Below are 115,343 nucleotides of genomic sequence, written 5' to 3'. Positions count from 1 at the left end.
GAGTGAGGTGTGCGAACGTGATTGCCTGCCCGACCAGCCATTCGGCCAGGCGATGCGGCGCGATCGCCTCGGCATCAGGAATGAACAGCGTGGCGCCAAGGCACAACGGCGTGAATATCTCGCGTTGCAGCGGATCGTGACCGAGGCCGGACAGCATGCTGAAACGGTCGAACGGCGACAGGCGCAACCATTCGGGCACCCAGTCCAGGTAACCGGCCAGCCCGATGTGCGTGCCCGCGACCGCCTTGGGCACGCCCGTGGTACCTGACGTGAAGGTCACGCAGGCCAGTTGCCGCGGCTCCGCCTCGGCCATCGGCGCCACCTCCGCGAGGTCGTAATCCCTCGGCGCAAGCGGAGACACGAAGGACGTCGCCGCCATGCCGTCGAGCCTTGCGACGAGCCCCGGTGGGAACCGCCCGGGTTCCCCGGCGAAAAGGATGCGGCCGGGCCGGACGATGTCCACGAGCTGCACGACCCGCTCGACCGGATACTCCGCATTTAGCAACGAGAATGCCGCCCCCGTCTGGAGCACCGCCATGACCGCGACCACCAGCGCCGCCTGGCGGCTGGCGACGATCGCTACAACGTCGCCGGGCATGGTTCCGGAAGCCCGCAGGCCCGCCGCGAGCCGGCTGGATGCGACCAGCAGCGCGCCGTAGCTCCACGATTGGCCGCTTTCCACGATAGCCGGCGCATCCGGCTGCGCCAGCGCACGATCCCGGAACAGCGCATGCACAGGTCCTGGCCAGAACCGGCGCGGCTCGAACGGCGCGTCGTCGCCTGCGCGCAGGGAATACGTGCCGCAGGCCATCGACGGGTCGTCGGCGATCTGTTCGAGAAGCAGAACGTATTGGCGCAACAGGTTGGCCAGGGCGGCCGATGCGAAGACGGCATCCTTGCCGTGACAGGTCAGGGTCACGTCGGTGCCGTCGTCTTCGACGTAGAGCGTGAGGTCGAACTTCGCCTCGATCTCGGCCGCCTCGACGCGTTCGGCGGCCAGGTAGCGCGGCCGTGCCGGAGGCTGCACGCTCTGCATGTTGAAGAACGCCTGGAGCGCCGGCACGCCGTCGGTGCCGCGCAACTGGGGCGCCTGTTCGAGGATCTTCTCGAACGGATAATCCTGGTGCGAGAGCACCTGGGTAACGTTACGCACCTGATCGGCGAGGTAGTCGCCGAACCGGTCTTCCGGCCGCCAGCGCGTGCGCACCGGAAGATTGTTGAGGAAGTTGCCGATCACGCCCTGGGCCGAGCGACCATGGCGGCCACTGACGGGTACGCCGATCACCAGGTCGTCTTGGCCGGCCAGACGCCCCAGCAACAGCGCGAATGCGGCGTAGAGCACGCCGAAGAGCGTCCCATCGTGTTTGCGCGCCACGCGATCGAGCCGCGCACGGACGTCTGGCGACAGGCCAGCGACGTGACGGGCAGCCTGCTCCGGGTCGGTCGGCCAGTCGTGCTGACGCGGCATCGCCAGGTGTTGCGGACAGCCGTCGAGGTAGTCTCGCCAGAAAACTCCTTCTGTCACGGCGGCGTCGGACGCGAGCCAGCGCTCCTGTCCGGCGACAAAGTCGAGGTAGCTATGGCCGACCGGATCGAGGGCGGGTTCGACACCGTTCGCGAGGGCCTCGGCGACTAGCAGAAATTCCTCCAGGAAGATGGCGAACGACCCACCGTCGAACACAAGATGATGGAAGTTCAGGTGCAGACGATGGTCATCGGCGGCCAGGCGAAGCAGCATGGCCGACATCAGCGGTGCCTTGTGCAGCTCGAAGCGCCGTGTCGCGTGGCCCACCGAGAGGATGTTCAGGCTTGCTTCGCGCTGCGCCGCGTCGAACGTCGAGAGGTCCCTGTACTCGAGCGAGACTGGCGCCGCTGGCTCGATCACCTGCACGGGCACGTCGTCGTCCAGCTCGAAGCGCGTGCGCAGCATCTCGTGCCTGGCGACGAGCCGGTCGAGCGCGCGCTCGACGGTCTGCCGATCGACCGGCCCCCGCAGCGCTAACACAAACGGAATGTTGTGCTCGCTGCCGGGACGCAGCTGCTCCATGTACCATACGCGGAACTGGCTGAGCGACAACCTCGACCGGCCCTGTCGCTGGAGTGCCCCCTCCGGCGCGATCTCCCCCGCAGATCGCACCACGGCGGCGAGGCGGCGAATCGTGGGATGCCGGAAAACATCGGCAACCGCTACATCGACGCCAAGACGTTCACGGATGGCGTGCACCATCCGCATGAGCAGAAGCGAGTTGCCACCCGCCGCGAAGAAATGCAGGTCGACATCCACCGATGCCTGTTGGAACAGGCGGGCCCAGATGTCGTGAAGCGCCGACTCAACATCGTCGGGCACTTGCGCCGGCGCGATCCGGTGCGACGGGAGCACGTCGTCGGCAAGGGGCGCGGGTGTCCGGGGCGCGTGAGGGCACATGCCGTCACCGGTCCCGGGAAGCCGCCACACCTCGCTACGCGGTTCGGCCACGACCTGACGCAGGAGCGCCTCGAAGTTTCGTGCCAGCCGCTCGATGGTGGAGGCATCGAAGAGATTCTTGCGATAGACCCAGTCCAGCAGCAGCCCGTCGTTGGTCTCCGTCACCTCGAGGGTCAGCTCGACGAGCGCGAGTTCCGGACGCACCGTACGAGCCGTCGCCTCCAGCCCGGTCAGCCGAAGCGGCGTACGTCCCGTATCCTGCAGCGAGATCATCACCTGGAACAGCGGCGCGTGCCCCAGCGAACGCGACGGCTGCAACCGTTCCACGAGGTAATTGAACGGCACGTGCTGATGTGCGTGGCCGTCGAGCACGAGCTGGCGGCTCTGCTGGAGCACGTCGTTGAACGAAGCGGTGGGCCCGACACGGCTGCGCAGGATCAGCGTGTTGGTGAACAGGCCGATCATGGCGGCGAGTTCGGGATGCTCGCGATTGGCCACGGGCGTGCCGACGACGATGTCCTCCTCGCCGCTGGCGCGCGCCATCAGCAGCGCAAACACGGCGTGCAGGCCCATGAACGGTGTCGCTCGTGCAGCTCGGGACAGGTCGGCAAGCGTCTTCGCGGTCGAACCGTCCAGATGCGTGCGAAGCACGTCGGCAGCCATTTCTTCCCGTTCCGCACGGGGCCTGTCCAGGGGCAGCGAATGGGTGGCGGGCACGCCCGCGAGCTGGGCCAGCCAGTAAGCAGATTCGGCTTCGAGAGTGTCGTCCCGGAGCCATTTGCGCTGCCAGGCGGAGTAATCCGCGTAGCGGAACTGCAATGTGGGCAGCGTCGGAGACGCGCCACGCAGCCCGGCATCGTAGAACGCGCCGAGCTCGTCGACGAGCACGTCGATCGACCAGCCGTCGGTGGCGACGTGATGCATCGTCATGAGCAACTCATGACGTCCCGGCTCCAGCCGGACGAGCACGGCGCGCAGCATGGCATCGCGATCGAGCGCGAACGGCGCGAGCGCATCCCGCCTGACTTCGGCCGTCAACGCGCCTTCCCGCTCCGCTGCCGCAAGATGGCTCAGATCGACCTCGAGGAAAGACAGCGCGAGATCGTCGCGCACGCGCTGCACGGGTACCTCGTCGCGGAAGGCGATGACGGTGCGAAGACTCTCGTGGCGACGCAGGATGGCTTCGAGCGAAGCCCGCAACACCGGCACGTCGAGTTCGCCCTCCAGTAGGAACCGGACCTGTACGTGGTACTGCGCACTGCCTCCTCCGAGCTGGTCTACCAGCCACAGACCCTGCTGCACGAACGACAGAGGCACGGCCTCGCCTGGTACCGTGGACGACAGCGGCGGCAGCCGGGACGAGGCGTCCCGCGCGACGGACCGCGCGAAATCGTCGAGCGTGGCCGACTCAAAGAGGCTGCCCAGGGACGCGTCGATGCCATGGTCGAGGCGAAGGCGCGACTGCACGCGCATGGCGAGGATCGAATTGCCGCCCAGGTCAAAGAAGTTCGCGCGCATACCGACTGGCGACGACAGCCCCAGTACGTCCTGCCAGACGCGTGCGAGGCGCTCGTGGAGCGGGCTGACGGGCGCCTCGTACGCCGGGCCCGTCGCCCGGAGTGGCGAAGGCAACGCCGCGCGATCGATCTTGCCGTTGGGCGTCTGCGGCATCGCATCGAGAACGACGAAAACCGCAGGAATCATGTAGTCAGGTAGGTGTTCCGCCAGAGATCTCGCGCATTCGGCGGGCAACCCCTGCATGGTTCGCCTCGACGACGTGGGGACCACGTAGGCCACCAGTTGCTTCTCGCCGCGCTCGTCCTCGTACACCGTGACGACGGCTTCGTCGAGCCAATGCATGTCCACAAGGCGCGCCTGGATCTCGCCCAGCTCTATGCGCAAGCCGCGCAGCTTCACCTGGAAGTCGACGCGACCGAGGTATTCGAGCTGGCCCTCGGCGGACCAGCGCGCGAGATCGCCGGTCTTGTACAACCGCATGCCGGCCGCCGGATGAAACGGATCGGGGACGAAGCGTTCCGCGGTCAGCGACGGTCGTCGCCAGTAACCGCGCGCAACGCCTGCGCCGCCGACGTACACCTCGCCCAGGACGCCGATGGGCACCGGTTGCATGTGGCGATCGAGCACGTAAGCCTGGCCGTTCGCGATCGGAGCGCCGATCGAAGGTGGACCGGGCCGGTCGCGTTCGATCTTCGCGTAAGTGGAATAGGTAGTATCTTCCGACGGCCCGTAGAGGTTGTAGACGGCTTCGGCCGACGTGCACCGATAGATGTCGCGAACAAGCGCTTCGGCCAGTGGTTCGCCGGCGAGGTTGACGATACGCACCGACGACGGCACGGCGTCTTCGTCGACCAGCGCCTTGATGGCCGAAGGAACGGTGTTGATCAGCCTGAGTGCCGGCGCGCGCGCGATGCCCTCGAAATCGAGCGGGCTGTCGACCAGCACGATGCGTCCACCGCTGGCCAGCGGAACGAACAGTTCGAAGATGGACAGGTCGAAGCAGATCGAGGTGGCCGCCAGCACGCCGTCCAATGCGTCGGCATCGTATACCTCACGTGCCCAGGCGATGAAGGCGACGGCCTGTCGGTGCTCGATGCAGACACCCTTAGGACGGCCAGTCGAGCCGGATGTATAGATGATATAGGCGAGTGCGGCCGGCGCCGCGGCACGCTCGGGCGGCGGCTCGTCCGCCGGGCTGGCGGCAATACGCGCCTGCCACGAGGCATCGTCGAGCAACAGGCGATTCGCCGTGGCGCTCAGCCTGTTCACCGTACCCGATTGCGCCACCACCCATGCCGCGCCGCTGTCGGACACCATGAAATCCAGGCGATCGGAAGGATAATTCGGGTCGAGCGGCACGTAGGCCGCGCCAGCCTTGAGTACGGCCTTCAGCGCGACCACCATCGACGGCGAGCGCTCGAGGCACACCGCCACGACGCTATCGTCGCCCACGCCCTGCGCGCGGAGCACGTGCGCGAGCTGGTTGGCGCGGCGGTCCAGTTCCGCGAATGTCCATCGCTCGTCGCGCCAGCAAAGCGCTATTGCATCGGGCGTGCGCGCGGCCTGCGCGGCGCATAGCGCGTGCATCGTGCTTCGCGGCCATGGAAGCGAGGTCGCGTTCCAGGCATTCAACACCATGCGTCGCTCGTCGGCGTCCATCACCATAAGACGCCAGACGTCGGTGTCCGCGTCCGTCGCGACCGCATCCAGCAAAACGCCGAAGCGGCGCACCATGCGTTCGACCGACGCCCCATCAACGGCATCCTCGGCATGCACCCAGACCAGTTCGACGCCGTGTGGTACAGGCGACACGAAAAGCGCGAGGTCGCTTACGTAGTCGCCCGAAGAGGCATCGCCGCCCCACTCGCGAACCACAACGTCGACATGGAACGAGGCCTGCCGCATGCAGTCAAGCTGGGCCGCGCTCTGGGCTAGGATGAACGGAAAAGAACGTCCCGGCGGTGCATCGATCGACGAAAGACGCAGTCCGCTTTTTTCCGCCGCCGAGGTGGCGATGCGCACCTGCGTTTCGCCGCTGCAGCGCATGAGAAGCAATGCGAAAATCGCATGCAGGCCTGCGACAACGCCGGCCTGGACTGCTTCGTAGCGCAAGGCGAGGCGATCTATACGGTCAATGGAAATGACGTGTGTCAACCGGGAATACCGTGGAGCCCCCTTCGCCAGCCGGGGTCCGTCCACGGGGAAATTCTGGAGCAGCGGCAGCTGCCCCGACGTCTCGGTGTCCACGGATATTCGCCCCGACCGATGGAATTGACGATGCCGACTATCGATGGACCAAAGCACCGCTGTCAACACGGCATGGAGCGCGCCCGAAAGACATCGCGAGCACCGTGGTCACGGCGCGTCGTGTACCGATACGCGACGCCACAGCTGCTTTCCATTCCATAGGAAAGCAGAATCGTTCGAAGACCCGCCGGGTACGAACTGCACGAACAGGAATTGGGCGTCCCCTCCCGCCTCGGAGAGAAACAGGCCCTGCTCCGCCGGCCGCAGCCGCCGCGGAGGAAACACGTTGGCATCCCCCGCTAACGTCGGCCTCAGGCACAGTGCCCCCTGTTCGTCGAGGATTACCTCGACCTCGCCCTGCGCCTGGACGTAGCGACCCACATGCCGGACCATCGAGGCCGCATCGACATCCGTAGCCTTCATCAGGCGCGGCGGGCGCATCGCGTAGAACTCCGGCAGGATCTCCCCGAAAACCGCCGATGCGGCGACGGGGGCGCCGTTCGCGTCGTCTGTGGCGACGAGCACGGCCGCGTTCATTCCAGGATGGATCCGCAATACCGCCGAACTCGTGGTGAGATTGGCGTTGTGGCCCATCCATCCGTCGCCATAGCATTTCCAGCCACGGCTCACTGCACGCTCGGACGGGTGCCAGCCGGGCAGTCCGATCGGCGACGATGGCGCCTCGCGATGCCGGCGGATCGCTTCCTGAGCGAACGCCAGCCAGCGCTCCATGCCAAGGGCCAATTGCCCGCCCGTCGCGGGACAGATCGCCTGCCGCTCCGCCGGCGAGGATTCCCCGGCAAAGCCTCGCTCCGCGAGCATCGTCCCGTAGGCAACGCCGCGCACTCGTTCGAGCACCGCCGCGGCAAGCCAAGCGCCGACGTGACCATAACTGTATATCCGACCCGAGGCGTGCAACGGCCGGGAGGACACGCTCTCGCACAATGCAATCACATCGATGCAGCCTGCATCGTCCAGCGGGACACCGGTCAACCGTGACACGTCGAGGCCGTGCGTATGGTCGAGCAGCTGGCCCACCGTGATACCGGACAGCCGCTCCGCCGATCGCTCGCCAAGACCTGCGAAGACGTGCGGGAGCGTATCGGTCCAGGCGATGCGACCGGCGGCCACCGCCTCTTCCACGAGCATCCCGGTCAACATCTTTGCCAGACAACCCGCGACGACCTCGCCGGGCTCGTCCCCGATGACGACCTGCTCATCGTCGATCCATGCGGCCATCCTCACCCGAGCGAGACCCTTGCGTTTCGTCACCGCATCCAGGCGCGCGCGGAGCGTGTCCCGGTCCCGCAACAAGGTAGCGACACGGGCCAGCCTACCATCGTCGGTCGTAGCTGCATCAACCGTCATCATTCGTCCTAGAGGAAATCGAGCGCGAAAGGCGGAGCGTCATCGAACCGGTGCGCAAGGGCGGCCGGACTGCGCACGCTGAACGTGACACTGTCGGGGGCTTTGGTGAATCCGCATCGCTCCATCACCGCGGGCGCCGCCGCCGGTTGCTCGACCATCGACACCGTGGAGCATCCCTGGCGCGCCAGGAACGCGCACATCGCGTTCAGCGCTTCGACCTGCGCCGCCTCGCCGCCGTCGAACGGCAGGAAGAACTGGATGCGGCCGATCGTGCCAACGGCGAGATCGTCCATCGCCAGGGCAAAGATGGAGAAACCCACCGCGCACCGGGCGCCGTCGCCCGTCTCCACCCACATCGTTCCCGAACGGGTGAACTCGCTGTTGAAATAGATGTGGCGGAAGTGCCGTGACGGCGCGAAGGTGAGCCGCCCGGTCGCAGCCATCGACGAGGAAAGCGTCGCAAGATCGATGGGCATGTCGGCGCATTCCAGAACGTGCTCGCCGTCGACGAAGCAAAGCCGTTGCATGACGACCGGCGCGTGCGCGATGACCGAGCCACCGACAAGGCGGCTCCAGATGGCACCGCAGTGATGGGCGACGATCCTGCCGCGATCCTCAGCGTCGTCGCGAAACACGACGTCGCCGCGCGTCCCGGAGAGGCCCGCGTGGGATGCACCAATCGACACGTACCCGCATTCGCGGACGCGATCGTGAAGGGCCAGCCAGAGCCGCAGCGACACGCCCGTGCGGCGATAAGCCGGGTCCACTGCCCAACCGGTCGAATAGACCGAGGGAAACGACTCGCCGCGAATGTAGAGATCGCGCACCAGGGCGAACATGCAACCGACGATGCGTCCCTCGCCGTTGCGCGCCAGCACTGCGAACCAGTCCTTGCCGCTCAGCAGCCACGCATAGAATGAGGCGTCGTAAACGACGCGCAACCGTCCCTTGTAATTGTGCCGCCAGGCCAGGTCACTGAAACGCACCAGATCATCGATGTCGACATCGCCGATGGCGGACGTCACGACGATATCCAGCGGCGTTCGTGGATCGATCCTCATGCGTCGATACCCCCCCCTCGACCGTTACACGGCTCACCTGAATGTGGCTTTGCCGCAGGCTGTGGCTGATGCTAGCATCAGTGGAGGCGGCGCGGGGAGGCACTCCCTCGCCAGGCGCATCGAGGCAACCGGGGGAATACGTAGCCTATGGAACCGACGCCCACCGTCAAGGAGCTGGTGCTCGACGCGTTGCATGGCGCTTATGCCGACGCCCACGGTCCGATCGATATGGAAACGCTGCTCGATGGCATCGAGTTCGACTCGCTCGGTCTCACCGCCGTCGTCTCGCGCGCGGAAGCCGAACATGGCGTGGAGTTCCTCTCATCGCAGATCCTCGACATGTACCAGGCGATGCGCGTGGCCGATCTCGTCGAGACCATCGAAAAAGCGATCACCGCATGCCGCGAGGCATCGCGCAGGTGACATTCATCGGGATATGCGGGTGACAGGGTGCGCCGGTTGAATCAGCTTCGCCGGCCTCGTGCGCGTGACGCGCAACTCGCGGATGATAGCGGCATCCAAAGCACCACCGCGCCCTCCTTCCGCATCTCAGCCAAAAATTGAAGAAAAATGTAGCGGCGTAGCCACCGTGGCGGTTGCTAGAAGTTCGAGCTGACCCCCAAAGCTTTGCTTCACACTGGCGGATTAAGTCAAAGGAATTTTTCAGGCCTGAGGTTCGCTGCCCCCCCCCCCGATAAACAACCCTAATCGATAGTTCCATCCCCCAGCTGCCCTCCTCAGCCATGCCCGTTGTCAAACAGAAACTGAGATTTTATCTGCCACCAAATTTCCGGAAATCGCCAGGTAAAGCTGCCGACTCGTGGTCTCCTTGACTGCAGCATGGCATCATCGCGTCCGGGAGAACACCTGACGGGGAACTACATGGAAGTTGATACTGCGCCTGGCGCGGCGGGTTTTTGGCGGCGGTCTGCTGCGTTCTTGGTCGATTGCCTCGTGCTTGGCATGGCCGGCGCGTTGGCTGGCTGGGCGTTGCTGGATGTGTTCGTGCGGATGGGCGGTTATGGGCGTTTGTTCGGATTCTTCGTTGCACTGACTTATTTTGGTGTCATGAACAGCGTGCTTTGCAAGGGGCAGACCCTGGGCAAGCGCCTGCTGGGCGTGCGCGTTGCTGGCAAGGACGATGCCCTGCTGGCACTTCCGCAATCGCTGCTGCGTTACTCGGTATTGGGTGTCCCGTTCTTCCTTAACGGTGCACAGTTCGATCGCGATGTGTTGCTCTCGCCGCTGCAGTATGTGTTGACGCTACTGATCTTTGGCGGGACGCTCTCGATCCTTTATCTGTATCTGTTCAATCGCCGCGGCCGCCGGTCGTTGCACGACCTTGTGGTGGGAAGTTCGGTTGTCACCGCGCAGACACCGCTCGCCGCCGTCAGGCCGATGCCGGTGTGGCGTGTGCACCTGGTGGTGGTCGCTGTGTTGATGATCGCAGCCGCAGCAGTCCCGGCGTTTACCGGGCAACTTGCGCAGAGTGACTACTTCAAGGACTTGCTGGCGGCCCATGAAGCCGTCAGTGCCGAGCCGGGCGTGCAATCCGCGCGCGTCGTGCACAACACGGTGTTTGGCACGCCGAATGTCGAATCTGTGGTTGCGCAGGTCAACCTGTCCGAACGGCGCATCGACGACAAAGCGTTGGCGGAGCACCTTGCCAGGGTCGTCCTCGCCAACGACAAGAAGGCAGCCGCCATGTCGGCCATCCACGTCACCCTGGTCTATGGCTACGACCTGGGCATCGCATCGTCCTGGCGCTCGATGGGGTATCAGTTCGCGCCGAAAGCGTTGGCGGCGGCCGGTGAAAGCGATGCCGCAGCGAGAAGCAGAAAGTAGTGCCTTCTGCCCTGCCGAAGGCAACCCCTGCAATCCGGCGCGAGAGGGGTATCGAGCAGCTTCGAGCGGCCGCGCGCCGCCTGTGGTAGCCCAGCATGCAGGCTACGCGTCGCCGTGAACGTAGGCGCCCCACTCCGCTGAAACGAGCTGGTTTCCCGGGCAACGTGGCTGCAGTATTCCTACAGCCGATTACACATGCGCCCACTTACCGGCACCTGGTAACGCGCGCAGAGAAAGGACGCGGCAGCTTATGTAGCTCACCGCATCTCGGAACGACGCCTGCCTCAACCCGCGATGGTAAAGACCGATCCCGAATCCACCCGGATCCCGGCGCCGTTGATGAAGCTGGCGCGCTCGGAGCACAGGAAGGCAACCGCCGAGGCCACTTCTTCCGGGCGGCCACGTCGCTTGAGCACCATGCCGGGACGCTCTTCGTCCAGGAACGATTCAATCGCCTGCTCGAACGTGGTTCCGTTTTCGCTGGCGCGCTTTTGCATCATCTTGTCGGTCATCGGGGTTGCGATGAAGGCGGGCGACACCGTATTGACCAGCACGTTGTCCGGTCCGTAGGCCTTGGACAGGCCCTTGGCCAGGCTCAGGATTCCTGCCTTCGATGCGCAGTAGGCCAGCTCGTCCACGTAAGGCTGCACGGCATCTTCCGAGGCGAACAGCACGATCCGTCCCCATTGATTGCGGCGCATCGCGTGGATGGCCTGGCGGCACATGCGCACTGCGCCCATCAGGTTGATGTCCAGCGTTTCGAGCCAGCCGGCATCACTGACCTCGAGGAAATCGCCGGTTGCGCCGGTGACGCCTGCTGCGTTGATGTAGATGTCGGGGTCGCCCAGTTGTTCACGCACCTGCGTCCAGATGGCGGCGACGTCCTGCTCGCGGGTGACGTCGCCCTCGATGGCGATGATCTGCCCCAGGCCCGACAACTCGGCCACTGCCTGGTCGAGCGTGCCGTCCGGAAGATCGGTGATCGCCACGCGCACGCCGGCTTCGAGCAGCTGCCGCGCAGTCTCCTTGCCCATTCCCGAGTCGCCGCCACTGATGAGGGCGATCCGATTGTTGATTCCGAGATCCATGCTGAACTCCTGGTGGTAGAGAGAGGTGGTGGTATGCACGCAACTAGCGGGCGAGAAAACGCTCCGCCGTGCGCAGGCCAAGTGCCATCTGTGTCAGCGCGGGATTGGCTGCCAGCGCACTTGGGAAAATCGAGTTGTCGCAGATGTAGAGGTTGGCGATATCGAATGCGCGGCCATCCGGGTCCACCACGGCCTGCTCTGGATCGGTGCCCATCCGGCAGGTGCCCAGCGTATGCGCGGAGCGGGCGGCGGCGAAAATGCGTTGAGCGCCCGCCGCCTCCCAGATTGCGTGCAGCGATGCGCGTGCGTGGGCATCGATCGCGCGTTCATTGGGTCCGTAGCTGAAGTCGATACGCGCCTTGCGCTGGCCGAAGGCATCGCACTCGTCGGACAGGCTTAGCCGGTTGGCATCTTGCGGCAGGCATTCGCCATTGATGCCGATGCCGGCCAGGCGGTTGTAGCGCGCCATGGTCGAGACGAGCTCCCTCCCCCACAGGCCTGCGCCACGTGCCAGGGTGTTGGCCAGGGTGATCGGCTGCACGCCCAGGCTCTGCACCAGATAGCCGCCGATGAAATCGGCATTGGTCGGGCGCAGCATGTCCTCGGTGATCAGCGACGAGGGGTAGCCGCGGTTCATGCGCATGTCCGCATCGAACTCCCCCCACACCTGGGTGGCCACATGCGCCATGAAATTGCGCCCGACCTGACCGCTGGAGTTGGCCAGCCCCAGGTTGAGCAGCAAGCGCGGTGTTTCCACGCCGCCTGCGCACAGGAACAGGCTTGTGCAACGCTGGCGCAGTTCGCGTCCGTCCTGCTGGTAGACCACCGCGCTGACCATGCCACGCGCATCGCGCTCGATATCGATGACCCGGCAGCCGGGTCGCAACTGGGCACCGTGCGCGCGCGCCAGCGGTAGCCAGGTGGTATCGACGCTCACCTTGGCGCCATTGCTGCAACCTTGATGACAGGCGCCGCAGTTGTTGCAGGCCGCGCGCATGCCGTAGTGCGGCTGCGCATGCGCTCTGGTCACCAACGCGGCAGGGGCATCGGTGGCGGTGATGCCGAGCGTGCGGCAACCGCGCTCCATCGCGTTGGCCGACGCATTGCGCTGCGGCGGCGCATAGGCGTAGTTGCGCTCGGGGTCCCACGGATAGTGCGCCGGCCCGGAGACGCCGATGAACTCCTCAACGCGTCGGATATAGGACAGCAGCTCTTCATGCGCGATCGGCCAGTCCATGCTGCGCTGCCCGGTGTGCGTCGACAGGCTCAGATCGCGCTTGTCCGGACGCGGGCAGAAGGCGCCCCAGTGCAGGGTCGAACCACCCAGGCCAGAACCGGAATTGTTGGCGCCGAATGCGGTGGGCGTCTGCCCGCCGCTCAGGCGCTCCTCCATCCAGTAGATGCCGGTGGTCAGCTCATCGGGCAGATGGGAGGCAGGGCTGAAGGCCGCACCCGCCTCCAGCACCACCACCGACAGACCTGCCTGTGCAAGCCGTGCGGCCAGCGGGCCGCCGCCTGCTCCGCTGCCTACCACCACCACATCGACCGCAGCGTCGTGGATGCCCCGGCTCATCGCAGGCCTTCGGCGGGAAGCTGCCAGGCTTCCTGCCGGTCGGCTGCAGTGTGCTGATAGCCCAGGCTGTCGATACCGACACTGCCAACCGCAAAGCCGTCGTATCCCAATGCGGCCATCGTGGCGGGAAGGCTGACCCAGGTCCGCACGGCTTCGGCGCGCACATCCTCGAACCAGTGCGCCAGCTGCGCTGCATCCAGCCCATGTGCCGAGGAATCGCCAGCCGTCGCGCGCGACACCTCGCGCAGCCAATGGTCCTGGGTTTCCGCAGGCAGGCCAGCGAAGCCGTTGCTCAGCGCGTCGAGCGTGTCGAGCCCCAGCGGCATCGCCAGCCGATCGGGTGGCAACGCGGCATGGCGCCAACCATCTCCTGCGCCTTCGGCAAGCTGGACGTCGATCCGCCGTGCAATCGCGCGCGCATCGCTTTCCCCATCCAATACGCGCGCAACGACTGCGCCGAGTATCTCCAGTTGATGCTGGCTCAGCACGCCTTGCGCATCTGCGGGTGGGCCAGCGTGCCGGCTGAGCAGCAGCTTGCGCATGCGCGGGGCAACCCGGTCTGCATTGAGCAGCCTGACGAAGTCATCGGGCAGGCACGTGTCCATGCTGCGCTCCACATGCGCTGCAATCAGCTGCGCCAGGTGTTGCGGTTGTTCGTAGGGGATCAGGTGCGCGGCATCGGCCACGACGGCGAGCCGCGCAGCGTGATAATGCGGCGCGTTCAACGTGCTTTGCGCGGCTTCGCCGAGGTCGCCATCCTCACTGCCGGCGAGGATCAAGGCGGGCACCTGCATGCAGCCGGCCTGGGCGCTGCAGTCCTCACGACTGGCGTGTGAGAGCCAGGCGATCCACGCTTTTGCACTGGTTCGCAGCACATCGTTTACAGCCGCGTCCCTCACAGGTGCAGGCAACCTCCCCGCACAGTTGTCGTCGATGAACTGCTCGGCCTCTTGCCGGGTGGGATGGCCTTTTTCGAACCAAGCCAGCATGGTCTGTCGGCGTGACTCCTCCATCGGCTCCGGCGCTGGCGGTGACGCCGCGACCAGGATCACGCCGGCCAGGCCGGCAAGCCCGGCCACGCCCTCGCGTGCCTGCGCCGCTGCCAGGGTGGCGATCTTTCCGCCCATGCTGTGTCCGACCGCAAACCAGCAGGTCGGTTGCCGCCGGATTACCTCTTCGACAAACCAGGTAACCAGTGCGGCGGTGTCGACATGCTGCAGCGGCGGCGCGTCTCCAAAGCCGGGAATATCGAGCGCCACACAGTCGAAACGCGCCTCCAGTCGCTGGATCACGCCAGACCACTCGTTGCTGCTGGACCCAAGCGCGTGCAGGAAGAACAGCGTCGGCTTCGCCATGTAACACCTCTCTCCATCAGGCGCGCATGATGACCGGCGCTTTGTCCATGCCTCGTGCAGATGAGTCCGACATCGTGTGATGACGTGAGGCTCGGCGCTTTTCCGGGAACACCACCCATCGCATCCCGATCGGCATGCCTGCAAGGCGGCAGATCAGCGTCACACATGCGGCCTTGTCGCACGCCCTATCTGTCAGCGTGCCGTTGCAACTGCATCGGGTTCAGCGGATAAGCGTGTGCACCTGCATCGCTCGCCCGGTGTCTTTCAAAGGAACAAGACGCCTCACACCAGGTCGCGATAATCCTGCAGGATCACCATCACCAACTGGCTGCGCGAGCGCACGTCGAGCTTGTTGAACAGCTGCTGGAAGGTGGCCTTGATCGCGCTTTCCGAACTGCCGAGCTGGCGTGCGATCAACTTGTTGGACTGCCCGCGCAGCAGGCCACGCAGCACTTCGCGCTCACGGTCGGTAAAGCTGGGCCGGCTTTCCTGGGTGCCCTGAGCGACCAGCGATTGCAGATAACGCTGGTCGATCAGCACCCGGCCCATCGCCACCGCATGGATGCTGTCGATCAGTTCATCAGTGGAAACATCCTTGCGGCAGATACCGGACACGCCGAGCCGGATCAAGGCCAGTGCGTCGCGCTCGGGCAGGCCGGCGGTGACGACCAGCGTGGCCGGACGGCGCGCCTGCTCGGCCTGGCGCCGCATGTAATCCAGCGCGTTGTACTCGCCCATGTCGTAGTCGAGGATGACCACGTCCGGCGTCAGCGAGGCGATCTGTACGATGGCCTGCGCCAATGCGCCGGACTGCCCGACCACCTCGAAGCGGGCGTCGGCACCGAGTAGGCGCAGCAGGCCCTCGCGGAACAGCGTGTGGTCGTCCAGCAGGTAGAGGCGCACCGGTGCGCGCCGCGACTCATCCATCCAGCGCCTCCGCATACGGTGCGTGCGCCAGCGGCAGATGCAGCTCGAAACAGGCGCCTTCGCCGCCAGGCGCGTAACGCAGCAGACCGCCCTGGTTGGCCATCAGCGCACGCGAGATGTACAGCCCCAGCCCGGAACCGTCGCTGTCGCTGCGGAACGGCTGGAACAGGCGGCCCGGCTCGGCGATGCCGGGCCCGGTGTCGCGCACGCTCAGCACCGCGCGCTCCTGCTCCAGGCGCGCACTGACGATCAACTGGCGGCGTTGCGGCGGCAGCGCCTGCACCGCGCGCAGCGAATTGCGCGCCAGATTGAGCAGCACCTGCAGCAATGCATGGCGGTCGCCGTGCACCGAGGGGAAGTCGGCCGCGATCTGGATCACCAGTTGGCCCTCGACGTCCTCCCAGTCCGAACGGATGATCACATCCAGCTCGCTACACAGCGTCTGCAGCCGCGTTTCATGCGCGTCGTCGGGCAGCTGCCGACGCAGGTTGAAGGACGCCAGCTCCATCAATGCCGCCACCAGGCTACGCAACGCGGCCAGGTCCGGATCAGCGCCAATCGCAGGATGCCGCGCCAGGTTGGAGGTGACCACACCCGCCGCCGAACACAGGTTGCGGATCTCGTGCGACACCGCGCCGGCCAGCAAGCGATTGTTCTTCAGCACATCGTCGAAGTGCGCCGATTCGCGCGCGCGCACTTCCTCGCTGGTGTCGACCAGGATCGCGGCCAGGTGACGCTCGGCGCTGTCTTCGTAGACCGAGAACCAGGTGGTGGCCGGGAAGCGGGTACCGTCGCTGCGGCAACCCCAGGTGCTGGCGGAGGTGCGCATGCCATCCAGGTTGGCGCTCATGCTCAGCGCGTCGTCCAGCAGCGGCAGGAACTCGCGCACCGCGCGGCCTTCCAGCCCGCCCTCCTCGGCCATGTCCAGGATCTCGTGCGCGGCTCGGTTGGCCGCCACGATGCGGCCGTCGCCGGCCACGGTCAGCAATGCCGCCGGGCTGCTCTCGGCAAGCAGCCGCAATTGCCGCTCCAGCCGCCGGCGCAGCCGCTGTTCGGCGCGCAGCTGCACGTAATGGGCCAGGATCACCCGGCGGGTGCGGCTGATTTCAGCCACGAGCAGCCCGCAGCCGGCATAGGCAACCGTCGCCATGAAAAAGCGCAGTGCCTGTTCGACCGGGGTTTCGTCGGTGACGAACAGGCCGCGCAGCACCGCACAGGCAATCGCCGCGATGACGATGTCGCGCCGCGATAGCACCGTGGCCGCCAGCACCACCGGCAGGATGTACAGCAGCCCCAGCGATACGCCCAGGTGCGAGTACCACTCCGCCCACACCAGCGAGGCCAGCATCGCCAGCGACGCCCATAGCGTCGGGCCGCGATTGAGCTTGACCACCTGTCCGCGCCACTTGAATGGCAGTCTCAGTCTGTCCATTGCCTACCCATGCCCCTGCGCTGCAATGCCGCTCCTCTGTTGCGATGGTTGATGCCACAGCATCGTGGCCAGGGCTGCGGATTTCACCCTATCGAAAGATAGGCCGGCCGCATCGTTCGGACGGTGCGCGCACTGTCCAACGCTGGCGCAAGGATGGCAGACACGACCGTGGAGGCTGGGTGTAATGCATCCACCCCACGTCGATGTTGCCTCTCCCATGATCACCCGCGATACGTTTCCGTTGCGACGCATCTGGCCCAAGACCTACAAGCGCCTGCTGGTGTTGCTGGCGTTCGACTGCGCCGTGGCCGTGCTCTACACCTTCTTCGGCTGGCAGTGGCTGTCGATCGAAGCCTTGCCGCTGGCCCAGCTCGGCTCGGCGCTCACCATCTTCCTGGCGTTCCGCGCCAATGCGGCCTATGGCCGCTGGTGGGAAGCGCGCCAACTCTGGGGCGCGCTGGTGAACACCTCGCGCGCCATCGCACGCCAGGCCCTGACCGCGCTGGATGTGGACCCGGCCGACCCGCGCCAGGCCGCACTGCGCGACGATATCGTGGTGCACCAGGTCGCCTTCGTGCACGCCTTGCGCTGTCACCTGCGCCGGCAGAACCCGTTTCCCGAGTTGGCCGGGCTGCTTGGTCAGGCACGCGCCGACGACCTGCGCGGCTACGCCAACATCCCCAACGCGCTGACCCTGCGGCTGGGCCAGCAACTGCAGCAAGCGCGCGACTGGGGCATGCTCGACAGCCTGCGCTGGTCGTCGCTGGACGCCAACCTCACCACGCTGGCCAATATCCAGGGCGCCTGCGAGCGCATCAAGAACACCCCGCTGCCGCGGCAGTTCTCCTCGCTGCCGCGCACCCTGGTGAACATGTATTGCTGGCTGGTGCCGCTGGGCCTGATCGCCGGCATGGGCCTGGCCATGCCGATCGCCTCGGTGCTGATCAGCTTCACCCTGATCGCCATCGACAGCGCCAGCAGCGCCATCGAAGACCCGTTCGAGAACACCGTGCACGACACCCCGATGACCGCACTGTCGCGCGGCATCGAACTCACCCTGCGCGAAATGCTGGGTCAGCGCGTACCGCTGCGCGAAGTGCGCGCCATCGACGGTTTCATCTACTGACCACGGAGCCAGCCATGCAGACCACCCCCACCCACCTGATCTTTGCCACCAATTTTTCCGAGACCTGCCATGCCGCCATCCCGACCGTGGCGCAACTGGTGGACCGCCTGCGCGCACGCCTGACCATCCTGCACGTGCACGCCAAGGGCAAGCGTGCGCAGGCCCAGCAGTCGCTGGACGCGTTCTTTGCCGAGGCTTCAAACTACCCGGGCTGCGAGCGCGCACTTGCCGGCGGCCCGGCCGCCGCCGGCATCGTCTCATTCTGCCGCAGCCGCGACGACGCGCTGCTGATCATGCCGCCGTCCGAGCGCACCGGCCTGCCGCGCCCGCTGCATGTGTCGCTGCGCGCGCGGGTGCTGCAACGCGTGGCCACGCCCATGCTCACCCTGCCCTATGCCGATGCGATCCCGCGCGATGGCGCGGTCGGCGGTCACGTGGCCTGCTGGGTCACCGGCCGCGAAACCAGCCTGGAATCGCTGCGCGATGCCGCCGCCCTGGCGCGTCGCCGCGGCGCCGACCTGCATCTGCTGCACGTCGTGCCGGAAGTCAGCGAAGGCCTGCTGGTGGACAGCCTGTTCAACGACAAGCCGCTGAGCGAAGACGCGGCTGCCAGCTGGCTCGGCGACCTGGTCCAGCAGCTGCCCGACGAGGACCTGCGCGTGCGCATCCACGTGGCCGTCGGCAATCCGCGGCGCGAGATCGCCGGACTGCTCAAACGCGCCTGCGCCGATGTGCTGGTGGTCGAACACGACGCCGTCGTCCGCCGTGGCGTCTGGCGTTCCTCGCTGCAGTCGGCACTGGCAAAGACGCCGTGCGTGCTGATCTGCCTGCCGCCGCCCCATCTGCGCCGCCCGATCCTGGGCGCTGGCGGCGACCACGCCGACGCCGCGCCCGGCCGCAGCCTGGCCAGGCGGCTCTTGCGCGTGTGAGGGACCGGGTGCTCGGCGCGCGGCTGGCTGGGCATCTGCAGTGGTCAGCTGTGCAAGGGAGGGCTTGCCTCATTGCGGCATGCATCCCTGAGCGCAAGGCGGTTCTACCGACGTCATGACGAGGCCGCGCGTCCCCGAACGAGCATATTCAAGCACGCGCAAGCGGGCCTGCCATCAGCGTGTGGACCGGTTGATCGATCCAGCGCTTTCACAGCGTTGTCTGCATCTCGGTGGTGGATCTTTCCAGGCGATAACGCGTCCACGCTGGCCGGCGCGCAGGCTGGCTCGCACAAGCCGGAGGCAGCGCCCTACCCCTTCAGCACAAGCGACGCGTCCGGATACCTCTCGCACATGAAGTCCACGAAGGCACGCACCTTCGGGGCAGCCAGGCGCCTGGACGTGTGCAACACCCACAGCGCCGGCTTCGCGCCAGCGATGGTGCCCCACTGCACCAGTTCGCCACGCGCGAGCTGGTTCCAGGCGATCGACTGCGGAATCAGCGCGATGCCACCGCCTGCCATCGCCGCGTCGCGGACCATCAGGAACGAGGAAAACCGCAGTCGTGGAATGGGTTCCAGGACCAGACGCCCGTCATCGAGCGTCCATGTGGTCGGCTGGAAGCTCGACATCACCACAGCGGGCATGGATGTGACCGCGCCGCCGGTCGGCATGGCGATGCCGGGGGCGGCAACGACCACCAGCCGATCCCTGGCGAAGCAGCGCCCGACCAGGCTGCTGTCCGGGCTGGGGTTGATGCGGATGGCCACATCGAACTGCTCTTCCACCAGATCGACCGTGCGGTCCTCGGCCACCACCTCCAGCGTGATTTCCGGATAGGCGGCGCAGAACTCTGCGCCGATGCGCCCCATCGCCAGTTGCGAGAACAGCACCGGCGATGCCACCCGCAAGCGTCCGCGCGGGCTCGAGAGCCCCTCGCGTGCGGCTGCCATGGCCTCGGCCACCTCGCTCAACGGCACCTCGGTGCGCTCCATCAGCAGCTGCCCGGCATCGGTGAGCCTGAGGCCACGTGCGCTGCGCTCGACCAGTCGCACTCCCAACTGCTCCTCCAGCTCGGCGATGCGACGCGACAGGGTCGCCTTGGATCTACCGCTGGCACGGCTCGCCTTTCCCAGGCCCTGGTTCGCCGCGACCAGCGCGAAATCGATCAATGCATTGAGATCCATGGTGTTCCACATTTGAAACCCGGCGTCTACATTTTTGCGTCTTCGTATTGTGGATGCAACGGCCTATCGTCTCGTCACCGCAACGCCATGCGCAGCGGACATGTCGCACTGACGCCTCTTCCATCCATAGCAGGAGATTCACATGAGCATTCTCGTTACCGGTGCCACCGGCACCATCGGTTCTCTGATCACCCAGGGCCTGGCCGACGCAGGCGCCAAGGTCAAGGCACTGGTTCGGCAACCCGGCAAGCGCACTTTCCCGGCCGGTGTCACCGAAGTGGTCGCAGACCTCACCGACGTCGCGTCGATGCGCGGCGCGTTGTCGTCGGTGCGCACATTGTTCCTGTTGAATGCGGTCACTCCCGACGAAGTGACGCAGGCGCTGATCGCTTTGAATCTTGCCAAGGAAGCAGGGATCGAGCGCATCGTGTACCTGTCGGTGATCCATGCCGACAGGTTCACCAACGTGCCGCACTTCACCGGCAAGCACACGGTCGAGCGCATGATCGAAAGCCTCGATATTGCTGCCACGATTCTGCGCCCGGCGTATTTCATGCAGAACGAGGCGATGATCCAGCAGACGATTCAACAGTACGCCGTCTACCCGATGCCGATCGGCTCGGCAGGTGTGGCCATGATCGATGCGCGCGACATTGCCGACATCGCGGTTGCCGAGTTGCTGCGCCGCGACCGCGCACCCGCCGCACTTGAGCGTGTCACGCTCGAACTGGTCGGCCCGCATGCAGTGACGGGCCCCTCCGCCGCGAAGGTCTGGAGTGCGGCGCTTGGGCGCGAGATCGCCTATGCGGGCGATGACGTGGCTGCCTTCGAAGCGCAGATGGCCGCCTACGGCCCCTCCTGGCTGGCCTATGACATGCGCCTGATGATGGCCGGCATCCAGACCCACGGCATGCGGGCGGCCGACGGCACGGTGGAAAAACTGCAGGCCATGCTGGGGCGTCCACTGCGCACCTATGCAGACTTCGTGCGCGAGGCGACAGCCCGGGCCTGAGCGCAGGTGGTACGGCAGGCGTGGCGGTCACGGGGCAGGATGTCATGCCGCTGCATGGCATCTGCGCGTCTGAGGCAGACTATGCAGATGGACACGATTCGGCCGTATCAACCTCGGGACTTCGACGCCTGCATGGCGCTCTTCGATGCGAATGTGCTGGTGTTCTTCAGCGCCGGTGAACGTGCCGACTTCGCCAGCTTCCTGAGCCATCACGCCGCGGCGTGGCACTACCAGCTACTGGAGCGCGGCAACGCTGTCGCTGGCGCCGCCGGCTACGCGATCGGCGCCGATGGCACCACGGCGAGCTTGTGCTGGGGCATGGTCCACCCGCGTCTGCACCGTTGCGGCGTGGGGACGCAGTTGCTCCTGGCCCGGCTTGAAGCATTGCGCCAGATGCCGGATGTCCGGCGTGTCCTGTTGGATACCAGTCAACATACCCGGCTGTTCTACGCCCGCTTCGGCTTTGTGGTGCAGCAAGTGACGGTGGATGGCTATGCGCCCGGACTGGAGCGCTGGGATATGGCGCTCGATCTGTCGTGCTGCGTGCCACGTGCAGGTAGCGTTGGAGCCGTGCAGTAGCGATGTTGTTCACGGCATATGGATGCCCGGCGGTCGTGCAGGCAAGCAGCCTCGCCGTACCACCGCTATTTCGGGCTGGTCACCAAGTACCCGCGACCGAACACGACTCTCTGAGCACTTCTTACTGCTGAAGCAACACGCTTATCGCGCTGCGTCCTTGTTCACCTGGGCACGCGCGAGCACGCTGGCCGATACCAGCAGATCCGGCAGTTCCTGGCGGAAGGCCTCGGCTTGCCCGGCCTGCAAGATCCCGTGAAAGCTTGCGTTGTCGAATACCGGCCTGCCCTGCATGAAGAAGCCATCGCGGCCTTGCACGACGAAATGGAAACACGCCTGCCAGCGCGGATCCGGGCTGGCCGACAACTGCACTACCACCTCGCTGCCGGCAGATGCGGTGCTTGCCGGGGTGACCGTGATCGTTCGCGCGGTGATCTGACTGCTGTTCATGCCGACCATGATCACGCTTGGGACGTGGTGGCGGAGTGAGCCGGTGATGGCACCACATGACATCCGGAGCGGAAGCGCCGACTGACCAACGTATCGAGATACCGGCCAGTGCGCATGCCTGACACCAGCGACGATGGTGCCAACCGTTGCAACCGCACTGGTACCTTTCTTCCGACGTGCCGGCAACGTTGCCGACGTCCTTGCAAGTTCGCCTTTGCCGACACTGCGTGCAGACACAAGATGCCGGCCAGGCGACGCAGCGGCAGATCGATGCGCATCGCGCCAGCAACGCTTGCGCTGGACGCTGCATCGCGCGCCGCCGACGACGGAATGATCAGATGGGTCATTCATGCAGCGGCTGCCTGTCAATCGGCACAGACCAGACATCAAGAGCAGCGCGGATGCGAGCAACGTCTTCAGTATCGTGCTGACGTCGTCGCGCTGCCAGTCGGTTTTTTCCTGACCGGCGTGAATAAAAACGCACCCTAAATACGAGCCGGGATGATTGGTTCAAGTTTCCGATTTTTGCGTCGTTATCACGTTGCCGAGGCATTCACGCGAACATCACGCGACCTGCCGCCGGTGCCACCCACTGGACATCAGGACGACCCGCATGACCGCCTATTTGCAACGCTATAACGTCGGGCGCCGTCTCGGCGTCGCCTTCGGCATCCTGATTCTGTTGTCGAGCCTGCTGGTGGCAACCGGCCTGGTCACCATGGCCAAAGCACGACAGCAATTCGATTTCATCGTGCTTGACCGCATGGCCAAGATCCAGATCGGCAACGGCATGCTGGATGCCAACTCATCGATCCTGATCGCGCTGGGCACCTATGCCATGGCCACCAGCGACGAACTCAACAACGAAGCGCTGGCCACCATCAAGGCGCAGCGCCAGCGCTACAACGACCTGCGGGCCAAGCTCGATACGCTGCCCAGCTCCGAGGAAGGTCGCAAGATTCGCGCCGAGATGGACGCGCGACGCGCCATCTCGGGCAAGATCAACGACCAGGTCATGGCGCTTGCCGCTCAAAACGACAACGCGCCTGCGCAAGCCTTGCTCAGCGAAAAGGCGCGCCCGGCGACGATGGCGTGGCAGGACAAGATCCGCGAACTGGTGACCCGTCAGGAAGGCCAGAGCCAGCAAGCCTATGCCGATGCGGTGGCGTCGATGAATCGCGGCAAGCTGCTGATCATCTTCGGTGGCATTGCCGTGGTGGTGATCAGCAGCCTGCTCGCCTGGCTCATCACCCGCAGCCTGACCCAGCCGCTTGCACGCGCCACCAACGCCGCAGAGGCGATTGCCAACGGCCAGCTGGACAACGACGTGGAAAGCGACGCCAAGGATGAAACCGGCCGCCTGTTGCGTGCCATGCGTGGCATGCAGAAGCAGTTGCAATCCTTGCTCGACGCGCAGAGCGACATGGCCAGGCGCCACGATGATGGCCAGACCAGTTTCCGCATCGATGCTGCGGCGTTTCCTGGCGACTACGGCCGCATGGCCAAGGACACCAATACGCTGGTGGCGTCGCATCTGGCGGTGCAGACCAACCTGGCACGCATCATGGGGCGCTACGCCATCGGCGACCTCAGCGAGAGCATGGACCGCCTGCCCGGCGAGAAGGCGGTGCTGACGCAGACCATGGACGAGGTAAAGGCCAATCTGTCTGCGATGAACCGCGAGATCAAGCAGCTGGCGCAATCCGCAGCCAACGGCGACTTCAGCGCACGCGGCGATGCCGAGCGTTTCCAGTACGACTTCCATGTGATGGTCGATAGCCTCAACCAGTTGATGGCCACTGCCGACGGCAACCTGCAATCGCTGTCGTCGCTGCTGCAGTCCATCGCCGCAGGCGACCTCACCGCGCGGATGACCGGCGACTTCAAGGGCGTGTTCGCGCAGATGCGTGATGATGCCAACGCCACTGCCGCGCAGTTGGCCGAGATTGTCGGCCGTATCCAGCACTCGGCCGTGTCGATCAATTCTGCCGCCAGCGAAATCGCTGCCGGCAATCAGGACCTGTCGCAGCGTACCGAACAGCAGGCCGCCAACCTGGAAGAAACCGCCGCGTCGATGGAAGAGCTGACCTCCACCGTGCGCCAGAATGCCGAACACGCCCGTCAGGCCAATCAACTGGCAATCGGTGCGGCAGGCGTGGCATCGCAGGGCGGCGAGATCGTGAGCAAGGTGGTGGGCACCATGGCCGGTATCGAGGCCTCGTCCAAGAAGATTGCCGACATCATCTCCGTCATCGACGGGATCTCGTTCCAGACCAACATCCTGGCCTTGAATGCGGCGGTGGAAGCGGCACGTGCCGGCGAACAGGGCCGCGGCTTTGCGGTGGTGGCATCGGAAGTCCGCACGCTGGCCCAGCGCTCCACCGCTGCGGCGAAGGAGATCAAGAGCCTGATCGACGATTCGGTCGAGCGGGTCGCCGAAGGCTCGACCTTGGTGCATACCGCAGGCGCCACGATGGCCGAGATCGTAGCCAGCGTGCAGCGCGTGACCGACATCATGGGCGAGATTTCCGCGGCGTCGCAGGAACAGTCGGCCGGTATCGAGCAGGTCAATACCACCGTGACGCAGATGGACGAAACCACGCAGCAGAACGCCGCACTGGTGGAAGAAGCCACCGCCGCCGCACGCTCGATGGAAGAGCAGGCCGTGCAGCTGACGCAGGCGGTATCGGTGTTCAAGATCAGCGAGGGCAGCACGCGCACCACGCGGCCGGCACCGCCGGTTGCGGCCAAGCTCAGCGAGATTGCCGGCCGGCACGCCGCCGTCAAAAGCTTGCCACGCCAGGCACCTGCAGCGAAACGCGCAGTGGCTGCAGGCACCTCGCACGATGCAAGCGACTGGCAGGAGTTCTGATCTGCGGCATCGCAAACGGCCCGGCTCGTCCGGGCCGTTTGCGTTTGAGCGTTGAGCGCATCTGCAACCGACCCATGCGCCAAAGCGCTCCATTACCGCAAGTGCGAGCACGTGCACGAGGCCTTAATCCGCCCGGCCTATGCTGCGCCGGGCTGGACCGCACGCGGCGCTCTGTTGCGCTGAATATCGATCGCCGTTGTCGTCCATGCCCCCGGAAGATCATAGACATCGCAAAGGAGACTGTATGAAGAAGCTGCACACGCTTATGGCTGTCGGTTGCCTGCTGGGTCTGAGTTCGCCTGCATTTGCCGAGATCGCCAATCTGACCAATAGCGCCGATGGCGCCAATCGCGACGCGGGTATCGCGGCGGTAAAGCAGAAATTGCAGGACGCCTGCAAGTCGCGCAACGGTACCGTGGATCTGGATTCGTTCGAGGTGGTGTTCGAGAGGACCAGCAAGAACCCGGACGTCCCAAAGCCCTATTATGTGGACGCGAAAATCAAATGCGATCTGCCCTAAGCGCGGCCAACAAGACGCGCCTGGCAGTGCCGAAGCGTATCCATCGCGCATCGCGCACATAGATCACCACAAGGCCCCGCAGACGCGGGGCTTTGTTTTTGCTGCGGCCGGCCCTGCGCGTCGGGCGGCGCTTGAAGAGCGTCGATCCCTTCCTGTTAGTGAAAAACCGCATTGCTGCGCGCTACGCGTTGATCGTCGCTCGCCTGCGCAGCTTGGCAGACAGGCGGGCTCGCATCAGCTGCAATACCTGCTGCATTGGCGATGCGGCGGTGAACAGGGTGCATGATCGTACGCCGCTTCTGCCAACGCGCCTTGGCTGCTGCAGACGCCCCGCCCGCTACCCCAGCTGTGCCCGCGCCGCATCCAGGGTGGTCATGATCTGGATCACTTCATCCAGCGGATGGAGTGGAGATTCCTTGCGCCCTTCCCCGATGTAACGCGCCGCGGCCGTCGCTTGCCACGACAGGCCCGCGTAGCCACTGATTCCGGTCGGATCCGTCCAAGCTGCCGGCATGCTGGCGTGGTCGTTGCCGACCAGGCTCAGCGCGGTCGGGTTGTGGAACTCGCCGGCAAGGTCGATGCGGCCCTGGCTGCCGGTGACATAGGCGGTGGAACTGCTGCGGGCCACGATGGAACTGATCAGTGTGGATTGCGCGGTGCCGCCATGCGACAGCACCATTGTCGAGAAGGCATCCACGCCGGTGTCGGTCAGCGCGCCGGTGGTCGTGATCGCGGTCGGTGCGCCCAGGATCATCGAAGAGAACTGCACCGCATACACGCCCAGGTCCAGCAGCGCGCCGCCGCCGAGCGCAGGATTGCGCTGGCGGTGTGTCGCATCGTCAGGGCCGCGTTGGCTCAGATCGGCGAACACATGGCGAAGCTCGCCCAACGCGCCATCGGCCAGCAGTTTCCGCAGCACCGAGGTATGCGGCAGGTAGCGGCTCCACATGGCTTCCATCAGGAACAGACCGCGCTGCCGCGCCTCCTGCACCAGCACGCGCGCATCGTCGGCGCAGGTAGTCATGGGCTTTTCGATCAACACATGCTTGCCCGCGCGCAGCGCCAGCAAGCCCTGCTGCAGATGTTCGCTGTGCGGTGTGGCGATATAGACGATGTCGACATCGCGGTCCTCGACCAGCGCCTCGTAGCTGTCATAGGCGCGCTGCATCGCCCAGGTGCTCGCAAAGGCCTCGGCACGCGCACGCGTGCGCGAGGCCACTGCAAATGGACGTTGCCCGGTATGGCGGCGCAGCGCGCTCACGAACGCCGAGGCGATCGCTCCAGGCCCCAGCACTCCCCACCGCAACGCGGGCTCGCCGCGCTGCGGCAGGAACAGCTCGGGCTCGGGAAACACTGTGGGCGTCATGCGCTTGGCCTCCTGGATAGCATGTGCGCGCATCCTAGCAAAGCGGAAGCAGCGTTCCCGGTGTGCCGGCCTGCGCAGCGCCATCGTGCGGCGGGAGAAACCGATCACGGCAGGCGCAACGTGCGGCGCCCTCTGTCGCCTGGCCGAAGACATGCCTGCAGTCCGCGTGCAGACGTTCCGGCGCATCGGCATGGCTGCAGAAGGCAATGCGGCCGTCGGGCCGCACCAGGATCAACGCACCGGCATGCACCGTCCAATCGGCGGTGGGCGCAGCGCCATCCAGATCCGAGAGTACGCTCGCGTCGTCGGGCTGCGGCAGGGCCGCGGTTGCCTTCTGAATATCGATTTGCGCAGCAAGTTGCAGTGGTTTCCTTGCGCTTCTGTTCGCTTCTCACGTCGAGAACCGTTGTCACGCGTCACACCCCTTGCACCTTGCGCTGCTTAGCGTGGCCCGATGAGCGCACGTATTTCATCGCACACCCTTGCCTTTGCATCGCACACGGACTCAGCCCGCACCGACGGACTCAAGCAGTCGATTGCGGACAAGTGGCTACACATACATCCGACGCTGCCACTTCCCGGGCGTGGTCGCACCCTGGGGCGCTGGCAGACGCTTGCCGATATCGCGGCAGACGACCTGTGCGCGGCCAAGTTCCTGGAAGCGCATTACGACGCGCAAGCCATCTGTGCCGATCTGGGGGTGGACCTCATCACGCCGACCCAGCGTTGGGCGGTGTGGGCGGCCGAGCCGCCCGGCTCGGATATGCGTTTTTCCGGACAAGTGCTCAACGGCACCAAGGCGTGGTGTTCGGGTGCGGCGCAAGTGACGCATGCGCTGGTGACGACGCGCCATGCAGGCGCCAGTTGCCTGTTTGCCGTGGCGCTGGATCAGCCCGGCATTCAGATCGACAACAGTGCGTGGCAGGCAGTCGGCATGCAAGGCATCGAGACGGCCAATGTTCGCTTCTCCGATACGCCAGCGCGGCAGATTGGCGCAGGTGATGCGTACCTGACCCGACCTGGATTCTGGCACGGCGGTGCCGGCATCGCCGCGTGCTGGTTCGGCGCCACCGTTGCGGTTGCCGATGTGCTGCGTGCCTCTGCGCGTGTGAGCAAGGATCCGCATGCCGCCGCGCATCTGGGCGCCATCGATACAGGCCTGGCATCTGCAGCTGCGTTGTTGCGTCGGCTGGCAACGCGCATCGACGCGCAGCCGGAACAGGCACATCTGCGTGGCGTCCTGCAGGTACGCAGTGTGGTCGAAGCGGTGGCGCGCGACACGCTGGATCGGGTCGCGCGTGCGTTGGGGCCAGGCCCGCTGTGCGGCAACCGCGCACATGCGCAGCGTTGCGCCGACCTGTCGGTGTTCATTCGGCAGCATCACGCAGAACGCGACCTGCAGGCCCTGGGCGAGTTATGCCAACAGGAGACATTGCCTTGGAAGATCTAGCCGGGCAGCCCATCGAGGGCACAGGCACGCCGGAAACAGCATGGCGCTACGCGCCGTACCTGAGCGAGCTGCCACGCGTCACGCTGTCGCAACTGATGCAAGGTAGCCAGCGCCTGGTGGTGGTGGCACCGCACCCGGACGACGAGGTGCTTGGATGTGGCGGGTTGATTGCCGCCGCGCGTGCCGCAGGCGTACCGGTGTTGATCGTCGCGCTGACCGATGGGGAGCAGGCCTACCCCGACGAACCCGGCTGGCAGCCACAGGTGCTGGGCCCGGCGCGGCGCCTGGAACTGGATGCCGCCGTGCAGCAGTTGGGTGTATTGCCTAGCGCATTGGCCCACCTCGCACTGGGCGATGGCGCGCTGGCGGCATGCGAAGCGCGCATGGCACAGGCCCTCGGCGATCTGATCACTGCGCATGACACCGTGCTGGTGACCTGGGAGCGCGATGGCCATCCGGATCATGAAGCCGCATCGCGTGCGACCCATGCCGCGTGCAAGGCGCAGTGGGCGCGGCGTCTGCAATATCCGGTATGGGCGTGGCATTGGTCGCGTCCGGAAGATGGGGTATTTGCCGATGGCTCTGCCGTGCGCTTCGATCTATCGCCCGCAGTGCAGAGTGCCAAGCAGCGCGCCATTGCGTGCTTTGCCACCCAGTTGGGCCACTGCACGCCACCCGTTGCAGAGCCGATTCTGCCGCCGCCGGTGCTGGAGCGCTTTGCGCGGCCGTTCGAGGTCTTCATCCGATGACCGCGCTGAGCGTTGAGCACTTTGAGCAGATGTACGCCGATGCAGACCCGTTCGGTTATCGCTCGCGCTGGTACGAGCAGCGCAAGCGCGACATCCTGCTCGGTGCCCTGCCCTATCCGAGGTTCGCGCGTGGCTGGGAATTTGGCTGTTCCAATGGCGAGCTGACCGCGCAGCTGGCGCAGCGCTGTGACACGCTGCTGGCGACGGATCTGTCGCAGCAGGCGGTCGAGCTGGCGAGCGTGCGGCTGCAGGCACTGCCTGCGGTCACGCTGCAGCAGGCGGCGCATCCGTCGGACTGGCCGGAAGGGCTGTTCGACCTGATCGTCTTCAGTGAGGTGGGTTATTACCTGAACGCCGCAGCTTTCGAAAAAACCGTGGCGTTGTTCGCCCGCTCGCTCACCGCCAACGGCTGCCTTGTGGCCTGTCACTGGCGGCACGACTTCGATGGCGCGTTGCGCAGCGCCGAGCAGGTCCACAGCGCGCTGAACCAGGCATTGGCGATGGACACGCTGTGCTGTTACCAGGATGCGGACTTCGTGTTGCAGGCCTGGATGTCCGGGCCGTCGATTGCGCAACAGGAGCAGCTGCGATGATCGCGGTCACCATTCCGGCGCATAACGAAGCGGATCTGATCGGCAAGTGCCTGCAGTCCATTCTGGTGGCAGCCGCGCACCCGCATTTGGCGGGAGAGCGCGTGGAAATCCATGTCGCGCTCGACCGCTGCAGTGACGGCACCGGCGCCATCGCACGCGCGCACGGCGCAAGAACCGTCACTACCGCAGGCGGTGTCGGCATTGCCCGTGCAGCGGCGGCATCGGCCGCGATTGCGCGCGGGGCACGCTGGCTTGCGTTTACCGATGCCGACACCTGCGTGCCGCCGGACTGGCTTTCGGCACAGCTCGATTGCGCGGCGGATGTGTTCTGCGGCGTGGTGGAGGTGACCGACTGGCACGATTTCCGTCCCGAAACACGGCAGGCCTTCCTGGCCAAGGAAATCCGCCGCGACGGGCATCCGCATGTGCATGGCGCCAATCTCGGCATGAGTGTGGCTGCGTACGTGACCGCCGGTGGTTTTTCTGCGCTCAAGTGCAGCGAAGACGTGGCGCTGGTTTCGGCGCTGGAGCGCGCAGGCATGCAGATTGCCCGCCTGGTCAAGCCGGTCGTCAATACCAGCGCTCGCCGTATTGCCCGCGCGAGCGGCGGATTCAGCGATCACCTGGCCCGCCTGGAAATGGCCGTCCTGGCTGGCGAGCCGGTACTGGAGAGTCAGGTCTAGCCATCGGGTACATCGTCAGATGTGTCCAGCAACAAGCACACGTAGTGATGGCCGGTGCTGGAGACGAACGCCCCGCGGAAACATCGCAGATAACCCCGCCACTGCCGTTGCTCAATCGTTTCGGCGCGACAAGCAATCGCGACATTGGAGCCCGCATTTATTTGCATAAGCGGGCTGTGCATAAACCACCGCGATTGTGCTCTTCCGATTCCAGGCTACCTGCAGATCATTATTCGCGCTGCTTGCAAATCGAAAACATAGCGATCAGGGTGCAATTGCTCCTCGGCTTAATGCAATCGCTTCAAGCCGGCCATTACCGCTACCGAGGTCATGATGGACTCCACGATGTTCCGGCAGATTGGTCGTTATCGATTGACTGCACATACGGTTCCGTTGGACGGCGTCTTCTTCCCGGAGATTCTGGTGTCGTTCGACGATGGGATCACCTTGTATGGGCACAGGCGCGAGATGCGATTCGACACGCAACTTGCCGCGCACCACTATGCCAGACAATGGATGGGCAGATGCACCGTAACGCCGCTAGGTATTCTCGAGAGTATCTAGGCGTCGCCGTCACCGCTGATGTCAGCAACCAGTCGGCTCCGCCGCCGGGAAGCCAAGCGTGAAACAGGCGCCCTGCCCTGGCATCGACTGCACTTCGATATAGCCGTCGGCCTGCCTGACCGCCCCATCCACTTGTGCCAAGCCCAGCCCGGTGCCCTTGCCTGCCGGTTTGGTGGTGAAGTAGGCGTCGAACAGCTGATCGCGGATCTCCGGTGCAATGCCGCTGCCATTGTCCTGGACAGAGAGGGTGACATAATCGCCGGCGCGACGACCGGCAGCATCCACATCTGCTAGCGTCCGCGTCGCCACCGTGATGCAGACCCTGCCACGCACCGCGCAGACATCGCGCGCATTGATCACCAGGTTCAACAAGGCCCGTTCCAGCGTGTGTGGATCCGCCAGTACGGCACTGTCGCAAGTCGTGGTCTCCCACTCGACCGATACCGCAGCGCCTGCCGCCTGTTGAAGCAGGGGCAGCAGGCGCGCGACCAGCGCATTGAGATCGACGCGTTCGGGAGCATAAGGATGCTTGCGCGCGAAGCCCAGCAGGCGTTGCGCCATGACCGAGCCCTGCTGCAGAGCGGTCTCTGCCATGCGCAAAATCTTCTGATCCGCTTCGCCAAGGGCGCCGCGCGACTGAACCACATCGATGGCAGCGCCCGCAGTTTGCAGCACGTTGTTCAGGTCGTGAACGACACCGGCCAACAGTTGCCCCACAGCCTCACCCTCCTGCGCTCGCTCGGCCACGCGCTCGGCCAGGCGCTGCGCAGCACGTGCAATATCCAGCTCGACCTCGATGCTTGGAGACTGCGCCTCTGCACGTACTTGGTCTTGCGTCGCCGCTGCAGCAGGCTCAACGTGATGGATTGCAGACTCGGTGCGGGCCTGCAGCGTCTGGTTGAGCGTGCGTAGTGCCAGTTGCGACTGCCGGCGTTCGGTGATGTCGCGATTGACCGCCAGCACGCCCTCGATCCGGCCATCCGCGTTACGCAGCGGGCTTGTCGACACCAACCAGCTCTGGAGCTGCCCGTCTGCATTCGTACATTCGGTCTCGAACTGCTGCGACTCGCCGCGCTCGGCAGCAGCGAGCGCCTGCCGCACGCGCGGCCTGAATCGCTTCGGCCATAACGACACCCAGGGCAGACCCACCACAGAGGCGGCATCGACAAACGCCACACGCGCCAGACCATGCGCGTTGACGAACCTGACGCGTCCGTCCAAGGCAATTTCCTTGATGGAATCCAGCGACAGCTCGACGACCTGTCGGTAGCGATGGTCGGGAAAGTCCTGCGTGCTGTTCATGGTTCTCAAATCGATCACGTGTTTTTCGCGTGGGAAACGTAGTGTGATGCATGCATCCTCAGAAAACCTGCTTTATGGGCTCTACAAACGAAAAACTGATTCTTGTCGTCGAGGACGATGCTGACACGCTCGAGTTGGCCACGCTGCTGCTGACCGAGAGCGGTTATGCGGTCGTCACCGCAACCGATGCGCAGGGCGCGCTGGAGCATATCGATAAGCACCCGGCGATCGCGCTGGTTTTTACCGATCTGCAGATGCCGGGGCTATTGGATGGATACGGCCTGATTTCGTATCTGCGCGCGGATGGCAACAATCTGCCGGCGATCCTGACATCGGGTCTGGGGCATTCCCCCAATGGCTTACCCAGCCGGACGACGTTTTTAAGCAAGCCCTACACACGCCGCAGCCTGGTGCAGAATATCGAGGCTTTTGTCGGGCATTAGAGCGGCCAACAGAACTACTGCGCGGCCGTCAGGCGGGCGCGCCCGGTGCTCGGAATCGGCATCACTCCTACGCTTGGGGTTCCGAGTCCCTCGTCCATAGCACCGACGAACGTTGGCTATGTTTTGTCAGCTGCTCTTGGCGTGACGGTCAGCACAGCTCACACCTTGCGGCGCATGTGCATGTTTCAGGTGTGGTGATTGCGCCGCGCTGGGTTGATTGACCAAAATGCCCCAGCAGGATCGACAGGCGTCGCGATCAGCTGCTCGACGCTGGATCGCACACCTTGCCAGCCATCAGCGCGCCGCGCGTCGCCAGCCTGCATTGATTGCCTCCTGGCTTGTGCAGAAAAAACGCTCGCCCTTGGCAGGTGAGATGCTGGTCCGCGTGTAATCGCGTTGCCCGGGCATATGGAAGATCTTGCTGCCCTTGCTGGAAATATTGCCCTTGATGGCGCAGTGCGCAGGCGTTTGCGTCTGCACTGCGGCCTGAGCCCGCTGTGCCGATTGCGTGCGCTTGCCGCGTCGGTAATCAGCAGGCATCTGAAAGCTGCCGGCCCAGAGGTTGCGCCGTTGTTGCTGCGCGTTGCGCTCGTCGGCAACAAACGCGGTGGCGTACTCGCGGTAGGCCACCGCCCAACCGGATTGCACCATCCAGCGGTTGATCGACTGCCCCTGCACATAGCATTCGGCCACGATCCGTCCATAGCGATCGGTGTCCTTGGGTTGGCAGCGAACCGTCTTGTCGAGCAGGTAGCCATCCAGTGCGGCAGCCGAACGTCGGCCGCAAGGCCATGCGCTGCCAGCGTTGCTGGTGCATTGCTGCGCGCTTTCCGGTGCATCGATGCCCCACAGGCGGACACGTTTCTGCGCGACAGTGATGGTGTCGCCATCCGTCACGGTTGCCCGGCCGACCAACTCCGCTGCGATAAGAGGTGAAGCGAAGAGCGCTACGACAACAACCACCGAACATCTGAACAACATCAACAACAAGCCTCGGGTGATCGGCAGAGCGTGTTCCGTCTGTTCTTGCCTTGGTGATTGCGTCTAGCCGGTTGGCTCACCAGAGGTCCATCGCACTGATGCCTGTGTCGTCCAGGTCGACGCGGGGGCCGGCACTGTATGTCAACGGGACGGCGATGCCTATCCCTTGTGCTGGTCCGCCAAGACGGTGCCGCGCTTGGTATTCATTGACGCACATCCCTAACAGTTGCATTCGAGGCCGATCAATCGCGATGCTGATAGACGGCCAACAGAGGCTAGTGCCTTGAAGACCGGCGCCTCTGAAAAGTTGGGTTGTTCCCGGTAAGACCTACAGGTAGCCCTGCCCCGCACTCCGGCGCAGGTAACACATCAAATACTGCCCGGTTCTTTGCAGAACCGGGCAGACAGGCAGGCTTACTGTGCAGCCGCTTGCGGCGCGACAGGCGCTGTATCGGGTGTCACTCGCCAGATCGTATTGGCCAGATCGTCCGCGACGATCAACGCACCACGTGGATCGAGCGTGACACCGACCGGGCGGCCGCGGGTCAGGCCATCGTCGCCATGGAAACCGGAGACGAAGTCGATCGGGTCGCCCGCCGGGCGGCCATCGCGGAACGGCACGAACACCACCTTGTAGCCCACCGGCGGGTCGCGATTCCAGCTGCCGTGCTCACCGACGAACACACCGTCGGCAAACTGCGTTCCCATCGTGGCCGCCGAAAACGCGACACCGAGTGCGGCGACATGCGAGCCCAGCGCGTAGTCGGGCACGATGGCCGATGCGACCTTCTGCGGATCTTGGGGCATGACCCGCGTGTCCACATTCTTACCCCAGTAGCTGTAGGGCCAGCCGTAGAAGCCGCCTTCACGTACCGAGGTGAGGTAGTCGGGCACCAGATTCGGGCCGATCTCGTCGCGCTCGTTGACCACCGCCCACAGTGCGCCACTGCCGGGCTGGATCGCCAATGCCGTGGGATTGCGCAGCCCGGTGGCATAGCTCTTGTGGGCGCCGGTTGCCGGATCCACCTGCCAGACCTGGGCGCGGTCGACTTCGGCAATCATGCCGCGCTCGGTGATGTTGCTGTTGGAGCCGATCGCAACATACAGATAGCGTCCATCGGCACTGGCGGTGAGGGCCTTGGTCCAGTGATGGTTGATGGCCGACGGCAAGTCGGTGACCTTGCTGGGCGCAGCGCTGGCCTTGGTCTGCCCTTGCTGATAATCAAAACGCACCAGCGCGTCCTGATTTGCCACGTACAGCGCGTTGCCGATCAGCGCCAGGCCATACGGCGCATTGAGCTTGTCGGCAAATACGGTCTTCAGTTCATAGGTGCCGTCGCCATCGGCGTCGCGCAGCAGCGTCAGCCGGTTGCCGCTCTTGACCGAGGTATTGCCCTTGGCCTTGATCGCACCGGCAATCACGTCCTTGGGCTTGAGGTTGGGTGCATTGCCGCCGCGGCCTTCGGCGACCAGGATGTCGCCATTGGGCAACACCAGCGTCTGGCGTGGGATGCCCAGACCGGTGGCGATTGCGGTGATGCGGTAACCCGCGGGCACGGTGGGCTTGCGCTCGCCCCAGGCTGCCGGCTCGGCGATGGTCATGTCGGGCAGCAGGCCGCGATCCGGCGCAGGCAGCTCGGGACTGGCGCCGTGTTGTTTGAGCTCGGGCGCCTTGCCGCAGGAAGCGAGTGCGGCGGCGAGAATGGAAACCGACAGGACGGTAACGGCATGACGCTTCATCGGGCACCTCCCACGCGCAGGCTGGATAGCCCCGACCAGGTTGCAACGAGCGCGAATGCGGTCGCAATCGCAGAAAACACCAGTGCCGCCGGCATGATGGCCCAGGCATCGCGTGCATGATGCAGGGCGTCGAAGAAGCCGACAATCCATGCGGCACCGAGCGCAATTACATAGATCAGATTGCGGCTTCCGCGAACGAAGCCGACGATCGCGCACAGCAAGGCGATGGTGGTCAATACCATCGCGCCGATCAGCAGCCACGCAGCAAAGTTGGCCCACTGGATCTGATGACTGCTCCAGTAAGCGTAGTCGCTCAGCAAGGCACCGAGAAACAGCGGCCACACACCGCCGAGCACGGCTGCATGGAACGGATGGATGGCCCAGGATCGGGCGGGCATGGCAGTTGAATTCATGGCGGACTCATTGGGCGCGTTGGTGAAACGTGCCCCGATGCTGCCAGCTGCCACGTGATGAGCGCGGTGATGCTGGGTCTTCTTTGCGCGATGGGCTGCACGGACAAGCATCGGGACCCAAACCACTCATCCTGCCGAGCGACCGCTGGACCGCTGCCATGACCCTATTTCATAGAAAGATGTGCGTGCTCCAGGACGCTCTCTACGCTGGGCTCCATCCACCGGAGGAACAGACAGATGAAAACCTTAGCAATCAGCTGGCGCGGAAGAACTTCTCCGGCACCAACTGCGTTTTCGATCGCACAGCAGTACTCATCCAGGATGGCTTGAATAGGACCATGCAAGCTGGATGGATGGAGCGGCGTTGCATCTGCCTCATGCTGCTTGTCGGTACGTATGGCAAGGAGACGGCGATGAAAAACGCAAGCGTGGTGCGTTCGATTCGACATGGTGTGCGCGCAGCTGGGGCGCCATCTGCATCGCACGGTCCGGCAGTGGATGCTTGGATTCGCGTTGCCTTGCCCCTAGATCGGTGGAGAGATGCGATGCCATGCGCGAGCGCGCTGCGCCGCGCGCTCCCCATGGCTGCGCTGTTGTTGGGCGCAGTTGCCCTGCTCTCTGTTGCCCCCTCCCCCGCGGCAGCACATCCTTCGGAGATCACATCCATGACGACACACGCCACCTTGTCGCCCAGCCAGCAGGCCATTGCGCCGATTGCCGCGTTTGCGGCCACCGGCGATATCGACCGCTTGAACACCGCATTGGAGGCGGGCCTCGATGCTGGCTTGAGCATCAGCGACTGCAAGGAGGTACTGGTCCAACTGTATGCATATGCCGGGTTTCCGCGCAGCCTCAATGCACTGGCCGCGCTGATGCAGGTCGTCGATGCACGCAAGCAGCGCGGCATCGCCGATGCGCCGGGACACGAGCCCGGCCCGGTACCGAGCGGCGATGCGCTGCTGGCGCTGGGCACCGCCAACCAGACCCGTCTGGCCGGTGCGCCGGTGACCGGGCCGTTGTTTGCGTTTGCGCCGGCAATCGATCAGTACCTCAAGACGCATCTGTTCGGCGACATCTTTGCCCGCGACAACCTGGACTGGGTGAGCCGTGAACTGGCCACGATCAGCGTGCTCGCCGCCCTGGAAGGCGTGGAGGCGCAACTGCAATCGCATTTGAAGATCGGCTTGAACATCGGCGTGACCGAGGCGCAGCTGCACGAACTGGCCCAGGTGCTGGACAAGCGCGTCGGTGCGGCCGCCGGCACACGCGCCAAGGCGGCACTGGCCAAAGCCAGGGCCCAGTGAGCCTGCGGCGGGGTTCGACAACCGCAGCGCATGCTGCCGGCGCGAATGCGGCTGCCGACGGCACCACGTCGAAACCGATCAGGCCCCGCTAAAGCGGCGCCGGGCCAGCCGCCAGCCCCGGCCGCCCACCGGCCTGCTTGACGATCAACTGGCCGATGTATTGCTCGGCCAGCCTGGTGCCAATCTCCAGCGCGGTCTGCAGCGAGCCGAAAGTGGGCGCGGCCGGCAGCGGTACGGGATGCCCACAGACCTGCAAGGTCTCCAACACGATGCGCCGATGCCCGAGCTGTCGAGCGACCACGCGGTACGGCAGGCCCTGGTCGGTGCCTTCCGTGGACATTCTTTCGGTGCAGTGGGTACTCATCGGGCTCGAGCATAGCTGTGATGCCCAAATTTGGCGGCGCGGCAACTTGAACAATTTATGCAGACGCTAGCGCAGCGCCAGCGGCGCACTCCCGACAGAACCGCTGCGGCCTGAACAGGCTCGGCCATGCCGCGATGACACCGATGTCGCACCTTGCGTGGCGCACGCAGCGGCGTCGATAAGAACAGAATCAGAGTAATCGGCTGTAGGGGCACGCCGAATGTTGGGTTCTTCCCCCAAAAAGATCGGCTTGAATATTCTCCCAGCATTCAGCTTGATGGCCTGAAGCGAGGACGCGCCTGTCTCGACGTTTCATTCGGCGCACTGAATATCCAGCGTTTCTTCGAGCATGTCCCTTTGCATTTCATGCAGGAAAAGCGGGGAATTGGGCACAATGGCAGGGTTCGCTCGCTTTTGGTCAATATAAATGCGGTGGATATATTCGTTCTGCAGCAGAAAATTTAATATAACTTCGATGTCACTGCGATAAAACTCATCCGATCAGGCCTGATACAGACGAGTCCGTTAGAGCTGCTAACTTACAGTCGAATCCGCTACACCGTGTGGGCAATTTACCGACATCTTCGACGCATTTCCTGATTACCTGCGATAGTCATCGCATTTAGGATTGCCGCCCCCGGAGATTCGTGACGACTTATTGTCGCGTTCGCTCTGACATTTCCTTGCAGTCGAGCCTGATAAGGCGCTTTTTAATCTGTTTTGGCTATGGATTAAATCGTGAAGTCCTATGCAGGACATTTTTCTCTGAATAGCAACTGTCCGTTCATGTTTTAGAGTTTACCGGTAGCGCCGTTAAACAATCTCGCAAGCACATGGTTCGATGCATCGGCGCATCACCGTGTTATCCGGAGCGCTTATCTGAGGGGACAGATTCGCGGCGGATAAAGTGAATAACGCGTGAAATCCAACGCCACACCGGCTTTTCCCGGTGCTGGAATCGTCTGCGCCAAATTTTAGAATTTTTGCAGTTGCGGCGCGCTAATTACCGGAATCGACCAACCCATGAATCGCTCGCTACTCGCAACCACGATCGCCTCCTGCCTTGTCCTGACTGCCTGTGGCGGCGGTGGCGGTGGCGGCAATGTCCGCAGTGACCCACCGCAGACCACGGTGGTCGCCCCGACGCCGTCCACTCCCCCAGCGCCCACCACGCCCACGCCCACGACTCCAACGACTCCAACGACGCCGGACACCACCGCGGCCGACCCGCTGCCGAACACCGCGCCGACGCCGGCACCTGCCCCCGCCCGCTACCAGGGCCTGGCCAGCAACCTGCTGGTGCCGACCAATGCGGATCTGGCACAACAGGCCGGCGCCAAGGGTCAGGGCGTCAAGCTGGCGGTGCTGGACGACAACCTCTATGGCAGCTACGCGCCGATCAGCGGCAAGGTCGATACCTCCAACGATTACACCGACACCCCCGGCACCCCGGAATCCGCATCGAACGCGTTGCGCGGCCACGGCACCGTCGTCTCGGCATTGGTGCTGGGCACCGCCCAGGACGGCTTCGCCGGCGGTGTCGCGCCGGATGCGGACCTGTTCTATGCGCGCATCTGCGCCGAAAACTCCTGCGGTACCCAGCAGACCCGCCGCGCGGCGGTGGACCTGGCGGCAGCCGGCGTGCGCATCGCCAATCTGTCGATCGGCGCCTCGTATGCAGATGCAGCCAGCAGTGCCAATGCCGCACTGGCCTGGAAGTATGCGCTGACCCCGCTGGTGCAGGCCGATGCGCTGATCGTGGCCGCCACCGGCAACGAAGGCGCGGCAGAAGCCTCCTACCCGGCGGCGACGCCGGTGCAGGAAGCCAGTCTGCGCAACAACTGGCTGGCCGTGGGCGCGGTCAACATCGACAGCGCCGGCAATGCCGCCGGCCTGACCAGCTATTCCAACCATTGCGGCGCCGCCGCACAGTGGTGCCTGGTGGCGCCGGGCAGCTACTTCGCACCCGCGCTGGCCGGCACCGAGCTGCAGGGCCAGATCGCCGGCACCTCGTTCTCCACGGCCGCTGTAAGCGGCATCGCGGCGCAGGTGCTGGGCGTGTATCCGTGGATGAGTGCTTCCAACCTGCAGCAGACCCTGTTGACCACCGCCACCGACCTGGGCGACCCCGGCGTGGATGCGCTGTACGGCTTCGGCCTGGTCAATGCGGCCAAGGCGATCAAGGGCCCGGGCCAGTTCGCCAGCAACTGGGCGGCAAATGTGACCTCCGGCTACGACAGCACCTTCAGCAATGACATCTCCGGCGCCGGCGGCCTGACCAAGAACGGCGCCGGCAGGCTCACGCTCAGCGGCAACAACAGCTACACCGGCGGCACCAGCGTCAACGACGGCGTGCTCGCACTGTCGGGCAGCCTGCGTTCGGATGTCATTGTGCTCAACTCGGCCACGTTCGAATCGCGCGGCGGTGTCATCAACGGCGGCTACAGCCTGGCCAACAACACCGGCACCACCGCCATCGAATTGGGCAAGGGCTTGACCGTCACCGGCCAGGCCAGCCTGAAGGGCAACCTGCTGTTGCTGCCGGAAGCGGCTGGCTACAACGTCGGCAGCAGCGAGAAGATCGTCAAGGCCGGCGCGCTGCAGGGCACCTTCGACCGCGTGCAGTACGCCAACAACTTCTTCTGGACTGCTTCGCTCGCCTACGACCCCACCACCGTCACCGCCACGTTGACCCGCAATGCCTCCGCTGCCAGCGCGCAGGCAGCCGGTGCGCCGCAGTCGGTGGTCAACGGTGCCACGCAGGCCGATACGCTGGTCAAGGTGCTGGATACGCGTGTGGCCTCCGGCGATACGGATAACCTGGGTGGCCTGATCAGCGCTACCGGCGCGCTGCTGGCGGCCAACGATGCGCAGGTTGCCGCATCGCTGCCGACCCTGGCCGGCCAGGTACACGGCATCGAGCGCACGCTGGGCTTCCAGTCCGCACTCAACGATGCACGTGTGGCGGCCGATCGCCTGCCCTACCTGGCCGACACCACCACGCTGACCACCTGGATGCAGGGCAGCTATCTGGACGGCGAACTGGGCGGCAAGGGTTCCGACTCGGCCGATTACACCCAGCAGGCCACCACCGTCGGCGTGGATCTGCCGATGGGCAGCGCCGGCACCGTCGTGGGTGCGGCGCTGAGTTCGGGGCAGGACCGTGCGCACATCGATGCGTCGGCCAGCCGCCTGCGCTCGGACCGTTACGCGATGACCGCGTATCTGTATCAGCCGATCGGTCAGGCCTATGTGTCGGGGATCGGTTCCTACGGCATGAGCAATGTGGACACCGAACGCACGGTGCAGGCCGGCAGCATCGGCGAGCGCCTGCAGGATCGCCGCCACGACACCAACTGGTCGCTGCGTGCCGAAGTCGGCCTGATGCCGCAGGCAGGGCTGTCGCCGTTCATTGCCTCAGGCGTGGTCAGCCAGACCCAGGATGCCTTCAGCGAAGCCTCGGCCACCGGGCTGGGGTTGAGCGCCAACAGCGACACGTTGCGTGCCGGCTATGGCGAGGTGGGTGTGCGCGGTCATCTGGTGCGCGGCAAGTGGGGCTTCGATGGCTTGATCGCCTACCGTTCGCTGCTCGGCAATCCGAACTCGGACTTCACCGCCTGGTTCACCGGTCTGCCGGAAGCGCGCTTCAACGTGGCCGGCGAGCCGGTGTCCAAGCAGTCGGCGCGTGCCTCGGTGGGCGTGCGTTACCAGCTCAACGACGCCTTCTCCATCTATGGCAACGTGGGCGCCGAGCGCGGTCGTTCCGATGCCAACAGCATCAATGCCAATGTCGGCTTGCGCTGGCAGTTCTGATCGCGACCGGCACCCGACCGCACTTGGTCACTGCAACCACCGATGCCATGCAGCACTGTGCATCAGGCAAAAAAAAGCCCCGGCAATGCCGGGGCTTTTTGGTCTGCGGTGAATCAGAAGCTCCAGCCCCAGGTGACCTGGCCGCCGTATGCGGTCTGGCCATCACCGTTGAGTCCCTGCAACGACAAGGCCATGCGGCTGTTGGGCGAGGTGATGAGGCTGACGCCCAGTTCGCCGACCACCGCGTTCTTGGCCAGCGTGACGCTCTGCACCGAGAACTGCGAACCGCTGCCGACAAAGCCGGCCGACCGCTCCACGGCGCGGTCGCCGAACGCATGCCGCCAACCCACCGAGGCGTACACCCCGGCCGCCGCACCCAGCTGCCAACGCCCGCGTACGCCCACCGTGCTGGTGGTGTACTCGTCCTTGGCACTGTCCACCGACAGCCCGGCAATGCCGCCGCGCTCGTCGAAGCCGTCGGTCTTCAGGTGCGTGTAGTCCGCCGCAACGAAGGGGCTGTACACCGCATTGCCGGTGCGCAGGTTCCAGGCCGCTTCCAGCGACACGGTGACGGCCTTTGCATCGTAATTGCTGGTCAGCCGCTCTTCGAGCACGCCGGGCAGCATCACCCGACGGCTGCTGTCCACGCTGTAATCCGCGTAGTCGACCGCAGCCTGCACAGCGAACGCGGACCAATCGGCCTGCGCGTAGATGCCGGCATGGGTGCCATCGATGTCGGAACGATCCAAGGATTCGCGCGAGCGGGTTTCGATGTCCTGATTACCGACCGCGACACCGACCACGCTGCGCTCGCCGATGCGCCGTTCTGCACCGGCCATGACGCCGTTGTCCTCGCGCCGCACCGAAGCGGTGTTGGCATCCCCATCGACACGATTGGGCAGGCTACGGCCGGTGATCCAGACCGTGGTATCGCCCACCCGCGCATCCTGACTGTCGCCACGCAGATGATTGCCGACGCCGCTCAGCAGGAAGCGGCTATCCAGCAATGCAGTCGCCGTGCTGGCATGGCTTTCGCCCGACAGCGAGGCAAACGCCGTGCTGATCGCTTGCGGGTCGTCGGGCAGACGCACTACCGCTTGGTAGACCGGGCTGGTGGTCGGCAAGCCATCCACCGCAGCTGCGGCGGCCTGCTGGTTGGGCGCGGTGACCGCATCGACCATGGCCACGGTGTTGCGACCAAACGATACCGACAATGCCGTGGCACTGGCGCTGACATTCGGCGTGACGAAGGCGTAGTCGGAAACGACGTTGGTGAATTGCCCGGTCAGCCCGCCAGCGGCGCTGATGACCGGGATCTCGGTGAACAACGGCAGGTCCGTCGCACGTACCAGTTGCAGGGTGCTGCCAGGTGCCAGCGTGGCCGCCCCGCCCACGCTGATCGGTGTCACCGTGCCGCCCGCACCCGGCGTGACCTGCAGGGTGGAGCCATTTGCAAGCGCGACATTGCCGCCGACGCTGATCGTGCCCGTACTGCCGCCGATCGCCACGGTGCCACCGGAGGTCAGGCCGCCGATGCTGCCGCTGCCGGTGAGCGTGCCGCCCGGGCCCACCGTGACCGGCCCGCCCAACGCGGCGCCCGGATTGGCCGGGTTACCCACGCTCAGGGTGCCCGCGACGATGGTGGTCGGGCCGGTGAAGCCACTGCTGTTTGCGGTGACCAGCAAGGTGCCCACACCATCCTTGAGCAGACTGCCGGTACCCGACAGGATCCCTGCGTAGGTGCCATTGGCGGTCTGCTGGAACACCAGTGCGCCGGCATTGGCGATATTGCCCTGCAGGCTGTCGGTATCACCAATCAATGTGCCCGCATTGATCGTGGTGCCACCGAGATAGGCGTTGACACCATCCAGCGTCAACGCGCCCGCGCCGTTCTTGATCAAGGTACCGCTGCCGGTGATGTTGCCGGCAAACGTGCCATCGCCTGCCTGGTCGAACACCAGTGTCGCATTGTTGACGATATTGCCCTGCAGGCTGGTGGTGGTACCGATCAGGCTGCCGCTGGCAATGGTGGTGCCACCGCTGTAGGTATTGGGCGCAACCAGCGTCAACGCACCCGTCCCCTGCTTGACCACACTGCCAGTGCCGCTGACCGCGCCGGCGAACACACCATCGCTGGCCTGATCGAACACCAGCGTGGCGTTGTCGACAATATTGCCTTGCAGGCTGGTGGTGTTGCCGATCAGGCTGCCGGCGCTGATCACGGTGCCGCCGGTATATGTGTTGGGCCCGAGCAGTTGCAGCGCGCCGGTGCCGGCCTTCTGCAGCGAGCCGGTGCCGCTGAGCGTGCCGGCATACACGCCGCCGGTGTTCTGGTTGAACACCAGTGCCGCGTTGTTGGCGATATCGCCCTGCAGGCTGCTGGTATCGCCGATCAAGGTACCGGCCGTGATCGTGGTGCCGCCGGTGTACCCGTTCGCACCGTTGAGCACTAGTGCGCCGGCGCCATCCTTGATCACGTTGCCGGTGCCGGTGATCGAGCCGGTGAACACGCCATCGGCCACCTGGTTGAACGCCAGCGTCGCATTGTCGACGATGGCTCCCTGCAGGCTGGCGCTGTCGCCAACCAGCGTGCCGGCGTTGACCGTCGTGCCACCGGTGTAGCTGCTGCTGCCATCCAGTGTCAGCGTGGAAACCCCATTCTTGATCAACCCACCGGTGCCGGTCACAGCACCGGTCAAGGTGAGATCGTTGCTGCCCGCAAACGCGACTGCACCTGCCAGCTCGACTGCGTTGGTCACTGTCAGTGCCTGATCGGTATCCAACGTGGTGCCGGTCGCGGCGGTCAACGTTCCGGTGCCCAGCGCCTGTGCATCACCCAGCACCAAGCTACCGCTGGCAAGTACGGTACCGCCGCTGTAGTTGCCGGCTTCGGCAAGCGTCAACGCACCCGTCCCCTGCTTGACCACACTGCCGGTGCCGCTGACTGCGCCGGCGAACACACCATCGCTGGCCTGATCGAACACCAGCGTGGCGTTGTCGACGATATTGCCTTGCAGGCTGGTGGTGTTGCCGATCAGGCTGCCGGCGCTGATCACGGTACCGCCGGTATAGGTGTTGGGTCCGAGCAGTTGCAGCGCGCCGGTGCCGGCCTTCTGCAGCGAGCCGGTGCCGCTGAGCGTGCCGGCATACACGCCGCCGGTGTTCTGGTTGAACACCAGTGCCGCGTTGTTGGCGATATCGCCCTGCAGGCTGCTGGTGTCGCCGATCAAGGTACCGGCCGTGATCGTGGTGCCGCCGGTGTACCCGTTCGCACCGTTGAGCGATAGTGCGCCGACGCCATCCTTGATCACGCTGCCGGTGCCAGTGATCGAGCCGGTGAACACGCCATCGGCCACCTGGTTGAACACCAGCGTCGCGTTGTCGACGATGGCTCCCTGCAGGCTGGCGCTGTCGCCGACCAGCGTGCCAGCGTTGACCGTCGTGCCACCGGTGTAGCTGTTGCTGCCGTCCAGTGTCAGCGTGCCGGTGTTGGTCTTGATCAAGGCGCCACTGCCGCTGATATCGCCGGCAAGCGTGAGGTCTGCCGGATTGTCGACGCTCAGCGCAGCGCCGAGGACGACCGCATTGCCCACAGTTGCGGCAACAGGGTTGGTCAGCACCGCAGCGCCGACCACCGACAAGCTGCCGGTGCCCAGCGCGTTGTTGCTGCCGATCGACAAGGTGCCATCGCTCAGCGCGGTCCCGCCGGCATAGCTGTTGTTGCCACTGAGCGTGAGCGTGGATGCACCGGTCTTGATCACGCTGCCGGCACCGCTGATGGCGCCAGTCAGGGCGAGATCGTTGCTGCCTAGCAGCGTCACCGCACCGTCGAGCACCACCGCATTGCCCACGGCCAATGCCTGATCGGTATCGAGGCTGGTGCCGGCTGCCGCGGTCAGCGTGCCGGTGCCCAATGCCTGCGCATCGCCCAACACCAGCGTGCCGCCGCCGAGCGCGGTGCCGCCGGTGTAGGTATTGGCGGCGCTCAGCACCAGCGTGCCGGTGTCGAGTTTCTGCAGCGTGCCGGTGCCGCCGATGCCCACATCGATGGTGCCGGTGACGCCAGGGTCGACCCGGATGATGGTGGTGGCCGCATTGGCGCTCAATGCACCGCCGCCGGCATCGCTCAGCACATACCCGTCGCTGATGAACTGCATGCCGGTAATGCCTTGCGTGCCCTGCACGCCTACATTGTCGGCGGTGCCGGCGAACACGGCAAAACTGTTCTGCCAGTCGCTGTTGCTCAGCCCATCGATCGAGGTCCAGTTGGTGGGGCCTGCAGCCCAGATGCCTGCGCCGCCATCGATGCTGCCATTGGCAATGGTCTGCGCACCATCCCAGAACTGCACGTTGCTGCCGGGCGCCAGCAGCACCACGTTGACCTGCTGTGCCAGCGCGGTCTGCAACGTCAGCTGGGTGGGATCGATCGTACCTGGCAACGTGCCGATGCCCAGGCCGTTGTCGGTCAAGCCACCGGTGTAGTCGATCAGGCGATACACACCGGTGCCGAAGCCGCCGATGTCGGTGATGTTGAGCGTGCCGTCCAGGGTGAGATCGCCATTGACCGCCAACACGCCGGTCTGGCTGGGGATGCCCAGGAACGCGTCCAGCGTGGCAGTGGGAGCCAGGCTCAGGCTGCCGGTGGTCAACACTGCGCCACTGGTCACCACCAGGCGGCCGCCGTCATTCACCGTGACCGCCGCATCGACCACGCCGCTGCCGCTCAAGCTGGCACCGCTGCCCACGGTCAGGCCACCTGCACTGGCCAGCGTGCCATCCACGTCCAGCGTGCCGGCGGTGACCTGGGTGGTGCCGCCGAGCGCGCTGGTGCCGGTGAGCTGCAAGGTGCCGGTGCCGACCTTGTCCAGATTGCCTGCATCGCTCAGGCTGCCGGCAAAAGTGCTGCCGACGTTGTTGGCGCCAAGCTGCAGCGTGGTGCCGCCCAGCACCGCGACGTTGCCCTGCCCGGTCACTGCACCCAAGGCCGCATTGCTGCCGAGCGAGAGCCCGGCACCTGCGGCCACATCCACGGCGCTGGTGTTGCCCAACGCGCCGGGGGCGGCGGCGGCGAGCACGCCGGCCTGCACCGACACCGGGCCGGTGAACGTGTTGCCGCCGGACAAGGTCAAGGTGCCCAGGCCCGTCTTGGTCAAGGCACCCGCGCCACTCAGCACCCCGGTCAGGCCCAGATCGTCCGCGCTGGCAATGGTCAGATCGGCACCGAGATTGACTGCATTGCCCAGTGCCAGCGCAATCGCGTTGCTCAAGGTGGCATTGCCCAGCACCGACAGGCTGCCGACACCGAGCGCGGTGTTGCTGCCAACCGCCAGGGTGCCTGCGTTCAACACGCTGCCGCCGACGTAGCTGTTGGCGCCGTCGAGCGTGAGCGTGGACGCGCCGTTCTTGATCAGACTGCCCGCGCCGCTGATCGGGCCGGACAGGCGCAGGTCGTTGCTGCCGACCAGGTTGAGCGCGCCATCGAGTACCACTGCATTGCCGACCGCCAATGCCTGGTTGCTATCGAGGTTGGTGCCGGTTGCTGCGGTCAGGGTGCCGGTGCCCAACGCCTGCGCGTCGCCCAGCACCAGGGTGCCGCCGCTGAGGGCGGTGCCGCCGGTATAGCTGTTGGCCGCATCGAGCACCAGCGTGCCGGTGTCGAGCTTTTCCACGCCACCGCTGCCGGAAATGGCGACATCGATGCTGGCGGTTGCACCCGGATCCACGCGGATCGCGGTCAACGGCGCAGTCACAGCCAATCCACCCGCGCCGGCATCGGTCAGCTGATAGCCATCGGTGACGAACTGCAGGCCGCCGATGCTCTGCGTGCCCACCACGCCGACGGCGGCTGCGTTGCCGGCAAAGACCGCAAAATCGCCTTGCCAGGTGCTGTTGGCGCTGCCGTCCTGGTTGGTCCAGTTGGTCGCCGCCCCCCAGGTTCCTGCACCGCCGTCGACGGTGCCGTTGGCGGTGGTTTGGACACCATCCCAGAACTGCACGATGCTGCCCGGTGCCGTCACCACCAGGTTGAGTTGCTGGCCGATGGCGGTCTGCAGCGCGAGCTGGCTGAGATCCACGCTGCCCGGAAACAGGCCGATCGCCAGACCGTTGTTGGTGAGCAGGCCGGTGTAGTCGATCAGCCGGTACACACCCGTGCCGAACCCACCGATGTCGGTGATGTTGAGCGTGCCGTCCAGGGTGAGGTCGCCATTGACCGCGAGCAGCCGCGTATTGCTCGGCGCTGCCAATGCGACATCCAAAAACGCACCCGGTGCCAGGGTCAGGCCACCCACGCTGAGCGAGGAGCCACTGGTCAATGCAAGCCGGCCACCGTCGGCGATGGTCACATTGCTTCCCACGTTGCCGGTGGTGCCGGTGCCGGTCAGCGTGCCGCCTAGCGCCACGTTCACTGCGCTGGTGCCCAGGGTGCCGATCACATCCAGGGTACCGCCGCTGACCTGGGTGGCACCGCCGATCGCGCTGTTGCCGAGCAGGCGCACCGTGCCGGCGCCGACCTTGTCCAGATTGCCGCCACCACCAAGGCTGCCGCCAAAATCGCCACCGCCCAACTGCAGCGTACCGCCGGCATCGGTAGTGACATTGCCGGCGCCGCTGAGCGCGCTGATCAGGCCGCCGTTGCTGAGATTCAGCACCGCCCCTGCAACGACATCGACGTTGCTGGCGTTGCCAAGCGACGCAGCGGTGCTCGCAACCAGCGTGCCGGCCTGGATCGCCAGCGGGCCGGTGTAGGTGTTGCTGCCATTCAAGGTCAGGGTGCCGGCACCGGTCTTGATCAAGTCGCCTGTACCGCTGATGCTGCCGCTGACCAGCATGTCCGCACCGTTATCCACGGTGAGCGCTGCGCCAAGCGCGATGTCGTTGCCCAGCGCCACCGCAATCGCGTTGCTCAGCGCTGCATTGCCGACGACCGACAGGCTGCCGGTGCCGAGTGCATCGTTGGCGCCGACCGCAACGGTGCCGGCCGTCAACGTGGTGCCACCGCTATAGCTGTTGCCCGCGTTGAGCGACAACGTGGTGGCGCCATTCTTGATCAGGCTGCCGCTGCCGGTGATGGCACCGTTCAAGCCGAGATCGTTGCTGCCGACCAGCGTGAGCTGATCGTTCAACTGCACCGTATTGCCCAGCGTCAGCGCGGCAGCGGCATCCAGTTCGGCTGGGCCGCCGACCAGCAGCGCACCCACGCCCAGCGCAGCGTCGTTGCCGAGCACCACACGCCCCGCATCCAGCGCAACGCCGCCGCTGAAGGTATTGGCATTGGCCAAGGTCAGCGTGGCAGCGCCTTGCTTGTCGAGACTGCCGATACCGCTGACGACACCGTTGAGGGTGATGTCCTGCGTGCCAGGCAAGGTGAGTGCGCCATTCAACGCAAGCGTATTGCCCAGCGTCACCGCGGTGCTGGCATCCAGTGTGGTGCCCGCGGCGGTGCTCAGCGTGCCCAAGCCCAGTGCCGTGTCGCTGCCGACCACCACTGCGCCGCCCTGCAGTTGCAGTCCGCCCGCCCAGGTATTGTTGCCATTGAGCGTGAGCGTTTGCGTGCCGTTCTTGATCAGGCGACCGGCGCCGTCGACCACGCCATCGAGGGTGAGGTCCTGGCCATCGATGGCGAGTTGGCCGGCGACATTGACCGCGTTCTGCAAGGTCACCGCAGTGCTGGCAGTGAGCTGCGTGCCATCGGCAGCGGTGAGCGCGCCGGTGCCGAGTGCGCTGTCGCTGCCGACCGACAGGATGCCGGTGTCGAGCAAGGTGCCGCCGGTATAGACATTGTTGCCGGTGAGGGCCAGCGCACCGGCGCCCTGCTTGACCAGGCTGCCTGCGCCACTGACGATGCCGGTGACGCCCAGATCGTTGTTGCCGGTGAGCGAAAGCGCACCGTTGAGCACCACAGCGTTGCCGATCGTGGTCGCGGCAGTGGCCTGCAGCTGCGTGCCATCGGCAGCGGTCAGCGCCCCGGTGCCCAGTGCTGCGCCGTCGCCGATCAGCAGCGCGCCTGCATCGAGATCCACGCCACCGGCAAAACTGTTGGGTCCAGCCAGCGTCAATGCAGCATTGCCGTCCTTGACCACGCCACCCACGCCACTGACCGCACCGGTGAGGGTGAGATCCTGGCTGCCGCCGAGCTGCAGATCCGCTTCCAGCGCCACGTTGTTGGCGAGCACGCGTGCGGCGGTGCTGTCGAGCAGTCCGCCGCCGACGGTCAGGGTGCCAAGACCCAAGGCGGTGTCGCTGTCCAGGATCAGGCTGCCTGCACTCAAGCGCGTGCCGCCGGTGTAGCTATTGTTACCGGCCAGGGTCAGGCTGGCGGGGCCCAGCTTGTCCAGGCTGCCCACGCCGGTGATGGCGCCGGTAAGCGTGAGCGCGTTGCTGCCACCCACATTGACCAGGCCGGCCAAGGCAATGGCATTGGACAGCGTGCTGACGGTTGCATTGGCCAGGGTGGTACCGGCTGCTGCGCTGAGCGCGCCAACACCGAGCGCGGTGTCGCTGCCCACCGTCAGTGTGCCGGCGCTGAGCGTGGTGCCGCCGCTGTACAGATTGTTGCCGCTCAGCGTGAGGTCGCCACTGCCGGACTTGATCAGGCTCCCGGTGCCGCTGATCGCGCCACTCAGTGTCAGTGCTTGCGCCCCACTCAGCGTCAGCGCACCTGGAGTCAACGCGATCGCGTTGCTCAACGAGGTGGCCGCCGTGTTTTGCAGGGCCGCATTGCCGGTGACGTTCAACGCACCCGTGCCCAGCGCGGTGCCGCTGGCCACCTGCAAGGTGCCGGCAGTGAGGTTGGTGCCGCCGGCATAGGTGTTCAGGCCACCCAGGGTCAAGCTGCCGGTGCCGAGCTTGGTCAACGCACCGGTGCCGCCAATGGCGCCGCTCAGGTTCAAGGCATTACCGCTGCTGCCCACGCCCAAGCTACCGGTGAGTGCAATCGTGTTGCCCAGGGTTGCCGCAGCGATGGCATCCAGCTCGCCGCCGCTTGCGGTCAGGGTGCCGGTGCCCAGGGCCGCGTTCGAGCCCACCACCAGGCGCCCGGTACTCAAGCTGGTGCCACCGGTGTAGGCGTTGTTACCGGTCAGGGTGAGGTCGCCCGCACCGCTCTTGATCAGGCTGCCGCCACCGTTGATGGCACCGCTCAATGTCAGCGCCTGCGCGCCGGTCCAGTTCAAGGGTCCGCCAAGGCTGATGCCGTTGGCCACCGTCAGTGGCGCACTGCTGCTGAGGTTGGACGCGCCGGTGACGTTCAAGCCGCCGGTTCCCAGTGCCGAGGCACTGCCCAGTTGCAAGGTGCCCGATGCCAGCGTGGTTCCGCCAGCGAAGGTGTTGGCGCCGTTGAGCGCGAGCGTGCCAGTGCCGGTCTTGTTGACACCACCCGCGCCGGCAAGCGTGCCGGTCAGGGTCAGCGCGTTGCCGCTGGCGCCCAGGCCCAGCGTATTGGTCAAGGCAACATTGTTGGCCAGGGTCAGTGGAGCGCTGGTATCCAGCTGCCCACCGGCGGCTGTCACCGTGCCCGCTCCGAGCGCGGTATTGGTTTCGATCCGCAGCGTCCCCGCGCCCAGCGTCGTGCCGCCTGCATAGGTATTGCTGCCGCCCAGGGTGAGCGTGCCGGTGCCGATCTTGTTCAACGCGCCGGCGCCGCTGATGCCGCCGCCAATCCGCAAGGTGTTGGCGCCGCCGATGCCGATGAAATCGTTGAGCACGAACGCGTTCGGCAAGTCGACCGCCGCACTGGAAAGCACGCTGCCGGCGGACACGTTGACAGCGCCTGTTCCCAGTGCGCCATTGGTTCCCACCGTCACTGAGCCGCCGAGCAGGTTGACGCCTCCGCTGAAGATATTGCTGCCGGTCAGGCCCAACGCACCGGTCCCGGTCTTGGTCAGCGCACCGGTGCCGACGATGGGGCTGGCAATGGTCAGGGCATTGGCGCCCTGCAGGGTCAAGCCACCTGCTCCCAAGGCGATGCCGCCGGCAGGCGACAGGCTCAGGCCGGCGGCTGTCGCCTCCAGCGCACCGCCGTTGGCCGTGATGGCAGTGCCTAGCTGCGCAGGATTGGCGAACTGCAGTACGCCGCCATTGAGCGCGCTGCTGCCGAAGTTGCTTCCGCCCCCGACCGACCAGGTGCCGCTATTGACGCGCAGGCTGCCGAAATTGATGTATTGCGCGGTGCTGAGCGTCCCGACGCCGGTGCTGCCGCTGCCAGTGCCGGTGGCCGAATTCTGCAGGATCAGCGTATTGGTGCCGCCTGCGCCGCCATCCACCACACCGGTCTGCGCGAAGCTCAGCAAGCCCCCCGGCCCAAGCAGTTCCAGCGCCAGCCCGCCGCCGCTGTTGACGCTGCCGCCAGTCACCGCCGTGAAGCTGTTGGTGCTGCCCGCCCCCATCGACACGCTGCCGTTGATGGTGCCGGCGTTGACGAAGCTGTTGCCGGTGGCCGAACTCTGGAAGCCGACGCGCCCGTTGATGGTGCCGGTGTTGACCGCATTGACGGTACCGCCGCCGCTGACTGCTATCACCGGCGTATCCGAACTCAGCACCGACAGGTTCAACAATGCACGGCTATCGATCAGCCCGGCATTGTTGATCTGCACGACGCCATTGCTGGCCGAGGTGATGCCAAGCGCCATGCCATCGAGATTGAGCAGGTTCGCCCCCAGTAGGCCGCCGGTGCCGTAAATCGCGCCGGTGGCGAGATTATTGGCGGTCACCGCGGTGGAGCTGGCATTGCCCATGCTGACGCCGGTGCTCAACACCGACAACAGGCCGAGCGCCGAGGGGTCGATCGTACCGCTGTTGTTGAGCGTGGCATTGGTGCCGGTGAGCGCAATGGCGGTGCCGCCCAGCAGCCCGGCGGTCATCTGCGTGCCTGCCGCAACGTTGATGGTCAGGTTGTTTGCGCTGCTTGCGAAGCTGTTGCTGGTGATTGGCAACCCCGTGCAGGTGACGGTGGCGCCCGCTGCTGGAAGTGCAGGTGTGCACGCCCCCCAGGCCAGCATCGGTGCGGCGGCTCCCACCGCCAGCACGACTAGGCTCGACACGCTGCGGCGGGTTGCCCCGGGCTTGCGCCGCCGACGTACCAGCTCGTGCGTCACCACCCAATTACCAATCGCCGCGTTCCAGACCAGCGCAAATGCACGATTCATTTTATTCCCCCTGTATCGCCGTGCAGAGACTCACGCACACACACACGCGCTCTCCAACAGCAGAAAGTTGATTTACTGTCGAGTCGGTTTAAAACAGCTTGTGCCGTACCAACCGGTATCGCCTACGGATGAGGACGTTTAATACCATTCCCTGCGAATAATAGTGGGAGATTAATAGGGAAAGCGCCATGCCTGAAACTGTGCCGAATATCACTAACCAGGAAACTATCCATGACACACGCCCAAACTGTCGACTGGTTTACTCGTGCCCGTCAGCGTTATCGCGCTACCTCATGCGGCAGGCGCCACAGATCATGTGCGGCAGAATTCAAATAAAAACATGGCATAATTCAGCGGTAAAGCGGAATATGGCTGGATGAGTCCGAATGCTTTAAAGCGATCTGATGCGGTCACCTGGATATTGGCGAGCCGAACCATTTCGACTACAAGTTTCCGTGTGGATGTTGCGGTGCAGGAGTGAAAACCTGATCAATGCAGTGCCGTCATTTGATTTAATGAGCCCGCTTTTACCATTAAGACCACCACCAACTGTCGACGCCATTCATTGATTGCGGTATTTGTGTGCAGCCACTCCGCCCGTCCAGTTTATTGTCGCGCTCGATATCCTGCGATGGAGTTTATTGAAGAGGCCGGCTTATTCGAAAAGGTTTTAGTGCCCGATGATCGTCACCTGTCAACGACCTCGGTTTGTTTGTAGTAGCCAGGCAGTGTGTGATCTTCAACACGGAAACTGACGACATGACGCTCGCTTTGGACACCAAACAGCAGCAACAGCAGTTCGACTGGTCGGGCGTGCCGATCGACCTGGGTGGCATGGAGCCGCTCGATCAGATCGCGCGTCTGCTGTGCCATGCCCTGGTTGCGCCTGCGGCCGCACTGACCATCGTCGAGGGCGGCCGCGTGCGCGTGCTGGCGGCGCGCGGCATCAGTGCCGCCCATGTCGAGCAGGCCATTGAATTGTGCCGGCATGCGTCTGCGGCGCCCAATGGCGTCACGGAACTGATCGAACCTGCCGCCCTTGCCCCGATCCAACTGGGCGACGCCGCCTTCCCGGGCTTGCCGGCGCGCTTTATTGCCTGCGTCCCGGTCGGTGCACCGCAGACCGGCGTCTCCGGCACCTTGTGCGTGATCGATACGCGCGAGCGTCGCCTGGCCAGCCAGGAACACCAACAGCTGCTGATGTTCGCCAATGTGGCCGCGGCGCAACTGGAACTGCAGTTCGGCGCCGGGCGGCGCGAACCGCACAGCGGCCTGCTCAATGCACGCCAGTTGCAGTCGGACCTGGATGCCCTCGCCTTTGGCAGCCACTGCGTACCGACCATCGCTGCCTTCATCGAGGTCTACGACACCCAGGCAGCCAATGAAGCACGTCAGGCACTGGGCATGCAGCCGCTGGAAGAACTGGTGCGCCACGCCAGCTATGTACTGACGCGCGCGCTGCGCGGCAAGGCCACCGTCTATCACGTGGCACCGATGCGCTTTGCGTTTTTTCTGTTGAATTCCGCGCCCGACGAGATGGAAGACCTGTTGCTTGATCTGCGCGACATGCTGCATGCGCCGATGGACGCAGCCGGCATCCCGATGTCGTTGACCTTTCACGCTGGCGTCGTGCGCTTTGCACCGCAACAACCGGACACCAACGACGTCATGCGCAAGGGGCTGGTGGCACTGGGCGATGCGATCAGCAATCACGCCATCGTATGCTGGTATAGCGCCTCGCACGACGACGCGATCCAGCGTTCGTACCGGTTGGCACTGGATGCCGAAAAGGCGCTGGAAGCAGGCGATTTCCGGCTGGTGTTCCAGCCACGGATCAACCTTGAAGACTTGTCGGTGACCGGCTTCGAGGCACTGTTGCGCTGGCGGCATGCCAGCCTCGGCCCGATCGGTCCGGACGAATTCATCCCCTTGTTCGAAAAGACCGCCTTGATGTGCACCGTTACCAACTGGGTGATCGAAAACGCATTGGTGCAGTTGGCCAGCTGGCGTGCGCAGGGGCTGGACTTCTCCATGTCGATCAATCTGTCTTCGCGCGATTTTGGCAACCGCAATCTCGCCGCAGACGTCATCCATCGCTGCAGGGAGCTGGCCATCCCCACCCAGCGCATCGAGCTGGAGATCACCGAGGGCCGCTGGCTGCGCAGCAATGTGGAGGCCGTGCCACGGCTGCGCGCCCTGCGTGACGCCGGAGTCAATGTCGCCATCGACGACTTCGGCACCGGCTACAGCAACTTCGGTTACCTCACCGAGCTACCGGTCAACGTGCTCAAGCTTGATCGCTCCCTGGTGACCGGTATCGCCACCAAGACCGGCATGCAGTTGCGCGCCGAGGCGGTGGTACGCCTGGCCAGCGCGCTGGGATATCGCACCGTTGCAGAAGGCATCGAACACGCCGACGAAATCGCGCTGCTGCGCAGTTGGGGATGCGATGAAGCGCAGGGCTATCTGCTTGCCCGGCCGATGGAGGCGGAGCTGGTGGCGGCCTATGTGGCAAGCGCGGTGGCAGAACAGCGCTTGCCGTGATCCGAGCTGCCCGCGTGCAGTCGGCGCGTGCATCGTCCTTGATCGACCCACACTACGCCGCCCTCGCCTCCTGCAGTGATGTGCGTGGCAACGCAGCGCGCACGCTGCGTTGCCACACGGCCATCAACTCAGATCGTGCAGGTCCTTGCCCAGCGGCGGACCTAGCGTCCAGTCGGAAAAACGCACCTTCAGCCCGGCACGCTCCGGCGTGCAGCACATCGGCCCGACCTGGTACGTATCGGCAACAGGAAACGGGCAAAGCCGCACCAGCGGCCAGGTCCGGCCATCGGCCGACACCTGCAGGCGCAGAACGCCGTCGGCAACGGTGGCGCGTATCCAGAAGTCCTTGGGGTCGGCCTCGTAAGGGCCGGTCGCCCAGTCCGAGACCGGGTTGGTCAACACGCTACTGAGCATCGCGCGGCCATCGCTCAGTTCAATACCCGCCTTGACCCAATGCTGCTCGTCCACACGCACCATGATGCCGGCCTGATCGTAGAGCGACTCGTACTGCGCGCGCACCCGCAACTGCGCAGTGAAGCGCGCTGCGGCGGTGATACCGAAAAAATGCCCGCTATCGCGCGTGAACCCGTAATGCGTCTTGCGCCAGAAGTCGGTGGCCTTGTCGGTGACCACGTCCAAGGTGCCGCCGCTGATTGCGACGGTCCGTGGCCGATTGAGCCAGCTGCCGTCCTGCCACTGCGTGTCCTGCGCCATCGTGTTCTCCGTCTTGGGTTGCCTGGCAAGCACGCCGCCGCTGATGGCCATTCCCATCGCGCCGCCCAGCAGGCGTCTGCGTGCACCGTCTATCGCATCGTGAGTCATTCGGGGTCGTCCATGCGCTTGAAGAACTGCATAGTCTAGCCGTGCGGTGGCTCAGGGCATGCATGCGTGGGCCGTGCTGCAGATGGCTGGCATCGCCGCGACGCCAGCGTCGATCTGGCGCCAGCCCATGCTGTCAGCGCTGGGCGAGCGCGTAGTCCAGCGCCGCGCAGATCGCAGCCACCTGCGCGGCGTTGCACTGCGCGGGCGTTGCGCGCGGGCTGTCCGGATACACCTCGGTGGTGGTGCGATAGCGCGCGTCGGTGACGCCCGCGCACAGGCCAAGACGCCGCACCGGGTAGTTGATGACGCCAGGAGCGACCACCGCTGCGCCGATGATCTGGCCGTTCGCATCGGCAGGTGCGATATGGGTGACCTCGGCGACGGCGGCAACGATGGCCTGCTGAAACTGCGGTTGCGGATCTTCGCTATCGCCCACCAGGTAAAACCCATCCGGAATGCTGCCGGGCACGAAGTCGACGCCATCACGCGCCGCCAGGGCCGGACGAAATTCGCTTTCGTCGCTGTCGGTGGTTTCGTGCAGATCGATATGCACCAGCATCTGGCCGGCCACTGGGGCGACCAGCTGCATCAATGCCGCCGACTCGGCGGCCGGGCTGTCTTGGCGAAACGCGCGATTGGGGTCGATGGCATCGGCATTCCAGCGCTGGATCCGCTCGTAGCCCCATGGATTGACGCAAGGCACCACCAGCAGATTGAGCTTGCCTGCATAGGCCGCCGCGCGTTGCTGCAGAAACTGCAGCGCGCCCTGCACGCCGCTGGTTTCATAGCCATGCACGCCACCGGTCACCAGCGCGCAGGGCAAAGCGGCGTCCCACGCCACGCTGCGCAGCGCGATCAACGGGTATTGCTCGGATGCCGCCGGGATCGTTCCGTAATGCACGCGCTCATAACTGGCATCCAGTGCATCGATCACTTGCACCACATCGTCAGCATGACTGCGCTGACGCAGCTGGCGTGCGCGCCATGCAGCGCGCTCTGCCTCGCCCCAGGGCTGCCGTGGTGTGCCGATCGGATACGCCATGCGCTGTGTCATTACCGGTGCCGTCCAATGAAAGACGGCCAGCGTAAGCGCTCCGAGCATGGCGGTCCATTCGACGACGAACCCGATGATGGCAACCGCCCGTAAGGTCGAGTCCGGTTAGGGCCGACTTTGCGAGTGTGCGCGTCGACAAGTCCCGCGACAACGGGCGCGTCACCTTCGGCAGGCGCAATGTCGTGACGAAGCGGTCGTTGGCTTGACGCTGCGTGTGCGCTGACACGGCTGCAATACTTGTCGGTCGCAAGGGCCAACGCAGACGCGCTGCCATGCAGTGGCATCCCGAGCCTTCCATCAACCCTCAGGGAGCCAGCCCGGGCCGCCGATCAGGAAAATTCTGCAATGGATGCAAATCCTGCAGTCGCCTGGGTGAGCGCGCCGGGGAATGGGCAGATATTTCCCTGCAATCGATCGCGTGCGCGCGAGGACGAGTGAAAAAACTTCCCAGGGCCTGACGATGCATTGCACATCAACCTCTGCGTCACAGCTTGGCCGAGCAAGGCAAGACGCAAATGCTTCAAAGAACACACACAACTGCAATCGATTGTTCAGGCCGATCTGCTGACGCGGCGGAGGTGTCCGCAAAAACGCCGCAGGCCCTGCACGTGACGTGCAGGGCCTGCGGTCCGCTGCAGCGAGAACGGCGCGCCGGATGCGCGCCGCACGCTCGCCTAGACGGCCTCTTCCTGAGGTTTGGCTTGCTTGGAACGCCCACCCTTGCTGCCGATCCGCGACATATGATCGCGATCGCGGCTCACGGCCTGGCCGCCCTTGCGGCCAGCTTCGCGTGCCTCGTCGCTGGTGAATTCGTGTGCGTTCCCGCTGGCATGTGCTGCCTTGCCGCCGCTGCTCGCCAACACGCGGCGCTTTTCAGGATCCAATGCGGCAAAACCGCGCCGGCTACGAGTACTGCTTTGTCCGTCTTCCACTGTGCCTCCTCTCGATGCGTCGATCACGCCACTGGTAGGAGGGGTAACGCAACTATCGTGCCAAGCCGTGCAGCCATGCGAGACGGCGCCAAGCGCCACAATGCAGGAAAAAACAGCTGCGCTCGCTGTGCAAATCTTGCACTCCTGCCACGCGCCGCAAGAGGGTCCGCGTTTTATCCATCGGTAGCGCTACCAATGCGGCCATAACGGCGAACTGACTGTGCAGCCGTCGCCGCTCCACCGGGCATGCAGCATGGGTCTGATCGATCACTGTCCTGCCCTGTCCACTGCTGTCCAATGCGCCAGAAAACCGGAACCGGGAGCGGCAAGCGATGCGGCTACATGCTGCGCACTGCTCACCGCAGGCCGGCCTTGCTCGGTGTGACCTCTCGCCTGTAGCGCGTGCGCATCACGTAGCGACACCCGCGCGGGCGTGCTTCGCACACCGCGTTGCCCGTTGAGACGCGCCGACGATGGTGCGCGGATCGCCGCACGCGGCGCTCAGCAGATCGCGCTCATCCCGCTGCCTGCTCCAGCGCCATGCCGAAGCGGTCGTCGCACTGCGCTGCCGCCTCGGACAAGGCAGCGCCCACCAGCAGCAAGGTCGGCAAGCCCGGCAGCATGCCGGCGGCGGTAAGTCCCAGCTCGCCCAGGGTGGTCAGCCGGCGTTGCTGCTCGGGCCGGGTGGCGGCCTGCACGATGGCCGCCGGCGTGCTGGCCGGCAGATGCGCCAGCAACGCGGTAGCCAAGGCATCGGCACGCCGCAGGCCCATGTAGATGCCCAGCGTGGTGCCGCTGGCGGCCAGTGCGCCCCAATTCGGCTCGCCGTGATCGTGCGTATGCGCGGTGACGAAGGTAATGCCGTGGCAATGGCTGCGATGGGTCAGCGACACTTCCAGTGCGGATGCGGCGGCGAATGCGGCACTGACGCCGTTGATGATCTGCACGCCCACACCGGCGCGGCGCAGGAAGCTGATCTCCTCGCCCGCGCGCCCGAACAGCAGTGCATCGCCGCCTTTGACGCGCACCACGCGCAAGCCCTGCAAGGCGTAGCGCCGCATCAGCCGGCAGATGAAGTCCTGCGGCGTCGAGCGGCAGCCACCGCGCTTGCCGACCCGGATCACCCGCGCCTGCGGTGCGAGTTCGACGATCTGCGGGTTGGCCAGATCGTCCAGCAGAAGCACCTGCGCGGCAGCCAGCGCCTTGACCGCCTTGATGGTGAGCAGATCCAGATCGCCGGGGCCGGCGGACAACAACACCACATCACGCGCGCAGGACGGAATGACTGACATGAGCAGGTCTCGCAATATGTGGAGGTCGGGACAGGCACTCAGGCGTGTCGGGGTTGCCGGCACAGCCGGGTGAGTTGCGGAACACAGGAGCCGCAGACCGTGCCGCAGCCCAGGCGTTGCTTGAGCTGGTGCAGGTCGGCGCCGTCGTCGATGGCGGCATGGATCGCAGCAGTCGACACCTGCATGCAGCTGCAGACGATCGGGTCGCTGGGCGCGCCCAGCGTCTGCGCAAACACCGCCAGCCGCGGGCCGCGCCAGGGCCGGCCTGCCAATGCGCTGCGCAGCAACGCCTGATTGGCCTCGCTGGGCTGCGCCGCGCTGAGCAGCAGGCCGTCGATATGGCTGTGGCCGTCCTGCATGCGCCAACCCACACGACGCAGCAGCCCGCGGCGCAGGTCGCGGTACTCCAGCACGTCTGCGCCGGCCGGCAACTGCAATGCGGCGATCAGGCGATCGAGCCATTGCGCATCCGGCGCGCGTTCGCAGGCCGCGTGCAGGACCGCCCAGTGCCCGCCGGCCTCGGCCAGCGGCTCGGCATGCAGCCGCAGCGATGCATAGCCGCAGTCGCGCAACAGCGGCTGCAGTGCCTGTTGCAAGGCCAACGCATCGCCGCGCCGGGCAGCGAGCAGATGCCAGCCGAACACCGCCTTCTCCACCCGCACCGCCGCATGCTTGAGCTCGGGCTGCTGCGAGCGCGCATCCACCGCGGGGCTGCTCACTTCGTTGATGCCGCCGCTGGACAGGTGCTGCCCGCTCCAATGCATTGCGGCGAACACGCTGCCCGAGCGCAGTTCGTCGGACAGTTCCAGCGGCAGCACCAGCGCACCGCGCTTGCTGGCGATCTGCACCAGCTCGCCGGCGACCAGGCCGCGCCGCGCTGCGTCGTCCGGATGCATGCGCAACGCGGGTTCGGGGCTATGCGCAAACGCTGCCGGCACGCGTCCGCTGCGCGACATGCCATGCCATTGATCGCGCAGGCGGCCGGTCAGCAAGCGCATCGGAAAGCGGGCCGAAGTCGGCTCGGCCACCTTGCGATACGGCGTGGCGTGGAAGCGCGCGCGCCCGTTGCCGGTGGCGAACACGCCATCGGTATAGCGCCGCGCCTGCCCGTGTGCGGCACCGGCAGGGAACGGCCACTGCTGCGGCGCGTCATCCAGCAGCGGGTAATCCAGCCCGCCGATGTCCAGATCGCGCCCCACCGTCAACGCGCGATGCTCGTCGAAGATCTGCACGGTGCTGTCGAAGCCGAACAGCCCTGCGCCGCTGGCAGGTGCCAGACGCGCTTCTAGCCGGCGTGCTACTTCGCGGGCGATCCACCAGTCCGCGCGCGCCTGGCCCGGCGCGTCCACCGCCTTGCGCACGCGGGTGATACGGCGCTCGGAATTGGTCACGGTGCCGTCCTTCTCGCCCCAACTGGCGGCCGGCAACAGCACGTCGGCATACGGCACGGTGTCGGTGCCGGAAAACGCATCCTGCACGATCACCAGTTCGGCCTGTTCCAGTGCGGCGCGAATGCCCTCCACCTCCGGCATCGAATGCACGGGGTTGGTGCAGACGATCCACACCGCTTTCAACGTGCCCGCACGCAGACGCTCGAACAACTGCACGGCCGGTGTGCCGGCCGTGGCACTCAGACGGCCGGCGGGCAACTGCCACAGACGTTCCAGTTCCGCACGATCGTCGGCATTGCCGATCTCGCGATGCGCCGCCAGCATCGTCGCCATGCCGCCGACCTCGCGCCCGCCCATCGCATTGGGCTGGCCGGTCAGCGAAAACGGCCCTGCGCCCGGCTTACCGATCTGCCCCGTCGCCAGATGCAGATTGATCAGGGCCAGATTCTTGTCGGTGCCCTGCGCGGACTGGTTCAGGCCCATGCAGTACAGCGACAGCGCCGCCGGGCTACGCCCGAACCACTCTGCCGCATGCACCAGGTCCTCGTGCGAGATACCGCAGATCTCGGCGCTCATGCGCGGGGTGTACTCGCGCAGCATGTGCTTGAGGGCGTCGAAATCCTCGGTATGCGCCGCAACGAAACGCGCATCCACCAGACCCTCCCAGATCAGGTGGTGCAGCATGCCGTTGAACAGGGCGACGTCTGTCCCGGGTTCGATCGCCAGGTGCAGGTCGGCCATGACCGCGGTGTCGGTGCGACGCGGATCGATCACGATCCAGCGAATGGCGGGATTTTTCGCCCGCGCCTCTTCCAGTCGGCGAAACAGCACCGGATGCGCATACGCCATGTTGCTGCCGGCAAACAGTACCGTCTGTGCCAGCTCCAGATCCTCGTAACAGGTGGGCGGGCCATCGGCGCCCAGCGCCAGCTTGTAGGCGGTGACCGCGCTGGACATGCACAGGCGCGAGTTGGTGTCGATGTTGTTGGTGCCCAGCAGGCCCTTGGCAAGCTTGTTGAAGACGTAATAGTCCTCGGTCAGCAGCTGCCCCGAGAGATAGAACGCCACCGCGTCCGCGCCGTGCTCCTCGACGATCGCCGCCAGCTTGCCGGTGACGTGGTCGAGCGCCTGATCCCAGCTCACCGCCGCCCGCGGTGCCTGCCGATGACGACGCAGCTCCGGCGCGAGCACGCGCCCCTGCGTACCCGCGGCGGTCTGCGGTAAGGCCAGGCCCTTGCTGCACAACCGGCCATGATTGGCCGGATGCAGCGGGTCGCCTTCGATGCCGACGATGCGTTCGCCATGCGCGTCGTGCTCGCTGTGGATCAGCACCCCGCAGCCCACCCCGCAGTAGCAGCAGGTCGACCGCGTGATGCGATGCATCGGCGCAGACGTCTGCGGCTGTACCGCCGCACCGATCAAAGGTAGCTGCTGGCCGTCGCTCATGCGGCCGGCTCGGCGACTGCATCCGGCAGCGATACCGGCTGCAACACGATCCATACCGCATCGGCTTCCACCTTGACCGGGTAACGCGGCGCGCAGCCCACATCCGGTGCGCAGGCCTGGCCGCTCTGCAAGGCGATCGCCCAGCCATGCAACGGGCAGGTCACCGTGTCGCCGGCCACGATACCCTGCGACAACGGCCCGCCCTTGTGCGGGCAACGGTCGCGCAACGCAAATACCTGATCGCTGGCGGTGCGGAACAAGGCGATCGGTGCAATGCCCTCGATCTCGAGTACGCGCGCACCCAATGCAGGCAGCTCCTGCAGCGCGCACACGCGAATCCACGCGGTCTGCTGCATGCTCATTCCTCCACCGTTGCGGCCGGCGCGGCGATACGCAAGGGTTGGTACTCCTGCTTCCGTTCGCCGGCGATACGCGCCTTCCACGGGTCGACCAGGCCTTCCAGCGAGTACAGCAGGCGTTCGTACAAGGCACGCCGGTTGGCCGCGTCATCCACCACTTGTGCGCGGATGTAATCCAGCCCCACCCGTGCGATGTAGTGCACGGTGCGATCCAGGTAATACGCCTGCTCGCGATACAGCTGCAGAAACGCACCGGTGTATTCGCGCACTTCCTCGGCGGTGCTCACCTTGACCAGGAAGCGGGCGACCTCGGTCTTGATGCCGCCATTACCGCCCACATGCAGCTCCCACCCCGAATCCACCGCAATGATGCCCACGTCCTTGATGCCGGATTCGGCGCAATTGCGCGGGCAGCCGGACACCGCCAGCTTGACCTTGTGCGGGCTCCACATATTGGCCAGCATGGTTTCCAGGTCGATGCCCATCTGCGTGCTGTTCTGGGTACCGAAGCGGCAGAACTCGCTGCCCACGCAGGTCTTCACCGTGCGAATCGACTTGCCGTACGCATGCCCGGACTGCATGCCCAGATCGCGCCAGACATCGACCAGATCTTCCTTCTTGACCCCGAGCAGGTCGATGCGCTGGCCGCCGGTCACCTTGACCATCGGCACCGCGTATTTGTCGGCGACATCGGCAATGCGGCGCAGCTCGCCGGCATTGGTCACCCCGCCCTTCATCTGCGGAATCACCGAGAAGGTACCGTCCTTCTGGATGTTGGCGTGCGCACGCTCGTTGATGAAACGCGATTGCGGATCGTCGATGGCCTCATGCGGCCAGCTCGACAACATGTAGTAGTTGATCGCCGGCCGGCAGGTGGCGCAGCCGTTGGGCGTGCGCCATTCCATGAAGGCATAGGCCTGCGCATGGGTCAGCAGCTTGTGTTCGGCAATGGCGCGCCGCACATCGCCGTGGCTCAGATCGGTGCAGGCGCAGACCGCCTTGGTTTTCGGTGTTTCCTGGAAGTTGGAGCCCAGGCAGTTCATCAGGATCTGCTCGACCAGACCGGTACACGACCCGCAGGAACTGGCGGCCTTGGTGTGCTTCTTCACCTCGTCGACGGTGAACAACCCCTGCTCGCTGATGGCTTTGACGATAGTGCCCTTGCACACGCCGTTGCAGCCGCAGACCTCGTCGCTGTCGGCCATCGCACTGGCACGGTCCTGTCCGCCGGTGCCGGCATCGCCCAGCGCGCTTTCTCCGAAGATCAGTTGATCGCGCTGCGCCCGGATCGGCGTGCCGTCCTTGAGCAGCTTGAAGTACCAGCCGCCATCGCTGGTGTCGCCGTACAGGCAGGCGCCGACCAGCACGTCGTCGCGGATCACCAGCTTCTTGTAGACCCCGCCGGCCGGGTCGGACAGCACGATCTCCTCGCAGCCATCGCCGCCCATGAAATCGCCGGCGGAAAACAGATCGATCCCGGTGACCTTGAGCTTGGTCGACGCCACCGAGCCGCGATAGATGCCGATGCCGAACTGCGCCAGGTGATTCGCGCACACCTTGGCCTGCTCGAACAGCGGCGCCACCAGGCCGTAGGCAATGCCACGATGGTTTGCGCATTCGCCCACTGCGTACACGCGCGGGTCGAAGCTCTGCAGGCTGTCGTTGACCACGATGCCGCGCGCGCAGTGGATGCCGGCTTCTTCGGCCAGCCGCGTATTCGGGCGGATGCCCGCTGCCATCACCACCAGATCGGCCGGGATCTCGCTGCCGTCGGCGAACTTCACGCCAATCACCTCGCCCTGCGCATTGCCCAGCACTGCACTGGTCGCCGTGCTCAGCCTGAACTCCAGCCCGCGCGCGCGCAGGGCCTGCTGCAGCAGATTGCCGGCCACCGGATCGAGCTGGCGCTCCAGCAACCACCCGGCCAGATGCACCACGGTCACGTCCATCCCGCGCAGCTTCAGGCCATTGGCCGCTTCCAGCCCCAGCAGACCGCCACCGATCACCACCGCGTGCCGCTTGCTGCGCGCGGTCTCGATCATCGTGCGGGTGTCCTGGATATCGCGGTAGCCGATCACGCCCTTCAGCTCGTTACCGGGAATCGGCAACACGAACGGCACCGAACCGGTGGCGATCAACAAGCGGTCGTATTCCGCCTCGGTGCCATCGGCGGCGATCACGCGGCGACGCACCCGATCGATGCGGGTGACTTCCTTGTTCAGATGCAAGCGGATGCCGTTGTCCTGATACCACTGCAACGGATTGAGCACGATATCGTCGAACTCCTGCTCGCCGGCCAACACCGGCGACAGCAGGATGCGGTTGTAGTTGGGATGCGGCTCGGCCCCGAACACGGTGATCTGGTACATGCCCGGCATCAGCTTGAGCAGTTCCTCCACGGAGCGGATGCCGGCCATGCCATTGCCGATGACGACGAGTCTGGGTTGCTTCATTGCCTGGATTCCTGTCGACATGTCAGACCCGCGCCGCGCCGGCGCTGGACCATTCGCTACGCCACTGTGTCTTGACCCCGGCCAGCAGCGCCCAACCACCGAGTGCGAACGCAGCGAACATCCACATGCCCATCGCATAACTGCCGGTGTGCTGCTTGAGCACGCCCAGGCCCGCAGCCAGCGCAAACCCGCCGATGCCGCCGGCCATGCCGATCAAGCCGGTCATCACGCCGATGTCCTGCGCAAACCGCTGCGGCACCAGCTGAAACACCGCGCCATTGCCGGCACCCAGACACAGCAGGGTCAGTACGAACAAGGCCAGCGTCACCATTGCCCCGCCCGCGCCGAAGCCTGCGATGCCCACCAGCGCAGCCACCAGCAGATAGACAGTGAGCAAGGCGCGCGTGCCGCCAATGCGGTCCGCAATCACACCGCCCAACGGACGCATCACCGAACCCGCCAATACGCAGGCAGCCGTCGCCCACCCTGCAGTGCGCGTATCGAAGCCGAACTGGTCGTGGAAGTAGCCCGGCAATGCACTGGCAAACCCGGAAAAACCGCCAAAGGTCACCGAATAGAAAAACATGAAGCGCCACGCGTCGCGGTTGGCCACCAACACGCGGCCATAGTCGGACCAGCGCTTGCGCGCGACCGGTACTGGCGCTTCTTTCGCAATCAGGACGAATACGACCAGCGTCAGCAGCAGCGGAATGCATGCCAGTCCGAATACGTTCTGGTAACCGAACGCCAACGCCAGCATCGGTGCGAACAACGCCGCCAGCACGGTGCCGGAATTGCCTGCCCCGGCAATCCCCATTGCGGTGCCCTGATGCTCGGGCGGGTACCAGCGCGAGGCCAGCGGCAGCGCAACCGCGAACGAAGCGCCGGCAATGCCGAGCAACACGCCCAGCAACAACACCTGCCCCATGCTGTGCACGCCGAACTGCCAGGCACCAAACAACGAAGCGATCACCGCAAGTTGTGCGACAACGCCCGCGCGCTTGGCACCGATACGGTCGGCCAGCATGCCCAGCACCAGCCGCAGCACCGCGCCGCACAGGATCGGCACCGCCACCATCAAGGCACGCTGCTGCGTATCGAGCCCCAGCGACTGCGCAATCGGTACCTGCAGCGGACCGAGCAGATACCACACCATGAAGCTCAGGTCGAAATACAGGAAGGATGCGAACAAGGTGGGCGTGTGCCCGGATCGCCAGAACGAGCGCTGCATAGAGACCTCTTCGAATGCGATGGCCAAAAAAAAACGGCGCCCCTCCGGTAAAAACCGGAAGGACGCCGTTGTCCTGGATGCGTGCGGATCGCCGTTGATCCGCTGCATCGTGTTCGTGTTGTGGCAGGTACGCCGTTGCACCTGCACGGAGTCACTACGCAATCAACGTGCCAACTTGCTCACCCGAGCATCACGACGATACAAGTCATTGAAAAATAGCGTTTTGGATGCAGCGCGTCCGATTTCACGACAGCCTACCGACACGCCATTGCAGCTCACCAGTCCCGTCTTTCGTGCAGCCTTGCACCAACAGCGTGCACCCTGTATCGCAGGCTCTGTCGCTTGGCATGACTAACAGCGCCCAACAGAGCTAATACACGGCTGTGCTCGGAAGCCTCATCTAGGCCGCGTGCATACCGCTCAAGTATCTAGGTCAAAAGCCGTGTCAGTCGAGCGCGCGGTGCCCTCGCCGCCCGCGGGACACGGCGTGAATCCGTCCGTGGAGGCTCGGTGGCAGCATCCATGCCGCCACACGGTCCCGCAATCGGCGAGGACACCGCACCAGAGATTTTGCTGGTTGCTTTGAGAAGAGCTACGCACACCGACCATCTCGACTGGTCCTTGCCGGCCCATCGTCGCGGGACCTTACGCGGCATGGATGCCGCGTAAGAGCCTACAGGGACGTACTTGCGGCGTGTCCTGCGATGGTGGGCAGGCAAGGGCCCTGCAACCAAGCCGCAGACCACATGCCTCGCGCCGTTACCGTTGCCTCGGCTGCCGCATGATCCTCTCGGCACCCGGGCTCAGGGCGTATCGAACAACCGGTTGCTGCGGTGGTCGTCCTCGGGGGAAACCACGCCCACGCGCGCGGCAGCGCGCCGATAGTTGTCCAGTCGATGGATGTCGCGCAGCCGCGCGATGTCGTCTTCCTGGATGTCATGCCAACCCCAGCGCTGGAACTGGGTCAGGAACCACTCACCGTCCGACAGCCACGGCATGTTGACCGCGCCATCGCCATGGAAGACCAGCGCTGTCACATCCTTCGCATGTGCCTCGGCTTCGGCATCGGCATCCAGGCAAGCGGCCAGATGCGCGGCCGATACCCCGATATGCTGCGGCTCGGCCAGCCATTGCGCACACTGCGCCCGATTTGCCGGGTCCGCGTCCAGCCAGCGACAGGCATCCAGTACGCAGGCGGTCAGGCGTTCGGTCAACTCGGGTTGCAGCGCGGCGAATTCGCGTCGGCAGGCCAACACCTTTTCCGGATGGCCAGCCCACAGCTCGCCACTGCGGATCACACGGCGACCGCTGCCCTGTGCCTCGGCCACTGCGGCCCAGGGCTCGCCGGAGCAATAGCCGTCGACCAAGCCACTGGCCAGCGCGTCCGGCATCTGCGGTGGCGGGATGCTGAGCACCTCCACGTCGCGCATCGGATCCACGCCGCGCGCGGCCAGCCAGTAATAGAGCCACAGCGCATGCGTGCCGGTCGGGAAGGTCTGCGCAAACACGGCGCGGCGGCCCAGGCTGGCCAGCGCCTGCGGCAAGCTCTGCCCCTCCTCCAGGGCCTGCGCAAGCGCAGGCGCCAGCGTGATCGCCTGGCCGTTGTGATTGAGCGTCATCAACAGCGCCATCGGGCATTGCGGCCCGGCAATGCCCAGGTCGATCGCATACACCAGGCTGGCCAGCGCATGTGCCGCATCGACCTCGCCGGCCAGCAGACGGTCGCGCACGCCGGCCCAGGAGGCCTGCCGCTGCAAGTCCAACTGCAGCCCATGGACGCGATCCAGGCCCAGCCGCTGCGCCGCGACCAGGGGCGCGCAATCGATCAGCGGCATGTAGGCCACGCGCAATACGGGGAGGTCGGCTTGGCTCATGTGTTCATCCCAGCAACTCGGCCATGGCCACGATGCGTCGCGCCACTTCGGCCAGTTTGACGCCCTGCTTCATCGCCTGCTGGCGCAGCGCCGCGTAGGCGTCGGCCTCGCTCAGGCCGCGTTTTTCCATCAGCAAGCCCTTGGCGCGATCGATCAGCTTGCGGTCCTGCAGCGCCTGCTGCACATCGTCCAGGCGCTTGCGCATGCTGCTCTCCTGTGCAAACCGCGCAAGCGCCACCTGCACGATCGGCGCCAGCCGCGCCGGCGCCAGGCCATCGACCACATAGGCGGTGACGCCGGCGCCGACCGCCGCATGGATCAACGCATCGTCGCCATCGCCGGAAAACATCACCACCGGCCGCGGCGCATGTGCATGCAGCATCGACAGTTGCTCCAGGGTATCGCGCGAGGGCGAGTCGACATCGATCACCACCACATCCGGCTGCTGGCTCTGTACCGCGTGCAGCAATGCACCGACCGAGGCTACATCGTCGAGCACCGTATAACCGGCGCGCGTCAGTGCCTGACGCAGTTCGCCGATCGGCTTTTCGGTATCGTTGACCAGCAAGACACGCATTGGCGGCAGCGAGGCGTGGACGTGGCCTGATGGTGCCATGCAACATGCCGTCGGTGCGAGCCATCCTTTCGGAGTACGTCTGATGCCGTTGTTCCCGCTGTTCGCAAACCTGCAAGCACGCGCCGTGCTGGTCATCGGTGGTGGCGAGGTCGCCACGCGCAAGGTGCTGGCGCTGCTCAAGGCCGGTGCGCAGATCCGCCTGTATGCGCATGCGCTCTCGCCCGAACTGGCGGAACTGATGCAGGCTGGCCGTTTCGAACAACTGGACGGCGAGTTCGATCCCGCTTGGATCGACGACGTGTGGCTGGTGGTCGCCGCCACCGACGATGGCGGGCTGAATCAACGCGTCGCCGCTGCTGCCGGCGCGCGTCAGCGCCTGGTCAATGTGGTGGACGATGCCGAGTTGTCGACCTATCAGGTGCCCGCCATCGTGGATCGCGACCCGCTGGTCATCGCCATTTCCTCCGCGGGCGCTGCACCGATGCTGGCACGCCGCCTGCGCGAACGGCTTGAACGCGAACTGGATGTCTCGGTCGGTCGCTTCGCCGGCATGTTCGCGCGTCACCGCGAGCGCATCCGCAGCCAGTTTCCCGACATGAACCGGCGCCGGCGCTGGTTCGATCGCGTCATCGACGGCGACGTGCCGCTGCTGCTGCAGGCCGGCAACGACGACGCAGCCGAAGGCGCCTTTATCGCGGCACTGGACGATGCCGGCGCGGTGCCGGCGCGCGGCAGCGTGCAACTGGTCGGCACCGGGCCGGGCGATCCCGGCCTGCTCACCATCAAGGCGCTGCGTGCGATGAATCTGGCCGACGTCCTGCTGATCGGCGACGACATCCCCGACGCGGTACTGGAACTGGCAAGACGCGATGCCGCACGCCGCGCCTTGCCGCGGCAGGCCGACGCACAACAGCATCTGGTGCTGCAACTGGCCGCAGAAGGCCTGCATGTGGTCGCGTTGCGCAGTGGCGCCGGCTACAGCGATGCCGATGCTGCGGCCATCGAAGCAGCGCTAAAGGCGCGTGGCCTGGCCTGCGATCGGGTGCCAGGCATTGCTGCGGGGCTTGAAATCAACGCATGAGCGCTGCGCGTATGCGTCTACGGCACTTCAGGCCTTCGGAAAGCGCTTGCGCGCACTGTCGCGCACATCGATATCGAAGGTCACCTGCAACGCCGTCGGTTCGGCATGGCCAGCACCGGCATCGAAGCTGAAGCGCAACCCCTCGCGGCTGGGCAATTGCCGTGCATGCTGTTCCAGCGCATCGCGCGGCACCGACAACTGCCAATGCTCGGCAGTGCAATTGCAGGCCGCGTCACCGTCGCTCAGGCTGACGCTGTGGCGCAGCAGTCGCGCGCCCTGCCCGCTCGGCAAGCGGCTCAGATTCTCGACCGTGCGCCCGGCAAGCAAGTCGGCCAGTTCGGCTTCGTCGATGCGGAAGCGCAGTTGCTGAGCTTCAATCTGGATTTTCATGAATGAGCTGACTCCACTGCTCGGGCGTATTGCAATTGACGAACGCGGCGCGTTCGCTGGCGGTGACAGCGATGCGATGGCATTGCAGCGCAGCCTGCAGGGCGCGCAGCGAGCGTGACGAACCGGGGCCGGCCATCAGCGCAGTGAGCGCCTCACGCACCACGCCATCCACGTACAGGCGCATCGGCAGCATCTGGTCTTCAAAGGTAACGCAGCGCCGATGCGGTGGCGCCAGCAGCCGCTCCAGCAACGACCGGGACAGCAGCGGCATGTCGACCGGCACCACCACCAGTGTCGTTGCATCGGCGAGCCGATCGATCACGCTGGCCAGGCCGCCAAGCGGCCCCAGGTCCGGCTGCGCGTCGGCAATCCCGGCGTAGTCCGGGCGATCGCCGCTGATCACCACATTATGCGCGCCGGCATCGCGCAGCAACGCCTGCATGTGCTCCAGCAATGGACGTCCGCGCCACTGCAGCAGCGCCTTGTCCTGCCCCATCCGTGAGGAACGGCCGCCGGCCAGCACCACGCCCGTCCATGCAGGCCTCGCGTTCATGCCGCCTGCTCGCCAACACGGCATCGCACGACGTGCAGGTGCAGGCTCATGGCGCGATCGCCGGTGCAGCCGGCTGCAGATGGCCCAGCCCGAACACCTGCGCTGTCGTACCGGGCGCGGCGCCTTCGTCCTGCGGCTCCAGTACCGCCCACGCATTGGCCTGCAACAACGGCGCCACGCGGAACGACTCCTGCTGCGGCAGGATCTGCACGCAGAGCACTCCGGCAGCGCTGCAGGTCAAACGTGCGCGCAGATGCTGCCGCCACAGCGGTCGTGCCTGCATTGGGGTTTCCAGCGCAACCTGAACGCCGCGCTCGGCCGGCATGCCAAGCAAACCGCGCAGCACCGGCTCCACGAAAAAGCGCAGCCCGGCAGCGCTGGCCATCGGATTGCCCGGCAAACCGACATACAACGCACCGTCTGCGAAGCGCGCCAGCAGCACCGGCTTGCCCGGCCGCACTGCAACCTTGTGGAACAGCACCGCCGCGCCATGCCGTGCCAAGGCGTCGGGCACGAAATCGTAGCGACCGCGCGACACCGCACCGGTGCTCAGAATCACCTCGGCGCCCGCATCGCGCGCCTGTGCAAGCGCGAGATCGAAACCGGCATCGTCATCGCCCACCTGTCCATGCCAGACCAGTTCGGCACCGGCTGCCCGCAGCTGGCTGAGCAGATAACTGCTGGTGCCATCGCGAATCTGGCCAGGCCGCAACGGCTGCGCCGGATCGCCAATCAACTCGCGGCCGGTCGCAATCAAGGCCACACGCGGACGCCGCACCACCTGCACCCGCGCACAGCCCAGCCCGGCCAGCAGCATCAGGTGTGCGGCGCGCAAGACGGTGCCGGCCTCGATCACGCGGTCGTGCAAGGCCACATCTTCCCCACGTCGACGAATATGCTGACCGGCGCGGATATCGGCGCGCAGCCGGACGCGACCGGGCCGCGCGTCATCGTGCGCCAGCACGTCCACCTGCTCGATCGGCACTACGGCATCGGCGCCCGCGGGCAAACCGGCGCCGGTCATGATTTCCCACGCGCTGCCAGCCGTGATGCCACCCACATCCTCGCCTGCGGCAACGCTGCCACCGATCACATGTTCGCTGCCGGCGATCGCGCCACGGCCGGCGGTGACCAACGCAAATCCATCCATCGCGCTGTTGTCGAACGCCGGCAACTCCGCCGGGCTCGACAACACCTGCGCAAGCACACGCCCCTCGGCATCGGCACTGTCCACCCACTCGCCGGCAAGCACGGCGATCTGCCGATGGACAATCGCAAGTGCGTCGGCGTAGCTGATCATGAGCAAGGCACGGTCGACCGGTGGATGACCTGGCTAGGATACCGGCCCCCGACGTGGCCGGTACAGGCGCAGCGATCGCGGCATCACCGCACCCTGCTGCACGCATTCCCTCGTCTCGACCAGGGCGCACGTCGCTTGAAGCCGCTAGAACGCAGCGCCTACACGGCAGATCGCAAAGTGACACCCAGTTCCCCCACGGTATTCATGCCGCATGCAACTCGTTGACCTTGTAGGCTGGCTCGCCAGTGCAGTCCTGATTGCCACCTTGATCCGCCAGATCTACAAGCAATGGCGCTCGGATGCGGCACAGGGCGTTTCGCGCTGGCTGTTCATCGGCCAGATCAGCGCCTCGGTGCTGTTCATCCTCTACAGCTACCTGGTCGGCAATGCCGTGTTTATCGTCAGCAACGTGCTGATCCTGCTGACCGCCCTCACCGGGCATGTGCTGCATCGGATCAAGCAGCGTCGGATGGAGCGTCAAGCGGGCAGTATCGGCTAGCGCTGCCGCGTTATTTGGCGCTTTTCTTCGCTGGCTTGCGCGGCTTGGTGGGTCCGGTTGACTTGCTGGCGGCGGGCCGCGTTGCGGCCTTTTTCGCCGCGGTCTTGGGCATTTTCTTCGTCGTGGACGTGCGTGCCGGGCTTGCCTTCGCCACGGCACGTTTTCGTGGCCTGGGCATAGCCTTGGCCTGCGCTGCTGGCTCGGCTACCGCTTCGGGCACACGCACGCTGATCCAGGTCGGCGCATGATCGCTGGCCTTTTCCAGCGCACGTACCCACTTGTCCACGCCGGCATCCTGCAGCCCGGGCGCCAGGGTGCGATTGAGCAGCAGGTGGTCGATGCGCAAGCCGCGATCGCGCGCAAAATGCTGGCGAAAATAGTCCCAGAAGGTGTAACTCGGCGTTTCGCCATGCACTGCAAGCAGGCTGTCGGTCCAGCCCTGCTCGAGCAGGGTCTGGTACGCCTGGCGACTCTCCGGCTGCAGCAACGCATCCTTGCGCCAGCCCTTGGGGTCGTAGATGTCGGCATCGGTCGGCACCACGTTGAAATCGCCGATCATTGCTACCGGGTGCGGCAGGTCCACCAGCGTCCTGGCGTGCCGGATCAGGCGTTGAAACCACGCCAGCTTGTAGTCGAACTTCGGCCCGGGCTGCGGATTGCCGTTGGGCAGATACAGGCAGGCCACCACCACCCCGTGAATTGCAGCTTCCAGATAACGGCTCTGCGTATCGCCGCGGTCCCACGGCAGCCCACGACGGATTTCCACCGGATCGGCGCCGTGCGCCAGCAATGCCACACCGTTCCACGACTTCTCGCCTTGCCAGATCACGCCATAGCCAGCATCGCGGATCGCCTGTTCCGGAAAGGCGTCCTGCGTGGCTTTCAATTCCTGCAAGCCGACGATGTCCGGTTGCTCGCGCTGTAGCCATTCCAGCAGATGCGGCAGCCGGCTAGTGATGCCATTGACGTTGAATGTCGCGATCTTGCGGGTGGTGGCGGACATGGGTGAGCGACCAGGCATGCGTAGCTACGCAGCATCGCCGCCATGGCATTAAGCAGATGCTCAAGCGAGGTGAAGCTCCGTTGGATATCTGCGCACGCGCTCACGCCTCGCAAACCATCAGCCTCCGTAGGCTGGCCCCACTACTGATTGTTGGAGATCGCATGCGACAGTCCGCGCTCTGGATTGCCCTGCTGTGCGCCGGCTGCTCGCGCAGCCCGCCTTCGGTTACCCCACCGGGCGCGCCTGAAAGCGCCAAGACCAATGTGCTGGAGGCCGGCGCCAGGGTCCTGCAACCGACCGGGCCGGTCGGCAAGCTCGACATCTACCTGGTGGGCTTCCATCCGATGAAAGACGCACCAGATGTACAGATGGAAGCGCATCACTACTGCCATCAGGTCAATGAAGACCTGGCGCAATGCGCGCTCTACGACGGCAATACCGATCAGGCCAACCTGACCGGCATCGAGTACATCATTTCCGAACAACTGTTCGCGCAGTTGCCGGAGCACGAGCGCAACTTCTGGCATCCGCACAATGGCGAAATCCTGTCGGGCCAGCTATCCGCGCCCAACCTGCCGCTGGTTGCGGAGAAAGAACTGATGCGCAGCAAGCTCAACAGCTATGGCAAGACCTGGCACACCTGGCACTCGCGCAACGGCACCGCCGCGGGCGATGCATTGCCGCTGGGCGAGCCGATGCTGGCCTGGTCGTTCAATCGCGATGGCGAGGTGCAGCAACCGCTGATCGATCAGCGCGACAAGCTGGCCACGTTCTCTACCGCGCAACGTCGCGCCAATCGCCAGGACCTGACCCCGCTGGCCAGGCCGCAGCACGGAGTGGATGCCTTGCGGCCGCACTTCGGCAATGCCGAACCGCTCCCCGGGGTGGTCGACGCAAGCACCCCATCCGACTGAACCCTCAAGACCTGGCCGGCCGTAGCAACTGCAATCGGGAGGCCAGGCATTCGAAGTCCATCGACAAGGTGCGGACGAGCGGACACGATCTCACACGTCCATACCGTCACGCAGGCGCCGTAACGCCTTGCCCATCCACAGATGCCCGACACGCTGCATGCGCTGGACCGATGGCCCAGCGCGCTCTCGCTCATCTGCACCCTGCAGGCTCAACGTGACACAACTGCCCTCGCATCCAGGTGCAGTCTGCACATGCAGCAACACGCCCAGCTGCAGGCCGCGACCGCCATCAACCTGGTAACGCACCGATTCACCCAGGCGCGCCTCACCACGCTGCAGCCCGACAACGCCGCGCCGACACCGGGTGGCCTGCAGCGCCCAGCGTGATGCATGCCCATCGCCAGCGACCAGCTCCGCCACTCCACGCAGGATGCGTCCCTGCACATTGGCATCGCACCACGCATCCAGGATCTGGTGCGGCTCTGCGAGGATGATCAGGCGACGTATCCGCAGCATCGGGTCTTCAACAACGGCAACCGGTATTGCCGGCAAGCCAGGCATGCCTCAGCGCCCAGCACCCTTGCTGCTGGCCTGCAGCGTCTTGGCAGCCGCCAGATGCTCGGCGACATGGCTGCGCGTGGTCTGCAGATGCGCCAGCACCTGTGCCGTCTTGGCCGCAGGAATCAGTTGCTTGTCCAGCGCCGCCAGCGCATCGGTGTGGTCCTTGACCATTGCCGTGACGTACGCAGCCTCGAAGGCCTTGGTATCGAGCTTCTGCAACATCGCCAGTTCGGTCTTGCCCTTGCTCATCTGCGCCTTGGCAGCGGCAGCAGACAGGTCCGGCGACCACTTGGCCAGCTTCTGATTGTTGTCGGTATGCTCCTTGACCATCTGCATCGCATAGTCGCGCACGCCACCTTGCACCTGCTTCTGCAGCGCGAGATTGGCCGCACTGATTTCACTGGTGTTGATGGCGCTCAGGGTGCCTAGCGCCTCACGCTCCTTCGCGCTCGGGGAATTAGTGCCCGCCTGTTGCTGGGCAGTGGCGGGCATGCCGGCCTGCGTTGCGTTCTGCGCATGCGCAGCGGCGGTGATGCCTAGACACAGGGTCAGCGCCGCAAACATCGGGTGACGTACTTTCATATGGATCTCCAGCCAGAAGGTGTGCCTGCATGCTGGACCTCGTCGCGTGACCCGATCGTCGTACCGGCGTCGAAAGCTGGAGAGGAAACCGTGCTGCACCGCAGTGCGCTTCACATGGAGTGAAGGTGGCATGGCGTCCCTGTTGGGTGACTTCGGACGGTGCTGGCACACTGAGCAACCAGCTCCTGTTTCGAAGGACCATGGCTCGAGCCGTCCGGCTGCCTTGGAATATCCAGCATTCAGGACCGCGAATGCGCACTTGCAAGACTGCCCGTAAAGCGAGGCCCGCCGGGTCAGGCACCGGGATCCGCAGGTCCGAGCTGATGCGCCGACAGGATTTCGTCGATGCGTTTGACGATTTGCGCCGCCTGCTCCTGCGACTCTGCGGCAGCGGTGATCTTCTCTGCACGTGCGTGGAATACATCCCAGAAATCGTCCGGATGCTGGCGACGAATATCAGGCAATGCATCGGCAAGTTGTTTCAATTGCGCGTCGATATCGGGGGTCATTGAGGGTCTCCTTGTGTGCCCACGCTACCGCCGTGCTGGTGAGCCTGATGCCAACATGGCAGTCCTGTGCATCGCACGGCCTGCGTTTGCGCGACAATGGAGCCATGAGCAGCCACGATATCTCCCCTGCAGACGCCCGCCTGCGCGCCCTGCAAGGCGCCTTGCTGATCGACATCCGGCAGTTGCACGAGCGTGCCGGCGGCCAGGCCGAAGGCGCGTTGGCGATTGCGCAACACGATCTGGAAACCGCACCCGCACAGCATCTGTCGGAGCAGACGCGCGAGATCGTGCTGATCTGCCAGAGCGGCAAGCGCTCGGCACACACGGCGGAGATCTTGCGCGCGCACGGCTATACGCAGGTGTCTTCGGTGCTCGGTGGCACCGCCGCATGGACCGGCGCCGGCCTTCCCTTGGTGCGCCCTACCCTGCCGCCGGACGAGCAGGATTTTCTCGAGCGCTACTCGCGCCATCTGCGCCTGCCGCAGGTCGGTCTGGAAGGCCAGCAGCGCCTGGCGCAGTCGCGCGTGTTGCTGGTCGGTGCAGGTGGGCTCGGCTCGCCGGCGGCGTTCTATCTGGCTGCCGCCGGGGTCGGCCACCTGCGGATCGCCGACGACGATGTGGTTGACCGCAGCAATCTGCAGCGCCAGATCCTGCATGTGGAAGACAGCATCGGCGTCGCCAAGGTCAGCTCGGCCGCGCAGCGCATTGCCGCGCTCAATCCACGCGTGCAGGTCGAGGCGCTGCAGGCACGCGTGACTGCCGGCAATGTCGAAGCCCTGCTGAAGGACGTGGATGTCGTGGTCGACGGCGCCGACAATTTTCCTGCGCGCTATCTGCTCAACGATGCCTGCATCAAACTCGGCAAACCGCTGGTCTACGGCGCGGTACAGCAGTTCGAAGGGCAATTGAGCGTGTTCGATGCCGGCCGCAAGCGCGGCCATGCACCTTGCTATCGCTGCCTGTTTCCCGAGCCGCCGCCGCCCGAATTCGCCCCCAGCTGCGCCGAGGCCGGCGTGCTGGGCGTGCTGCCCGGGGTGATCGGATTGCTGCAGGCCACCGAGGCGATCAAGTTGCTGCTGGGCATGGGCGAGACCCTTACCGGGCGCTTGCTCAGCTTCGATGCATTGGCAATGCGCTTTCGCGAAATCCGGCTGCCGCCCGACCCGCATTGCCCGGTGTGTGCTCCCGGTGTCGCATTCACCGGGTATGCCGACTACGCCGCGTTCTGCGGCAGCGCAGTCGGCTGAGAACGGCCTGATCGGCGCTGGTTGCAGCCTCGCGTCCGGACGCCGCGTTCGAGTGTGACGTGGAAGAGGCGGTCTACCACACCGGGCTGCGCCCTCCACGTGGCTGCCATCAGCTCGCGCAGCGTCGACGTTTAGTGCCGAAGGCACGAAAGGACCGACGTGCACCCAATGCCGCCCGCCTGGCGGCGAGCACGGCCCCACTGTTTGTCGCGCGTGCTGTACCAAACGCTCAAAGCGCGTAAGGAATCACCCGCACGCTCTCGCCCGCCTCGAAACGCCGTGCCTGCTCGGGCAACACGATCAAGGCATTGCTGTCGGCCGCGCCACGCAGCAGGTGCGATGCATCGCCACGATGCGGCAACGCCCTCAGACGCCCGTCTTCGCCGCACTCCAGCCGCCCGCGCAGGAACTCCAGGCGCTCGTGGCGTTTTTCCCACGGACTGGCCAGGGCCGCATGCCACAGCGGGCGCGGCTCGCTACGTCCCTGCAGGCCATCCAGCAGCGGCACGCCGTAGGCGATCAGCGTCGCCAGCACCGAGACCGGATTGCCTGGCAGACCCAGCACCAGGCAGCGCCCGATCTGGCCCAGTACCGCCGGCATGCCCGGGCGCATACGCACACGCCAGAAATGGATCCGCCCCAGCTCCTGGATCAGGCGCGGCAGGTAATCCTTTTCGCCAGCCGACACGCCGCCGCAGGTGATCACCACATCGAAGGCCGCAGCCGCGTCTTCCAGCATGCTACGGATGCGTTGCGGATCGTCCGGCAGGGTCGGCCATGCGGTCGGCGCGTAGCCCAGTGCCCGCAGCTGCGCCATCAGCATGTCGCGGTTGCTGTTGTAGATCTGTCCCGGCCCCAGCGGCATGCCCGGCTCCACCAGTTCATCGCCGGTGGCCAGCACCGCGATGGTCGGCCGCGGCGCCACCGCGAGCCGCGACAGGCCGAGCGCAGCCGCCAGTCCGATCCGCGCAGGCGTCAACACCTGGCCGCTCTGCACCACCAGATCGCCCGCGCGCACGTCACTGCCGGCCAGACGCACCGCCGCACCCGGCGCAGGCATGCTATGGAAACGCACCACGCCATCGCGTTCCTGCGCATCCTCTTTCGGGATCACCGTATCGGCGCCATCGGGCAACGGCGCACCGGTGGTGATGCGCAGGCATTGGCCCGCGCCCAGCGTGCCGCTCCAGCGCTCGCCAGCGAATTGCTCGCCGACCAGTTGCAACGCCGCATCGCCGCCAGCGACATCGGCATGCCGCAACGCGAAGCCGTCCATCGCGCTGTTGGCGAAGGGCGGCAACGCGATCGGTGCGATCAGATCGGCAGCGCTGATCCGCCCGTCGGCACGCGAGGTGGCGATGTTCTCGTCGGGCGGACGGCTGTTGGCAGCGACGGCCTGCAGGATCTGCAGCGCCTGTGCATAGGGAATGCGGGAGGGATAGTCGGTCATGGCACGCAGGATACCAGTGCACCACGACGACTCAGAATGCCAGGCACTGCCAGTGCAGATGCCAGAAGAAATCACTGCAATTTTCTGGCGTAGCTCGCGGCACTCGACCACGGTTGCAGCCGCTGCGCCCCCCCCACCTGACGATCATTGGCCAGGCACGGGCCGTTCCCTGCTTACTTGCCCTTGACGTGCTTCATCAACCGCCTTTTGCGCGCCACCTGCCGTTCGGTGAGCGTGTTCTTCTTGCCCTCGTACGGATTGGCACCTTCGCGGAAGATGAAACGCACCGGCGTGCCGACCAGCTTGAAGCGCTTGCGGAAGAAGTTTTCCAGATAGCGCTTGTACGACTCCGGCAGCACCTTCAGGCGCGTGCCGTGCACGATGAAGGTGGGCGGATTTGCGCCACCCGGATGCACGTAACGCAGCTTGGAGACGTGGCCACGGATGCTCGGCGGCGGATTGGTCTCGTAGGCGATTTCCAGCGCCTGGTTGACTTCGCTGGTGCTGAATTCGTGCGTGGCCGACGCATGTGCACGGTGAATCGCCTGGAACAGCTCGCGCATGCCCGAGCCGTGCAGCGCGGAAATCCGCACCGCCTCGGCCCAGCTGACAAAGCCCAGCTTGCGCGCCAGCAAGTCTTCGGCCTGCGCACGCTGGTAGTCGCTCTGCCCGTCCCACTTGTTGATCGCCACCACCAGGGCGCGGCCAGCGTCCAGGATGGCGCCCAGAATGGTCGCGTCCTGGTCGGTGACGCCTTCGCCGGCATCGAGCATCAGCACCGCAACCTGGCATTGCTCGATCGCCTGCAGCGTCTTGAACGCGCTGAACTTCTCCACCGCCTCCTCGACCTTGCCGCGGCGACGCAGGCCGGCCGTATCGATCAAGCGGTACTGGCGCCCGTCACGGTCCATGTCCACGGCGATCGAATCGCGCGTGGTACCCGGCACTTCGGAGGCAATCATGCGTTCTTCGCCGAGCAGGCGATTGACCAGCGTCGACTTGCCCACGTTCGGGCGGCCGACGAAGGCGATGCGCACACGCGCCGGGTCGGTATCCAGCAGCTCGCCGGCACCTTCCTCGGGCAGACGTGCGCCGACTTCCTCAAGCAGTTCGTCGATGCCCTGCCGATGCGCAGCAGACAACGCCACCACATCGGGGAACCCGTAGCGCGCGAATTCCGAGCGCACGGTTTCCTCATCGGTGCCGTCGATCTTGTTGATGACCAGCACGGTCGGCCGCGCCAGCTTGCGCAGCCAGGCCAGGATCTCGTCGTCCAGCGAGGAGGCGCCTTCGCGGCCGTCGACCACGAACAGCACCAGATCGGCCTCGCCGGCAGCGGCGCGGGCCTGCCGCGCGGTGGCGCCGGCCAGGCCTTCCTCGTCACCGGCAATACCGCCGGTATCGACGACGATGAACGGGCGTTCCTCGTCGAGACGACAGACCCCGTAGTTACGGTCGCGGGTGACGCCGGGCTGGTCGTGGACCAGCGCGTCACGGGTGCGCGTCAGCGCATTGAAGATGGTGGACTTGCCGACATTGGGCCGTCCGACCAGGGCGACCAGGGGCAGCATCGCGAAGTCCTTATTGTGCCAACCGGAAGGCGGTGATATCGCCATCGGTGTTTTGTACCAACAGAATGCCGTCCACGACGATCGGCTGCGCCAGCAGCGTGTCGCGTCCAGCGCGAGCGCGCGCGGCCAGTGCACCGTCGCTGAGTTTCAGCCAGTGCAGATAGCCCTTGTAATCGCCGACCACAGCGTAATCGCCCTGGATGGCCACACCGGTCAGGGAGCGACGCGCCAGCGCAGCCTGCGACCACATTGCCGCACCGCTGCTCTTGTCCAGGCCCCACACCGAGCCGGCGTTGTCGGAGACCACCACCACCGCCGACGACACGCCAACGCCACCGGCGCCGCCGTGATCGCGCGTCCACAGCGGACGGCCGCTCGGGCCTTCCAGTGCGAGGGTTTCGTTCTTGAAGCTGGTCGCATACAGCGTGGTGCCATCGAGCACCGGGGCGCCGTCCACATCGGCCATGCGCTCCAGCTCGGTGCGGCCTTCCGGCACGCCGATCGCCTGTTCCCACAACGGGCGGCCGTCCTGCAGCGCCAGGGCGCTCAAGGTGCCGCTGTCGTTGCCGACGAACAGCACGCCCGGGCCGGTCACGATCGGCGCATTGCCGCGCACCGACAGGGTCGGGCCTTCTTCGGCATGGAACCAGCGACGCTCGCCGGTGGCCGCGTCGAAGGCGCTGACGCGACCATCGTTGCTGCGCACCAACACCAGGTTCTGCGCAATCGCCGGTGCGGCGATGACTTCGTTCGGCACCTTGGCACGCCATTTTTCGGTGCCATCGGCCTGGTTCAAGGCAATCACGTCGCCAGACAGGGTACCGATCACCACCAGGCCTTCGCCGACGCCGGGGCCGCCGGACAGGCGCTGCTTGAACTTGCGATCGTTACGCTCTTCCTTCTTGGGCTTGTATTCCCACACGCGCTTGCCGGTCTGCAGATCCAGCGCCTGCACGCCGCCGGTGATCGCCGCGGCGTACACCTTGCCATCGGCCACCGCCGGACGCTGGCGCACGCCGATATGGCCTTCGCCCTTGCCCACGCCGGTGGACCAGATCTTGTCGACCTTGACCGACGGCTCGAACTTGACCAGCTCGGCAGGTTCCTGCGCCTTCTTGGCGGCGGCGTCCTTTCCGGCGAACCAGCCCTTGACGGTGCTGCAACCGGCCAGCGACACGCCCATCAGGGCGATCAATGCAATGCGCTTGTACATATTAACCTGCTTCATCAAATCGGCTCCGCCGGATCGGGCACCTTGCCGCCCACATCCATCAGCTTGGTTTCCAGCAAACGGCGCTGCGGCGAGGCCACGTCCACCGTGGTCAGGGCCTTGGCGTAGAGCGCACGCGCTTCGTCCGGCTTGCCCTGCACGACCAGCGCATCGGCGCGGATCTCCAGGCTGGTGTGGTCCTGCGCATCGGCCAGCAGCTTGATCGCTTCATCCGGCTTGCCGCTTTCGGTCAACACACGCGCCAGGCGCTGCTGCACAATCTGCTTGAGTTCGCCTTCGGCGGGCACGTCGCGCAGGGTCTTGATCGCTTCGGCATGCTTGCCGGCATCCACCTGGGCCTTGGCCAGACGCAATGCAGCCAGTTCGGCGTAGACACCGCCCTTGCCGTCATCGAGCGCCACGATGTCCTTGGCCGCCTTGTCCAGGTCCTTGCCCTGGATGGACTTGACCACCGCCTCGTAACGGGTATTGGCTTCCACCGATTGGGTGGCGGTGTGCTTCTGCCACCACTGCCAGCCCAAGATCAGGGCCAGGCCCACCACGACGCCGCCTACCAGCCCTGCGCCATTCTTTCTCAACCAGGAACGAACGCGTTCGCCTTGTTCGTGTTCGTCCAGCAGATCGTCGATCGCCATGCGTACTCTCGCTCCGTCATCCCGGAGGCGCGGAACATCAATAGGGAAAAATGAAAAACCGCAGTCCGCTTCACTCGGAAGCAGGTACCACGGAGCCGTCGGAGGATACCGCAAAACGGGCCACGTTAGCGCGCTGGAACGGTTTCACATCGACGATACTGCCGCCTTGCTGAACCTCTACCGCCGACGCATTACCCAGCACGATGCGGCCCACCTGCCCTGGTGAATAACTGCGACGCTCGCCGGCACGCACCAGTGCTTTTTCGACCGCGCTGCCATCCGGTGCCAGAATCTGCACCCAGCTGTCGCCGCTGAAACTCAACGACAAACTGCCACCACTGGCGGCCGACACTGCAGGGGTCTCGACCTCGGGCGTGGCCCGTGGCACCGGCGTCATCGACGCGATGTAAGGCGCCGGCTGCTCGCGCGGCGCACTGGCCGGCTGCGTGACAGCGTTTGCCGGGGTGCCGGTCCCGGGCGCTTCCGGCATGCTGTCCAGCGATACCGTGCTGGGCGCCTTGCCATCCAGATGCGAACGGGTCGCGTACCACACCGGAACCGCGAACACACCAGTGATCACCACATACATCGCCTTGCGCGCCGTGCTTTCCAGGATGCGCCGCGCCCGCGGCGTATGCGTGTGGCTGACCAGCTTGACCGGCTCGATCGGCGCAATCGCCGCCTGCTGCAGCAGTGGCTCCAGGTCCACATGCAGCAAGCGCGCATAGCTGCGCAACTGACCGCGCACGAAGACCGGCGCACCCAGGCGTTGCCAGTCTTCCTGCTCCAGCGAGCGCACCACATGCGCCGGCATGCGCAGCTTGCCGGCGACTTCGTCCACGCTCAGACCTGCCGCTTCGCGCGCATCGCGCAAATGCTGTCCGCAGCCCTTTTCCTGCTCGAAAGGGTTCGGATTGGAATCACTGATCACAATGCATTGGCCCCGGGGTTAGCGGTCGCTGCGTCAGGAAATTCCTTGACCAACCGCTGTTGATAACGGCTGGCAGCTACCTTGTCGCCTAGCCCTTGCTCAATCTGAATGGCGAGTTGTAACACGGAAGCGGTTGCCGGTGCAGCCGCAAGCCGTCGTTCAATAAACGCACGCGCTTCGAAATAATTGCGATTGGTCACCTCGGAGCGCGCCATCGACTCGAGTGCGTATGGATTCCGCGGATCCAGTTCCAGCGCCTTGCGCAAGTCGCCGACCGCCCGCTGCGGCTGCCCGGCCTTGAGTGCGCAGCCACCTGCATTGCCCAACGCGGAGGCTGGCGATGCGTAGTTTCTGTCGGTCAGGGCGCGATCGAACCAGATCAGCGATTCGGCCGGCGAGCCGTTCGCGCACAACCACGCGCCGTAATTGTTCAGGACATCGCCGCGCTGCGGCGCAAGCTCCGCGGCCCGGCGGTATGACGCACCGGAGCCGGCAACATCGCCCTTGGCGCCTTGAATCAGCGCCAGCAGACCAATGGCATCCACCGACTGGGGATCTTTCTTCAAGGCTGCACGGACCTGCTCTTCGGCAGCGACGTAGTCGCCTGTCTGCAGCCGATTATTGGCCAGGCCCAGCTTCTCCTGCACCGCCAGACGATTCTTTGTCGCGGTGCTGTCGCGGAACGAATGCACCTGCGCGACCTCCTCGACCGTCTGGACCGAGCCGGCCTTGGCATTGCGACCACCGCAGCCGACCGCGCACAGTGCGATCGCCACAGCCGCCATGGCTGCTAGATCACGCTGCCGCATCTCGACCGGCCTGCCCTTCCAGGGTGCGCAGGAAATCCGCCTGACGACGGGTGCGGTCCATGACCTGCCCCTTGAGCTGCCCGCAGGCGGCGTCGATATCGTCGCCACGGGTCCGCCGGACCATCGTCAGCACTTGTGCGTCGAGCAGGATCTTCTGAAACGCGCGGATCTCGGTCTCGCCCGAGCGCTCGTAACGCGTGCCCGGGAATGGATTGAACGGAATCAGGTTGACCTTGCCGGCGTCCTTGGACTGCACCGCATTGTCGAACTGACGCATCAACCTGGCCAGCTGGCGCGCATGCTCGGGCTGGTCGTTGATGCCTTTCATCAAGGTGTATTCGAAGGTAACCGAATCGCGCTTCTTGTTGCCGCGCAGATAGCGCGCGCAGGATTCCATCAGCTCGGCGATCGGGTATTTCTTGTTCAACGGCACCAGGCTTTCGCGCAGCGTATCGTTGGCCGCATGCAGCGAGACCGCCAGCGAGACATCGCTTTCGGTCGAGAGCCGGTCGATCATCGGCACCAGGCCGGAGGTCGACAGCGTCACCCGCTTGCTGGCCAGGCCGTAGCCCAGGTCGTCGCGCATCACGCTCATCGCGCGCACGACGTTGTCGAAATTCATCAGCGGCTCGCCCATGCCCATCATCACCACATTGGTGAGGCGGCGCTGCTGGTGCGGCACGTTGCCCAGATGGCGCGCCGCCACCCACACCTGCCCGACGATCTCGGCGGTGGTGAGGTTACGGTTGAAGCCCTGGGTGGCAGTCGAACAGAAGGTGCAGTTCAGACCGCAGCCGACCTGGGACGACACACACAGCGTGCCGCGGCCCTTGTCGGGGATGTAGACGGTTTCGATCGCGTTCTTGCCGTCGGTGCCCATGGCCAGCAGCCACTTGTGGGTCCCGTCGGCGGACGGCTTGTCGAACACGACATTCGGGACGAGGACCTCGGCGTGCTGGTGCAACTTCGCACGCAGCGCCTTGCCGAGGTCCGTCATCTGATCGAAATCGGTGACGTAGCGATGGTGGATCCACTTCATCACCTGATGGGCACGGTAGCGCGCTTCGCCGAGCGTGTCGGCGAAGAAGCGCTCCAGTCCCTCGCGGTCGAGGTCGAGCAGGTTCTGCTTGCGCAGTTCCGGGGTACGGACGGGAACGTCCTGCAGCACGGAGGGGATCACGACCTCATTCACGATTCGACTCTCTCGGCCTCAGCGCGAGACCACTTCGGTGGCGGCAAAGAAATACGCGACTTCGTTGGCAGCGTTCTCGACCGAATCCGAGCCGTGGGCGGCATTGGCATCGATCGAGTCGGCGAAGTCGGCGCGGATGGTGCCCGGCGCAGCGTCCTTGGGATTGGTCGCGCCCAGCAGGTCACGGTGTGCGGCAACGGCGTTCTCGCCTTCCAGCGCCTGGATCATCACCGGGCCGGAGATCATGAACTCGACCAGCGCGTTGAAGAACGGACGCTCGCGGTGCACGGCATAGAAGCCTTCGGCTTCGCGACGCGACAGCTGCTTGTACTTGGACGCCACGATCTTCAGGCCGGCCTTCTCGAAACGGCTGTAGATTTCGCCGATGACGTTCTTGGCAACGGCGTCGGGCTTGATGATGGACAGGGTGCGCTCCAGCGCCATGGGAGGATCTCCGTTGGGCGGGCCACTGAAGGCCCGAGGTTATCATGAAAAAAACCCGCGTCAAAACGCGGGCTTAGGCTTCTTTGCGATGGTCAATTCTATCCCTTCGTCGCTGCATTTGCACACCGCCCCCTGAATCGTGCTGCGTTGCCGCATGACCGCCACAGCGTCCAGCCCGTAGACTCAAACAATCGTTTGATTGAGTTCCGCCCCGCGCATGCCCAAGCCCGCCCACTTCTCCACCAAGGACCGCATCCTCGGCGCGGCCGAGGAGCTGTTCGCCCAGCATGGCTTCGCCGGAACCTCGCTGCGCCAGCTGACCACCCAGGCCGACGTCAATATCGCGGCGGTCAATTACCACTTCGGGTCCAAGGAAAACCTGGTCAACGAGGTGTTCCGTCGCCGCATGGACGAGATGACCGCCGCGCGCCTGCAGCAACTGGAGGCGGCCAGGAAGTCACAGCCGGGCGAGCTCACCGCGGTGCTGGCGGCCTTCGTCGAGCCGGCGCTGGCAATGGCGCAGGACCGCCAGAGCGGCGGCGCGTTCGTGCGGGTGATCGCACGCGCCTATGCTGAAAAGAACGACAACCTGCGCAAGTTCCTGTCCGACCACTACGGACATGTGCTGCGCGAGTTCGGCAAGGCCATCGCGGCCTGCGTGCCGGGCCTGAGCAAGGAAGAGCTGTACTGGCGCCTGGATTTCCTGGCCGGTGCGCTCACCTATGCGATGGCCGATTTCGGACTGATCAAGCGCCCGGCCGGGGTCAGCGAGGCCGACCACCGCGCGCGCGCCGCGCGCGAACTGATTCGTTTTGCGGAACCCGGTTTCCGTACCCATTCCACACCGTAGTCGCTCACACCAAAGGCTCATCGCTATGTCCAATCCGTTGCTAGTCCGTCGTGCTGCCGTGCTCGGTGCCGGCGTCATGGGCGCGCAGATCGCCGCGCACCTCACCAATGCCGGTGTCGACACCGTGCTGTTCGACCTGCCTGCCAAGGAAGGTCCTGCCGACGGCATCGTGCTCAAGGCCATCGCCAACCTCGGCAAGCTCAGCCCTGCCCCGCTCGCCAGCAAGGCCCTGGCCGAGGCGATCACGCCGGCCAACTATGAAAGCGGCCTGGAGCAGCTGCGCGATTGCGACCTGATCATCGAAGCGATCGCCGAGCGCATGGACTGGAAGCAGGACCTGTACAAGAAGATCGCCCCGTTCGTGGCCGATCACGCCGTGCTGGCCTCCAATACCTCGGGCCTGGGCATCAACAAGCTCTCCGACGTGCTGCCCGAGCAGTTGCGCCACCGCTTCTGCGGCGTGCATTTCTTCAATCCGCCGCGCTACATGCACCTGGCCGAACTGATTCCCGCCAAGGGCACCGACAAGGCCGTGCTGGAAGGCCTGGAGAGCTTCCTGGTCACCACGCTGGGCAAGGGCGTGGTGTATGCGAAGGACACCCCGAACTTCATCGGCAACCGCATCGGCGTGTTCTCGATCCTGTCCACCATCCACCACACCGCCGAGTTCGGGCTGGGCTTCGACGAAGTCGATGCGCTGACCGGCCCGCTGGTCGGGCGCCCCAAGTCGGCGACCTACCGCACCTCGGACGTGGTCGGCCTGGACACCATGGCGCACGTGATCAAGACCATGGGCGACACCCTGCCCGACGATCCGTGGCACCAGTACTTCAAGTCGCCCAAGTGGCTGGAGGCGCTGATCGGCAAGGGCGCGCTCGGCCAGAAGGTCGGTGCCGGTATCTTCCGCAAGGTCGGCAAGGACATCGTGGTGCTGGACCTGGAGAAGCAGGATTACAGAACCGCCGATCGCAGCGCGGCGCCGGAAGTGGTCGAGATCCTCAAGATCAAGAACCCGGCCGAGAAGTTCGCCAAACTGCGCGAGAGCCAGCACCCGCAGGCGCAGTTCCTGTGGGCTACCTTCCGCGACCTGTTCCACTACAGCGCCTACCACCTGGCCGATATCGCCGAGACCGCGCGCGACGTGGATCTGGCGATCCGCTGGGGCTACGGCTGGTCGCTCGGCCCGTTCGAGACCTGGCAGGCCGCCGGCTGGAAGCAGGTAGCGCAGTGGATTGCCGAAGATATCTCCAACGGCAAGAGCATGAGCAGCGCGCCGTTGCCGAACTGGGTGTTCGACGGCCGCGATGGCGTGCATGCGGCCGAAGGCTCGTACAGCCCGGCGCGCGACGCCAAGCTGCCGCGCTCGGCACTGCCGGTGTACAAGCGCCAGCGCTTCCCCGATCCGCTGCTGGGCGAGCAGTTCTCGCCGGGCGAGACGGTGTTCGAAAACGACGGCGTGCGCATGTGGCATGACGGCGACGACATCGCCGTGGTCAGCTTCAAGACCAAGATGAACACCGTCTCCGATCACGTGCTCAATGGCCTGCAGGAGGTCGTCGGCCGCGCCGAGAAGGACTTCGCCGGGCTGGTGATCTGGCAGCAGAAGGAGCCCTTCTCCGCCGGCGCCGATCTGGCCGGCGCGCTGGGTCTGCTGCAGGCCGGCAAGGTCGATGCATTCGAAGCGCTGGTCGCCAACTTCCAGGCCACCAGCCAGCGCATCAAGTACGCGCAGGTGCCGGTGATTTCGGCCGTGCGCGGGCTGGCGCTGGGCGGCGGCTGCGAGTTCCAGATGCACAGCGCCAAGACGGTGGCCTCGCTGGAAAGCTACATCGGCCTGGTCGAAGCTGGCGTCGGCCTGCTGCCGGCCGGTGGCGGCCTGAAGGAAATCGCCGTGCGCGCCTCGCAGGCCGCAGGTCCGGGCGGCGATGTGTTCGCCGAGCTGAAGAAGACCTTCGAGACCATCGCGATGGCCAAGGTGTCCAATTCGGCGGTCAATGCCAAGGAGCTGGGCCTGCTGCGCGCCACCGACAAGGTGGTGTTCAACAGCTTCGAGGCGCTGCACATCGCCAAGGCCGAAGCGCGCGCACTGGCCGAAGGCGGCTACCGCGCCCCGCTGCCGGCACGCCGCATCCAGGTCGCCGGCGACGTCGGCATCGCCACCTTCAAGATGCTGCTGGTCAACATGCTGGAAGGCCGTTTCATCAGCGACTACGACTATGAAATCGCCACCCGCATCGCCACGGTGATGTGCGGCGGCGAAGTCGATCGCGGCGCACTGGTCGACGAGGAATGGCTGCTCAAGCTGGAGCGCAAGCACTTCGTCGAACTGGCCCAGCAGGAAAAGACCCAGGCGCGGATTGGGCACATGCTCAAGACGGGTAAGCCGTTGAGGAACTGAGATTCGGGATTCGGGTTTGGGGATTCGTAACAGCGGCTCCCCTGCCCTCCAACATTCTCGCTTCCACCAAATTCATCCGCCGGGCAGGACCATTCAGGAATCAGGATCCGCAGTTGCGAATCCCCAATCCCGACTCCCCAATCCCGGCTATCGGAGATAGCCATGAGCAAACAGATTCAAGAAGCCTACATCGTCGCCGCCACCCGTACGCCGGTCGGCAAGGCGCCCAAGGGCGTGTTCCGCAATACCCGTCCCGACGACATGCTGGCGCACGTGTTGCGTGCAGTCGTGGCGCAGGCGCCGGGCATCGATCTGTCGCGGATCGACGATGCCATCATCGGCTGCGCCATGCCCGAGGGCGAGCAAGGCATGAACGTGGCGCGCATCGGCGTGCTGCTCGCCGGCCTGCCCAACAGCGTGGCCGGCCAGACCATCAATCGTTTCTGTTCGTCCGGCATCCAGGCCGTGGCGATGGCCGCCGACCAGATCCGTCTGGGCAATGCCGACCTGATGCTGGCCGGCGGTACCGAGTCGATGTCGATGGTGCCGATGATGGGCAACAAGGTCGCCATGTCGCCGAACGTCTTTGCCGACGACCACGTCGCGATCGCCTACGGCATGGGCATCACCGCCGAGAAAGTGGCCGAGGAATGGAAGGTCTCGCGCGAGGATCAGGATGCATTCGCGCTCGCTTCGCACCAGAAGGCGATCGCCGCCATTGCCGCCGGCGAATTCCGCGACGAGATCACTCCGTACGAGATCCTCTCGCACCAGCCTGACCTGGCCGGCAATGTCATCGCGCTGCGCAAGCGGCTGATCGACACCGATGAAGGCCCGCGTCCGGACAGCTCGCTCGAAGGCCTGGCCAAGCTGCGTCCGGTGTTCCGCAACGGCCAGTTCGGCGGCAGCGTCACCGCCGGCAACTCCTCGCAGATGAGCGACGGCGCCGGTGCGGTGCTGCTGGCCTCCGAGCAGGCGATCAAGGATTACGGGCTGACCCCGCTGGCCCGCTTTGTCAGCTTCTCGGTGGCCGGCGTGCGTCCGGAGGTGATGGGGATCGGCCCGATCGCGGCGATTCCCAAGGCGCTGAAGCAGGCCGGCCTGACCAAGGACCAGATCGACTGGATCGAGCTCAACGAAGCCTTTGCCGCGCAGGCGTTGGCGGTGATCCGCGACAGTGAGCTGGATCCGTCCAAGGTCAACCCGCTCGGCGGCGCCATCGCCCTTGGCCACCCGCTGGGCGCCACCGGTGCGATCCGTGCCGCCACCCTGGTACATGGCCTGCGCCGTCGTCAGCAGAAGTACGGCATGGTCACCATGTGCATCGGCACCGGCATGGGCGCGGCGGGCATCATCGAAGCGCTGTAAGTCATGCATTGCGGGATCGGCCGTCGGGCCGATCTCGCAGTGCAGATCAGGCTGTCAGTCACTCAGGGCGTGCGCGAGCACGCCTTTTTTATGCGCCAGTGCAAACGGTCGTCAGCGAATGCCAGCGACACCATGCATCCGTCGGCGCACCCGACAGGCACGCGGCCAGGCGTCGCGTCCGAGCATGGCTCCTGATCGCAGGTTGACCGTCGCCCGGCGGCGCCAACACATGCCAGCCATTCAATCGTCGGCGTGTATCTACGCTCGCAACGTCGCCGCATCCCGGCCTTGGCTTCACTGCCGCGATTACACGGCAGAGCTGCGCCTAACGCGCCACCAGCCATTGACCGGCACGCGCACCGGCGAACACCAGCGCCAGTCCGGCCACCAGCGTGATGGCCAGATACACGCCGATCATCGCGGACCGATCCGTGCGTGCGAACACCAGGCATTCCATCATCAACGACGAGAACGTGGTCAGCCCGCCGATCACGCCGACGATCAGCAAGGCCCGCAACGGCCAGCTCGCAGGGCCGCGCGCATCCAGCCAGACCAGCAGCACGCCGGCGACGAACGCACCGAGCAGATTCACCGTCAGCGTGCCCCACGGAAATCCGTTACCGAAGCGCTGCAGCAACGACGCACCGATGGCAAAGCGCAGGCCGGAGCCCAGCGCACCGCCGGTCATCGCCAACAGCAATTGCTGCCACCACACCGGTGCATTCATGCGCGCACTCCGCATGCGGCCAAAGGGGGTTTCAACAAGGTGTCGTGCATGTCGGCATCATCCGGTTTTCTGAGCGAGAAAGGATGCCGGGGCACAGACCTGCCGCCCCGGCGGGGGTGGGCAGGCATCATCAGCGCGCAGGGTGCGTGCGGTTCAAAGAGGAATGCCATCTCCTGTGCGGCCGATTATGCCGTGGGCTTGCCGCCCTTGTCAGCCCGCGCCTGTTCGCGCGCGGCGCGCAGGCGGTCGAGCTTTTCCTTGAGCTTGATCTCCAGCCCGCGCGGCACCGGGTTGTAATAGACCCGCTCGCCCATCGCATCCGGAAAGCCGGTCTGGTCCAGCGCGATCCCGCCTTCGGCGTCGTGGTCGTACTGATAGTCCTGCCCGTAGCCCAACGTCTTCATCAGCTTGGTCGGCGCGTTGCGCAGATGCAGCGGCACCTCCTGCGTGCCGGTGGCGCGCACCTCGGCCTTGGCCTGGTTGAAGGCGGCATAGCCGGCATTGGACTTGGCGGTGCTGGCCAGATACAGCACCAGTTGCGCGAACGCCAGCTCGCCCTCCGGGCTGCCCAAACGCTCGTAGATATCCCAGGCTTCCAGCGCCATGCTCTGCGCGCGCGGATCGGCCAGGCCGATATCTTCGATCGCCATGCGGGTCAGCCGCCGCGCCAGATAGGCCGGGTCGCAGCCGCCGTCGAGCATGCGCGTGAGCCAGTACAGCGCGGCATCGGGGTTGGAGCTGCGCACCGATTTATGCAGCGCCGAAATCTGGTCGTAGAACTGCTCGCCGTTCTTGTCGAAGCGACGCGTGCGGTCGGCCAGCACCTGCAGCAGCGTCTGCGGAGTGATCTGGCCACCCTCGCCGCCTGCCAGTTCCGCGGCGATCTCCAGCAGGGTCAATGCACGGCGCACGTCGCCGTCGGCCGCGCTGGCAATTTCCAGCAGCGAGGCATCGCTGACCTGGATGCTCTCCTGCCCCAGCCCGCGCTCCGGATCGTGCAGCGCACGTTGCAAGGCCTCGACGATGTCCTGCGGCGAAACGCCTTCCAGCACGTGCACGCGGCAGCGCGACAACAATGCCGAATTCAGTTCGAACGAGGGATTTTCGGTCGTCGCACCGACGAACAGGATCGTGCCACGCTCGATATGCGGCAGGAACGCATCCTGCTGCGCCTTGTTGAAGCGGTGCACTTCATCGACGAACAACACCGTGCGGCGCCCGCCGGCAAAGCGCTGCGCAGCCTCGGCCAGCACCTGGCGCACCTCGGGCAAACCCGACAACACTGCCGAGATCGCCTTGAACTCGGCGTCGGCGTAATGCGCCAGCAGCAGTGCCAGGGTGGTCTTGCCGCAACCGGGCGGGCCCCACAGGACCATCGAATGCACACGGCCGGATTCCACCGCGCGTCGCAATGCGCTGTCGGGCGCGAGCAGTCGCTTCTGCCCGACCATCTCGTCGAGGGTGCGCGGACGCATGCGCTCGGCCAGCGGGCGCAAATGCTCGCCGTCTACGCTGAGCAGATCGGCTTGGGGAGTGATGGGGAGCTTGGTTCGTGCCACGCGGCATTGTATCGCGTCAGCCAACGACCTTCTGCGAACACGGCCGTTGGCTGCACGACTCCTGCAAGCAACGGCTTACTGCACGTCGCCGACCACGTCCACGCCCTTGCCCGGCGTGTAGCGGAAAGTGTCGGCCGCGAATGCCGGATTGCGCTTCCAGCCGCTGAAGCTGATCGCGGTGCGCTGGCCGACCGCATCCACGACTTCCATCCTGGCCAGGCCATCCTTGCCGAACCCCAGCGAGGCCATCTGGAAACTGGCTTCGGTGTCGACCTTGGGCGTCAGCGACAGCCATTGCAGTCCGTCACGCGGCGCCGCTTCTTCGCTGACGTCGTATTGCTTGTCCAGGCGCGCCGGGTCGATCAATGCAACCAGTGGGCTGTTCTGTTCTTCGCTGCCCTGCGCACGCACGGTCACCTGCTCCAGGTCCGGGTCGAACACCCACACCTTCTTGCCGTCGGCCACGATCAGCTGCTTGTAGGGCTTGGCGTATTCCCAACGGAACTGGCGCGGCGCCGACAATGCCACCCGCCCGCTCGCGCGTTCCTTGACCCGGCCGTTGGCATCGGAGACCTGCTGACTGAACTGCCCGTCCAGGCCTTTCAGGCCGCGTGTGAACGTGTCCAGCTCCTGGCGCGCACCGGCAAACGCGGTGCCGGCGAACAGGGCGGTGGCGAGAACGGCATAACGGAGCTGGCGATGCATCGCGGTGTTCCAGAAAGGGAATGCGGGAATTCTGATACTTCCTGGATGAATGGGCGAGCGCTATCGCACAAGGCGTTCAGATCGCGGCCGCCGCCAGTGGATTCATCTCACTGCGCCGTCTGTACCTTGGACAGATCGCCATACACGATCTGCCCGCGAAAGCCGCGCCGCACCTGCTGGTAGAGCTCGCGAAACGCGCGGTAATCCTGCGGCTGACACAGCGCCTGCGGCCCACGTACTGCCGCGCGTTGCAAGCGATGCACCGCCGTCACCGTCTGGCCCTGGCGCGTCCACTCGACCGCGTACTCGCCAGCAGCGTTGCGAAAGCGGCTGCTGCGCGGAATCGCGATGATCGGCACCGTCGCCGGGAAGCTCACCACATAGGTCTCTTCGCGCACGCTGTCGTTGCAGTAGAACGGGGTCAGGTTGTCGTCGGCCGAGGTGGTCGTATAGATGCCTCGGGTGGATTCGGCACCGGGCATATCGGGCAAGGTCATGCCGCCGACCACCGAAAAATCCACCGCATCCTCGGCCTGGAAGGAGTAGCGATAGTTGAACGGCGCATCCAGATCCAAAGGGTCGCCCTGGATCAACAGATCGCCGGTGCCATCGAAGCCGGACTGCGCAATGATCGACTCCTCGATGCGATTGCGGTTCTGCGCATTGAGCTGCACGAACATCGCACGCAGCCCCACCTCGCCGGTCTGTCCGCTGTCGAGCGTGGTCAGGCCGTGCAGCCCGCCCTGCGGGGTAAAGCGGTACTCGGTACGCGCGACGTAACGGTTGACCTTGCGGTCGTTGGGTGGGGTATGCGTGACCTTGCCGTCCAGCGTATGCACCACCGGCGCCCCGAGGTCACCGGCCGGCAACTGGCCGAAGCGCGCGTACGGATTGGTCGAATCGACATACAGATCGAACGCCGGGATATAGGTGATGGCGTGATTGAAGCGGCCGAGCACCGGGATCGGCGGCAGCGTCGGCCCGCCTTCGGCGCCGATCAGCACGGGGGTGCTGGCGATGCCCTTGGCCGCCAGCAAGGCTTCCAGGATCACGGTGTGGTCCTTGCAGTCGCCATAGTGGTTGGCCAGGATGCTGTCGGCGCTGTTAGGCTCCAGCCCGCCGTTGCCCAGGTATACCGCCACGTAGCGGATATTGCGCGCCACCCACGCGTACAGCGCAGCGGCCTGCGCCCGCGGCGCGTCGATGCCGCGGGTCACCCCGTCGGCCAGCGACTGGATCGCCGGCGTCACCGCGGCGGCGCGGCCACCCTTGACGTGATAGGCCAGGCCCATCTGCGACCAGCTGTCGAAGGTGCTGGCCATCAAGGTGGGGCTGAACTCCCAGGTCGCCGCGCTCCAGTTCTGGTTCTTCATCGGCGTGGTGCGCTGATAGCGCCACTCCCAGCGCGCCTGATCGCCACGCACCACCGGCCTGGTCCCGCCCTGCAAGCCGCGCACCGACAAATGCATCGGCAATGCCTTCGGTGCCACCAGCGTGACCACCGCATCGTCGTATTGCGCGAACACACTGAAGGTCTCCCACAGACTGAAGTAGCCGGGGAAGTACGGGGTGTTCTGCGCACGCCGCACGCGATAGACGATGCGCGCGCCCGGGGCCAGATTCGGGAACACCACCACCTTGACCTTGCGGTCGGCATACATCGCCGCCGCTGCGCTGGAGTAGCTTTCCTGGGTGTAGATCTTGTCGGGCGCCACGTCCTGGCGCAGTCCTTCGGCGGTGACGGTGTAGGCCTGCAGCACCTCCAGGGTTTCCATCTTCTCGCTATAGCTCAGCCGCACCTGGCTGAACTGCTCCACTGCCGACTTGGTCTTGAGCAGGATCTCGTACTCGTCGGTTTCCACGCTGCTGGCATCGGCACGCACTTCGTAGTCGGCGCGATAGCGCACGAAGCTGTAGTTGGTGTCGGCCTGCGTGCGCGCCACAGCGGCGGCAGGCGCGGGCTGTTGCTGGGCCTGGGCCAGCAATGGCAGTGAGATCAGCAGCAGGAGCAGCAACACGGAACGACGCAGCATGGGTCTCGATCGCGGCGGGCCGGAGCGGCCCTCGGGCATCAGGGTAGCCGGTGTGCGCCGCAGCGTCAGGCACCGGCCTCCAACATCGCCGCATCCATGCGCATGTTCAAACGCGTGCGCATCCCGCATCAGCCCGGAACGCGGCACGACCAAGCCGACACGCGCCGCGTTGCCGGCCGCCGATTACTTGGGCGGCGGCGGTGCCAGCACGGTGCGATCGCCATTGTGCTCGGGCGGGCTGACCACGCCGGCCGCTTCCATCGCTTCGATCAGGCGTGCGGCGCGGTTGTAGCCGATCTTCAAGCGCCGCTGCACGCCGGAGATCGAGGCACGCCGGGTTTCGGTGACGATGCGCAAGGCTTCGTCGTACAGGGGGTCTGACTCGTCGCCGCCACCGCCGCTGCTTTCCGGCAAACCGGTCGCACCGACCACGGTGCCATCGCCCATGGTCTGAACCTCGTCCAGCACGCCCTCGACGTAGGACACAGGCCCGCTGGCCTTGAGATGCTCGACCACCCGATGCACTTCCTCGTCGCTGACGAAGGCACCATGCACGCGGTCCGGCAGCGCGGTGCCGGGCGGCAGATACAGCATGTCGCCATTGCCCAGCAGCGCTTCGGCGCCGGACTGATCCAGGATAGTGCGCGAGTCGATCTTGGAGCTGACCTGGAACGCCACGCGGGTCGGGATATTGGCCTTGATCAGGCCGGTGATCACGTCCACCGACGGCCGCTGCGTGGCCAGGATCAGATGGATACCGGCCGCACGCGCCTTCTGCGCCAGGCGCGCGATCAACTCTTCGACCTTCTTGCCGACGATCATCATCATGTCGGCGAATTCGTCGATGAAGATCACGATGAACGGCAGCGTCTCCAGCGGCCGCGGCGCCTCACCCAGCTCGGGGTTGGGCTTGAACAACGGGTCCATCATCGGCTGGCCGGCGTCGATGGCGTCCTTGATCTTCTTGTTGAAGCCGGCCAGGTTGCGCACGCCCACCGCGCTCATCAGCTTGTAGCGGCGCTCCATCTCGGCCACGCACCAACGCAGGCCGTTGGCGGCCTCCTTCATGTCGGTGACCACCGGCGCCAGCAGATGCGGGATGCCCTGATAGACGCTCAATTCGAGCATCTTCGGGTCGATCATCAGCATGCGCAGTTCCTTGTGCGAGGCCTTGAACAGCAGGCTCAGCACCATCGCGTTGACCGCCACCGACTTGCCCGAGCCGGTGGTACCGGCCACCAGCAAGTGCGGCATGCGCGCCAGATCGGCCACCGTCGGGCGCCCGGCGATGTCCTTGCCCAGGGCCAGGGTCAGCGGGCTGGCCGACTTGTCGTATTCCTTGGAGCGCAGCAGCTCGGACAGGAAGATCATCTCGCGGCTGACGTTGGGGATCTCCAGGCCGATCACCGACTTGCCCGGGATCACGTCGACCACGCGCACCGACTTGACCGACAGCCCGCGCGCGATGTCCTTGTCCAGCGAGCTGATCTGGCTGACCTTGATGCCCGGTGCCGGCTCGATCTCGAAGCGGGTGATCACCGGACCCGGATAGGCCCCGACCACCTGCGCCTCGATGCGGAAATCCTTGAGCTTGAACTCGATCTGCCGCGACAGCGTCTCCAGCGTCTCTTCCGAATAGCCCTTGGCCTGCGGCTTGGGGTCGTCCAGCAGGGCCAGCGGCGGCAGGTCGGAGCCGTCGGTGCTCACGCCCTGGAACATCGGGATCTGGGTATCGCGCTTGGCGCGCTCGCTCTTTTCCACCACCGGTGCCGGCGGCGGCTCGATCTTGACCGGCTCGCGCTTGGCCTGCTTGACCGCATCGACCTTGCGCACTTCCTCGCGCTCTTCTCGCATCACGCGGGTCTGCTGCCACTCGGTGGCCTGGTGGGTCTTGCGCTGCATCAGCGGCCCCAGCGCCAGCACCCAGGTGCCGATGCGCTCCATCACCGCAAACCACGACAGGCCGGTGGCCAGGGTGATCGACACCAGCAGCAGCACCAGCACGAACAGGTTGGCGCCCAAGGCTCCGAACCCGGCGCTCAGCGAATTGCTGACCAACCGCCCCAGGATCCCGCCAGCGGCGGCCACGTCGCCGTTGAACAGGCGCAGATGCAGGAAGCCGGTCGAGGCGATCAGGAAACCCACCATGCCGACCAGCCGCAACGCCGGCCCCAGGTCGGCCTCGGCCTGTCCTTCCTTGTCCATGCCGAACAAGGCGATCCAGGCCACCGCGCCCAGCACCACCGGCAGCAGGAAGGCCACATAACCGAACAGCTGCAGCAGCACGTCGGCCGTCCAGGCGCCGACGCGGCCGCCCATGTTGTGCACCGGCGCGACCACGCTGCCGGTCTGCGACCAGCCGGGATCGGCGCTCGAATAGGTGAACAGGCTGGCCAGCAGATACAGCAGCAGCGGCGCCACCGCGATCAATGCCAGATCGCGCCAGAGCTTCTGCCGACGCGGATTGTCCGCCGCCGCTGTCTTGCGCGAGGACGTCTTGCCCTCAGCGGGCTTGCTGCGTTCGGGAACCTGCTTTGCCACCTGTAGCCAGACCTTAGAAAAATGCTGTTAGTGGTTGATAATAAACGACTGAGGCCACGGTTTCAGCTGTTGCATGCGCATCGCCTGCGCGGGCATGCGATGGTCAACAAAAACGCCGCACGGGGCGGCGTCGATTAGGCGTGCTGGGTGGACCATGCCATCTGCGGTTCAAGCAGTTCCATCGCGCCGCCTTGATTCACCGGGTGGGGACCGCCACTCTATGCCGCCACAGGGGCGCGAATTCACCCGCCTGCCCTGCCAATTCCTAGATCGCGAGTATACATGAGCGCCTCTTCTGCCAGTCCCGCCAAGCATTCCCGTCTGCTGATCCTGGGCTCCGGCCCGGCCGGCTGGACCGCCGCGGTCTACGCCGCCCGCGCCAACCTCAAGCCGGTGGTGATCACCGGCCTGCAGCAAGGCGGCCAGCTGATGACCACTACCGAAGTCGACAACTGGCCGGGCGACCCCCACGGCCTGATGGGCCCGGACCTGATGAGTCGCATGCAGGCGCATGCCGAGCGCTTCGAGACCGAGGTGATCTTCGACCACATCCACACCGCCGACCTGTCGCAGCGCCCGTTCCGTCTGACCGGCGACGGTGCCGAATACACCTGCGACGCACTGATCATCTCCACCGGCGCCACCGCCAAGTACCTGGGCATCCCCAGTGAGGAAGCCTTCAAGGGCCGCGGCGTGTCCGCCTGCGCCACCTGCGACGGCTTCTTCTACAAGGACCAGGACGTGGTGGTGGTCGGCGGCGGCAATACCGCGGTCGAAGAAGCGCTGTACCTGTCCAACATCGCCCGCAAGGTCTACCTGGTGCATCGCCGCGACACGCTGCGCGCCGAAAAGATCATGCAGGACAAGCTGTTCGCCAAGGTCGCCGCCGGCAAGATCGAAACCGTCTGGCACCACGCCATCGATGAAGTGCTGGGCAACGATGCCGGCGTCACCGGCGTGCGGGTCAAGTCCACCCTCGACGGCAGCACCCGCGAGATCGTCGCGCACGGCTTCTTCGTTGCCATCGGTCATCACCCCAACACGCAATTGTTCGACGGCCAGCTGGCGATGAACAACGGCTACCTGGAAATCCGCTCCGGCCTCAACGGCGCGGCGACCGAGACTTCGGTGGCCGGCGTGTTCGCCGCCGGCGACGTCGCCGACCAGCACTACCGCCAGGCGATCACCTCGGCCGGCTTCGGCTGCATGGCTGCGCTGGATGCCGAGCGCTACCTCGACAAGAGCGCCTGAGGTGGCTGCTGACCGCCGGCCGCGCCGTGCGGGCAGCGCCGAAACCAGCGGACCGTGCGCATGAGCGTCACGGCCCGCTGGTGCCGCCGGCTGGACGAGCTTCCGGCCGGTGCCTGGAACACGCTGCACGACGGCGCGCACCCATTCATTTCTTATGCGTTCCTGGAAGGCCTGGAGCAGGAGGGCTGCCTGCGACCGGACTGGGGCTGGAACCCGCTGCACCTGACGCTATGGGATGGCGACACGCTGGTCGCCGCCGCACCGGGATACCTGAAGAACAACTCGCATGGCGAGTTCGTGTTCGACCACGCCTGGGCGAACGCCTACGCGCGCTACGGGCAGGAGTACTTCCCCAAGTGGCTGTGCGGGGTGCCCTACTCGCCGGTGACCGGACCGCGCCTGCTGGGCGCACCACGCTGGCGACCGCAGTTGCTCGCGGCGATGCGCACGCTGGTGGAGCGCAGCGGGCTATCGTCGGCGCACGTCAACTTCCACCCGGCCGACGAAGACGCCGCCTTCGACGCCGACTGGCTGGAGCGCAACGATCTGCAGTACCACTGGCACAACGTCAGCGACTGGAGCGATTTCGAAAGCTTCCTGGCGGCGATGGACCACAAGCGGCGCAAGAACATCCGCCAGGAGCGCGCCAAGGTGCAGCGGGCCGGCGTGCAGTTGCGCGTGGTGCATGGCGATGAAGCCAGCGACGCCGACCTGGAGGCGATGTATGGCTTCTATCTCAAGACCTTCAACGAATACGGCAACTCGCCCGCGCTGACGCCGGAATTCCTGCATCACCTGGCCCGGCACCTGCCGCGCCAGCTGGTGATGTTTCTGGCCGAGCTGGATGGGCAACCGATCGCCGGCGCGCTCTGCCTGCGCGGGCGCGACACGTTGTACGGGCGTTACTGGGGCGGCGAAGCCCTTCCGGGACTGCATTTTGAAACCTGCTACTACCAGGGCATCGAATACTGCCTGCGCGAGGGCCTGGCCCGCTTCGAGCCCGGCGCGCAAGGCGAGCACAAGATCGCGCGCGGCTTTCTGCCGACCCTGGTCCGCAGCCGTCACTGGATCGCCGACCCCGGCTTCCGCGAGCCGCTGGCACAATGGTGCGCCGACGAGCGCCAGGCGGTGGCCCGGCATGCACGCGAGCTGTCAGAGCACAGCCCGTTTCGCGACTGAGCCGCGCGGCGGCGACGTAGAGCGCAGTCGCCGCTGATCGCCGGCCGGGCGTATTGGGGACGTCGGAGCAAGGCGGCCAATCCACCCAGAGAACACTCGTCTGGCGAGTGCGAACTACGCGCCCAGCATCGCGGTGCTTGCGGACGCATGCCGCAACGCGTGTCGACCACACCCGCGGACCGTCGCATGCCGGCGATGGTCGTTGCCCTGGGTGCAGCATGTACGACACGCTCTACACTGCGCGCATGTCCCGCGCCCTTCTCTATCTGCTGGCGGCCGATCCGGCCGCCCCGTTTCCGCCGGCCGAGTCCGCGTTGCGCGAGCCGGACGGCCTGCTCGCCATCGGTGGCGACCTGTCGCCGCAACGCCTGCTCAACGCCTATGCCAGTGGCGTGTTCCCGTGGTTCTCGGAAGGCCAGCCGATCCTGTGGTGGAGCCCGGACCCACGCACGGTGTTTCGCACCGATGGCGTGCGCCTGTCCTCGCGCTTCCGTCGCCAGCTGCGCAGCAGCCACTGGATCGTGCGCGCCGATACCGCCTTCGCGCAGGTGATCGATGCCTGCGCGTCGATTCCGCGTGCCGGCCAGGATGGCACCTGGATCACCACGCCGATGCAGCAGGCCTATCTCGAACTGCATCGGCTGGGCCATGCGCATTCGCTGGAGGTGTTCGATGGCACGCGCCTGGTCGGCGGCATCTACGGCGTGGCGGTCGGCCGGATGTTCTTCGGCGAGAGCATGTTCAGTGCCGACAGCGGCGGCTCCAAGGTGGCGCTGGCGGCACTGGCCGCGCACCTGCATTCCCGCGGGTGGCCGTTGCTCGATGCGCAGGTAGAGAATCCGCACCTGATGCGCCTGGGGGCGCAACGCCTGCCACGTGCAGAGTTCCTGCAGCAGGTGCGGCTGCAGGTCGGCCAGGCGGCGGCACCCGGCAGTTGGTCCGAACGCTACGGCGAGCGGCCTGCCAGCGCGCTCGCTGAAGTCCGCTTAACATAAAATTTGCACCGCGGGGAGATGGGGCGTAAAATGCCGTCCCTTACGGCCCTTCCGGGCCAGCCGTGATTGCACAGGATTACATGTCGAAAGACGACTCCATTGAATTCGAAGGCAGCGTCAGCGAGACGCTCCCCAACACCACGTTCCGGGTCAAGCTGGAAAACGGGCATGAGATCATCGCCCACATCTCCGGCCGCATGCGCAAGAACTACATCCGCATCCTGACCGGCGACCGGGTCAAAGTTGAGATGACTCCCTACGACCTGACCAAGGGTCGTATTACCTACCGCATGAAGTAAGCGGTTCTGGTGTGAGACGCGAGGCGGCCAATGGCCGCTTTTTGTCGTTCCCGAGATTTGCGTATCGGGTTGGCAGCGGCGATCCGGCAGTGTCGGCTTGCGTCTGTCTTCGCTTGCACCTTGCCTCCGGCGCTTACGCCTCGATCGCTACCCTGCCCAAGCTCCGGAAGCGCGCTGTCGTTGCTCCTCGCGAGCCGCGACCGCCGCCCGGCTTCTGCGCGCCCCTCACTCGGGCCACAAGTTCTGAGGGCATAAAAAAACCGCTCTTTCGAGCGGTTCTTTCGTTTCAGTACCGCAAGGCGATCAGTCGACCGTTGCCGGCAGCAGACGCTCCGGTTCCGGGTGCGCTTCCACCACCAGTTCGCCATCCTTGACGTCGATACTGACCCGACCGCCTTCCACCAGCTTGCCGAACAACAGTTCGTCGGCCAGCGGACGCTTGATCTTCTCCTGGATCACACGCGACATCGGGCGCGCGCCCATCAATGGATCGAAGCCGTGCTGGGCCAGCCAGTCGCGCGCAGTCGGGGTGGCCGACAGCGAGACGTGCTTTTCCTGCAGCAGCATTTCCAGCTCGATGATGAACTTGTCCACCACCCGCAGGATGTGATCGAAGCCCAGCGGCTGGAACTGCACGATCGCATCCAGGCGGTTGCGGAACTCGGGCGTGAAGCCGCGGCGAATCGACTCCATCGCATCGGTGGAGTGATCCTGCTTGGTGAAGCCGATCGACCGCCGCGACGCCTGGGTGGCGCCGGCATTGGTCGTCATCACCAGGATCACGTTCTTGAAGTTCGCCTCGCGCCCGTTGGTGTCGGTCAGGATGCCGCGATCCATGACCTGCAACAGGATGTTGAAGATGTCCGGATGCGCCTTCTCCACCTCATCCAGCAGCAGCACGCAGTGCGGCGTCTTGACGATTTTCTCGGTCAACAGACCGCCTTGATCGAAGCCCACATAGCCCGGAGGCGCGCCGATCAGGCGGCTGATCGAATGCGCTTCCATGTACTCGGACATGTCGAAGCGCACCAGTTCGATCCCCAGCTGCAGCGCGAGCTGCTTGGTGACCTCGGTCTTGCCGACGCCGGTAGGGCCGGCAAACAGGAAGTTGCCGATCGGCTTTTCCGGATTGGCCAGGCCCGAGCGCGCCAGCTTGATCGAGCCGGCCAGCGTCTCGATTGCCGGGTTCTGCCCGAAGATCACCATCTTCAGGTTGCGCTCCAGATGCTGCAGCACGTCCTTGTCGGTCGCGCTGACCTGCTTGGCCGGAATCCGCGCCATCTTGGCGACGATGGTCTCGATCTCCTCGATATCGATCAGTTCCTTGCGCTTGCCTTCCGGCAGCAGACGCTGACGCGCACCGGCCTCGTCGATCACATCGATCGCCTTGTCCGGCAGCAGGCGGTCACCGATGTGCTTGACCGACAGGTCTACGGCCGCCTGTAGCGCGTCATCGGCATAGGTCACGCCGTGATGCGCCTCGTACTTGGGCTTGAGGCCCTGCAGGATTTCGAAGGTCTCGCCCACGGTCGGCTCGACGATGTCGATCTTCTGGAAGCGACGCGCCAGTGCACGGTCCTTTTCGAAGATGCCGCGGTATTCCTGGAACGTGGTCGAGCCGATGCAGCGCAGCTCACCCGACGACAGCGCCGGCTTGATCAGATTGGACGCATCCATGGTGCCACCCGACGCCGATCCGGCACCGATGATGGTATGGATCTCGTCGATGAACAGCACCGCGTTGGGCACCTTCTTCAGCGCCGCCAGCACGCCCTTGAGGCGCTTTTCGAAGTCGCCACGGTACTTGGTGCCTGCCACCAGGGCGCCCAGGTCCAGCGAGAAGATAACCGCATCGGCCAGTACCTCCGGCACGTCGTTGTCGACGATGCGCTTGGCCAGACCTTCGGCGATCGCGGTCTTGCCCACGCCGGCCTCGCCCACGTACAGCGGGTTGTTCTTGCGGCGGCGGCACAGCACCTGGATGGTGCGCTCGATTTCGTCGCCACGGCCGACCAACGGGTCGATCTTGCCGTTGCGGGCCTGCTCGTTGAGATTGGTGGCGAACTCGGCCAGCGCATCGCCTTTGGCCTCGCCCTCCCCGCCCTCACTCTTGGGCTCGCCATCGGAGGCGGACGGCTGCTCGCCGTCCTCGCCCAGCTTGGCGATGCCATGGGAGAGGTAATTGACGATATCCAGACGGGTGATGTCCTGCTGGTTCAGGAAGTACACCGCGTGCGAATCCTTCTCGCCGAAGATCGCGACCAGCACGTTGGCGCCGGTGACTTCCTTCTTGCCCGAGGATTGCACGTGATAGACCGCACGCTGCAGCACACGCTGGAAGCCCAGGGTGGGCTGGGTGTCGCGGCCATCGTCTTCGGCCAGGCGCGAGACCGAGGCCTCGATCGCCTGCTCCAGATCGTTGTGCAAACGCACCTGGTCGGCGCCGCAAGCCTTGAGGACGGCCTGGGCGGACGGGTTGTCCAGCAGCGAGAGCAGCAGGTGCTCAACGGTCATGAACTCATGACGCGCCTCGCGTGCTCGCTTGTAGCACTGGCCGATGGTTTGCTCTAGGTCTTTGCTGAACATTGGTAACTCCGAACGGCTGTTGCCAACAATATGCGGCTTTTGTTGGGATTTACCACAACCCTATCGGATAGGTATGTTCAGACTGCGTTAGCATGTGATTGCAGCCACAGTGTTGCGCTGCTGGAATGATCGGATTGACGCCTCAGGTCTGTTCCATCGTGCACAGCAGCGGGTGCTGGTTCATGCGCGAAAATTCATTGACCTGCGCCACCTTGGACTCGGCAACTTCGCGGCTGTAGACCCCGCAGACGCCGCGTCCACGGGTGTGGACATGCAGCATGACCTGCGTGGCCCGCTCCAGATCGAGGTTGAAAAACTGCTGCAGCACCGTCACCACGAAGTCCATCGGGGTGTAGTCGTCGTTCAGCAAAAGCACCTGATAGCGCGGCGGTGGCGCCACTTCAGGCTTGCTGGCTTCGACGGTGAGGCCGTGATCGTGTTCGTGTGAGGTCTTACGAGGCATCCGGGCATTATACGGTTCATCGCCGCACGCATTGGACGATTTACGCCGCGCCCCGCACAATTTGTCTCCGATTCCATGGCTGGCCCTTGATGACCGATTCCCTGACCGCGCGGTTGCTGGCGCCGTCGTTCACTGACTTGTCCAGCTCCGTGCACCTTGCCGGGTCGCAGCGCCGCTTGACCCGGCTTCAAACCGTGCGGTTCGCCGACAGCGCGAGCGCGGCCCCGATCACGCAGGATCCGCAGCGATGAGCGCTTCCGACCAACGCTGGCATCCGGATGTCACCGTGGCCACCGTGGTGGTGCGCGACGGGCGCTTCCTGCAGGTGGAAGAGACCATCGGCGGCAAGCTGTTGTTGAACCAGCCTGCCGGGCATCTGGAGCCGGATGAGAGCCTGCTCGATGCGGCGGTGCGCGAGACGCTGGAAGAGACCGGCTGGGATGTCCGCCTGACCCACTTCATCGGCACCTATCAGTGGGTCGCCCCGACTGGCCAGTGCTTCCTGCGGTTTGCGTTTGTCGCCGAGGCCGTGACCCACCATCCCGAGCGCAGCCTGGATACCGGCGTGGTGCGCGCGTTGTGGATGACGCCGGACGAATTGCGCAGCGCGACCGAGCGCCTGCGCAGCCCGTTGGTGTGGGAAGTGGTGGCCGACTATCTGGCCGGCCAGCGCCATCCCTTGGCCTTGGTGCGGCACGTCGCATGAGTACGCCACGGATCGTTGTCGGGGTCTCCGGCGGTGTGGATTCGTCGGTGGCGGCCTGGCGGCTGGCCCAGCAGGGTGAGTCGATCGCCGGGCTGTTCATGCAGAACTGGGCCGACGACGGCAGCGGCGATTGCCGCGCCGAGGACGACCGCCGCGATGCGGTGGCGGTGTGCGGGGTGCTGGGCATCCCGTTCCACTTCCGCGATTTTTCCGGTGAATACTGGAGCGGCGTGTTCGAGCACTTCCTGGCCGAATACGCGGCCGGGCGCACGCCGAATCCGGACGTGCTGTGCAACCGCGAGGTCAAGTTCAAGCATTTTCTGGATGCGGCCCAGGCGCTGGGCGCCGAGCGCATCGCCACCGGCCACTATGCGCGGGTGGCGCACAGCGGCGGGCGCTGGCGCCTGCTGCGCGGCGCCGACCGCAGCAAGGACCAGAGCTATTTCCTGCATCAGCTGGGCCAGACCCAGCTGGCCGCGACGCTGTTTCCGATCGGCGATATGGAAAAAAGCACGCTGCGCGGGGTCGCCCAGGACGCCGGTCTGCCGACCCATGCCAAGAAGGATTCCACCGGCATCTGTTTCATTGGCGAACGCGATTTCCGCGAGTTTCTGGGCCGCTACCTGCCCGCGCGCAGCGGCGAGATCCGCGACCCGCAGGGGCAGCGCATCGCCGAGCATCCGGGGGTGTTCTATTTCACCCTGGGTCAGCGCGAAGGCCTGAACATCGGTGGCGTGCGAGGGCGTGCCGCCGCGCCGTGGTACGTGGTCGGCAAGGATGTGGCGAGCAACGTGCTGTATGTGGACCAGGATCGCGACAGCCCGCTGCTGCAATCGCGCTGGCTGCAGTCCGAGCAGGCCCATTGGGTCACCGGGGCGCCGCCGGCGCGCAGCTTCGTCTGCACCGCACAGACACGTTACCGGCAGCCCGACGAGCCGTGCACGGTCGAGGTGCAGGACGATGGCAGCGTGCAGGTGCGTTTCGAGCGGCCGCAGCGGGCGGTGACGCCCGGGCAGTCGCTGGTGCTGTACGACGGCGAGGAATGCCTGGGCGGCGCGGTCATCGCCGCCACCGATGCGCCGCTGGAACGCCAACTGGCGGGATCTTCTTTTTCACCTGAGGTAGTGGCTTGATGAGTTCTTCCATGGATCACCGCGTGCTGGCGCTTGCCGGCGTCGCCCAGGCCCTGCAACAGGTGCGGCGGATCGCCGAAACCGGGCATTCGGAGGCTGCGACGGTGCGTACCGCCATGGACAGCGTGTTCCGGGTGGATGCGTCCTCGCCGGAGGCCGTGTACGGCTCGCCAGCGGACCTGGCGCCAGGGCTGCGGCTGCTGCACAACTATTTCCACAACCAGGGCCAGGACGAGGTCCTGCCGCGGCTGGCGCTGGCAGTGCTGCAGCTGGAGCGCCGCTTCGTGCGCGACACCGCCACCGTGGCCACGGTCTCCAATGGCATCGAGGCAGCGGCGCGGCAGGCACACAGCCTGGGCGACAGCGGCCACCCTGACGTGCTGAGTTCGCTGGGCGGGCTGTATGCGCAGACCATCAGCCACTTGCGCCCCAAGGTCATGGTGCAGGGCAATCCGCATTACCTGGGCCAGGCCGGCGTGGTCGCGGAAATCCGCGCGCTGCTGCTGGCCGCGGTCCGCTCGGCCGTGTTGTGGCGGCAGATGGGTGGCAGCCTGTGGGATTTCCTGTTTGCCAAGCGCGCAATGATCGAAGCGGTGGACCGCGCGCTGCGCTAGACCACTGACGATCCCGGTGTGCTACACGCGCTGGCGGTCGCTGGCGCGTGTCAACGAAGCTTGAACGGGCGAGACGATGTGGCGATCGTCGCTAAAGACAAAGGGGGTACGGCCGATACAGCAACCGTGACTCTGCCGAGAACGCCCATGTATTCACGTCCACTTATCCGTCTGGCCGCCCCTTTGGCCCTGACCTTGCTGTTTCCCTTCGCTGTCGGATTCGACTGGCCCGCTTCGGTGCGCTGGGCGATCCTGGCGACCATGACGCTCAGCTGGCTCGGTTTCGCTGCCTGGGTGACCTACTCCCAGTTCCGGCGTCATCCGGACCAGACCCGCATCCTGCGCGAGCAGGACCAACTGCTCAACGAACTGCGTACGTTCGTCAGCAACGAAGTCGACGGTTCACGCTCGGAAGTCGAGCGTGCCCGCGAACTGATCCGCCAGGCCGTGTCCGGTCTTGGTGGCAGCTTCGAAGCGATGAACCGCAAGTCGCGCCAGCAAAGCCAGGCATTGGCCCGTATCGTCGACCGTGCCGGTGACGACGGCAGCGCCGGTGTCGACGTCGCCCGCTTCGCCCAGCACGCCAGCTCCCGCATGGAGCAACTGGTGGAAGCGCTGGAACAGGTGAGCGGCCAGAGTACCAACACCGTGCATCACATCGATGAGATGGCGCAGCACCTGGATGGCATCTTCGCGTTGCTGGAAGACGTCAAGTCGATCGCTGACCAGACCAACCTGCTGGCATTGAACGCCGCCATCGAAGCAGCCCGTGCCGGTGAAGCCGGTCGCGGCTTCGCGGTGGTCGCCGACGAGGTGCGCAATCTGTCCGAGCGTTCCACTACCTTCAACGAACAGATCCGCAAGCTGGCACACAGCTCCAAGGAATCGATCGCCAAGGTGCGTGAAACGGTCTCGCAGCTGGCCTCGCGTCACATGGATCGCTCCCGCGAAGCCCGCCACGAATCGGCGGCGATGCTGGAGAACGTCGCGCAGATCAATGCCTCGCTGGGCGACGGCATGCGCGAAATCTCCGAATGCGCGCGCTCCATCGACGGTAGCGTGGCCGAAGCGGTGCGTGCCCTGCAGTTCGAGGACATCGCCACGCAGACGCTGAGCGGTATCCATACCCACCTCGATCGCCTCACCGCGATCAACCGTGAAGCGGTGGCGCTGCAGGAACTGCTGCATCGCAATGGCGGCGTGTACGACAGCGATCTGGTCGCCGCGCTGGCCAAGGTGTCCAACCGCCTGCGCGACATGCGTGTGGAATGGGAACGCCCGCCGCACAAGCCGGTGGCGCAGCAAGGCATGGGCGCCGGTACGGTCGAGCTGTTCTAAGACCGATGCCACGCACTGTCTGATTTCCGACATTCCCCGGCCTTCCGGGGATTTGTCGTTCCGCAACAACCTGGTATTCCGCTGATGACGCTCCTCGCCCCGCCCACCGATGCACCCACGGCCGTGCTGGAATCAGCCGCGCTGGCGGCTGCACACGCCCAGCGCATTGCGCAAAGCGACGCTGCCCGGCCCGCGCTGCGCAGCGTACGCATGCCGGCCGCGCTGGAACGGCTGGAGCGTGCCGCGCGTGCGGAAGTGCAGGCAATGCAGCACCCGCGCCGCAGCTGCAGCGAAGAAGAACTGCTGTTCGCGACCGTGGCCTGGGATCTGGGCCTGGATGGCGCCGCTGTGGACGTATCCGGACGCTGACGTTTCTGTGCGACAGCGGGGCGTGCCTCGGCAGGCGCCCCGCTGGCTGTATCCACTGCCCGACCCTTGGCGCTTGTGCATCAGGCCATGCCACCCGGCGTGGCGCCGAACAGGCAATGCCGTGCGATTGCAGCACCAGGGTGAGGTCTCCCCTGCCCGTCTGCTCGACGACTTCCACGACACCATGTCGGGTGTAGAGCGCCTAGCTCTGTAGCTTGGCAGCAGGGCCCTTGCCTGCCCACCGTTGCGGGACACGCCGTGAATCCGTCCCTCGATGCTCTACTGCGGCATCCATGCCGCACAAGGTCCCGCGATGATGAGCGGGCTGCGCCGGCACGACGCTACTTCTGCTCAGAATCGCGGCGTGTACCTTTTCGGTCGTCTGGCGGGTGATGGATCAGGTGTAGAGCACCCAGCTTGCAGGTGGCTGCAGGGCCCTTGTCCGCCCACCATCGCGGGACACGCCGCAAGTACGTCCTTGTAGGCTCTTACGCGGCATCCATGCCGCGTAAGGTCCCGCGACGGTAGGCGGGCAAGGACCTGTCGAGATAGTCGGTGTGCGTGGTTGCAAGCAGAGCATGAGGTGCATTGTTCGGATCACCTTGCGTCCGAAAATCTTCCTCACGCAAGCCGAATAACAGGCAGGCTTTCGACAGGCAGGCTATGGACTTCTCAAAGTCTCAAGGCCTTGCAATATGTGTGTTTTTGTCTGGCCACCGACCAACTCTCTGGTGCGGTGCTCCTGCCGGTTGCTGGAACCCGAGGAGCCTCCAGGGATGGATTCACGGCGTGTCCCGCAAGTGGCGAGGGCATCGCGCCCTCGACTCGCTGAGCTTTCGAGCGGCGCATTTCAATAGGCGGCGGGCGACGCCTGGCGCTGTGACAGCTTGCGTCAGTTGGCGAGGACCAGGCGTGCGCCTAGGCGCATGCCGGCTTCGGCTTCACGCAGCCACTGCGCCATGTCGCGCGGCGACAGCGGCCGCGAGTAGAAGTAGCCCTGGATTTCGTCGCAGCCCTGCTGGCGCAGCAATGCGTCTTCCTGCACCGTTTCCACGCCTTCGGCGACTACCTGCATGCCCAGCGCGTGGCCCAGATGCACGATGGCCTGGGTCACTTCGGCGGTGTTGGCGTCGTCGAGCATGCCTTGCACGAAGCTGCGGTCGATCTTCAGACGCTGCACCGGGAAGCGGTTGAGGTAATGCAGGTTGGAGAAACCGGTGCCGAAGTCGTCCACCGCCAACAGCACACCATTCTGTTCGAACAGCTCGAAGCAGCGGCGCAGCGAGTCGGAATCGCGGATCAAGGCCGATTCGGTCAATTCCAGTTCCAGGCGCGATGGCGACCAGCCGTTGTCACGGCAGATTTCCAGTACGCGCTCGGCAAAGCCGCGCTCGCGCAACTGCACCGCAGAGACGTTGACCGCGATGCGGCTGAAATTGAGCCCGGCGCGGTCCCAGACCACGGCCTGACGGCAGGCCTCGCCGATCACCCATTCGCCCAGGCGCACGATCTCGCCACACTCCTCGGCAATCGGAATGAACTCGACCGGGCTGCACTGGCCATGGCCGGGACGATTCCAGCGCATCAGCGCTTCGATCGCCGGCGAGGATTCGCCCACCGTATTGACCAGCGGCTGATAGACCAGGGTGAATTCTTCGCGTTCCAGCGCACCTTGCAGCGCGTGTTCCAGCTCCAGGCGGCGCTGGGCACGCATCAGCACGTCCTGGCTGTAGTAATGGAAGGTGTTGCGGCCCGATTCCTTGGCTGCATACATCGCCGCATCGGCTGCGCGCAGCAGGCTGTCGAAATCCGAGAGGCCCTCGCCCTGCAGCGCGATGCCAATACTCGCGCCCAGCTTGAGGGTGACGTGATCCTTGCGCAGCGGTTCGCCCAGCGCGCTGATCAGCTTGCGCGCCACGTGGCCGGCGTCTTCCGGTTCGGAGAGATCGCGCAGCAGCACGATGAATTCGTCGTCGCTGAAGCGGCCGAACAGGTCGCTGTTGCGCAGATGCTGGTGCAGGCGTGCGGAGGCCAGCTTGAGCAGATTGTCGCCGGTGGCGTGACCGAAGGAATCGTTGATGCTCTTGAAGCCATCCAGATCGATCAGCAGCATCGCCAGTACCTGGCCGCGCTCGTGCGCTTCGCGGATCGCGTTCTCTGCCTGCTCGCGCAGCAGGAAGCGGTTCGGCAGACCGGTCAGGCGATCGTAGTGGGCCAGCAGCTCGATGCGCTCGTTGGCTTCGCGTTCGCGGGTGACGTCGCGGAACAAGGCGACGAACCGCGGCGGCAGGCCTTCGCGACGATCCAGCTCGATCAGCACCTGTACCCAGATCCGCTGGCCGGAGTTGCGGTAGAAACACAGCTCCAGCTGTTCGGGCAGGCCGCCGTCGGAGATACGCAGCAGCGCCGCCTCGAAGGCGTCGCGCGAATCCTGCGTGTACAGCGACAGCGCCTGCTCCAGGGTGATGTTTTCCTTGCGCAGGCCATGGATGCGGTAGCACTCCTCGGTCCACTGCATGCGCCGGGTGTCGACCTCGATCTCGCAGCCGCCGATCTTGCCCAGCGCAGACACGCGGTTGAGCAGCTCGGTGCGCCAGCGAATCAATGCATCGGTCTGGCGCTGCTCGGTGACGTTCTGCAGTTGGCCGAGCAGACGCACCATGCCGCCATTGCCGTCGAACACCGGCTGTGCCCAGACCCGCAGGTGATGCGGATTGACGCCGGCAAGCCCGTTGATCTCCAGCTCGAAATGCACCGGCAGGCCTTCGTGCTTGATCTTGCGCCAGGCACTGCGCAGATGCGCGACCGACGGCCGGCCCAGCAGGCGCAGGATGTCGCGAATGCCCTGCAGGCGCTGCTGGGTCATGCCGAGCTGTTGCAGGAAATCCGGCGACACCCACAGCGTGTCCTTGAGCGTGTCCCAGCTCCAGCTGCCCATGCTGGCGATGCGCTGGGCCTCTTCGAGCTGGGCCTGCTGCTCGCGCAGCTGCTGCTCGAGCAACTTGTGGTGGTGCACATCGGTATGCGTGCCGACCATGCGCAACGGGCGGCCGTCGGCGGTTCGCGACACCACGCGGCCGCGATCCAGGATCCAGCGCCACTGGCCGTCGTGCTGACGCAGGCGGAATTCGGCGGTATAGGTATCGGTGCGGCCGTCCAGGTGCGCCTGCACGGCCGCACTGACCAGCGCGTGGTCGTCGGGATGGATCAGCCCGGACAACGCGGTGAGATTGTTCGGCAGCGGCTGTTCGGAATATCCGAGCATGCGGGTCCAGCGCTCGGAGCGGTAGACCACATCGGCTGGAATGTCCCAGTCCCACAGTCCGTGATCGGCGCTGTCCAGGCCAATTTCCCAGCGGCTGGTACCGTCGGCGCCCATCGGCTCGGGAATGCTCAGGGTGAAGGCCATGACCTGGCCGTGTTCGTCGCTGACCGCGCGCAGCCAGCCCTCCAGACGCCCGCCACCGGTACCCGGCAGCACGCAGGCGGTCATGCCGCCGCTGTTGGCCACCTGGGCCCGACTGCTTTCCAGGACTTCGGCATAGGCGCCAAGGGTGGCCGGCAATCCCAACGATTGCGCAACGCGGTTGGCCGCCAGAGGCTGACCATGCGCATCCAACAACACCACCGCCGAGGTCAGCGGGTGCTGCAGCATGCTTGCAATGACGCCTGAGTCCACTCTGGAACACTCCGAAGAATCGACCCCGGCCTTCGGAGTCGCAATGGATAACGGCCGTTTCCCCAATTAGTTGAGGCGCGTGTTTCGGGCTCGACCGAACCGGGACGAGTTGCGGCTAAGATGGTTGCATCGCCAGCACCAAAGGTCGTCCGCGGACCCATGCCTCATCCTGTCGCCGCGCCCGCGTTTTCGTCCGCTCCCGTGTCCCGTCTTCGCCTCGCCGAGCGCCTGCAACAAGGTCTGTGGACCCTGACCGGGCTGTATTTGCTGGTCGGGGTGATCTGGCTGCTGCTGGGCAACCGGCTGCTGCACCTGGCCGGCGCCGCCATGCCGGAGCGCTGGTCGGACGCCAGCTTCCTGCTGGTGTCGAGCGTGGTGATCCACCTGGTGCTGCGCCGTTTCGTGGCGCTGATCGTGGAAGAGCACGCGCAACTGGCGCAATCGGAGGCGGTGCTGCAGGCCAAGTTCCTGGCCCTGCCCAGCCCGGCGCTGATCTACGACCTGGCCACGCTGCGCATCCTGGATGCCAACCCGGCAGCGCTGGAATTCTTCGGCTGGGAGCGCGACGAATTCCTGCAGCAGACGCTGCAGGCGATCTGGCCCAACGCCGACGGCGCGCGCCTGGAGGAAATCATCGCCCAGATCCGCGCCAAGGGCGACGCCACCTGCACCCTGCACGAGGATCTGCTGACCCGCAGCGGCCCGCGCCATGTCGAGATCCGCAGCAACCAGTTGCATCTGGCCAGCGGCCCTGCCCGTCTGGTGGTCACCGTGGACCGCAGCGAGGAACGCCAGGCACAGCATCTGCGCGACGAGGCGCTGCAGCGGCTGGAAGAAGCGCAGAGTATCGCGCGGCTGGGTTCCTGGCAGCTGGATCGCGCAACCGGACTGGGGCGCTATTCGCCGGCGGTGTACCGCCTGCTCGGCCGCAGCGTGCCGATGCATCGGCGCGAGCATCGGCTGGAAGAACTGCTGACCGCCTCGGACACCGCCACCCAGGCGCGGATCGAACGCATGATCGAGGACATGTGCACCGGTGGCGACGTGCAGATCGATGTGCTGCTGCCGCTGACCGGCGGCGATTCGCAGCCGCGCACCGTGCATCTGCGCGCCGAAAGCGTCACCAACCCGAACGGCGCCCGGCATATCCATGGCACGCTGCAGGACGTCAGCGAGCGCGAGCAGTCGCGCCGCTTGCTGCGCGAGCGCGAGGAGCAGTTCCGCGAGCTGGTCAGGGTGCTGCCCGATGGCGTGCTGATCCTGGCCGATGAGCACGTGATGTATGCCAATGCCGCCGGTTCTGTGCAGTTCGGTTTCCAGGGCGAAACCATCCTGGGCGAGCCGCTGCAGACGCTGGTCGGCGACAGCGACCTGCCGGTGGTGCGCGAGTACCTGCGCGCGGGCAGCGATCGCAACGAGCCGGTGTCCAGCGCACGGGCGATGCGCCGTCGCGATGGCAGCACCTTCTATGCCGGCCTGTCGGCCGGCGATATCCGCTATGGCGGACGCAGCTGCAAATTGCTGGTGGTACGCGACCTGAGCGAACCCGAGCGCATGCGCGATGCGCTGGCCGAGAGCAATGCCGAGTTGCAGGCGATGGCCAAGCGCCTGTTCTCGCTGCAGGAGGACGAACGCCGCGCGATCTCGCGCGATCTGCACGACGACATCGGCCAGGCGATCACCGCGATGAAGCTGTCCGCGCATGCGGCGCTGGACGAGCCGGATCCTGACGCGCGCCGCGAAGACCTGCTGGAAGTGGTGTCGCTGGCCGACAGCACCGTGACCAAGCTGCGTAACCTGTCGATGCTGTTGCGTCCACCGCAGCTGGATGCGCTGGGCCTGGAAGCGGCCCTGCGCTGGCAGGCCTCGATGCTGTTTCGTGCATCGCCGGTGCGGCTGGAGCTGGATATCCAGGCACTGGACGTGCGCCCGGGCAACGAGATCGAGCAGGCGTGCTTCCGGATTGCGCAGGAAAGCCTGACCAATGCGTTGCGCCACGCCTGCGCCGGCGAAGTGCACATGCGGCTGTACTCGATCGACAGCGAGAGCTTCCGCCTGGAAGTCAGCGACGACGGCGATGGCTTCGAGCCGGAAGGCCCGCGTGGGCTCGGGCTGATCGTGATGCGTGAGCGTGCGCAAACCGTCGGCGGTGCGCTCGCGATAGAATCAGCACCCGGAGCAGGCACGCGCGTGACGTTGCGCCTGCCCTATCACCCGGTCGGCGAGTCCGTCCACGACGATGGTGGACGTTAAGTCATGTGGAGCCCCGTAATCCCGCCCGGACTGGAAATCGTCAAACCCACCCGCCTGGGCGCGGGCAATCCCGAACTGCTGCATCTGGTGGACGCTGCCGCATCCGGCGGCCCGCCGTTGATGGTGTTCCACATCGATATCGATCACTTCGCCTCGATCAACGAGAACATGAGTGCCGAAGTCGGTGATCAGGCGCTGACGCTGGTGGCGCGCCGGCTGCAGGATTTTCTCGGCACGCGCGGCAAGTTGTGGCGTCATGGCAGCGATGAAATGGTGGTGGTGGCGGTGCGTCGCGAAGACACCCCGCTGCCGGAGGATTTTGCCGAAGAGATCCGCCAGCAGCTGGAACTGCCGCTGTCGGTGCTGCCGTACACCTTGTTCATGACCGGCAAGGTCGGCATCAGCCTGTGCCCGGAACACTCGACCTCGCTGTCGATCCTGCTCGACTACGCCGAAGAAGCCAGCTACCAGGCCGCACGCGAAGGCGGCAATACGGTGCGGCTGTACACGCGCAACTCGACCACCAATGCACATAGCGAAAGCATCATTGCGCGGCAGATCGTCGATGCGATCCCGCATGGCGAACTGCGGCTGCGCTACCAGCCGCTGGTGAGCGCACGCGACGGCCGCATCGTCGGCATGGAAGCGCTGCTGCGCTGGCAGTCGCCCACGCTGGGCATGCTGGTGCCGGAGCGCTTCATGCGTACCGCCGAGCGCCTGGGGGTGATCGTGCAGATCGGCGAATGGGTGCTGCAGAACGCGGTGCGCCAGGCGCGGCTGTGGCGCGACCAGGGCTTCGACGATTTCAGCATCGCGGTCAACGTCTCCACGCTGCAGCTGTTGCGCCCGGGCTTCTTCAACGAAGTGATGGCGATGCTGCAGACCGCCGGCGTGCCGGCGCAGTTCGTCACGCTGGAGATCAACGAAAGCGCGTTGACCAACAACGTCAACTTCGTCCACGAGACGATGGCCAACCTGCGCAACGAAGGCATCAGCCTGAGCC

Annotated in this window: 88 protein-coding genes and 1 riboswitch (2 of these 89 running past the window's edge); of the genes, 37 read left to right on the top strand and 51 right to left on the bottom strand. The window is 65.4% G+C overall.

The window, feature by feature from the left end:
• The 3 genes from AC1PLS_RS10720 to AC1PLS_RS10710 form a co-directional block, all read right to left on the bottom strand.
• Positions 1-6,190, bottom strand: the 5' portion of a protein-coding gene (locus tag AC1PLS_RS10720) for a non-ribosomal peptide synthetase (RefSeq protein ID WP_481104462.1). It extends 1,040 nt beyond the left edge of the window; 6,190 of the gene's 7,230 nt are visible here — the first part of the coding sequence; the start codon lies at positions 6,188-6,190; its stop codon lies beyond the left edge, outside the window.
• A gap of 108 nt (positions 6,191-6,298) precedes the next feature.
• Entirely contained in the window at positions 6,299-7,429 is a 1,131-nt protein-coding gene (locus AC1PLS_RS10715; protein WP_481104461.1) for a serine hydrolase, read from the bottom strand.
• Between the two features lie 137 nt (positions 7,430-7,566).
• Entirely contained in the window at positions 7,567-8,619 is a 1,053-nt protein-coding gene (locus AC1PLS_RS10710) for a GNAT family N-acetyltransferase (RefSeq protein WP_481104460.1), read from the bottom strand.
• Between the two features lie 147 nt (positions 8,620-8,766).
• On the opposite strand from AC1PLS_RS10710, the gene AC1PLS_RS10705 reads away from it, so the two are divergent.
• Positions 8,767-9,042, top strand: a complete 276-nt coding sequence (locus AC1PLS_RS10705; RefSeq protein ID WP_104608358.1) for a hypothetical protein — start codon at positions 8,767-8,769, stop codon at positions 9,040-9,042.
• A gap of 540 nt (positions 9,043-9,582) precedes the next feature.
• Positions 9,583-10,464 (top strand): RDD family protein, encoded by an 882-nt coding sequence (locus tag AC1PLS_RS10700; RefSeq protein ID WP_481104492.1) that lies wholly within the window; start codon positions 9,583-9,585, stop codon positions 10,462-10,464.
• Positions 10,465-10,748: 284 nt separating this feature from the next.
• Here the strand turns inward: AC1PLS_RS10700 and AC1PLS_RS10695 are convergent, their stop codons facing one another.
• The 5 genes from AC1PLS_RS10695 to AC1PLS_RS10675 form a co-directional block, all read right to left on the bottom strand.
• The gene (locus AC1PLS_RS10695; protein WP_481104459.1) at positions 10,749-11,552 is read right to left on the bottom strand and encodes an SDR family NAD(P)-dependent oxidoreductase; all 804 of its coding nucleotides are present in this window, start codon (positions 11,550-11,552) and stop codon (positions 10,749-10,751) included.
• A gap of 43 nt (positions 11,553-11,595) precedes the next feature.
• A complete protein-coding gene (locus AC1PLS_RS10690) occupies positions 11,596-13,125 on the bottom strand; it encodes a GMC family oxidoreductase (RefSeq protein ID WP_184434464.1) in 1,530 nt (509 codons plus the stop codon).
• A complete protein-coding gene (locus AC1PLS_RS10685) occupies positions 13,122-14,480 on the bottom strand; it encodes an alpha/beta hydrolase (protein ID WP_184434734.1) in 1,359 nt (452 codons plus the stop codon). The genes AC1PLS_RS10690 and AC1PLS_RS10685 overlap by 4 nt, the downstream gene beginning before the upstream one ends.
• A 282-nt stretch (positions 14,481-14,762) precedes the next feature.
• The gene (locus AC1PLS_RS10680; protein ID WP_024939961.1) at positions 14,763-15,407 is read right to left on the bottom strand and encodes a LuxR C-terminal-related transcriptional regulator; all 645 of its coding nucleotides are present in this window, start codon (positions 15,405-15,407) and stop codon (positions 14,763-14,765) included.
• Positions 15,400-16,839, bottom strand: coding sequence for an ATP-binding protein (locus tag AC1PLS_RS10675; RefSeq protein WP_054592704.1), 1,440 nt, complete (start codon positions 16,837-16,839; stop codon positions 15,400-15,402). Before AC1PLS_RS10675 ends, AC1PLS_RS10680 begins: the two co-directional genes overlap by 8 nt.
• Positions 16,840-17,056: 217 nt before the next feature.
• Here AC1PLS_RS10675 and AC1PLS_RS10670 point away from each other — a divergent pair, with 217 nt between their 5' ends.
• Both AC1PLS_RS10670 and AC1PLS_RS10665 read left to right on the top strand, forming a co-directional pair.
• Positions 17,057-17,965 (top strand): bestrophin family protein, encoded by a 909-nt coding sequence (locus AC1PLS_RS10670; protein ID WP_024939959.1) that lies wholly within the window; start codon positions 17,057-17,059, stop codon positions 17,963-17,965.
• A 14-nt stretch (positions 17,966-17,979) separates the two neighbouring features.
• On the top strand, positions 17,980-18,894 hold the full coding sequence (locus AC1PLS_RS10665) for a universal stress protein (protein ID WP_184434467.1): 915 nt from the start codon (positions 17,980-17,982) through the stop codon (positions 18,892-18,894).
• Positions 18,895-19,202: 308 nt separating this feature from the next.
• Here the strand turns inward: AC1PLS_RS10665 and AC1PLS_RS10660 are convergent, their stop codons facing one another.
• Positions 19,203-20,078, bottom strand: coding sequence for a LysR family transcriptional regulator (locus tag AC1PLS_RS10660; RefSeq protein ID WP_184434470.1), 876 nt, complete (start codon positions 20,076-20,078; stop codon positions 19,203-19,205).
• Between the two features lie 142 nt (positions 20,079-20,220).
• Here AC1PLS_RS10660 and AC1PLS_RS10655 point away from each other — a divergent pair, with 142 nt between their 5' ends.
• Positions 20,221-21,090, top strand: coding sequence for an NmrA family NAD(P)-binding protein (locus AC1PLS_RS10655; protein ID WP_184434473.1), 870 nt, complete (start codon positions 20,221-20,223; stop codon positions 21,088-21,090).
• An 81-nt stretch (positions 21,091-21,171) separates the two neighbouring features.
• Positions 21,172-21,669: a GNAT family N-acetyltransferase gene (locus tag AC1PLS_RS10650; RefSeq protein WP_260300180.1), complete on the top strand. Its 498-nt coding sequence runs from the start codon at positions 21,172-21,174 to the stop codon at positions 21,667-21,669.
• 141 nt (positions 21,670-21,810) lie between these two features.
• Here AC1PLS_RS10650 and AC1PLS_RS10645 read toward each other — a convergent pair whose 3' ends face one another.
• Positions 21,811-22,116 carry a hypothetical protein gene (locus AC1PLS_RS10645; protein ID WP_166771386.1) on the bottom strand — a complete coding sequence of 102 codons (306 nt, stop codon included), beginning with the start codon at positions 22,114-22,116 and terminating at the stop codon, positions 21,811-21,813.
• A 613-nt stretch (positions 22,117-22,729) separates the two neighbouring features.
• Between AC1PLS_RS10645 and AC1PLS_RS10640 the strand changes: the two genes are divergently transcribed.
• Positions 22,730-24,988, top strand: a complete 2,259-nt coding sequence (locus AC1PLS_RS10640; RefSeq protein WP_184434477.1) for a methyl-accepting chemotaxis protein — start codon at positions 22,730-22,732, stop codon at positions 24,986-24,988.
• Between the two features lie 244 nt (positions 24,989-25,232).
• Entirely contained in the window at positions 25,233-25,508 is a 276-nt protein-coding gene (locus AC1PLS_RS10635; protein WP_024939953.1) for a hypothetical protein, read from the top strand.
• A 337-nt stretch (positions 25,509-25,845) separates the two neighbouring features.
• On the opposite strand, the gene AC1PLS_RS10630 is transcribed toward AC1PLS_RS10635, so the two are convergent.
• Both AC1PLS_RS10630 and AC1PLS_RS10625 read right to left on the bottom strand, forming a co-directional pair.
• Entirely contained in the window at positions 25,846-26,874 is a 1,029-nt protein-coding gene (locus tag AC1PLS_RS10630) for a Gfo/Idh/MocA family protein (protein WP_054592714.1), read from the bottom strand.
• A 34-nt stretch (positions 26,875-26,908) separates the two neighbouring features.
• Positions 26,909-27,100 carry a hypothetical protein gene (locus tag AC1PLS_RS10625; protein ID WP_481104491.1) on the bottom strand — a complete coding sequence of 64 codons (192 nt, stop codon included), beginning with the start codon at positions 27,098-27,100 and terminating at the stop codon, positions 26,909-26,911.
• 228 nt (positions 27,101-27,328) lie between these two features.
• Here AC1PLS_RS10625 and AC1PLS_RS10620 point away from each other — a divergent pair, with 228 nt between their 5' ends.
• From AC1PLS_RS10620 to AC1PLS_RS10600, 5 genes are all read left to right on the top strand, one after another.
• Positions 27,329-28,324 carry an acyl-CoA dehydrogenase family protein gene (locus AC1PLS_RS10620; protein ID WP_184434482.1) on the top strand — a complete coding sequence of 332 codons (996 nt, stop codon included), beginning with the start codon at positions 27,329-27,331 and terminating at the stop codon, positions 28,322-28,324.
• The gene (locus AC1PLS_RS10615; protein WP_184434485.1) at positions 28,312-29,073 is read left to right on the top strand and encodes a PIG-L deacetylase family protein; all 762 of its coding nucleotides are present in this window, start codon (positions 28,312-28,314) and stop codon (positions 29,071-29,073) included. Before AC1PLS_RS10620 ends, AC1PLS_RS10615 begins: the two co-directional genes overlap by 13 nt.
• A complete protein-coding gene (locus AC1PLS_RS10610) occupies positions 29,070-29,666 on the top strand; it encodes a class I SAM-dependent DNA methyltransferase (protein ID WP_024940658.1) in 597 nt (198 codons plus the stop codon). The genes AC1PLS_RS10615 and AC1PLS_RS10610 overlap by 4 nt, the downstream gene beginning before the upstream one ends.
• Positions 29,663-30,349, top strand: a complete 687-nt coding sequence (locus AC1PLS_RS10605) for a glycosyltransferase family 2 protein (RefSeq protein WP_024940659.1) — start codon at positions 29,663-29,665, stop codon at positions 30,347-30,349. The genes AC1PLS_RS10610 and AC1PLS_RS10605 overlap by 4 nt, the downstream gene beginning before the upstream one ends.
• Positions 30,350-30,679: 330 nt before the next feature.
• Positions 30,680-30,913, top strand: coding sequence for a hypothetical protein (locus tag AC1PLS_RS10600; RefSeq protein ID WP_235175478.1), 234 nt, complete (start codon positions 30,680-30,682; stop codon positions 30,911-30,913).
• 21 nt (positions 30,914-30,934) lie between these two features.
• Here AC1PLS_RS10600 and AC1PLS_RS10595 read toward each other — a convergent pair whose 3' ends face one another.
• On the bottom strand, positions 30,935-32,215 hold the full coding sequence (locus AC1PLS_RS10595; protein WP_481104458.1) for a two-component system sensor histidine kinase NtrB: 1,281 nt from the start codon (positions 32,213-32,215) through the stop codon (positions 30,935-30,937).
• 74 nt (positions 32,216-32,289) lie between these two features.
• Here AC1PLS_RS10595 and AC1PLS_RS10590 point away from each other — a divergent pair, with 74 nt between their 5' ends.
• Positions 32,290-32,658: a response regulator gene (locus tag AC1PLS_RS10590; protein WP_024940662.1), complete on the top strand. Its 369-nt coding sequence runs from the start codon at positions 32,290-32,292 to the stop codon at positions 32,656-32,658.
• Between the two features lie 294 nt (positions 32,659-32,952).
• On the opposite strand, the gene AC1PLS_RS10585 is transcribed toward AC1PLS_RS10590, so the two are convergent.
• From AC1PLS_RS10585 to AC1PLS_RS10575, 3 genes are all read right to left on the bottom strand, one after another.
• A complete protein-coding gene (locus AC1PLS_RS10585) occupies positions 32,953-33,639 on the bottom strand; it encodes a thermonuclease family protein (RefSeq protein WP_481104457.1) in 687 nt (228 codons plus the stop codon).
• Positions 33,640-34,053: 414 nt separating this feature from the next.
• A complete protein-coding gene (locus AC1PLS_RS10580) occupies positions 34,054-35,379 on the bottom strand; it encodes a PQQ-dependent sugar dehydrogenase (RefSeq protein WP_481104456.1) in 1,326 nt (441 codons plus the stop codon).
• A complete protein-coding gene (locus tag AC1PLS_RS10575; RefSeq protein ID WP_046345946.1) occupies positions 35,376-35,792 on the bottom strand; it encodes a hypothetical protein in 417 nt (138 codons plus the stop codon). Before AC1PLS_RS10575 ends, AC1PLS_RS10580 begins: the two co-directional genes overlap by 4 nt.
• 665 nt (positions 35,793-36,457) lie before the next feature.
• Between AC1PLS_RS10575 and AC1PLS_RS10570 the strand changes: the two genes are divergently transcribed.
• Entirely contained in the window at positions 36,458-37,096 is a 639-nt protein-coding gene (locus tag AC1PLS_RS10570) for a carboxymuconolactone decarboxylase family protein (protein ID WP_481104455.1), read from the top strand.
• Positions 37,097-37,184: 88 nt separating this feature from the next.
• Here the strand turns inward: AC1PLS_RS10570 and AC1PLS_RS10565 are convergent, their stop codons facing one another.
• Positions 37,185-37,460: a hypothetical protein gene (locus AC1PLS_RS10565; protein WP_024940668.1), complete on the bottom strand. Its 276-nt coding sequence runs from the start codon at positions 37,458-37,460 to the stop codon at positions 37,185-37,187.
• Positions 37,461-37,613: 153 nt separating this feature from the next.
• Between AC1PLS_RS10565 and AC1PLS_RS10560 the strand changes: the two genes are divergently transcribed.
• The gene (locus tag AC1PLS_RS10560; RefSeq protein WP_481104454.1) at positions 37,614-37,925 is read left to right on the top strand and encodes a hypothetical protein; all 312 of its coding nucleotides are present in this window, start codon (positions 37,614-37,616) and stop codon (positions 37,923-37,925) included.
• 558 nt (positions 37,926-38,483) lie between these two features.
• Positions 38,484-41,273 carry a S8 family serine peptidase gene (locus AC1PLS_RS10555; protein ID WP_481104453.1) on the top strand — a complete coding sequence of 930 codons (2,790 nt, stop codon included), beginning with the start codon at positions 38,484-38,486 and terminating at the stop codon, positions 41,271-41,273.
• Positions 41,274-41,386: 113 nt separating this feature from the next.
• Here AC1PLS_RS10555 and AC1PLS_RS10550 read toward each other — a convergent pair whose 3' ends face one another.
• A complete protein-coding gene (locus AC1PLS_RS10550) occupies positions 41,387-52,417 on the bottom strand; it encodes an autotransporter-associated beta strand repeat-containing protein (protein WP_481104452.1) in 11,031 nt (3,676 codons plus the stop codon).
• 732 nt (positions 52,418-53,149) lie between these two features.
• Here AC1PLS_RS10550 and AC1PLS_RS10545 point away from each other — a divergent pair.
• Positions 53,150-54,961: an EAL domain-containing protein gene (locus AC1PLS_RS10545; protein ID WP_184434501.1), complete on the top strand. Its 1,812-nt coding sequence runs from the start codon at positions 53,150-53,152 to the stop codon at positions 54,959-54,961.
• Positions 54,962-55,084: 123 nt separating this feature from the next.
• Here the strand turns inward: AC1PLS_RS10545 and AC1PLS_RS10540 are convergent, their stop codons facing one another.
• From AC1PLS_RS10540 to AC1PLS_RS10495, 10 genes are all read right to left on the bottom strand, one after another.
• Entirely contained in the window at positions 55,085-55,783 is a 699-nt protein-coding gene (locus AC1PLS_RS10540) for a DUF1349 domain-containing protein (protein ID WP_024940387.1), read from the bottom strand.
• A gap of 133 nt (positions 55,784-55,916) precedes the next feature.
• Entirely contained in the window at positions 55,917-56,837 is a 921-nt protein-coding gene (locus AC1PLS_RS10535) for a M14 family metallopeptidase (RefSeq protein ID WP_102252116.1), read from the bottom strand.
• 674 nt (positions 56,838-57,511) lie between these two features.
• The gene (locus AC1PLS_RS10530; RefSeq protein WP_024940389.1) at positions 57,512-57,769 is read right to left on the bottom strand and encodes a KGG domain-containing protein; all 258 of its coding nucleotides are present in this window, start codon (positions 57,767-57,769) and stop codon (positions 57,512-57,514) included.
• 515 nt (positions 57,770-58,284) lie between these two features.
• Positions 58,285-59,031: a uroporphyrinogen-III C-methyltransferase gene (gene cobA, locus AC1PLS_RS10525; RefSeq protein WP_184434738.1), complete on the bottom strand. Its 747-nt coding sequence runs from the start codon at positions 59,029-59,031 to the stop codon at positions 58,285-58,287.
• A 68-nt stretch (positions 59,032-59,099) separates the two neighbouring features.
• On the bottom strand, positions 59,100-61,898 hold the full coding sequence (locus AC1PLS_RS10520) for a nitrate reductase (RefSeq protein WP_184434503.1): 2,799 nt from the start codon (positions 61,896-61,898) through the stop codon (positions 59,100-59,102).
• Positions 61,895-62,260, bottom strand: a complete 366-nt coding sequence (gene nirD, locus AC1PLS_RS10515; protein WP_081008620.1) for a nitrite reductase small subunit NirD — start codon at positions 62,258-62,260, stop codon at positions 61,895-61,897. Before nirD ends, AC1PLS_RS10520 begins: the two co-directional genes overlap by 4 nt.
• Positions 62,257-64,674, bottom strand: a complete 2,418-nt coding sequence (gene nirB / locus AC1PLS_RS10510; protein ID WP_260300187.1) for a nitrite reductase large subunit NirB — start codon at positions 64,672-64,674, stop codon at positions 62,257-62,259. Before nirB ends, nirD begins: the two co-directional genes overlap by 4 nt.
• A 58-nt stretch (positions 64,675-64,732) precedes the next feature.
• A complete protein-coding gene (locus AC1PLS_RS10505; protein WP_181097768.1) occupies positions 64,733-65,902 on the bottom strand; it encodes a nitrate/nitrite transporter in 1,170 nt (389 codons plus the stop codon).
• A gap of 842 nt (positions 65,903-66,744) precedes the next feature.
• Positions 66,745-67,815, bottom strand: a complete 1,071-nt coding sequence (locus AC1PLS_RS10500; protein WP_481104451.1) for a CmpA/NrtA family ABC transporter substrate-binding protein — start codon at positions 67,813-67,815, stop codon at positions 66,745-66,747.
• Between the two features lie 4 nt (positions 67,816-67,819).
• Entirely contained in the window at positions 67,820-68,392 is a 573-nt protein-coding gene (locus tag AC1PLS_RS10495) for an ANTAR domain-containing response regulator (RefSeq protein WP_024940396.1), read from the bottom strand.
• An 82-nt stretch (positions 68,393-68,474) separates the two neighbouring features.
• Between AC1PLS_RS10495 and AC1PLS_RS10490 the strand changes: the two genes are divergently transcribed.
• Positions 68,475-69,473: a precorrin-2 dehydrogenase/sirohydrochlorin ferrochelatase family protein gene (locus AC1PLS_RS10490; RefSeq protein WP_481104450.1), complete on the top strand. Its 999-nt coding sequence runs from the start codon at positions 68,475-68,477 to the stop codon at positions 69,471-69,473.
• A 27-nt stretch (positions 69,474-69,500) separates the two neighbouring features.
• Here AC1PLS_RS10490 and AC1PLS_RS10485 read toward each other — a convergent pair whose 3' ends face one another.
• From AC1PLS_RS10485 to AC1PLS_RS10475, 3 genes are read right to left on the bottom strand one after another with little or no spacing between them, the layout of a single operon-like run.
• Complete coding sequence (locus AC1PLS_RS10485) at positions 69,501-69,863, bottom strand: hypothetical protein (protein ID WP_065031383.1); 363 nt, start codon at positions 69,861-69,863, stop codon at positions 69,501-69,503.
• The gene (locus tag AC1PLS_RS10480) at positions 69,847-70,416 is read right to left on the bottom strand and encodes a molybdenum cofactor guanylyltransferase (protein ID WP_184434513.1); all 570 of its coding nucleotides are present in this window, start codon (positions 70,414-70,416) and stop codon (positions 69,847-69,849) included. Before AC1PLS_RS10480 ends, AC1PLS_RS10485 begins: the two co-directional genes overlap by 17 nt.
• A 46-nt stretch (positions 70,417-70,462) precedes the next feature.
• Positions 70,463-71,716, bottom strand: a complete 1,254-nt coding sequence (locus AC1PLS_RS10475; RefSeq protein ID WP_184434516.1) for a molybdopterin molybdotransferase MoeA — start codon at positions 71,714-71,716, stop codon at positions 70,463-70,465.
• A 211-nt stretch (positions 71,717-71,927) separates the two neighbouring features.
• Between AC1PLS_RS10475 and AC1PLS_RS10470 the strand changes: the two genes are divergently transcribed.
• The gene (locus AC1PLS_RS10470) at positions 71,928-72,215 is read left to right on the top strand and encodes a PQ-loop domain-containing transporter (protein ID WP_184434519.1); all 288 of its coding nucleotides are present in this window, start codon (positions 71,928-71,930) and stop codon (positions 72,213-72,215) included.
• Between the two features lie 10 nt (positions 72,216-72,225).
• Here AC1PLS_RS10470 and xth read toward each other — a convergent pair whose 3' ends face one another.
• Entirely contained in the window at positions 72,226-73,218 is a 993-nt protein-coding gene (xth, locus tag AC1PLS_RS10465) for an exodeoxyribonuclease III (RefSeq protein WP_184434521.1), read from the bottom strand.
• 161 nt (positions 73,219-73,379) lie between these two features.
• Between xth and AC1PLS_RS10460 the strand changes: the two genes are divergently transcribed.
• Positions 73,380-74,132 (top strand): OBAP family protein, encoded by a 753-nt coding sequence (locus AC1PLS_RS10460; RefSeq protein WP_184434524.1) that lies wholly within the window; start codon positions 73,380-73,382, stop codon positions 74,130-74,132.
• Positions 74,133-74,222: 90 nt separating this feature from the next.
• Here AC1PLS_RS10460 and AC1PLS_RS10455 read toward each other — a convergent pair whose 3' ends face one another.
• From AC1PLS_RS10455 to AC1PLS_RS10445, 3 genes are all read right to left on the bottom strand, one after another.
• Positions 74,223-74,648 (bottom strand): hypothetical protein, encoded by a 426-nt coding sequence (locus AC1PLS_RS10455; RefSeq protein WP_184434527.1) that lies wholly within the window; start codon positions 74,646-74,648, stop codon positions 74,223-74,225.
• 48 nt (positions 74,649-74,696) lie between these two features.
• A complete protein-coding gene (locus AC1PLS_RS10450) occupies positions 74,697-75,275 on the bottom strand; it encodes a DUF4142 domain-containing protein (protein ID WP_184434530.1) in 579 nt (192 codons plus the stop codon).
• 293 nt (positions 75,276-75,568) lie between these two features.
• On the bottom strand, positions 75,569-75,784 hold the full coding sequence (locus AC1PLS_RS10445) for a hypothetical protein (RefSeq protein WP_016904861.1): 216 nt from the start codon (positions 75,782-75,784) through the stop codon (positions 75,569-75,571).
• Positions 75,785-75,888: 104 nt separating this feature from the next.
• Here AC1PLS_RS10445 and moeB point away from each other — a divergent pair, with 104 nt between their 5' ends.
• Positions 75,889-77,031: a molybdopterin-synthase adenylyltransferase MoeB gene (gene moeB / locus AC1PLS_RS10440; RefSeq protein ID WP_184434533.1), complete on the top strand. Its 1,143-nt coding sequence runs from the start codon at positions 75,889-75,891 to the stop codon at positions 77,029-77,031.
• Between the two features lie 229 nt (positions 77,032-77,260).
• On the opposite strand, the gene AC1PLS_RS10435 is transcribed toward moeB, so the two are convergent.
• The 8 genes from AC1PLS_RS10435 to ndk all read right to left on the bottom strand — a co-directional run bounded on the left by AC1PLS_RS10435 (position 77,261) and on the right by ndk (position 85,294).
• On the bottom strand, positions 77,261-78,481 hold the full coding sequence (locus tag AC1PLS_RS10435; RefSeq protein ID WP_481104449.1) for a molybdopterin molybdotransferase MoeA: 1,221 nt from the start codon (positions 78,479-78,481) through the stop codon (positions 77,261-77,263).
• Positions 78,482-78,654: 173 nt separating this feature from the next.
• Positions 78,655-80,052 (bottom strand): ribosome biogenesis GTPase Der, encoded by a 1,398-nt coding sequence (gene der / locus AC1PLS_RS10430; RefSeq protein WP_481104448.1) that lies wholly within the window; start codon positions 80,050-80,052, stop codon positions 78,655-78,657.
• A gap of 10 nt (positions 80,053-80,062) precedes the next feature.
• Positions 80,063-81,280 (bottom strand): outer membrane protein assembly factor BamB, encoded by a 1,218-nt coding sequence (gene bamB, locus AC1PLS_RS10425; RefSeq protein WP_481104447.1) that lies wholly within the window; start codon positions 81,278-81,280, stop codon positions 80,063-80,065.
• The gene (locus tag AC1PLS_RS10420) at positions 81,280-81,918 is read right to left on the bottom strand and encodes a YfgM family protein (protein WP_024940124.1); all 639 of its coding nucleotides are present in this window, start codon (positions 81,916-81,918) and stop codon (positions 81,280-81,282) included. The genes bamB and AC1PLS_RS10420 overlap by 1 nt, the downstream gene beginning before the upstream one ends.
• Positions 81,919-81,988: 70 nt before the next feature.
• Positions 81,989-82,849, bottom strand: a complete 861-nt coding sequence (locus AC1PLS_RS10415; RefSeq protein ID WP_184434545.1) for a helix-turn-helix domain-containing protein — start codon at positions 82,847-82,849, stop codon at positions 81,989-81,991.
• Positions 82,846-83,634 carry a type IV pilus biogenesis/stability protein PilW gene (pilW, locus tag AC1PLS_RS10410; protein ID WP_065031392.1) on the bottom strand — a complete coding sequence of 263 codons (789 nt, stop codon included), beginning with the start codon at positions 83,632-83,634 and terminating at the stop codon, positions 82,846-82,848. The genes AC1PLS_RS10415 and pilW overlap by 4 nt, the downstream gene beginning before the upstream one ends.
• 10 nt (positions 83,635-83,644) lie before the next feature.
• Positions 83,645-84,850: a dual-specificity RNA methyltransferase RlmN gene (gene rlmN, locus AC1PLS_RS10405; RefSeq protein ID WP_481104446.1), complete on the bottom strand. Its 1,206-nt coding sequence runs from the start codon at positions 84,848-84,850 to the stop codon at positions 83,645-83,647.
• 18 nt (positions 84,851-84,868) lie between these two features.
• Entirely contained in the window at positions 84,869-85,294 is a 426-nt protein-coding gene (gene ndk / locus AC1PLS_RS10400; RefSeq protein ID WP_024940120.1) for a nucleoside-diphosphate kinase, read from the bottom strand.
• A gap of 217 nt (positions 85,295-85,511) precedes the next feature.
• Between ndk and AC1PLS_RS10395 the strand changes: the two genes are divergently transcribed.
• The 3 genes from AC1PLS_RS10395 (at position 85,512) to AC1PLS_RS10385 (ending at position 89,910) form a co-directional block, all read left to right on the top strand.
• Positions 85,512-86,144 (top strand): TetR/AcrR family transcriptional regulator, encoded by a 633-nt coding sequence (locus AC1PLS_RS10395; protein ID WP_024940119.1) that lies wholly within the window; start codon positions 85,512-85,514, stop codon positions 86,142-86,144.
• Positions 86,145-86,169: 25 nt separating this feature from the next.
• Positions 86,170-88,542 (top strand): 3-hydroxyacyl-CoA dehydrogenase/enoyl-CoA hydratase family protein, encoded by a 2,373-nt coding sequence (locus AC1PLS_RS10390; protein WP_024940118.1) that lies wholly within the window; start codon positions 86,170-86,172, stop codon positions 88,540-88,542.
• A gap of 162 nt (positions 88,543-88,704) precedes the next feature.
• Entirely contained in the window at positions 88,705-89,910 is a 1,206-nt protein-coding gene (locus AC1PLS_RS10385; RefSeq protein ID WP_102256773.1) for an acetyl-CoA C-acyltransferase, read from the top strand.
• Between the two features lie 325 nt (positions 89,911-90,235).
• On the opposite strand, the gene crcB is transcribed toward AC1PLS_RS10385, so the two are convergent.
• From crcB to AC1PLS_RS10360, 5 genes are all read right to left on the bottom strand, one after another.
• Complete coding sequence (gene crcB, locus AC1PLS_RS10380) at positions 90,236-90,637, bottom strand: fluoride efflux transporter CrcB (protein ID WP_054590946.1); 402 nt, start codon at positions 90,635-90,637, stop codon at positions 90,236-90,238.
• Positions 90,638-90,751: 114 nt separating this feature from the next.
• Positions 90,752-90,820, bottom strand: a riboswitch (Fluoride riboswitch).
• 2 nt (positions 90,821-90,822) lie between these two features.
• Positions 90,823-92,112: a replication-associated recombination protein A gene (locus AC1PLS_RS10375; RefSeq protein ID WP_260300188.1), complete on the bottom strand. Its 1,290-nt coding sequence runs from the start codon at positions 92,110-92,112 to the stop codon at positions 90,823-90,825.
• 159 nt (positions 92,113-92,271) lie between these two features.
• Positions 92,272-92,901, bottom strand: coding sequence for an outer membrane lipoprotein periplasmic chaperone LolA (lolA, locus tag AC1PLS_RS10370; RefSeq protein ID WP_184434549.1), 630 nt, complete (start codon positions 92,899-92,901; stop codon positions 92,272-92,274).
• Between the two features lie 107 nt (positions 92,902-93,008).
• Positions 93,009-94,934, bottom strand: a complete 1,926-nt coding sequence (locus tag AC1PLS_RS10365) for a DUF3857 domain-containing transglutaminase family protein (protein WP_184434551.1) — start codon at positions 94,932-94,934, stop codon at positions 93,009-93,011.
• Between the two features lie 183 nt (positions 94,935-95,117).
• A complete protein-coding gene (locus AC1PLS_RS10360) occupies positions 95,118-97,475 on the bottom strand; it encodes a DNA translocase FtsK (protein WP_065031398.1) in 2,358 nt (785 codons plus the stop codon).
• 282 nt (positions 97,476-97,757) lie between these two features.
• Here AC1PLS_RS10360 and trxB point away from each other — a divergent pair, with 282 nt between their 5' ends.
• From trxB to infA, 4 genes are all read left to right on the top strand, one after another.
• Positions 97,758-98,726, top strand: coding sequence for a thioredoxin-disulfide reductase (gene trxB, locus AC1PLS_RS10355; protein WP_016901755.1), 969 nt, complete (start codon positions 97,758-97,760; stop codon positions 98,724-98,726).
• A gap of 60 nt (positions 98,727-98,786) precedes the next feature.
• Positions 98,787-99,905, top strand: coding sequence for a GNAT family N-acetyltransferase (locus AC1PLS_RS10350; RefSeq protein WP_184434553.1), 1,119 nt, complete (start codon positions 98,787-98,789; stop codon positions 99,903-99,905).
• A gap of 245 nt (positions 99,906-100,150) precedes the next feature.
• Positions 100,151-100,900 (top strand): leucyl/phenylalanyl-tRNA--protein transferase, encoded by a 750-nt coding sequence (gene aat, locus AC1PLS_RS10345; protein ID WP_184434555.1) that lies wholly within the window; start codon positions 100,151-100,153, stop codon positions 100,898-100,900.
• Between the two features lie 80 nt (positions 100,901-100,980).
• A complete protein-coding gene (gene infA / locus AC1PLS_RS10340) occupies positions 100,981-101,199 on the top strand; it encodes a translation initiation factor IF-1 (protein WP_002813418.1) in 219 nt (72 codons plus the stop codon).
• Between the two features lie 303 nt (positions 101,200-101,502).
• On the opposite strand, the gene clpA is transcribed toward infA, so the two are convergent.
• Together clpA and clpS are read right to left on the bottom strand one after the other, a co-directional pair.
• Complete coding sequence (clpA, locus tag AC1PLS_RS10335; protein WP_039527343.1) at positions 101,503-103,785, bottom strand: ATP-dependent Clp protease ATP-binding subunit ClpA; 2,283 nt, start codon at positions 103,783-103,785, stop codon at positions 101,503-101,505.
• 142 nt (positions 103,786-103,927) lie between these two features.
• On the bottom strand, positions 103,928-104,248 hold the full coding sequence (gene clpS / locus AC1PLS_RS10330) for an ATP-dependent Clp protease adapter ClpS (protein WP_016901748.1): 321 nt from the start codon (positions 104,246-104,248) through the stop codon (positions 103,928-103,930).
• An 89-nt stretch (positions 104,249-104,337) separates the two neighbouring features.
• Here clpS and AC1PLS_RS10325 point away from each other — a divergent pair, with 89 nt between their 5' ends.
• The 6 genes from AC1PLS_RS10325 (at position 104,338) to AC1PLS_RS10300 (ending at position 108,408) form a co-directional block, all read left to right on the top strand.
• Positions 104,338-104,499: a hypothetical protein gene (locus AC1PLS_RS10325; protein ID WP_481104445.1), complete on the top strand. Its 162-nt coding sequence runs from the start codon at positions 104,338-104,340 to the stop codon at positions 104,497-104,499.
• A complete protein-coding gene (locus tag AC1PLS_RS10320) occupies positions 104,496-104,954 on the top strand; it encodes an NUDIX hydrolase (RefSeq protein ID WP_016901745.1) in 459 nt (152 codons plus the stop codon). Before AC1PLS_RS10325 ends, AC1PLS_RS10320 begins: the two co-directional genes overlap by 4 nt.
• Positions 104,951-106,087 carry a tRNA 2-thiouridine(34) synthase MnmA gene (gene mnmA, locus AC1PLS_RS10315; protein ID WP_166771293.1) on the top strand — a complete coding sequence of 379 codons (1,137 nt, stop codon included), beginning with the start codon at positions 104,951-104,953 and terminating at the stop codon, positions 106,085-106,087. The genes AC1PLS_RS10320 and mnmA overlap by 4 nt, the downstream gene beginning before the upstream one ends.
• Positions 106,087-106,701, top strand: a complete 615-nt coding sequence (gene hflD / locus AC1PLS_RS10310) for a high frequency lysogenization protein HflD (RefSeq protein ID WP_024940108.1) — start codon at positions 106,087-106,089, stop codon at positions 106,699-106,701. Before mnmA ends, hflD begins: the two co-directional genes overlap by 1 nt.
• 60 nt (positions 106,702-106,761) lie before the next feature.
• Entirely contained in the window at positions 106,762-108,039 is a 1,278-nt protein-coding gene (locus AC1PLS_RS10305) for a methyl-accepting chemotaxis protein (protein ID WP_180968744.1), read from the top strand.
• Between the two features lie 84 nt (positions 108,040-108,123).
• Positions 108,124-108,408 carry a hypothetical protein gene (locus AC1PLS_RS10300; protein WP_047128680.1) on the top strand — a complete coding sequence of 95 codons (285 nt, stop codon included), beginning with the start codon at positions 108,124-108,126 and terminating at the stop codon, positions 108,406-108,408.
• Between the two features lie 892 nt (positions 108,409-109,300).
• Here the strand turns inward: AC1PLS_RS10300 and AC1PLS_RS10295 are convergent.
• Positions 109,301-112,087 carry a sensor domain-containing protein gene (locus AC1PLS_RS10295; protein WP_179465880.1) on the bottom strand — a complete coding sequence of 929 codons (2,787 nt, stop codon included), beginning with the start codon at positions 112,085-112,087 and terminating at the stop codon, positions 109,301-109,303.
• Between the two features lie 120 nt (positions 112,088-112,207).
• Here AC1PLS_RS10295 and AC1PLS_RS10290 point away from each other — a divergent pair, with 120 nt between their 5' ends.
• Complete coding sequence (locus AC1PLS_RS10290) at positions 112,208-114,340, top strand: sensor histidine kinase (RefSeq protein ID WP_081008513.1); 2,133 nt, start codon at positions 112,208-112,210, stop codon at positions 114,338-114,340.
• 3 nt (positions 114,341-114,343) lie between these two features.
• On the top strand, positions 114,344-115,343 hold the 5' portion of the coding sequence (locus AC1PLS_RS10285; protein ID WP_016901733.1) for an EAL domain-containing protein. Its footprint extends 722 nt past the window's final position; the window shows 1,000 of its 1,722 coding nt (coding positions 1-1,000); the start codon lies at positions 114,344-114,346; its stop codon lies beyond the right edge, outside the window.

It is taken from the genome of Xanthomonas sp. NCPPB 3218 (assembly GCF_056725185.1).
Note: the sequence above shows the minus strand (reverse complement) of the source record. Positions and strands in the feature narration are given on the sequence as shown.

Excerpts from the sequence above, each read along its gene's own strand:
- AC1PLS_RS10715 (WP_481104461.1), bottom strand. The coding sequence starts at position 7,429 with ATGGCCGCATGGATCGACGATGAGCAGGTCGTCATCGGGGACGAGCCC.
- AC1PLS_RS10420 (WP_024940124.1), bottom strand. The coding sequence starts at position 81,918 with ATGGCGATCGACGATCTGCTGGACGAACACGAACAAGGCGAACGCGTT.
- AC1PLS_RS10575 (WP_046345946.1), bottom strand. The coding sequence starts at position 35,792 with ATGAATTCAACTGCCATGCCCGCCCGATCCTGGGCCATCCATCCGTTC.
- AC1PLS_RS10610 (WP_024940658.1), top strand. The coding sequence starts at position 29,070 with ATGACCGCGCTGAGCGTTGAGCACTTTGAGCAGATGTACGCCGATGCA.
- AC1PLS_RS10580 (WP_481104456.1), bottom strand. The coding sequence starts at position 35,379 with ATGAAGCGTCATGCCGTTACCGTCCTGTCGGTTTCCATTCTCGCCGCC.
- moeB (WP_184434533.1), top strand. The coding sequence starts at position 75,889 with ATGAGCAGCCACGATATCTCCCCTGCAGACGCCCGCCTGCGCGCCCTG.
- mnmA (WP_166771293.1), top strand. The coding sequence starts at position 104,951 with ATGAGTACGCCACGGATCGTTGTCGGGGTCTCCGGCGGTGTGGATTCG.
- AC1PLS_RS10475 (WP_184434516.1), bottom strand. The coding sequence starts at position 71,716 with ATGATCAGCTACGCCGACGCACTTGCGATTGTCCATCGGCAGATCGCC.
- AC1PLS_RS10490 (WP_481104450.1), top strand. The coding sequence starts at position 68,475 with ATGCCGTTGTTCCCGCTGTTCGCAAACCTGCAAGCACGCGCCGTGCTG.
- AC1PLS_RS10665 (WP_184434467.1), top strand. The coding sequence starts at position 17,980 with ATGCAGACCACCCCCACCCACCTGATCTTTGCCACCAATTTTTCCGAG.
- AC1PLS_RS10385 (WP_102256773.1), top strand. The coding sequence starts at position 88,705 with ATGAGCAAACAGATTCAAGAAGCCTACATCGTCGCCGCCACCCGTACG.
- lolA (WP_184434549.1), bottom strand. The coding sequence starts at position 92,901 with ATGCATCGCCAGCTCCGTTATGCCGTTCTCGCCACCGCCCTGTTCGCC.
- AC1PLS_RS10435 (WP_481104449.1), bottom strand. The coding sequence starts at position 78,481 with ATGACCGACTATCCCTCCCGCATTCCCTATGCACAGGCGCTGCAGATC.
- AC1PLS_RS10700 (WP_481104492.1), top strand. The coding sequence starts at position 9,583 with ATGGCCGGCGCGTTGGCTGGCTGGGCGTTGCTGGATGTGTTCGTGCGG.
- AC1PLS_RS10470 (WP_184434519.1), top strand. The coding sequence starts at position 71,928 with ATGCAACTCGTTGACCTTGTAGGCTGGCTCGCCAGTGCAGTCCTGATT.
- AC1PLS_RS10710 (WP_481104460.1), bottom strand. The coding sequence starts at position 8,619 with ATGAGGATCGATCCACGAACGCCGCTGGATATCGTCGTGACGTCCGCC.
- clpA (WP_039527343.1), bottom strand. The coding sequence starts at position 103,785 with ATGTTCAGCAAAGACCTAGAGCAAACCATCGGCCAGTGCTACAAGCGA.
- clpS (WP_016901748.1), bottom strand. The coding sequence starts at position 104,248 with ATGCCTCGTAAGACCTCACACGAACACGATCACGGCCTCACCGTCGAA.
- hflD (WP_024940108.1), top strand. The coding sequence starts at position 106,087 with ATGAGTTCTTCCATGGATCACCGCGTGCTGGCGCTTGCCGGCGTCGCC.
- der (WP_481104448.1), bottom strand. The coding sequence starts at position 80,052 with ATGCTGCCCCTGGTCGCCCTGGTCGGACGGCCCAATGTCGGCAAGTCC.
- AC1PLS_RS10570 (WP_481104455.1), top strand. The coding sequence starts at position 36,458 with ATGACGACACACGCCACCTTGTCGCCCAGCCAGCAGGCCATTGCGCCG.
- AC1PLS_RS10640 (WP_184434477.1), top strand. The coding sequence starts at position 22,730 with ATGACCGCCTATTTGCAACGCTATAACGTCGGGCGCCGTCTCGGCGTC.
- AC1PLS_RS10600 (WP_235175478.1), top strand. The coding sequence starts at position 30,680 with ATGATGGACTCCACGATGTTCCGGCAGATTGGTCGTTATCGATTGACT.
- AC1PLS_RS10495 (WP_024940396.1), bottom strand. The coding sequence starts at position 68,392 with ATGCGTGTCTTGCTGGTCAACGATACCGAAAAGCCGATCGGCGAACTG.
- AC1PLS_RS10635 (WP_024939953.1), top strand. The coding sequence starts at position 25,233 with ATGAAGAAGCTGCACACGCTTATGGCTGTCGGTTGCCTGCTGGGTCTG.
- AC1PLS_RS10325 (WP_481104445.1), top strand. The coding sequence starts at position 104,338 with ATGACCGATTCCCTGACCGCGCGGTTGCTGGCGCCGTCGTTCACTGAC.
- ndk (WP_024940120.1), bottom strand. The coding sequence starts at position 85,294 with ATGGCGCTGGAGCGCACCCTGTCCATCATCAAGCCCGACGCCGTTGCC.
- AC1PLS_RS10300 (WP_047128680.1), top strand. The coding sequence starts at position 108,124 with ATGACGCTCCTCGCCCCGCCCACCGATGCACCCACGGCCGTGCTGGAA.
- crcB (WP_054590946.1), bottom strand. The coding sequence starts at position 90,637 with ATGAATGCACCGGTGTGGTGGCAGCAATTGCTGTTGGCGATGACCGGC.
- AC1PLS_RS10460 (WP_184434524.1), top strand. The coding sequence starts at position 73,380 with ATGCGACAGTCCGCGCTCTGGATTGCCCTGCTGTGCGCCGGCTGCTCG.
- AC1PLS_RS10680 (WP_024939961.1), bottom strand. The coding sequence starts at position 15,407 with ATGGATGAGTCGCGGCGCGCACCGGTGCGCCTCTACCTGCTGGACGAC.
- AC1PLS_RS10655 (WP_184434473.1), top strand. The coding sequence starts at position 20,221 with ATGAGCATTCTCGTTACCGGTGCCACCGGCACCATCGGTTCTCTGATC.
- AC1PLS_RS10550 (WP_481104452.1), bottom strand. The coding sequence starts at position 52,417 with ATGAATCGTGCATTTGCGCTGGTCTGGAACGCGGCGATTGGTAATTGG.
- AC1PLS_RS10365 (WP_184434551.1), bottom strand. The coding sequence starts at position 94,934 with ATGCTGCGTCGTTCCGTGTTGCTGCTCCTGCTGCTGATCTCACTGCCA.
- AC1PLS_RS10645 (WP_166771386.1), bottom strand. The coding sequence starts at position 22,116 with ATGAACAGCAGTCAGATCACCGCGCGAACGATCACGGTCACCCCGGCA.
- AC1PLS_RS10705 (WP_104608358.1), top strand. The coding sequence starts at position 8,767 with ATGGAACCGACGCCCACCGTCAAGGAGCTGGTGCTCGACGCGTTGCAT.
- AC1PLS_RS10630 (WP_054592714.1), bottom strand. The coding sequence starts at position 26,874 with ATGACGCCCACAGTGTTTCCCGAGCCCGAGCTGTTCCTGCCGCAGCGC.
- AC1PLS_RS10685 (WP_184434734.1), bottom strand. The coding sequence starts at position 14,480 with ATGGCGAAGCCGACGCTGTTCTTCCTGCACGCGCTTGGGTCCAGCAGC.
- AC1PLS_RS10375 (WP_260300188.1), bottom strand. The coding sequence starts at position 92,112 with ATGCGTCCGCGCACCCTCGACGAGATGGTCGGGCAGAAGCGACTGCTC.
- nirD (WP_081008620.1), bottom strand. The coding sequence starts at position 62,260 with ATGAGCATGCAGCAGACCGCGTGGATTCGCGTGTGCGCGCTGCAGGAG.
- AC1PLS_RS10675 (WP_054592704.1), bottom strand. The coding sequence starts at position 16,839 with ATGGACAGACTGAGACTGCCATTCAAGTGGCGCGGACAGGTGGTCAAG.
- AC1PLS_RS10500 (WP_481104451.1), bottom strand. The coding sequence starts at position 67,815 with ATGAGCCAAGCCGACCTCCCCGTATTGCGCGTGGCCTACATGCCGCTG.
- AC1PLS_RS10445 (WP_016904861.1), bottom strand. The coding sequence starts at position 75,784 with ATGACCCCCGATATCGACGCGCAATTGAAACAACTTGCCGATGCATTG.
- AC1PLS_RS10605 (WP_024940659.1), top strand. The coding sequence starts at position 29,663 with ATGATCGCGGTCACCATTCCGGCGCATAACGAAGCGGATCTGATCGGC.
- AC1PLS_RS10695 (WP_481104459.1), bottom strand. The coding sequence starts at position 11,552 with ATGGATCTCGGAATCAACAATCGGATCGCCCTCATCAGTGGCGGCGAC.
- AC1PLS_RS10595 (WP_481104458.1), bottom strand. The coding sequence starts at position 32,215 with ATGAACAGCACGCAGGACTTTCCCGACCATCGCTACCGACAGGTCGTC.
- nirB (WP_260300187.1), bottom strand. The coding sequence starts at position 64,674 with ATGGCCGGCATCCGCTCCGTGGAGGAACTGCTCAAGCTGATGCCGGGC.
- AC1PLS_RS10540 (WP_024940387.1), bottom strand. The coding sequence starts at position 55,783 with ATGACTCACGATGCGATAGACGGTGCACGCAGACGCCTGCTGGGCGGC.
- AC1PLS_RS10585 (WP_481104457.1), bottom strand. The coding sequence starts at position 33,639 with ATGTTGTTCAGATGTTCGGTGGTTGTTGTCGTAGCGCTCTTCGCTTCA.
- AC1PLS_RS10485 (WP_065031383.1), bottom strand. The coding sequence starts at position 69,863 with ATGAAAATCCAGATTGAAGCTCAGCAACTGCGCTTCCGCATCGACGAA.
- AC1PLS_RS10350 (WP_184434553.1), top strand. The coding sequence starts at position 98,787 with ATGAGCGTCACGGCCCGCTGGTGCCGCCGGCTGGACGAGCTTCCGGCC.
- AC1PLS_RS10290 (WP_081008513.1), top strand. The coding sequence starts at position 112,208 with ATGGTTGCATCGCCAGCACCAAAGGTCGTCCGCGGACCCATGCCTCAT.
- xth (WP_184434521.1), bottom strand. The coding sequence starts at position 73,218 with ATGTCCGCCACCACCCGCAAGATCGCGACATTCAACGTCAATGGCATC.
- trxB (WP_016901755.1), top strand. The coding sequence starts at position 97,758 with ATGAGCGCCTCTTCTGCCAGTCCCGCCAAGCATTCCCGTCTGCTGATC.
- pilW (WP_065031392.1), bottom strand. The coding sequence starts at position 83,634 with ATGGCGGCTGTGGCGATCGCACTGTGCGCGGTCGGCTGCGGTGGTCGC.
- AC1PLS_RS10395 (WP_024940119.1), top strand. The coding sequence starts at position 85,512 with ATGCCCAAGCCCGCCCACTTCTCCACCAAGGACCGCATCCTCGGCGCG.
- AC1PLS_RS10535 (WP_102252116.1), bottom strand. The coding sequence starts at position 56,837 with ATGACACAGCGCATGGCGTATCCGATCGGCACACCACGGCAGCCCTGG.
- infA (WP_002813418.1), top strand. The coding sequence starts at position 100,981 with ATGTCGAAAGACGACTCCATTGAATTCGAAGGCAGCGTCAGCGAGACG.
- aat (WP_184434555.1), top strand. The coding sequence starts at position 100,151 with ATGTCCCGCGCCCTTCTCTATCTGCTGGCGGCCGATCCGGCCGCCCCG.
- AC1PLS_RS10480 (WP_184434513.1), bottom strand. The coding sequence starts at position 70,416 with ATGAACGCGAGGCCTGCATGGACGGGCGTGGTGCTGGCCGGCGGCCGT.
- AC1PLS_RS10320 (WP_016901745.1), top strand. The coding sequence starts at position 104,496 with ATGAGCGCTTCCGACCAACGCTGGCATCCGGATGTCACCGTGGCCACC.
- AC1PLS_RS10455 (WP_184434527.1), bottom strand. The coding sequence starts at position 74,648 with ATGCTGCGGATACGTCGCCTGATCATCCTCGCAGAGCCGCACCAGATC.
- AC1PLS_RS10590 (WP_024940662.1), top strand. The coding sequence starts at position 32,290 with ATGGGCTCTACAAACGAAAAACTGATTCTTGTCGTCGAGGACGATGCT.
- AC1PLS_RS10620 (WP_184434482.1), top strand. The coding sequence starts at position 27,329 with ATGAGCGCACGTATTTCATCGCACACCCTTGCCTTTGCATCGCACACG.
- AC1PLS_RS10650 (WP_260300180.1), top strand. The coding sequence starts at position 21,172 with ATGCAGATGGACACGATTCGGCCGTATCAACCTCGGGACTTCGACGCC.
- AC1PLS_RS10660 (WP_184434470.1), bottom strand. The coding sequence starts at position 20,078 with ATGGATCTCAATGCATTGATCGATTTCGCGCTGGTCGCGGCGAACCAG.
- AC1PLS_RS10390 (WP_024940118.1), top strand. The coding sequence starts at position 86,170 with ATGTCCAATCCGTTGCTAGTCCGTCGTGCTGCCGTGCTCGGTGCCGGC.
- AC1PLS_RS10450 (WP_184434530.1), bottom strand. The coding sequence starts at position 75,275 with ATGAAAGTACGTCACCCGATGTTTGCGGCGCTGACCCTGTGTCTAGGC.
- AC1PLS_RS10670 (WP_024939959.1), top strand. The coding sequence starts at position 17,057 with ATGATCACCCGCGATACGTTTCCGTTGCGACGCATCTGGCCCAAGACC.
- AC1PLS_RS10520 (WP_184434503.1), bottom strand. The coding sequence starts at position 61,898 with ATGAGCGACGGCCAGCAGCTACCTTTGATCGGTGCGGCGGTACAGCCG.
- bamB (WP_481104447.1), bottom strand. The coding sequence starts at position 81,280 with ATGAAGCAGGTTAATATGTACAAGCGCATTGCATTGATCGCCCTGATG.
- AC1PLS_RS10565 (WP_024940668.1), bottom strand. The coding sequence starts at position 37,460 with ATGAGTACCCACTGCACCGAAAGAATGTCCACGGAAGGCACCGACCAG.
- AC1PLS_RS10555 (WP_481104453.1), top strand. The coding sequence starts at position 38,484 with ATGAATCGCTCGCTACTCGCAACCACGATCGCCTCCTGCCTTGTCCTG.
- AC1PLS_RS10690 (WP_184434464.1), bottom strand. The coding sequence starts at position 13,125 with ATGAGCCGGGGCATCCACGACGCTGCGGTCGATGTGGTGGTGGTAGGC.